Origin of the sequence: Pedobacter sp. Hv1, assembly GCF_001412215.1 — a bacterium.
GTDB lineage: Bacteria > Bacteroidota > Bacteroidia > Sphingobacteriales > Sphingobacteriaceae > Pedobacter.
The window spans coordinates 288,357-403,699 of sequence record NZ_LLWP01000002.1 but is presented as its reverse complement, the minus strand read 5'-3'; the positions used below and the strand labels follow the sequence as shown (position 1 = coordinate 403,699).

General features: G+C 36.5%; 102 protein-coding genes (1 of these 102 only partly in view). 41 read left to right on the top strand and 61 right to left on the bottom strand.

The features are described 5' to 3' along the window. The 8 genes in view from AQF98_RS06030 to AQF98_RS05995 are tightly spaced (at most 42 nt apart) and all read left to right on the top strand, a layout consistent with a single transcriptional unit that may run on beyond the window. Nucleotides 1-355, top strand: the 3' portion of a protein-coding gene (locus AQF98_RS06030; RefSeq protein ID WP_055131017.1) for an alpha amylase family protein. The gene continues 1,052 nt to the left of window position 1, outside the view; the window shows 355 of its 1,407 coding nt (coding positions 1,053-1,407); its start codon lies beyond the left edge, outside the window; it ends in the stop codon at nucleotides 353-355. 1 nt (nucleotide 356) lies between these two features. Continuing rightward, a complete protein-coding gene (locus AQF98_RS06025) occupies nucleotides 357-1,811 on the top strand; it encodes a calcineurin-like phosphoesterase family protein (RefSeq protein ID WP_055131016.1) in 1,455 nt (484 codons plus the stop codon). An 11-nt stretch (nucleotides 1,812-1,822) separates the two neighbouring features. Then, a complete protein-coding gene (locus tag AQF98_RS06020) occupies nucleotides 1,823-3,214 on the top strand; it encodes a DUF5009 domain-containing protein (RefSeq protein WP_055131015.1) in 1,392 nt (463 codons plus the stop codon). A gap of 42 nt (nucleotides 3,215-3,256) precedes the next feature. Next, nucleotides 3,257-4,549, top strand: coding sequence for an MFS transporter (locus AQF98_RS06015; RefSeq protein WP_235524174.1), 1,293 nt, complete (start codon nucleotides 3,257-3,259; stop codon nucleotides 4,547-4,549). A 34-nt stretch (nucleotides 4,550-4,583) separates the two neighbouring features. Then, on the top strand, nucleotides 4,584-5,261 hold the full coding sequence (locus AQF98_RS06010; protein WP_055131013.1) for a GDSL-type esterase/lipase family protein: 678 nt from the start codon (nucleotides 4,584-4,586) through the stop codon (nucleotides 5,259-5,261). An 18-nt stretch (nucleotides 5,262-5,279) separates the two neighbouring features. Continuing rightward, nucleotides 5,280-5,966: a GDSL-type esterase/lipase family protein gene (locus AQF98_RS06005; RefSeq protein ID WP_055131012.1), complete on the top strand. Its 687-nt coding sequence runs from the start codon at nucleotides 5,280-5,282 to the stop codon at nucleotides 5,964-5,966. A gap of 4 nt (nucleotides 5,967-5,970) precedes the next feature. Then, nucleotides 5,971-6,909, top strand: a complete 939-nt coding sequence (locus AQF98_RS06000; RefSeq protein WP_055131011.1) for a DUF4434 domain-containing protein — start codon at nucleotides 5,971-5,973, stop codon at nucleotides 6,907-6,909. A gap of 8 nt (nucleotides 6,910-6,917) precedes the next feature. Beyond that, nucleotides 6,918-8,108 (top strand): AGE family epimerase/isomerase, encoded by a 1,191-nt coding sequence (locus AQF98_RS05995; protein ID WP_055131010.1) that lies wholly within the window; start codon nucleotides 6,918-6,920, stop codon nucleotides 8,106-8,108. Between the two features lie 72 nt (nucleotides 8,109-8,180). On the opposite strand, the gene AQF98_RS05990 is transcribed toward AQF98_RS05995, so the two are convergent. Next, complete coding sequence (locus AQF98_RS05990) at nucleotides 8,181-8,918, bottom strand: N-acetylmuramoyl-L-alanine amidase (RefSeq protein ID WP_055131009.1); 738 nt, start codon at nucleotides 8,916-8,918, stop codon at nucleotides 8,181-8,183. Nucleotides 8,919-9,467: 549 nt separating this feature from the next. Then, a complete protein-coding gene (accD, locus tag AQF98_RS05985; RefSeq protein ID WP_055131008.1) occupies nucleotides 9,468-10,313 on the bottom strand; it encodes an acetyl-CoA carboxylase, carboxyltransferase subunit beta in 846 nt (281 codons plus the stop codon). Nucleotides 10,314-10,466: 153 nt separating this feature from the next. Here accD and fbaA point away from each other — a divergent pair, with 153 nt between their 5' ends. The 3 genes from fbaA to AQF98_RS05970 all read left to right on the top strand — a co-directional run bounded on the left by fbaA (nucleotide 10,467) and on the right by AQF98_RS05970 (nucleotide 12,601). Beyond that, nucleotides 10,467-11,546 (top strand): class II fructose-bisphosphate aldolase, encoded by a 1,080-nt coding sequence (gene fbaA, locus AQF98_RS05980; protein ID WP_055131007.1) that lies wholly within the window; start codon nucleotides 10,467-10,469, stop codon nucleotides 11,544-11,546. 151 nt (nucleotides 11,547-11,697) lie between these two features. Next, entirely contained in the window at nucleotides 11,698-12,210 is a 513-nt protein-coding gene (locus tag AQF98_RS05975) for a low affinity iron permease family protein (RefSeq protein WP_055131006.1), read from the top strand. Beyond that, a complete protein-coding gene (locus tag AQF98_RS05970; RefSeq protein WP_055131005.1) occupies nucleotides 12,176-12,601 on the top strand; it encodes a GNAT family N-acetyltransferase in 426 nt (141 codons plus the stop codon). Before AQF98_RS05975 ends, AQF98_RS05970 begins: the two co-directional genes overlap by 35 nt. Before the next feature lie 35 nt (nucleotides 12,602-12,636). Here the strand turns inward: AQF98_RS05970 and AQF98_RS05965 are convergent, their stop codons facing one another. The 7 genes from AQF98_RS05965 to AQF98_RS05935 form a co-directional block, all read right to left on the bottom strand. Then, complete coding sequence (locus AQF98_RS05965) at nucleotides 12,637-14,055, bottom strand: aminopeptidase P N-terminal domain-containing protein (protein ID WP_082434919.1); 1,419 nt, start codon at nucleotides 14,053-14,055, stop codon at nucleotides 12,637-12,639. Between the two features lie 187 nt (nucleotides 14,056-14,242). Next, nucleotides 14,243-14,671 (bottom strand): GNAT family N-acetyltransferase, encoded by a 429-nt coding sequence (locus tag AQF98_RS05960; protein ID WP_055131004.1) that lies wholly within the window; start codon nucleotides 14,669-14,671, stop codon nucleotides 14,243-14,245. A 124-nt stretch (nucleotides 14,672-14,795) separates the two neighbouring features. After that, a complete protein-coding gene (locus AQF98_RS05955) occupies nucleotides 14,796-15,647 on the bottom strand; it encodes a hydroxymethylglutaryl-CoA lyase (RefSeq protein WP_055131003.1) in 852 nt (283 codons plus the stop codon). A 291-nt stretch (nucleotides 15,648-15,938) separates the two neighbouring features. Then, nucleotides 15,939-17,249 (bottom strand): NAD(P)/FAD-dependent oxidoreductase, encoded by a 1,311-nt coding sequence (locus tag AQF98_RS05950; protein WP_055131002.1) that lies wholly within the window; start codon nucleotides 17,247-17,249, stop codon nucleotides 15,939-15,941. Between the two features lie 460 nt (nucleotides 17,250-17,709). Next, a complete protein-coding gene (secDF, locus tag AQF98_RS05945; RefSeq protein ID WP_055131001.1) occupies nucleotides 17,710-20,664 on the bottom strand; it encodes a protein translocase subunit SecDF in 2,955 nt (984 codons plus the stop codon). 110 nt (nucleotides 20,665-20,774) lie between these two features. Further along, the gene (locus AQF98_RS05940) at nucleotides 20,775-21,263 is read right to left on the bottom strand and encodes a dihydrofolate reductase (RefSeq protein WP_055131000.1); all 489 of its coding nucleotides are present in this window, start codon (nucleotides 21,261-21,263) and stop codon (nucleotides 20,775-20,777) included. Nucleotides 21,264-21,346: 83 nt separating this feature from the next. Beyond that, the gene (locus AQF98_RS05935; protein WP_055130999.1) at nucleotides 21,347-22,141 is read right to left on the bottom strand and encodes a thymidylate synthase; all 795 of its coding nucleotides are present in this window, start codon (nucleotides 22,139-22,141) and stop codon (nucleotides 21,347-21,349) included. Between the two features lie 137 nt (nucleotides 22,142-22,278). Between AQF98_RS05935 and AQF98_RS05930 the strand changes: the two genes are divergently transcribed. The 4 genes from AQF98_RS05930 (at nucleotide 22,279) to AQF98_RS05915 (ending at nucleotide 25,490) form a co-directional block, all read left to right on the top strand. Next, nucleotides 22,279-22,863, top strand: a complete 585-nt coding sequence (locus AQF98_RS05930) for a DUF1287 domain-containing protein (RefSeq protein WP_055130998.1) — start codon at nucleotides 22,279-22,281, stop codon at nucleotides 22,861-22,863. 57 nt (nucleotides 22,864-22,920) lie between these two features. Beyond that, nucleotides 22,921-23,724 carry a 4-(cytidine 5'-diphospho)-2-C-methyl-D-erythritol kinase gene (gene ispE / locus AQF98_RS05925; RefSeq protein ID WP_055130997.1) on the top strand — a complete coding sequence of 268 codons (804 nt, stop codon included), beginning with the start codon at nucleotides 22,921-22,923 and terminating at the stop codon, nucleotides 23,722-23,724. Nucleotides 23,725-23,802: 78 nt separating this feature from the next. Beyond that, nucleotides 23,803-24,228, top strand: a complete 426-nt coding sequence (locus AQF98_RS05920; protein ID WP_055130996.1) for an OsmC family protein — start codon at nucleotides 23,803-23,805, stop codon at nucleotides 24,226-24,228. Nucleotides 24,229-24,320: 92 nt separating this feature from the next. Then, complete coding sequence (locus AQF98_RS05915) at nucleotides 24,321-25,490, top strand: PLP-dependent aspartate aminotransferase family protein (RefSeq protein ID WP_055130995.1); 1,170 nt, start codon at nucleotides 24,321-24,323, stop codon at nucleotides 25,488-25,490. Between the two features lie 100 nt (nucleotides 25,491-25,590). Here AQF98_RS05915 and AQF98_RS05910 read toward each other — a convergent pair whose 3' ends face one another. The 6 genes from AQF98_RS05910 to tgt all read right to left on the bottom strand — a co-directional run bounded on the left by AQF98_RS05910 (nucleotide 25,591) and on the right by tgt (nucleotide 34,453). Beyond that, on the bottom strand, nucleotides 25,591-26,154 hold the full coding sequence (locus tag AQF98_RS05910; RefSeq protein WP_055130994.1) for a porin family protein: 564 nt from the start codon (nucleotides 26,152-26,154) through the stop codon (nucleotides 25,591-25,593). Nucleotides 26,155-27,060: 906 nt separating this feature from the next. Next, nucleotides 27,061-27,345 carry a LapA family protein gene (locus AQF98_RS05905; protein WP_055130993.1) on the bottom strand — a complete coding sequence of 95 codons (285 nt, stop codon included), beginning with the start codon at nucleotides 27,343-27,345 and terminating at the stop codon, nucleotides 27,061-27,063. A gap of 4 nt (nucleotides 27,346-27,349) precedes the next feature. Further along, nucleotides 27,350-30,133 carry a hypothetical protein gene (locus AQF98_RS05900; RefSeq protein WP_235524173.1) on the bottom strand — a complete coding sequence of 928 codons (2,784 nt, stop codon included), beginning with the start codon at nucleotides 30,131-30,133 and terminating at the stop codon, nucleotides 27,350-27,352. A 665-nt stretch (nucleotides 30,134-30,798) separates the two neighbouring features. Beyond that, nucleotides 30,799-31,689 (bottom strand): DMT family transporter, encoded by an 891-nt coding sequence (locus AQF98_RS05895; RefSeq protein ID WP_055130991.1) that lies wholly within the window; start codon nucleotides 31,687-31,689, stop codon nucleotides 30,799-30,801. Nucleotides 31,690-32,218: 529 nt separating this feature from the next. Then, nucleotides 32,219-33,322 (bottom strand): LptF/LptG family permease, encoded by a 1,104-nt coding sequence (locus AQF98_RS05890; RefSeq protein WP_055130990.1) that lies wholly within the window; start codon nucleotides 33,320-33,322, stop codon nucleotides 32,219-32,221. Further along, the gene (tgt, locus tag AQF98_RS05885) at nucleotides 33,323-34,453 is read right to left on the bottom strand and encodes a tRNA guanosine(34) transglycosylase Tgt (protein WP_055130989.1); all 1,131 of its coding nucleotides are present in this window, start codon (nucleotides 34,451-34,453) and stop codon (nucleotides 33,323-33,325) included. Nucleotides 34,454-34,773: 320 nt separating this feature from the next. On the opposite strand from tgt, the gene AQF98_RS05880 reads away from it, so the two are divergent. Continuing rightward, on the top strand, nucleotides 34,774-35,802 hold the full coding sequence (locus AQF98_RS05880) for a glycosyltransferase (RefSeq protein WP_235524172.1): 1,029 nt from the start codon (nucleotides 34,774-34,776) through the stop codon (nucleotides 35,800-35,802). Nucleotides 35,803-35,814: 12 nt separating this feature from the next. After that, complete coding sequence (gene rsmG / locus AQF98_RS05875) at nucleotides 35,815-36,450, top strand: 16S rRNA (guanine(527)-N(7))-methyltransferase RsmG (protein ID WP_055130988.1); 636 nt, start codon at nucleotides 35,815-35,817, stop codon at nucleotides 36,448-36,450. Nucleotides 36,451-36,453: 3 nt separating this feature from the next. Here rsmG and AQF98_RS05870 read toward each other — a convergent pair whose 3' ends face one another. The 3 genes from AQF98_RS05870 to AQF98_RS05860 all read right to left on the bottom strand — a co-directional run bounded on the left by AQF98_RS05870 (nucleotide 36,454) and on the right by AQF98_RS05860 (nucleotide 40,425). Beyond that, a complete protein-coding gene (locus tag AQF98_RS05870) occupies nucleotides 36,454-37,911 on the bottom strand; it encodes a TlpA disulfide reductase family protein (RefSeq protein WP_055130987.1) in 1,458 nt (485 codons plus the stop codon). A 97-nt stretch (nucleotides 37,912-38,008) separates the two neighbouring features. Then, complete coding sequence (locus tag AQF98_RS05865) at nucleotides 38,009-39,853, bottom strand: M56 family metallopeptidase (RefSeq protein WP_161805848.1); 1,845 nt, start codon at nucleotides 39,851-39,853, stop codon at nucleotides 38,009-38,011. A gap of 203 nt (nucleotides 39,854-40,056) precedes the next feature. Continuing rightward, nucleotides 40,057-40,425, bottom strand: a complete 369-nt coding sequence (locus AQF98_RS05860) for a BlaI/MecI/CopY family transcriptional regulator (protein WP_055130985.1) — start codon at nucleotides 40,423-40,425, stop codon at nucleotides 40,057-40,059. Between the two features lie 145 nt (nucleotides 40,426-40,570). On the opposite strand from AQF98_RS05860, the gene dprA reads away from it, so the two are divergent. Together dprA and AQF98_RS05850 are read left to right on the top strand one after the other, a co-directional pair. Next, nucleotides 40,571-41,662, top strand: a complete 1,092-nt coding sequence (dprA, locus tag AQF98_RS05855) for a DNA-processing protein DprA (RefSeq protein WP_055130984.1) — start codon at nucleotides 40,571-40,573, stop codon at nucleotides 41,660-41,662. Between the two features lie 132 nt (nucleotides 41,663-41,794). Continuing rightward, a complete protein-coding gene (locus AQF98_RS05850) occupies nucleotides 41,795-43,156 on the top strand; it encodes a pyridoxal-phosphate dependent enzyme (protein WP_055130983.1) in 1,362 nt (453 codons plus the stop codon). Nucleotides 43,157-43,214: 58 nt separating this feature from the next. Here AQF98_RS05850 and AQF98_RS05845 read toward each other — a convergent pair whose 3' ends face one another. From AQF98_RS05845 to AQF98_RS05815, 7 genes are all read right to left on the bottom strand, one after another. After that, nucleotides 43,215-45,266: a tetratricopeptide repeat-containing sensor histidine kinase gene (locus tag AQF98_RS05845; RefSeq protein WP_055130982.1), complete on the bottom strand. Its 2,052-nt coding sequence runs from the start codon at nucleotides 45,264-45,266 to the stop codon at nucleotides 43,215-43,217. 2 nt (nucleotides 45,267-45,268) lie between these two features. Next, nucleotides 45,269-46,594: a UDP-N-acetylglucosamine 1-carboxyvinyltransferase gene (murA, locus tag AQF98_RS05840; protein WP_055130981.1), complete on the bottom strand. Its 1,326-nt coding sequence runs from the start codon at nucleotides 46,592-46,594 to the stop codon at nucleotides 45,269-45,271. Between the two features lie 44 nt (nucleotides 46,595-46,638). Beyond that, entirely contained in the window at nucleotides 46,639-47,313 is a 675-nt protein-coding gene (locus tag AQF98_RS05835; RefSeq protein ID WP_055130980.1) for a DUF4290 domain-containing protein, read from the bottom strand. Nucleotides 47,314-47,501: 188 nt separating this feature from the next. Continuing rightward, entirely contained in the window at nucleotides 47,502-49,787 is a 2,286-nt protein-coding gene (locus AQF98_RS05830; RefSeq protein ID WP_055130979.1) for an ATP-dependent helicase, read from the bottom strand. A gap of 288 nt (nucleotides 49,788-50,075) precedes the next feature. Then, nucleotides 50,076-51,584, bottom strand: a complete 1,509-nt coding sequence (locus AQF98_RS05825) for a PH domain-containing protein (RefSeq protein ID WP_055130978.1) — start codon at nucleotides 51,582-51,584, stop codon at nucleotides 50,076-50,078. Then, nucleotides 51,584-52,114 (bottom strand): PH domain-containing protein, encoded by a 531-nt coding sequence (locus AQF98_RS05820; RefSeq protein ID WP_055130977.1) that lies wholly within the window; start codon nucleotides 52,112-52,114, stop codon nucleotides 51,584-51,586. The genes AQF98_RS05825 and AQF98_RS05820 overlap by 1 nt, the downstream gene beginning before the upstream one ends. A 59-nt stretch (nucleotides 52,115-52,173) precedes the next feature. Then, nucleotides 52,174-53,091, bottom strand: coding sequence for a GDSL-type esterase/lipase family protein (locus tag AQF98_RS05815; protein ID WP_161805847.1), 918 nt, complete (start codon nucleotides 53,089-53,091; stop codon nucleotides 52,174-52,176). 222 nt (nucleotides 53,092-53,313) lie between these two features. Between AQF98_RS05815 and AQF98_RS05810 the strand changes: the two genes are divergently transcribed. Continuing rightward, the gene (locus tag AQF98_RS05810; RefSeq protein ID WP_055130975.1) at nucleotides 53,314-54,684 is read left to right on the top strand and encodes a dipeptidase; all 1,371 of its coding nucleotides are present in this window, start codon (nucleotides 53,314-53,316) and stop codon (nucleotides 54,682-54,684) included. Between the two features lie 101 nt (nucleotides 54,685-54,785). Further along, nucleotides 54,786-55,616 carry a glycoside hydrolase family 25 protein gene (locus AQF98_RS05805; protein ID WP_055130974.1) on the top strand — a complete coding sequence of 277 codons (831 nt, stop codon included), beginning with the start codon at nucleotides 54,786-54,788 and terminating at the stop codon, nucleotides 55,614-55,616. 56 nt (nucleotides 55,617-55,672) lie between these two features. Here the strand turns inward: AQF98_RS05805 and AQF98_RS05800 are convergent, their stop codons facing one another. After that, on the bottom strand, nucleotides 55,673-56,272 hold the full coding sequence (locus tag AQF98_RS05800; RefSeq protein ID WP_152969645.1) for a GIN domain-containing protein: 600 nt from the start codon (nucleotides 56,270-56,272) through the stop codon (nucleotides 55,673-55,675). A gap of 200 nt (nucleotides 56,273-56,472) precedes the next feature. Continuing rightward, nucleotides 56,473-57,573 (bottom strand): mandelate racemase/muconate lactonizing enzyme family protein, encoded by a 1,101-nt coding sequence (locus AQF98_RS05795; RefSeq protein ID WP_055130972.1) that lies wholly within the window; start codon nucleotides 57,571-57,573, stop codon nucleotides 56,473-56,475. A 144-nt stretch (nucleotides 57,574-57,717) separates the two neighbouring features. Here AQF98_RS05795 and AQF98_RS05790 point away from each other — a divergent pair, with 144 nt between their 5' ends. Together AQF98_RS05790 and AQF98_RS05785 are read left to right on the top strand one after the other, a co-directional pair. After that, nucleotides 57,718-59,730 carry a thioredoxin domain-containing protein gene (locus AQF98_RS05790; RefSeq protein ID WP_055130971.1) on the top strand — a complete coding sequence of 671 codons (2,013 nt, stop codon included), beginning with the start codon at nucleotides 57,718-57,720 and terminating at the stop codon, nucleotides 59,728-59,730. Between the two features lie 10 nt (nucleotides 59,731-59,740). Further along, on the top strand, nucleotides 59,741-60,247 hold the full coding sequence (locus AQF98_RS05785; RefSeq protein ID WP_055130970.1) for a peptidylprolyl isomerase: 507 nt from the start codon (nucleotides 59,741-59,743) through the stop codon (nucleotides 60,245-60,247). A gap of 246 nt (nucleotides 60,248-60,493) precedes the next feature. Here the strand turns inward: AQF98_RS05785 and AQF98_RS05780 are convergent, their stop codons facing one another. The 6 genes from AQF98_RS05780 to AQF98_RS05760 form a co-directional block, all read right to left on the bottom strand. Further along, nucleotides 60,494-60,925, bottom strand: a complete 432-nt coding sequence (locus tag AQF98_RS05780) for a Fur family transcriptional regulator (RefSeq protein ID WP_055130969.1) — start codon at nucleotides 60,923-60,925, stop codon at nucleotides 60,494-60,496. Then, nucleotides 60,926-61,369 (bottom strand): hypothetical protein, encoded by a 444-nt coding sequence (locus AQF98_RS05775; RefSeq protein WP_055130968.1) that lies wholly within the window; start codon nucleotides 61,367-61,369, stop codon nucleotides 60,926-60,928. Nucleotides 61,370-61,489: 120 nt separating this feature from the next. Further along, the gene (locus AQF98_RS05770; protein WP_055130967.1) at nucleotides 61,490-62,707 is read right to left on the bottom strand and encodes an FtsX-like permease family protein; all 1,218 of its coding nucleotides are present in this window, start codon (nucleotides 62,705-62,707) and stop codon (nucleotides 61,490-61,492) included. After that, nucleotides 62,704-63,336, bottom strand: coding sequence for an ABC transporter ATP-binding protein (locus AQF98_RS05765; RefSeq protein ID WP_055130966.1), 633 nt, complete (start codon nucleotides 63,334-63,336; stop codon nucleotides 62,704-62,706). The genes AQF98_RS05770 and AQF98_RS05765 overlap by 4 nt, the downstream gene beginning before the upstream one ends. A 3-nt stretch (nucleotides 63,337-63,339) precedes the next feature. Then, on the bottom strand, nucleotides 63,340-63,468 hold the full coding sequence (locus AQF98_RS22325; RefSeq protein ID WP_255352918.1) for a hypothetical protein: 129 nt from the start codon (nucleotides 63,466-63,468) through the stop codon (nucleotides 63,340-63,342). An 81-nt stretch (nucleotides 63,469-63,549) separates the two neighbouring features. Continuing rightward, on the bottom strand, nucleotides 63,550-63,939 hold the full coding sequence (locus AQF98_RS05760) for a MerC domain-containing protein (RefSeq protein ID WP_055130965.1): 390 nt from the start codon (nucleotides 63,937-63,939) through the stop codon (nucleotides 63,550-63,552). 70 nt (nucleotides 63,940-64,009) lie between these two features. On the opposite strand from AQF98_RS05760, the gene AQF98_RS05755 reads away from it, so the two are divergent. Then, nucleotides 64,010-65,209, top strand: a complete 1,200-nt coding sequence (locus tag AQF98_RS05755; protein ID WP_055130964.1) for a GTP-binding protein — start codon at nucleotides 64,010-64,012, stop codon at nucleotides 65,207-65,209. 143 nt (nucleotides 65,210-65,352) lie between these two features. Here AQF98_RS05755 and AQF98_RS05750 read toward each other — a convergent pair whose 3' ends face one another. Continuing rightward, nucleotides 65,353-66,015, bottom strand: a complete 663-nt coding sequence (locus AQF98_RS05750; protein WP_152969644.1) for a hypothetical protein — start codon at nucleotides 66,013-66,015, stop codon at nucleotides 65,353-65,355. 157 nt (nucleotides 66,016-66,172) lie between these two features. On the opposite strand from AQF98_RS05750, the gene AQF98_RS05745 reads away from it, so the two are divergent. Next, on the top strand, nucleotides 66,173-66,409 hold the full coding sequence (locus tag AQF98_RS05745) for a hypothetical protein (RefSeq protein ID WP_055130962.1): 237 nt from the start codon (nucleotides 66,173-66,175) through the stop codon (nucleotides 66,407-66,409). A gap of 37 nt (nucleotides 66,410-66,446) precedes the next feature. Here the strand turns inward: AQF98_RS05745 and AQF98_RS05740 are convergent, their stop codons facing one another. Beyond that, nucleotides 66,447-68,069: an ABC-F family ATP-binding cassette domain-containing protein gene (locus AQF98_RS05740; protein ID WP_055130961.1), complete on the bottom strand. Its 1,623-nt coding sequence runs from the start codon at nucleotides 68,067-68,069 to the stop codon at nucleotides 66,447-66,449. A 416-nt stretch (nucleotides 68,070-68,485) separates the two neighbouring features. On the opposite strand from AQF98_RS05740, the gene AQF98_RS05735 reads away from it, so the two are divergent. The 3 genes from AQF98_RS05735 (at nucleotide 68,486) to AQF98_RS05725 (ending at nucleotide 70,414) form a co-directional block, all read left to right on the top strand. Further along, entirely contained in the window at nucleotides 68,486-69,046 is a 561-nt protein-coding gene (locus tag AQF98_RS05735) for a hypothetical protein (protein ID WP_055130960.1), read from the top strand. A 190-nt stretch (nucleotides 69,047-69,236) separates the two neighbouring features. Continuing rightward, nucleotides 69,237-69,815, top strand: coding sequence for a nitroreductase (locus AQF98_RS05730; protein WP_055131087.1), 579 nt, complete (start codon nucleotides 69,237-69,239; stop codon nucleotides 69,813-69,815). A 146-nt stretch (nucleotides 69,816-69,961) separates the two neighbouring features. Continuing rightward, nucleotides 69,962-70,414: a hypothetical protein gene (locus AQF98_RS05725; RefSeq protein WP_055130959.1), complete on the top strand. Its 453-nt coding sequence runs from the start codon at nucleotides 69,962-69,964 to the stop codon at nucleotides 70,412-70,414. A 66-nt stretch (nucleotides 70,415-70,480) separates the two neighbouring features. Here the strand turns inward: AQF98_RS05725 and AQF98_RS05720 are convergent, their stop codons facing one another. Both AQF98_RS05720 and AQF98_RS05715 read right to left on the bottom strand, forming a co-directional pair. Then, the gene (locus AQF98_RS05720; RefSeq protein ID WP_055130958.1) at nucleotides 70,481-71,338 is read right to left on the bottom strand and encodes a polysaccharide deacetylase family protein; all 858 of its coding nucleotides are present in this window, start codon (nucleotides 71,336-71,338) and stop codon (nucleotides 70,481-70,483) included. A 20-nt stretch (nucleotides 71,339-71,358) separates the two neighbouring features. Then, entirely contained in the window at nucleotides 71,359-72,240 is an 882-nt protein-coding gene (locus tag AQF98_RS05715; protein ID WP_055130957.1) for a polysaccharide deacetylase family protein, read from the bottom strand. Nucleotides 72,241-72,987: 747 nt separating this feature from the next. On the opposite strand from AQF98_RS05715, the gene AQF98_RS05710 reads away from it, so the two are divergent. Further along, the gene (locus tag AQF98_RS05710) at nucleotides 72,988-75,492 is read left to right on the top strand and encodes a DPP IV N-terminal domain-containing protein (protein WP_055130956.1); all 2,505 of its coding nucleotides are present in this window, start codon (nucleotides 72,988-72,990) and stop codon (nucleotides 75,490-75,492) included. Nucleotides 75,493-75,686: 194 nt separating this feature from the next. Here the strand turns inward: AQF98_RS05710 and AQF98_RS05705 are convergent, their stop codons facing one another. Further along, nucleotides 75,687-76,112, bottom strand: a complete 426-nt coding sequence (locus AQF98_RS05705; RefSeq protein ID WP_055130955.1) for a hypothetical protein — start codon at nucleotides 76,110-76,112, stop codon at nucleotides 75,687-75,689. A gap of 292 nt (nucleotides 76,113-76,404) precedes the next feature. Here AQF98_RS05705 and AQF98_RS05700 point away from each other — a divergent pair, with 292 nt between their 5' ends. Then, complete coding sequence (locus AQF98_RS05700; protein ID WP_055130954.1) at nucleotides 76,405-77,613, top strand: MFS transporter; 1,209 nt, start codon at nucleotides 76,405-76,407, stop codon at nucleotides 77,611-77,613. 96 nt (nucleotides 77,614-77,709) lie between these two features. Next, a complete protein-coding gene (locus AQF98_RS05695; protein WP_055130953.1) occupies nucleotides 77,710-79,365 on the top strand; it encodes a M28 family metallopeptidase in 1,656 nt (551 codons plus the stop codon). Nucleotides 79,366-79,424: 59 nt separating this feature from the next. Here AQF98_RS05695 and AQF98_RS05690 read toward each other — a convergent pair whose 3' ends face one another. After that, on the bottom strand, nucleotides 79,425-81,950 hold the full coding sequence (locus tag AQF98_RS05690; protein ID WP_152969643.1) for a carboxypeptidase-like regulatory domain-containing protein: 2,526 nt from the start codon (nucleotides 81,948-81,950) through the stop codon (nucleotides 79,425-79,427). A 315-nt stretch (nucleotides 81,951-82,265) separates the two neighbouring features. Next, entirely contained in the window at nucleotides 82,266-84,863 is a 2,598-nt protein-coding gene (gene clpB, locus AQF98_RS05685) for an ATP-dependent chaperone ClpB (RefSeq protein ID WP_055131086.1), read from the bottom strand. Between the two features lie 703 nt (nucleotides 84,864-85,566). Between clpB and AQF98_RS05680 the strand changes: the two genes are divergently transcribed. Next, complete coding sequence (locus tag AQF98_RS05680) at nucleotides 85,567-86,787, top strand: MFS transporter (RefSeq protein WP_055130951.1); 1,221 nt, start codon at nucleotides 85,567-85,569, stop codon at nucleotides 86,785-86,787. Nucleotides 86,788-86,842: 55 nt separating this feature from the next. Here AQF98_RS05680 and AQF98_RS05675 read toward each other — a convergent pair whose 3' ends face one another. The 8 genes from AQF98_RS05675 to pyrE form a co-directional block, all read right to left on the bottom strand. After that, nucleotides 86,843-87,493, bottom strand: coding sequence for a hypothetical protein (locus AQF98_RS05675; protein ID WP_055130950.1), 651 nt, complete (start codon nucleotides 87,491-87,493; stop codon nucleotides 86,843-86,845). A 127-nt stretch (nucleotides 87,494-87,620) separates the two neighbouring features. Continuing rightward, complete coding sequence (locus tag AQF98_RS05670) at nucleotides 87,621-88,169, bottom strand: hypothetical protein (RefSeq protein ID WP_055130949.1); 549 nt, start codon at nucleotides 88,167-88,169, stop codon at nucleotides 87,621-87,623. A 769-nt stretch (nucleotides 88,170-88,938) separates the two neighbouring features. Beyond that, the gene (locus AQF98_RS05660) at nucleotides 88,939-89,970 is read right to left on the bottom strand and encodes a DUF4917 family protein (protein WP_055130947.1); all 1,032 of its coding nucleotides are present in this window, start codon (nucleotides 89,968-89,970) and stop codon (nucleotides 88,939-88,941) included. A 246-nt stretch (nucleotides 89,971-90,216) separates the two neighbouring features. Further along, entirely contained in the window at nucleotides 90,217-90,966 is a 750-nt protein-coding gene (locus tag AQF98_RS05655) for a potassium channel family protein (RefSeq protein WP_055130946.1), read from the bottom strand. Between the two features lie 49 nt (nucleotides 90,967-91,015). Beyond that, a complete protein-coding gene (locus AQF98_RS22205) occupies nucleotides 91,016-92,179 on the bottom strand; it encodes an AbiH family protein (RefSeq protein ID WP_082434916.1) in 1,164 nt (387 codons plus the stop codon). Nucleotides 92,180-92,185: 6 nt separating this feature from the next. Continuing rightward, nucleotides 92,186-93,286: a hypothetical protein gene (locus tag AQF98_RS05645; RefSeq protein ID WP_055130944.1), complete on the bottom strand. Its 1,101-nt coding sequence runs from the start codon at nucleotides 93,284-93,286 to the stop codon at nucleotides 92,186-92,188. 330 nt (nucleotides 93,287-93,616) lie between these two features. Continuing rightward, complete coding sequence (locus AQF98_RS05640) at nucleotides 93,617-94,015, bottom strand: SRPBCC family protein (protein WP_055130943.1); 399 nt, start codon at nucleotides 94,013-94,015, stop codon at nucleotides 93,617-93,619. A 5-nt stretch (nucleotides 94,016-94,020) separates the two neighbouring features. Beyond that, nucleotides 94,021-94,680 carry an orotate phosphoribosyltransferase gene (pyrE, locus tag AQF98_RS05635; RefSeq protein WP_055130942.1) on the bottom strand — a complete coding sequence of 220 codons (660 nt, stop codon included), beginning with the start codon at nucleotides 94,678-94,680 and terminating at the stop codon, nucleotides 94,021-94,023. On the opposite strand from pyrE, the gene AQF98_RS05630 reads away from it, so the two are divergent. Next, complete coding sequence (locus AQF98_RS05630; protein WP_055130941.1) at nucleotides 94,679-95,290, top strand: NUDIX hydrolase; 612 nt, start codon at nucleotides 94,679-94,681, stop codon at nucleotides 95,288-95,290. The two genes, pyrE and AQF98_RS05630, sit on opposite strands and share 2 nt — an antisense overlap. A gap of 89 nt (nucleotides 95,291-95,379) precedes the next feature. Here AQF98_RS05630 and AQF98_RS05625 read toward each other — a convergent pair whose 3' ends face one another. The 5 genes from AQF98_RS05625 to coaD all read right to left on the bottom strand — a co-directional run bounded on the left by AQF98_RS05625 (nucleotide 95,380) and on the right by coaD (nucleotide 98,592). Then, nucleotides 95,380-95,862, bottom strand: coding sequence for a hypothetical protein (locus AQF98_RS05625; protein ID WP_055130940.1), 483 nt, complete (start codon nucleotides 95,860-95,862; stop codon nucleotides 95,380-95,382). Nucleotides 95,863-95,988: 126 nt separating this feature from the next. After that, entirely contained in the window at nucleotides 95,989-96,591 is a 603-nt protein-coding gene (locus tag AQF98_RS05620) for a hypothetical protein (RefSeq protein ID WP_055130939.1), read from the bottom strand. Continuing rightward, nucleotides 96,581-97,087, bottom strand: a complete 507-nt coding sequence (locus tag AQF98_RS05615) for an RNA polymerase sigma factor (protein WP_055130938.1) — start codon at nucleotides 97,085-97,087, stop codon at nucleotides 96,581-96,583. Before AQF98_RS05615 ends, AQF98_RS05620 begins: the two co-directional genes overlap by 11 nt. Nucleotides 97,088-97,107: 20 nt before the next feature. After that, nucleotides 97,108-97,992 carry a TraB/GumN family protein gene (locus AQF98_RS05610; protein WP_055130937.1) on the bottom strand — a complete coding sequence of 295 codons (885 nt, stop codon included), beginning with the start codon at nucleotides 97,990-97,992 and terminating at the stop codon, nucleotides 97,108-97,110. A 138-nt stretch (nucleotides 97,993-98,130) separates the two neighbouring features. Then, nucleotides 98,131-98,592, bottom strand: coding sequence for a pantetheine-phosphate adenylyltransferase (coaD, locus tag AQF98_RS05605; RefSeq protein ID WP_055130936.1), 462 nt, complete (start codon nucleotides 98,590-98,592; stop codon nucleotides 98,131-98,133). Nucleotides 98,593-99,112: 520 nt separating this feature from the next. Here coaD and AQF98_RS05600 point away from each other — a divergent pair. After that, nucleotides 99,113-100,528: a sialate O-acetylesterase gene (locus tag AQF98_RS05600; protein ID WP_055130935.1), complete on the top strand. Its 1,416-nt coding sequence runs from the start codon at nucleotides 99,113-99,115 to the stop codon at nucleotides 100,526-100,528. Here the strand turns inward: AQF98_RS05600 and AQF98_RS05595 are convergent. Both AQF98_RS05595 and AQF98_RS05590 read right to left on the bottom strand, forming a co-directional pair. Next, on the bottom strand, nucleotides 100,521-101,060 hold the full coding sequence (locus AQF98_RS05595) for an RsmD family RNA methyltransferase (RefSeq protein ID WP_055130934.1): 540 nt from the start codon (nucleotides 101,058-101,060) through the stop codon (nucleotides 100,521-100,523). The two genes, AQF98_RS05600 and AQF98_RS05595, sit on opposite strands and share 8 nt — an antisense overlap. Further along, nucleotides 101,051-101,878 carry a DUF3822 family protein gene (locus tag AQF98_RS05590; protein WP_055130933.1) on the bottom strand — a complete coding sequence of 276 codons (828 nt, stop codon included), beginning with the start codon at nucleotides 101,876-101,878 and terminating at the stop codon, nucleotides 101,051-101,053. The genes AQF98_RS05595 and AQF98_RS05590 overlap by 10 nt, the downstream gene beginning before the upstream one ends. A gap of 53 nt (nucleotides 101,879-101,931) precedes the next feature. Between AQF98_RS05590 and AQF98_RS05585 the strand changes: the two genes are divergently transcribed. Continuing rightward, complete coding sequence (locus tag AQF98_RS05585; protein ID WP_055130932.1) at nucleotides 101,932-103,380, top strand: ATP-dependent RecD-like DNA helicase; 1,449 nt, start codon at nucleotides 101,932-101,934, stop codon at nucleotides 103,378-103,380. Here the strand turns inward: AQF98_RS05585 and AQF98_RS05580 are convergent. From AQF98_RS05580 to sppA, 4 genes are all read right to left on the bottom strand, one after another. Next, the gene (locus AQF98_RS05580) at nucleotides 103,377-104,681 is read right to left on the bottom strand and encodes a sensor histidine kinase KdpD (protein WP_055130931.1); all 1,305 of its coding nucleotides are present in this window, start codon (nucleotides 104,679-104,681) and stop codon (nucleotides 103,377-103,379) included. The two genes, AQF98_RS05585 and AQF98_RS05580, sit on opposite strands and share 4 nt — an antisense overlap. 160 nt (nucleotides 104,682-104,841) lie before the next feature. Beyond that, complete coding sequence (locus AQF98_RS05575; protein ID WP_055130930.1) at nucleotides 104,842-105,045, bottom strand: cold-shock protein; 204 nt, start codon at nucleotides 105,043-105,045, stop codon at nucleotides 104,842-104,844. 179 nt (nucleotides 105,046-105,224) lie between these two features. Further along, on the bottom strand, nucleotides 105,225-105,746 hold the full coding sequence (gene idi, locus AQF98_RS05570; protein ID WP_055130929.1) for an isopentenyl-diphosphate Delta-isomerase: 522 nt from the start codon (nucleotides 105,744-105,746) through the stop codon (nucleotides 105,225-105,227). Between the two features lie 305 nt (nucleotides 105,747-106,051). Continuing rightward, nucleotides 106,052-107,824, bottom strand: coding sequence for a signal peptide peptidase SppA (gene sppA, locus AQF98_RS05565; protein ID WP_055130928.1), 1,773 nt, complete (start codon nucleotides 107,822-107,824; stop codon nucleotides 106,052-106,054). 119 nt (nucleotides 107,825-107,943) lie between these two features. On the opposite strand from sppA, the gene folK reads away from it, so the two are divergent. Then, nucleotides 107,944-108,447, top strand: coding sequence for a 2-amino-4-hydroxy-6-hydroxymethyldihydropteridine diphosphokinase (gene folK / locus AQF98_RS05560; protein ID WP_055130927.1), 504 nt, complete (start codon nucleotides 107,944-107,946; stop codon nucleotides 108,445-108,447). 106 nt (nucleotides 108,448-108,553) lie between these two features. Further along, nucleotides 108,554-108,931, top strand: coding sequence for an Hpt domain-containing protein (locus tag AQF98_RS05555; RefSeq protein WP_055130926.1), 378 nt, complete (start codon nucleotides 108,554-108,556; stop codon nucleotides 108,929-108,931). Between the two features lie 6 nt (nucleotides 108,932-108,937). Here the strand turns inward: AQF98_RS05555 and pssA are convergent, their stop codons facing one another. Together pssA and rho are read right to left on the bottom strand one after the other, a co-directional pair. Continuing rightward, a complete protein-coding gene (gene pssA / locus AQF98_RS05550) occupies nucleotides 108,938-109,624 on the bottom strand; it encodes a CDP-diacylglycerol--serine O-phosphatidyltransferase (RefSeq protein ID WP_055130925.1) in 687 nt (228 codons plus the stop codon). Between the two features lie 78 nt (nucleotides 109,625-109,702). Continuing rightward, complete coding sequence (rho, locus tag AQF98_RS05545) at nucleotides 109,703-111,484, bottom strand: transcription termination factor Rho (RefSeq protein WP_055130924.1); 1,782 nt, start codon at nucleotides 111,482-111,484, stop codon at nucleotides 109,703-109,705. A 272-nt stretch (nucleotides 111,485-111,756) separates the two neighbouring features. On the opposite strand from rho, the gene pyrF reads away from it, so the two are divergent. From pyrF to AQF98_RS05525, 4 genes are all read left to right on the top strand, one after another. Beyond that, the gene (gene pyrF / locus AQF98_RS05540; protein WP_055130923.1) at nucleotides 111,757-112,587 is read left to right on the top strand and encodes an orotidine-5'-phosphate decarboxylase; all 831 of its coding nucleotides are present in this window, start codon (nucleotides 111,757-111,759) and stop codon (nucleotides 112,585-112,587) included. After that, the gene (locus AQF98_RS05535) at nucleotides 112,584-113,492 is read left to right on the top strand and encodes a DMT family transporter (protein ID WP_055130922.1); all 909 of its coding nucleotides are present in this window, start codon (nucleotides 112,584-112,586) and stop codon (nucleotides 113,490-113,492) included. The genes pyrF and AQF98_RS05535 overlap by 4 nt, the downstream gene beginning before the upstream one ends. A gap of 138 nt (nucleotides 113,493-113,630) precedes the next feature. Continuing rightward, nucleotides 113,631-114,911, top strand: a complete 1,281-nt coding sequence (locus AQF98_RS05530; RefSeq protein WP_055130921.1) for a DUF2851 family protein — start codon at nucleotides 113,631-113,633, stop codon at nucleotides 114,909-114,911. Between the two features lies 1 nt (nucleotide 114,912). After that, the gene (locus tag AQF98_RS05525; RefSeq protein ID WP_055130920.1) at nucleotides 114,913-115,134 is read left to right on the top strand and encodes a PspC domain-containing protein; all 222 of its coding nucleotides are present in this window, start codon (nucleotides 114,913-114,915) and stop codon (nucleotides 115,132-115,134) included. Nucleotides 115,135-115,343 lie beyond the last annotated feature (209 nt).

Genomic DNA, 115,343 nt, shown 5'->3' with positions numbered 1-115,343 from the left:
CAAAACAGGCTATGCTGAGCAGTTAGACCTACTTATGACAGGGAATTATTTTACTCAATTGATGATGAAAGATAACCCTGCAACTGCAAACTTAGCCTACCATTGGTGGAGCGTAGAAGGCTCGCTTAAAGGAGGTAAATACATTACCAGAAATAAAATGCCTTTATATGGTAGTATAGATATGGGCAATGTAGATTGGCCAGACCAAAAATCAATTAGCAATACCATTAAATACATATTGGATAATGCTACTGGGGGCGTAATGTTGTTTGATGTGGTACACGTATATGCACCACAATATAACAGGCTTAAACAGCCATTGTGGGGTGCTTTAAGAGAAGGATTGAAGAAATAGAATGAAATTAAAGTTTACATTTTTGCTCTTAGTTAGTTTGTTGTGTGGTCTGCTGGTCTCTTTTAGTCCAGCAGCTTCCATTCATGTTGTACTGAAGGGCAAAGTTGTAGACCAACAGCTTAAAGGCATAAAAGGGGTGATGGTAACTGATGGTACCAACTGCGTTTTTACAGATGCAAATGGTAAATATAGATTGGAGAGTACCAACGAAGCCGATTTCGTTTACCTAAGCGTTCCTTCTGGTTATGAAATTCCTGTCGATGATCAGCTTGCGAAATTCTATCAAGCAATTCCAAAAGATGCAAAAGGGAATTTTACAGCAGATTTTAAGTTGACTAAAATGAAACAAGATGATCGTCGGCACTTTACCATGGTTTGGGCAGACCCACAGATCAATAATCAGGAACATGCCGATAAACTACATGAACAAGTGGTCACAGATACACGTGCCCATGCAGCAGAATTGCTGAAAAAGGGACCAGTAACGGGTATCTCTGCTGGAGATATTTCGTGGGATCAACCCAATATCATCGCTGAGTATAAAAAGGCAGTAAAGAATACAGGTATTCCTTTTTTTCAGGTATTGGGCAATCACGATATGGATATCAATACCAGAAGTGACGAAAAATCAGACCTCACCTTTAAGAAAAGTTTTGGCCCAACATGGTACTCGTTTAACAGGGGCAATGCACACTACATTGTATTAGACAATGTTTTTTATTACAGTAACAGTTATAACTACATTGGCTACATTACCGAAAAACAGTTCAAATGGTTGGCACAAGATCTGGCAGCAGTAAAACCGGGATCGCCTGTTTTTGTGTCTATGCATATTTCTGCTTATACCAATGAAAAAACGAGGGAGCAAAAAAAGGAAGACAATCCTGGCAACATCACCTTTAACAGAAAGTATCTTTATGAAATGCTAAAACCTTACCAGGCACATTTGTTAACAGGCCATACCCATTATAACGAAAATAGGATCGAGGATGGTATATACGAGCACATTCATGCTGCAGTTTGTTCGGCTTGGTGGACGGGCCCCGTTTGTGAAGATGGAACGCCTGGAGGTTATGGCGTTTATGAAATTAATGGAGATCAGGTAAGTTGGTATTACAAATCATTAGGCCATGCCAAAGATTTCCAGATGAAAGTTTATGCTCCCGGTACTTCAAAATTAAGACCACAGGCCATTACTGCAAATGTATGGAACTGGGATCCACAATGGAAAGTAACTTGGTACCAAGATGGCAAAGCCATGGGCAATATGCAACAAACTACAGATTACGATACTGATGCCCTTAAATATTTGAATGGCTCTGTTAAATATACTTGGATGAAAGCCAGACTAACGGATCATCTTTTTACGGCAACGCCATCATCTGGTGCTAAAATAGTGAAGATAGAAGCGGTTGACCGTTTTGGAAACATTTACACCGAAGAAATTAAATTATAAGCTACAAAGGAATGCAGATAGCTAGAAATCAATCTTTAGATGTGTTACGCGGAACAGCCATATTGTTAATGGTGCTGTGCAGTAGCATTGCTTTTGGAAAGGTTTTGCCAGCATGGATGTTCCATGCACAAACTCCTCCACCTTATCATGTATTTAAACCAGAAATACCAGGTATTACTTGGGTCGACCTCGTATTCCCATTTTTTCTGTTCTCTATGGGAGCAGCCATTCCTTTAGCTTTAAATAGCAAAGCAGAGCAGCAACCTTTTTATAAAATTGCTTTACAATTGGCAACAAGATTAGTTTTACTGGCCTTTTTTGCCATTTTTACCCTACATGCCAGAGCTTGGGTAATGGACAAGCAACCCACCATATTTACACATGTACTTTCTATTGCAGGCTTTATCCTACTTTTTTTAATGTACGGGAACTGGTCACGCTTTGTTAAAAAGTATGTGGCCTTGGCTATTAAAATAATAGGATTTTTAGCTGCAGTTATTTTCCTTTATGTGTATCCTTTTGCTTATGGTCAATTCAGTTTGGCCAAGAGCGATATCATTATCTTGGTATTGGCCAATATGGCCTTTTTTGGCGGCTTGATCTGGTATTTGACCAGAAATCGCCCATGGCTAAGAATAGGTATTTTACCTTTTGTAATGGCCATCTTTTTAGGGGCCAAAGAGGTAGATAGTATCAATAGCATTATCTTTAATTGGTCGCCTGCAGCTTGGTTATACCAGTTTTACTACCTTAAATACTTATTCATTATTATTCCCGGTACTTTGGCTGGCGATTGGTTTTTAAAAGAAAATAAACAAGCAGAACTGATCAGAGATTCTTCTAAAAGAATATTTATCCTTATTGCCTGCATTGCTACCGCTTTAATTGTAATTAATTTATGGGGCCTTTTTACCAGAGCTTTAGTGCTCAATTTGGCTTTAAATGCGATAGGTTGCTTGGCATTGTCTGTTTTAATCAAAAAGATAAAAGCTGGGCAGACCATTAAACAGCTTACACAAGCCGGAATTTATCTAGTATTGCTAGGTCTATTTTTTGAGGCCTATGAAGGTGGCATTAAAAAAGATTACTCTACTTACAGCTATTATTTTGTGTGCTCAGGATTATCCTTTTTCGCTTTGCTTAGTTTTAGCATTGTAGAAAGACTGGGCTGTTTTAAAAAACTGATGGACTTTTTGGCCGCCAATGGAAAAAACCCGATGATTGCCTACACTGCAGGTAACCTGTTCCTCATCCCATTACTTAAAATTAGTACGCTCTCTGTTTATCTCGATGCCATGAGTACAAACGCAATCAATGGTTTTGCTCGTGGCCTCATTTTTACAGGTGTTGTAGCTTTGATTACCATATGCTTTACACGACTTAAATTTTTCTGGAAAACCTAACCATTCAACCTACATATCTATAACCTCAAAACAACCACTATTGTGTCGAAACTTAAAACTAAACATATAAACCCTATCTATTGGATCCCAACTACTTGGTTTGCCATGGGATTGCCTTTTGTAGCCTTATCGGGCGCAAGCTCTATCATGTATAAAAACTTGGGGATTTCTGATACGAAAATTGCCTTTTGGACTTCACTGATTATGTTTCCGTGGACAATTAAACCACTTTGGGGGCCATTTTTAGAGATGTACAAAACCAAAAAGTTTTTTGTGTATACCACACAAATTTTTACTGGTGTATTGTTTGGCCTTTTGGCCCTAACCCTACAAATGAGCCATTTCTTTAGTTTCTCTATTGCCATTTTAACCATTATTGCCATTAGTGGTGCTACACACGATACTGCTGCAGATGGTGTGTATTTAAATGAATTGACGCCAAAACTACAGGCCAAATTTGTAGGCTGGCAAGGTGCTTTCTATAACATTGCCAAAGTTTTATCTGGTGGGGTATTGGTGTACATGGCTGGTCAGTTGGAGAAAGAAATCGGAATCCAAAATGCTTGGATGATCGTCATGTTCACCTATGGTATTATTATGGTGCTGTTGGGTTTGTACAACATGAGGGTAATTCCAGAAGGAAATGAAGTGAAGGAAGTTACTTCTGTAAAAGAAGGTTTTGCGACATTAAAGGATGTGATTGTTACTTTCTTTCAAAAAAAGAACATCTGGTTCAGTTTGTGTTTTATTGTTTTTTACCGTTTTGCCGAAGGTCAGGCTATCAAGATCATTCCCTTGTTTTTTAAAGCGTCAAGGGAATCGGGAGGCTTAGGACTGAGTACTTCGCAGATCGGCGTGTTATATGGCGTTTTTGGGTCAATCGCCTTCGTGCTAGGTTCTATCGTTGCAGGTTATTACGTTTCTAATAAGGGGTTGACCAAAAAAACGCTATTGATTTTATGTGCCTTTTTTAACCTGCCGTTTGCGGCTTATGCTTTTCTGGCCATTGCCATGCCTCAAGATATTTATGTAATTGCATCGGCAGTTGCCATCGAATATTTTGGTTACGGTTATGGTTTTGTGGGTTTGATCTTGTTTATGATGCAGAACATCGCCCCTGGTAAATACAAGATGGCCCATTACGCTTTTGGCAGTGGTTTAATGAATTTAGGTTTTATGATCCCATCCATGATCAGTGGTTTGCTGAGCGATTATCTGGGGTATAAGGAGTTTTTTATATGGGTATTGATTGCTACCATACCAGCTTTTATTGTGACCTGGCTGGTGCCCTTAATGCCTGTAGAGCAAGAGCCTGAAACAGTTGTAGCCGAATAATTAACTGATTTTAAAGACTGAATAAATAATAGATATGAATAGATTTTTTTTGATGTTAATCCTTTTTACAGTGCCATTTTATAGCAGTGCACAAGAGAAAGCGGTAAAAGACAGTACCTATGCCAATGGGTATTATGTAAAACGACTAAAATATTTTGAAACCCTACCTGTACAGAAAAACCCGATTGTTTTTTTAGGCAACAGCATTACAGAAGTAGGGCAGTGGCAAGATGTTACCGGGCTTCCAAATGTGATCAATAGAGGGATTAGTGGAGACAATTCTTACGGTGTTTTTTACCGCTTAGATCCTGTCCTTAAACAAAAACCAAGCAAGATCTTTTTGTTGATCGGTGTAAACGATATCAAACGTGGTACACCAATAGAAGATATTGCTCACAATTACGAACGCATTATTTTGAAAGTAAAACATGATGCACCAAAAACCAAGCTGTACCTACAAAGCGTATTGCCGGTTACAGAGTCGATATTGGCTTCCATTTATGATAATATCCGCAACCCACGCATCATTGCTTTAAACAAACTGATGAAAGAACTTTCAGTGAAGCATAATCTGCCTTATATCGACCTATTTAATGTGCTCAAAGACGAAAATGGTCAATTGGTACGCAGCTTAACAACAGATGGACTGCATTTGCAGCCAGAGGCCTATGTAATCTGGGCCAATTACCTAAAGAAAATGAAATACCTATAATATTTAAAACTCAACAACATGAAAATAAATTACCTATTTGCCACACTATTCGGTTGCTGTACCCTAGCTGCTTCATTGGCCAGTGCCCAAACGGTAAAGATCGATAGCAGTTACAACAATACTTACTATCAGGGAAGAATGGAACTATTTGTTACCCTTCCACAAACCCCTAATGCCATTGTTTTTTTAGGAAACAGCATTACAGAGCGTGGCATGTGGCACGAATTGCTGCCGGGCAAGGTGGTAATGAACAGGGGCATTGGTGGCGATAATACCTTTGGTGTATTGGCCAGAATTGAACCCATTATTGCAAGTAAGCCAAGCAAATTGTTTTTGCTAATTGGCATCAACGACATTGGACGTAATCTTCCAGTAACTGTGATTGCCGAGAATTACGAAAAAATTGTTCAACGTTTTATAAAGGGATCGCCAAAAACAAAATTATACCTACAGAGCGTACTGCCAATGAACGATGAGATATTAAAAGCAGCCTACCTTAAAAATAAAGGGCATTTGATTGTTGAACTTAATGAAAAAATCAAAGCCATTGCCAGTAAGTATAATTTAACTTTCATCAACCTGCACGAGGTATTTAATGATGGCAAGGGCAACATTAAACCAGAATTAACCATTGATGGCATTCACATCAATCCGCCGGCTTATGTGCTTTGGGTTGATTATTTAAAAAAGAAAAAATACCTGTAATCGCATGAAAATTACTGGAACATTTATAGACGAGATCTCTCATGACATTCCGCACCAGAATTGGGGCAGACAGGAATGGGATCGCGATTTTGCCCACATGAAATCTGTTGGTATTGATACCGTCATCCTGATTAGAAGTGGCTATCGGAGGTTTATTACTTACCCGTCTTTATACCTCCAAGAAAAACAAGGCTGTTATCAGCCACCAGTAGATTTGGTAGAAATGTACCTGCAACTGGCCGATAAATATGGAATGAAATTCTATTTCGGACTGTACGACAGTGGCAAATATTGGGATACAGGAGACATGGGCCACGAAATAGATGCCAACCGTTATGTAATTGATGAAGTATGGAAACAATATGGTCATTACAAAAGCTTTGGAGGTTGGTATTTGAGCATGGAAATTAGCAGAGGTACCAAAGGGGCTACTGAAGCTTTCCGTACGCTCGGGCAGCAATGTAAAGATGTAAGTGGTGGTTTGCCAACATTGATATCGCCATGGATTGATGGTAAAAAGGCGGTGATGGCGGCTTCGGCCCAGCTTTCTAAAAATGACTCAGTCTCTTTACAAGAACATGAAAAAGAATGGGGAGATATTTTTCAGGGCATTAGTGGTGCAGTAGATGCTGTTGCCTTTCAAGATGGACATATCGATTACCATGAATTGGACGATTTTTTTGCTGTAAATAAAAAGATAGCAGATCAATACGGTTTGCAATGTTGGACCAACGCAGAAAGTTTCGACAGAGATATGCCCATTAAATTTTTACCCATCAAATTTGAAAAACTTCGCCTCAAACTAGAGGCTGCCAGAAAAGCTGGTTACGATAAGGCCATCACCTTTGAATTCTCTCATTTTATGAGCCCACAGTCTGCCTATGCTCAGGCCGGACATTTATTTAACAGATATAAAGAATACCTACAAGGATTGAAAATTTGATCGCAACGATGAAGAACTATAGTGAAATTTACGAGAAAGAATTAATAGAAAATGTAATGCCATTTTGGATGAAACATTCCAAAGATGAAGAATATGGGGGGTATTTCAACTGTTTAGATCGTTCAGGAAACGTTTTTGATACGGATAAATTTATGTGGCTGCAAGCCCGAGAAGTATGGACTTTTGCAACCCTATACAAATTACAAGAAGCCAGACCAGAGTGGTTGGAAATGGCAAAACATGGAGCCGATTTCTTAGAAAAACATGGTAGAGATGCAGAAGGGAACTGGTATTTTACCTTAAATAGAGAAGGTAAGCCTTTGGTACAGCCTTACAATATCTTCTCAGATTGTTTTGCAAGTATGGCCTTTGCCGCATTGTATAAAGTAGATCCGCAAGAGCGATATGCAGAAATAGCCAAAACCACCTTTTTCAATATTTTGAAACGCCGTGATAACCCTAAAGGAAAATACAATAAGGCTTACCCAGGTACACGTGCATTGAAAAACTTTGCCTTGCCCATGATCTTGAGCAATCTTTCGTTAGAGATGGAGCATTTATTAGATAAAAAACTGGTAGATGATTTATTGAAAGATGTAATACATGAGGTAATGGATGTATTTTACCATGCCGAGAGTGGTTTGATCTTAGAAAATGTAGGCATTGATGGTTCATTCTCCGATTCGTTTGATGGGCGTTTGATCAACCCAGGACATATTATTGAGGCCATGTGGTTTATCATGGATTTAGGAGTAAGGTTAAATGACCAAAAACTAATAGAAAGAGCTACAGAAATTGCACTCCGCAGTTTAAACTATGGTTGGGATCAAGAACATGGCGGTATCTTTTATTTTATGGATGTTAAAGGTTACCCTGTACAACAATTAGAGTGGGACCAGAAGTTGTGGTGGGTGCATTTAGAAGCACTGGTATGTATGGCCAAGGGATATGCCTTAACAGGTAATGAGGCCTGTAAAGAGTGGTTTGAAAGATTACATGAATATTCATGGGCCAATTTCCGCGATCCAGAACATGGAGAATGGTATGGTTACCTTGATAGACAAGGAAAGGTATTGTTGCCGTTAAAAGGAGGGAAGTGGAAATGTGCTTTCCATGTGCCTAGAGCATTGTTACAAGTGTATAAAACCTTACAAGGTGTTGAGCAAAAGAACAGCACCATGGAAGCCGTAAAAAGTTAGCCTTTTTGCAAATAACCAATATATAAGTTTAGAGGGGGTTGGACGAAAGATGTATAGTCCAACCCTTATTTTTTAATCTAGATTTTTCTCTGCCATCCATTTGGCCAGTTCGGCTTTAATCGCTTCGCCCATTTTTTTCTGGTTGGCTGGGTTTTCTAAAAAGTCTTTACTTACCCCATTGTCGCCAACTTCTAAAAGTACTCGGTATTTTGCCGTATTTACATTTTCATCAAGGCTATAAAAACCTCTTTTGCCTGTGCCTTTGCAGATATAGTCATTTCTGCCTGTAGAGCTATCTAGTTGTACACCTCTGTTTTCTAGGTCGGTAACCGCACTTACAGCAGCAATTAATCGGGCAGCTAGCACCCTGTTCTCCGCTTCATAGGCGTCACCTTCGTGGATAAAACCCCAAATGGCATGTCGTTTGGTGCCACCATTGTTATGTACTGCAATAAAAACATCAGGTTTTCTTTTATTCGATTCTTGTAGTTCGTAGGCATAACCTGATATTTTGCCATCAATAATAGCCGAAGTATGTTCGATAATGGTATTGCTCCCTACATTGCTGTGGTGCAAATTGGGTTGGTCTAAACTCCATACCTTATATTCTTTTAATTTGGGTTTACTGGCCATCGCAGCTTCAACAATGCCATTGCAGGTTTTGGCTTCGCTAAAATCTTTTCCGGTATCAGTTTGATGTGAAGGTTGCCAAACTACAATGGCTTTTGGTTTTTGAGGAGGGGTGATTTCCTTCGATTGAAAATGGTTAAAGAAGGTAAGTGTGAATACAAATAGGAATAGCTTGTTCATTATAAAAAGGATTGATTGCTTAAATATAAGGAATTAGTTTGTTGGTTCGTCAGTTCAATTGTTCATTGGTCAATAGTTCATTGGTTTATTAGTTCATAAGTTCAATCGTAAACTGCAAATGTTTCAAACCTTTGTCATGCTGAATTTTCTATGTGTCCTATGTACCTATGTGGTGTGTATCAACCACAAAAACTTACTACTGCAGCCTTTGGCGTCCTCGCCAAAGCGAATGTAAGGATAAAGGTGAGTTAATGGTTGCGTATTGCAGATAGTTTATTTTATGTCCATTGGCGGGGACGCCAACGGAAGCTAAATTGTAATATAAAACCACATAGTAATATATAAGTTTTAACTACGAAAAGCTTAAGCCTCCTTAATGCCTTAATGTTTCAATCTCTTGCTATTCTGAGTTTTCTATGTGGTTTAATACAAATTAACCCCAAACAAAAAAAGCAGGACTGATAAACTCAACCCTGCTTTTATATATTTTATGAGTGGCCCAATACCAATGAACAATTGAACTATTGATACAAGTGAACCAATGAACTTCTAATTCTTCATCATTTTTAAGAAAGTAGCCAATTTAGCCTTCATCTCTCTTCTGTCTACAATGAAATCTAAAAAGCCATGCTCCAAAACAAACTCCGAAGTTTGGAAGCCTTTAGGTAAATCTTTTTTAATGGTTTCTTTAATTACACGAGGTCCGGCAAAGCCGATCAAAGCACCCGGTTCAGCAATGTTAATATCGCCCAACATGGCATAAGAAGCCGTAACACCACCAGTTGTAGGGTCGGTTAGTAAAGAAATGTAAGGAATTTTAGCTTGACTTAATAAAGCCAACTTAGCCGATGTTTTAGCCATTTGCATTAACGAAAATGCAGCTTCCATCATACGGGCACCACCAGATTTAGAGATCATCAAAAATGGAACCTTGTGTTTTAAGCTATAATCGATAGAACGAGCAATCTTTTCGCCTACTACAGAGCCCATAGAACCACCAATAAAGGCAAAATCCATACAAGCTACCATTAACTCCTGCCCATCAACTTTACCATGTGCTGCACGAATAGCATCTTTTAGGCCTGTTTTTGCAGTAGTTTCTATAATTCTATCCGTATAAGGTTTACTATCTGTAAAGTTTAAAGGGTCTCCAGAAGTAAGGTTTGCAAAAAGCTCTGTAAACTCGTTGTTATCAAAAAGTACCTGAAAATATTCTTTTGAACCTATTCTTAAATGATAATCACAGTAGTGACAAACATATCTGTTTTCTATTAAATCGGCACTGTGCAGTGCTTTTTTACAATTTGGGCACTTGTTCCACAAGCCATCTGGTGCTTCTTTCTTTTCTTCGGTTGTGGTACTGATCCCTTTTTTTTCTCTCTTAAACCAAGCCATGTTACTTTTCAAAAATGCGATTACAAAGAAACGATTTTTTTTTTAGTTTGTCCGTTAACATTCACAATTATCCATAGGTATGCAAAAACTGAAAGTGGATACTGCAAATTGCGATTTTTTTTATAACTTCGGAACATACAAAACAGAATAGAAATGAGTTTAAAAGGCTATAAAGGCGTAATTTACGGAGCAGCCGTTCAGGAATTATTTGAGCAGGCTAAAAAACATCAATTTGCATTACCAGCGGTAAACGTTACTGGTACCAATACTATCAATGCAGTAATGGAAACGGCAAAGGCGGTAAACTCGCCAGTAATGATCCAACTTTCAAATGGCGGTGCACAGTTTTATGCAGGTAAAACATTAAATAACGATAACTTGAATGCTTGCGTTTTAGGCGCCGTTTCTGCAGCTAAACATGTTCATTTATTGGCAGAGCATTATGGTGTGGCCGTAGTTTTACATACAGACCATGCTGCGAAAAAACTATTACCTTGGATTGATGGCCTTTTAACACATGGTGAAAAATTCTTTGCTGAAACAGGAAAGCCTTTATTTTCTTCGCACATGTTGGACCTTTCTGAAGAGCCGATTGAAGAAAACATGGAAATTTGTGTGAAATACCTAGAGCGCATGAGCAAAATGGGTATGACCATTGAAATTGAATTAGGAGTTACAGGTGGAGAAGAGGATGGGGTAGATAATAGCGATGTAGATAGCTCTAAATTATATACGCAACCAGCCGAAGTAGCTTATGCTTACGAAGAATTGAGCAAAGTGAGCGATCGTTTTACCATTGCAGCTGCATTTGGTAATGTACACGGTGTGTATAAACCTGGTAACGTAAAATTACAACCAGTAATCTTGAAAAACTCTCAAGATTTTGTGAAAGAGAAATTTAATTTGAGTGCAGAAAAACCAGTAAATTTTGTATTCCATGGTGGTTCTGGTTCTTCGCAGGAAGAAATTAGAGAAGCAATTTCTTATGGAGCTATTAAAATGAATATCGATACTGATATGCAATGGGCATTTTGGGAAGGTATTTTAGAGTACTACAAAAAGAACGAAGCCTTTTTACAAGGGCAAATTGGTAACCCTGATGGAGAAGATAAGCCAAATAAAAAATATTATGACCCTCGTGTTTGGTTACGCAAAGGCGAAGAGGAATTTGTGAAACGTTTAACTGTTGCTTTTGAAGATTTGAATTGCATCAATGCCAACGATAAATTGTAAGCAATTGCAAACATTTTCTTAAGCTAAGTGTTTAAACATAACATCAAGCGTAACGAGATTTAACTTGTTACGCTTTTTTTTGCTGTAATTGTTTAATCGCTAACCAATAGTAAAAATTAGACCAATCATATCTAAAACCAATGATATCTTAATGGAAACCAACAATCAAAAGAAAAGCAATCTATTCGAAGATTTTGCCAATGCAGCAACAAAGTTTACCGGAAGTTCTTATGCATTTTTAGCAGCCACTTTCATTGTGGTTTTGTGGGCGCTAACAGGTCCGGTTTTTGATTATTCTGAAACCTGGCAATTGGTGATCAATACGGGAACAACAATTATTACGTTTTTAATGGTGTTTTTGATACAGAAATCCCAAAATAAAGACAGCAAGGCCATTCAGTTAAAATTAAATGAATTGATTGCCGCCCACGAACATGCCAGTAATCGGATGGTAGATATTGAAGACCTAACAGAAATAGAATTGGATCAGTTGCACAAATTTTATGTCACCTTATCGGCTTTGGCCAAAAAGGAAACAGATATCCATTGTTCGCACTCTATTGATGCAGCTGAAGAATTGACCGAATTGAAGTTGAAAAAAATTAAAGGCACTAAAAAGGATAGAAAAGATGGACACACTTCACGTACAAAAAGCAACAACTAAAGAAGAATTGGAAAAGGTATTTGCCATTCGCAAAATTGTTTTTGTGGATGAGCAAAATTGCCCGCCAGAACTAGAATGGGAAAATGAAGATGTTTCGACGCATTTTTTGGCCCTATCAGACCATCATCCCTGTGGTGCATGTAGGTGGCGTAAAACAGAAAAAGGTTACAAACTGGAGCGTTTTGCTGTGCTTAAAGATTTTAGGGGACAGGGCATAGGAAGAGCCTTAATAGCCACAGCTTTAGACGATCTGCCATCTGATGCAGGTTATATCTATTTGAATGCACAATTAGATGCCATGAGCTTGTATGCCAAATTTGGCTTTGTAGCAGAAGGAGAGCAGTTTGAAGAGGCAGGTATCCAACACTTCAAAATGGTAAAAAAAGTTTAGTTTTTTAACCTCCACATTCAAGAATGCGAAATGATCTACTTTGGCGTTTTACCAGACTTTAATGGAGGTAATGTAAAATCGTCTAAAGCACTTTTCATTGCCATTTTCTTTTCAACATCTGCTATGCTTCTTGGTGCAAAAGCAGAAAGTAGCTCGTAACCATCTGGTGTAATTAACAGATCGTCTTCAATACGCACTGCAATACCCCACCATTTTTGATCGCAATCACTATTTGGGGCAATATAAATACCAGGCTCAATAGTCATCACCATATTTGTTTTTAAGGTGTTTGAGTTCGCCCTATCGTGTACATCTAAGCCAATGTGGTGCCCCAGTCCGTGGGTATAATATTTTTTAAAGTCTTTTTTATCTTTAATAATGCCAAGTTTGAATAAGCCTTCGGCAATTACTTCATTAGCAGCACTGCCTGCCTTCGAAAAAGTAGAGCCATCTTTTAACGTTTTAAATGCAGCCTCTTGCGCATCGTAAACGATTTGATAAATGGCTTTTTCATTTGCCGTAAATTTACCATTTGCAGGTATAGTGCGTGTAACATCGGCGGTATAACCATGGTATTCTGCTCCTACATCCATTAAAATCAGAGAATTGCCCACCTTTGTTTTGGTATTGGTTACATAATGCAGGATACAGCCATTTTCGCCAGCACCAATAATAGAACCATAACCCACATTCTCTGCACCATATTTTTTGTGTACAAACTCGTGTAGGCCCTGTATTTCCAGTTCACTCATATTGGCATGTGCTGCTTTCATTACTTCATTTTGTCCTTCGCACGAAATTTCAATGGCCTTACGCAACATGAGCACTTCTTCTGGTGTTTTGATTTCTCTTAATTGACCAGTTAATTTAAAATGCCATTGACCATTTGTGGGTGCCCCATTTGTTTTTTTGATAAAAGAGGCAACCAAACCATTTAATTTATTTGTTTCTGTACCATTGGCACCTACTGGCGGTGGGCTGGCAATAATGGTTTTGAATTTCGAAAAATCAATAGGGAAATCTTTAAAGTCGCTCCCATTAAAAGCCATGCTAATGCCCAATTTTTCTTTAACACCCTCAACCCCTAAGCGTTTACCATTCCAGCTTTCTTGCTGTGGATCTCTTTTCTGTACAAAGAACAGTTCTCTGTAAGTATTGCCTTTGTTATCTGTCTGGGGCTCTTTAAAGATAAACAAAACAGCATCTGGCTCTTTATAACCGGTAAAGTAATAGAGATCTGGATTTTGATGATAGAGATAATCTACATCATTAGAGAAATTGCGGGTAGGGTAGGCAAAAACTGCCATAACCGAATTTTCGGGCATTATTTGGCGTAAAGCCTCTCTACGCCCTGCATGAAATTCTTTACTCAAATAATCTTTTGGTTCAAAATCTTGCGCAAATGAAGCTTGCACAACAAATACCATTACCAGTATGGTAAATATCTTTTTCATTGACATTTTAATTTGTTCGGTTCCTTATTAGTTGATCTAACTAATTTTTAAATATAGGTAAATGAGGTTGTTTTAAAATATTGATATAAAACATTTTACAATTGGAATGGTATCTCTTTGAACTACGGATTAAAATCGCTAACATAGGTTAAAGAAAACATTTCTATGTTGGTGCTGAAATTTGTGATTAGGCCAATTTTTTTGTGAGATAGATCCGTTTGTGTCCTTTTGGAAAGTCCTTAATTTCTCCTATGGCCTCATAACCGTTCTTTAGGTAAAACGCTTCTGCTTGGAAATCAAAAGTGTCGAGCATGGCAATGGTAGCACCTTTTGTTTTGGCAATTGTTTCAGTATGTTTTAATAGTTTCGAACCCAAACCCTTATTTCTATAGCTTTCACTTACCCAAAGAATTTTAATCTCCAAACCGTTCCAATAACCAATACCCGCCAATATGCCAGCAATCTCTTTCCCATCTTCATCTTTGATCACAAATTCTAATGGTGTCCAAACATCAGCTAAGGCGGCAACTTTGCTTAAATTATAAATGTTAATGCCTTCAATAATTTTCTTGATGTTTTCCTTTTCACAAGGTTCGATGATAAATTCGGTTGCCATATTGTTGATGCAGTTAGTCGGGATTTGTAATCCCGATAAGTATAGCTTTTAAATGTGGATTACAAATCCACAGTGTAAGGGTCGAGAAAGCATTTCTCGACCAACATGACTTTTTGGTAAGTTCTTAATGGTTGTCGAATATCTGCGAAGAAAATAGCATGGCCTCATTCCATCTGTCCATATCCAACCCTAAATTTTCACCTTTACTTTGCAGGTAAGCTATCAGGTCTTCTGTAGCCATATTGCCTGTCAAATCATCAGCAGCCATTGGGCAGCCTCCAAAACCTTTCAAGGCACTATCAAAGCGGGTGCAGCCAGCTTGGTAAGCGGCCTCAATTTTTTCTAAACGGGTAAATGGCGTACTGTGCAAGTGAATACCAATTTCTGTATGGTTGAATTTTTGAACCAATGCAGGTAAAATGGTTTTGATTTTTTCTGGGGTAGAAACGCCTGTGGTATCTGCCAACGAAAGTATTTGTACACCGCGGTTAACTAACTCCTCCGCCCATTTTTCTACAATTTCTATATTCCATTCATCGCCATAAGGATTACCAAAACCCATAGATAGGTATACCACAGCTGTTTTGTTATTTTTGTCGCACAAATTGAGCATTTCCTCTACCGTTTGTAAAGATTGGGCAATGCTCGAGTTGGTGTTGCGTTGTTGGAAGGTTTCAGAGATAGAGAAGGGGAAACCGAGGTAAGTGATCTCCTGATGTGTAATGGCTTCTTCTACGCCTCTTAAATTGGCTACAATAGCCAATAGCTTGCTGTTGGTGTTATTTAAATCTAAATTAGCCAATACTTCAGTAGTATCTCGCAACTGCGGAATAGCCTTCGGCGACACAAAACTGCCAAAATCTATTGTGTCAAAACCTACTTTTAACAAAAGGTTGATGTATTCGGTTTTTAATGCAGTGGGTACAAAATCATGTAAACCTTGCATAGCATCACGAGGGCATTCTATTAATTTCATTTTTATTGGTTTAAGTAGGGAATAGTAAATAGTAAATAGAGTTAGTAAAAAGTAGTTAGCACAAAGTATAAAGACTGGCTGGCTAATTAGTTCATTTAAGTAGGAAATAGTAAATAGGGAATAGATTCTATAGTATAAAGTAGTTAGTACAAAGTATAAAGATTTAGTAAAGTATCCCAATTTGGTGAGTATCCTTAACAAACATCACATTTTGTGAATACTTTCAACTTACAACCTGCAACTTTTAACCTATAACGTAAAACTTTTAACTTTCTACTTAAAACTATTTCCTTAACTGCCCCCCAACTCCTGACTTTCGGACTTCTCACTTTTCACAAACGGTCTAATAATTAGTCGGGTTCCTCTGTCGTAACTAAAATAGCTCCACACCCAGTTTACAAAAACTACCAATTTGTTTCTAAAGCCAACCAAGGTCATTAAATGTACAAACATCCAAGTAAACCAAGCAAAAATACCTTGGAAACGGATTTTTTTAATGTCTACAACCGCTCTGTTTCTACCCACAGTGGCCATTGCACCTTTGTCGAAATATGTAAAGTTTGTTGTTGGTTTGCCTTCAATGATATTCACTAGGTTTTTAGCCAATAGTTTTCCCTGTTGTATGGCTGCTGGAGCAACACCTGGGTGGCCGTTGGGTGTTGCTTCGCTAATCATGGCCGCAACATCGCCAATGGCATAGATGTTGGTATACCCTTCAACTCTATTAACCTGATCTACTTTTAAGCGATTGCCTCTAACTACACTTTCGGTTTTTAAGCCTTCTAATACTACACCTTTTACGCCTGCACTCCAAATTACGGTTGATGAAGGGATTGTTCTTCCATCTGCCAATGAAAGGAGCTTGCCATTATACGATTGAACTCTAGCTTCTGTATACACCGTTACGCCCAGCTCTTCTAAAAATTCTTTCGATTTTTGTTGTGCCTGAACAGACATGGCTCCCAACAATTCTGGAGAACCTTCTATTAAATAAATATTAACCTTATGGATATCCAGTTCGGCGTAATCATTTTTTAAAACATGTTTTTTAAGTTCGGCAAGTGCACCAGCAGTTTCAACACCTGTTGGTCCGCCACCAACTACCACAAAATTTAACAATTCGGCTTCACTCTGTGCATCGTGGGCAATTAACGAAGCTTCCAAGTTTTGTAAAATCAGGCTACGCAGGTTAAGTGCTTCTGGTATTGATTTCATGGGCATGGCATTGTGCTCAATTTCTGCCTGACCAAAAAAATTGCTGGTAGATCCTGTTGCAATCACCAAATGATCATAATGGATAGCGCCAATGGTAGTTAATAATTTGTTCTCTTCTGGAATTACCTTTTCTACCTCAGTAACCCTGAAAGTTAAATTTTTTTGCCCTTTAAATATCTTTCTAATTGGAAAAGCAATGGAGTCGGCTTCTAGACCCCCAGTTGCCACTTGGTAGAGCAGTGGCTGAAAAGTATGGTAATTGTGCTTGTCTAGAATGACCACTTCTACGTTTTCGTTGCGAAGTTTTTTTGCTAATTCAATCCCTCCAAATCCCCCTCCAACAATAACTATTTTTTGTTTTCCGTTTTCCATACTTGATAAACTCATGAGCTTGGCATTTAGTTTAACAAATATAGTAAGTTCCTTAGCCAATACTGCTTAAACCAGTTTAAGAAACGACGATTTATTCTTCAGATTAATGCCATAATTCTTGATTCTGCTTGCCAAGGATGATCACCTTTTCCAATGTAATTAAAATCATGTTTTTTTAAGGGATGCCTTTATAGTCAGCACTAATTTTAACCCTACTGAGGGGAGAGTTTAAGCCAAAAGCCAATGACGTGGTTTAATAAACCCGATTGAATGAATGCCATTTTTTATGGCAGTAAGGAAAGCGGGGCAGAGGTTAGCGATGAAAAACTGACATTCGTTTACTAAACCCAATTAGATATTTTATTGTTTTGAATTGCCACTCATTTAAAGTGTTGATTGTGATACCTAGGGCAAATGCTAGGAAACAAAAAAAGCCCCGAAACTTTCGGGGCTTTGTCTTTTATAAAAGGTTAAGCTATTTGCTTGCCTCTTTTTTTGATAAATCGATTACGATAGGGGTAGAGATACATAATGATGAGTAAGTACCAATGATACGACCAATCAATAAGGCAAATATAAACCCACGGATACTATCACCACCAAAAATGAAGATTACCATTAACACGAAGAATACGGTTAATGAAGTTAGGATAGTACGACTTAAAGTACTGTTCAAAGCAAAGTTGATCAAAGTATCGCGTTCTTTACCATATACATCTACTTTACCACTTTCTGCTAATTTCTCACGGATACGGTCAAATACAACAACTGTCTCTGTCATGGTATAACCCATTACCGTTAAGATAGCCGCAATAAAATCTTGTCCAATTTCTAGAGGGAAAGGCAATACACCATCTAAAATGGTATAGAATGAAAGTACCAATAACACGTCGTGGAACAATGCGATAACCGCACCTAAACCATACTGCCATTTTCTGAAACGTACCAAGATGTAGATAAACATTACCACACAAGAGAACAAGATTGCTCCATAAGCGCCGTAGATGATATCACTAGCAATGGTAGGAGTTACTTTTTGTGAACTTTCGATGCTGTATTTAGTACCCAATTCATCTAAACCTTTTCTCAATGCACCTTCAACAACTTTATCAGCATTCTGATCTTGATCGTTGATATGGAAAGGAGTAGTGATTTTTAATGAATTGTCTGTACCAGCAGTTTTAACTAAAGCTTCTTCTCCATCAAATTTTTCTACCAATTTCTTAGAAACATCTTCGGTATTCATCTGTTTGTCAAACTTCACCATGTAAGTTCTACCACCTTTAAAGTCAACACCTAAATGTAAACCGTCATTTTTAACGTAGAAACCGATACCGGCAACAATGATCAATGATGAAATGATATAATAAAGCTTTCTGTGTCCAACAAAGTTGAAGGCAATATTTTTGAATGCATTTCTAGTTACACTGTTATCAAACGAGATGTTTGCTTTTTTGCTCAACAAGCTATCGAAGATTACTCTTGAAATTAACACAGCTGCAAACAATGAAGTAACAATACCCACACATAAAGTAGTAGCGAAACCTTGAACAGGTCCTGTACCGAATATGAATAGAATGATACCCAAGATAAACAAGGTTACGTTCGAGTCAATGATTGATGACATAGCGTGTTTGAAACCTTCTTTGATAGATACGGCTGTACTCTTACCTTGTGCAAGCTCTTCACGTACACGCTCAAAGATCAAAATGTTCGCATCTACTGATAAACCAATGGTTAATACGATACCGGCAATACCAGGCAAGGTTAACACGGCACCAAATGCAGCGAGTACCCCCATAATAAAGAAGAGGTTGATCACCAACGCAAGGTTGGCCACCCATCCGGCTTTACTGTAATATAAAGCCATAAATACCAAGATCACGATAAAGGCAATTACAAACGACCATAAACCGCTTTCGATAGCTTGTTGACCTAATGAAGGACCAACTACATAATCTGAAGCAATTTTAGCAGGTGCAGGTAATTTACCAGCTTTTAAGATGTTGGCTAAATCTTTAGTGTCTTCTAAGGTAAAGCTACCAGAGATTGAAGAAACACCATTCGGAATTTCATTCTGTACTGTTGGTGCAGAATAAACCGTATTATCTAATACAATAGCAATTGCTTTTTTATTGTTTGGATCTGCAGAAGCATCAGCAGTAATCTTTTTCCATTTTGCAGCACCATCGCTGTTCATGTACATGGTTACTTCTGGTCTGTTTTTTTGATCGTAACCTTGTATAGCGTTAGAAACAGCATCACCACCTAAAGAAGGTCTTCCATCTAAAGAAGTAACTTTAATTGCATACAATTCATAAACCTTGCTGCCTTCCATTGGTTTAAGGCTCCACATGAATTTAAGTGTATTCGGAATTAAAGGTTTGATTTCTGGTCTAGCAAAATAAGCTTTTACTTTAGCAGTATCTTTTTGTAATACCCAAGCTACAACTGGTCCTGGACGTAAAGCTTGTTGTCCATTTTCTGCTTGGTAAGTAGGAATACTTAAAACGCTATATAAAGGATTGTTTTTAGCAGCATCTGCTTTTTTACCAGCAGCAGTAGTATCTTTTGCTGCAGTTTTAGTCAATCCTGCTAATTTACCACCTTTTTTAGCGGTGTCAGCAGCATTTGTGCTTGCTGCAGTAGCAGTAGTATCTTTTACAGTTAATGCAAGTGTTTTATTGATGTTTTCTAAAATACCAACAACTTCATCATTTTGATAAACTTGCCAGAATTGTAGTTCAGCAGAACCTTGTAATAATTTACGTACGCGTTCTTTATCTTGTACACCTGGCATCTCAATAAAGATTCTGTTAGAACCTTCTTGTTTTTGCATGTTAGGTGCAACAACTCCAAAACCATCAATACGGCTACGAAGAATAGTGAACGAACGATCAATCGCACTGTTACCTTCTTTACTTAAGAATTTTTTAACATCTGCATTGCTTGCATTGGCTTTTAACTGTTCAGTATTATCTTGAGTAGCAAAAAAATCAGCTAGTTTGCCATTTGGCGCAAGTTTTTCGTATTCATTTACAAAGATGGTAACGAAATCTTTTCCGCCAGCATTCATTTGTGTTTGTGCATTTGATAAAGCTTGGTTAAAAGTAGCATCGTTGGTGTTGTTAGCCAAAGATTTGGTCAACTCTGCCAATGAAATCTCCATTGTAACGTTCATCCCGCCTTTTAAATCAAGACCAAGGTTAATTTCTTTACCTTTTACTTGTTGATAGGTTAAACCTAAAACTGGATAAACTGGCACGGTGGCCATTGAATCTAGATAAGCTTTTTCTTTAACTGCATCGCCTTTGGCAAACGCTTTAGCGTCTTTTTCTACATTGTATGTAACCAGATTAAACGAGAGAGAATACAGACAGACAATACCCAATAGTATTGCCATAAATTTAATAAAACCTTTACCTTGCATTTGTTTGTAATTATTTTTTTCTATAGTGCTGTTTTTTAAACAAGTCGGCAAATCTAATTATTTTTTTAAATAATAGGACTTCTTATTGTAATTTTATTAAGGAAGTTTAACTATTTGCGTTCTAATGTCGAAAAAGTGTAAGCTACACTATTTTTTTCATCCGCTTCGTGATATTCTTGATGTATTGTTGTCCACTCATTTTCATTCAGTTCCGGAAAAAATGCATCGGCCTCATATTGCTGATGCACCACGGTAAGATAGATACAATTGGTAAGTGGGAGTGCATGTTTGTAAATCTCTGCCCCGCCGATAATAAAAACCTCGTTTTCGTTGGCACAAAGTGAAATTGCTTCGGCAATACTACTTACCACCTCTACACCTGCAATGAGCAGTTCTTTGTTTCGGGTAATGACTATGTTTCGTCTATTGGGTAAGGGCCTGCCAATAGAATCGTAAGTTTTACGACCCATAATAATTGGGTGCCCAGTTGTAATTTCTTTAAAATGTTTCAGATCGGCAGGTAAATGCCATAACAATTGATTGTCTTTGCCAATGGCATTATTGGCTGAAATGGCAACTACGATGGATATTTTGTTCATTTATTAGAGAATTGCGTCATTGCGAGGCACGAAGCAATCTTAAAGCGAAATAGATTGCTTCGTGCCTCGCAATGACGATGTGATTAAACCGCTACAGCACCTTTGATATGTGGATGTGGGTCGTAATTTTTTAAGGTAAAGTCTTCAAATTTAAATTGGAAGATATCTTTCACATCTGGGTTAATTTCCATTACCGGAAGCGGTTTTGGATCTCTACTCAATTGCAAACGAGCCTGCTCAATATGGTTATTGTACAAATGGGCATCGCCAAGGGTATGGATAAAATCGCCATAGCCCAAACCGCACACCTGAGCCACCATCATGGTTAACAAAGCATAAGAGGCAATATTAAAAGGTACCCCTAAAAAGATATCAGCACTGCGTTGATACAGTTGGCAGCTCAGTTTGCCATCGGCTACATAAAACTGAAAAAAAGCATGGCATGGGGGTAAAGCCATGTTTTCTACTTCGGCCACGTTCCATGCAGATACAATGATCCTTCTAGAATCGGGGTTGTTTTTAATCGTATTAATGATTTGGGCAATCTGATCAATTTTATCGCCATCTGGTTTTGGCCATGAGCGCCATTGCGAACCATATACAGGACCAAGGTCTCCGTTTTCATCAGCCCATTCGTCCCAGATTTTTACCCCATTATCTTTAAGGTACTTGATATTTGTATCGCCACTTAAAAACCAGATCAGTTCGTGAATAATAGATTTAAGGTGCAATTTCTTAGTGGTTACCATCGGAAAACCATCTTGTAAGTTAAAACGCATCTGATAACCGAAAACACTAATGGTTCCGGTGCCTGTACGATCGTGTTTTTGTGTGCCATGGTCTAGCACATGCTGCATTAAATCTAAATATTGTTTCATACCCACCTCGCGCTTAAAGCGCTTTATTATTATTTATACAAAACTAAAAATTTAAACAATCGCTTTTTCCACATTGTGTAATTTTTTCAATCCCACAAAATTAAATTAGATTTGAGGCACATTTAAGCCTATTCCTAATGTCGAAAAAAATAACCCTACTGTTTGTTCTTTCGTTGGTAACATTGAGTGGTTTCGCACAATCTGCACAAGCATTAAAATTGGCCGATGCTGGGCTTGCCCTTACCAAACAGAAAGTAGTTTACGATCCTGCTTACTTTAAAATTCCTTATCCCAATGGCGATGTACCCGTAGGGAAAGGTGTTTGTACCGATGTGGTGATTAGGGCCTATCGTACTTTGGGTATCGACCTGCAAAAGAATGTACACGAAGACATGAAGCCTAATTTTAAGCTTTATCCTAAAGATTGGGGCAGAAGAACTACGGATACCAATATCGATCATAGAAGAGTGTATAACCTGATGGTGTTCTTTGGGCGTAAAGGTGTAAAAAAAGCAATGAGCAAAATTGCAACTGATTATTTACCCGGTGACATTGTGTGTTGGAATTTAAGTGGAAACATGTCGCACATTGGTTTGGTGATCAATAAAAAATCTGCCGATGGTAAGCGATATCTTATTGTACATAATATAGGTAACGGACAAGAAGTTTCTGATTGTTTGTTCTCTTGGAAAATTATAGGACACTACCAATACAAAATTTAGTTTAATACCTTTGACCAGAAAATCTAATGTCGTCAATCTAAAACCGTCAATCAAAGGATGCTTGCTTTTGCCAATGCTAAAATCAATTTAGGCTTATTGCTTACCGAAAAACGGGCTGATGGTTACCATAATCTTCAAACTGTGTTTTATCCGGTTAAGCTATATGATGTGGTAGAACTCATCGACGCAACGCATACCAGTTGCATTATCAAAGGCATTACCATACCGGGCAATACAGAAGATAACATTTGTTTGAAGGCTTTTAGGACTTTACAAACTGATTTTAATTTGCCAAACCAGCAAATTGTATTGCTCAAAAATATTCCGGTAGGGGCAGGTTTAGGAGGAGGTTCTGCAGATGCAGCCTTTTTAATTAAACTGGTAAATGAGAAATTTAAGCTGGGATTAACAGTTGCACAATTAGAAGACTATGCTCGAGCCTTAGGGGCAGATTGCGCTTTTTTTATTGCCAATAAACCTACCTATGCTTATGCCAAGGGCGATGAATTTGAAACTGTTGAAATAGACCTTTCGGCTTATTTTATGGTGCTAGTTAAACCAGCTATTCATGTATCAACAGCAGTAGCTTACCAGAATGTAAAAGTTAAACAACCTTCAACATCGTTAAAAGATTTAATACATTTGCCTTTAAGTAGATGGAAAGGCCAAATTTTGAATGATTTTGAAGAATCTGTTTTTGAGCAATATCCAGAAATTGACGAAATAAAAACAAAGCTTTATGCCGCAGGTGCTACTTTTGCGCTCATGAGCGGCAGCGGATCTTCTGTTTTTGCCATTTTCGAAAAAGCTGTTCAACTACCAGAACTGGAAAAAGAGCATATGGTCTTTTATAATATATGATTTGAGGTGTAGGGTAGAAGGTTTAAGGCGTAAGGTCTAAATACTAACTACTAGATACTAACTACTAAATACTAATAAATGGAAATAAACTTAATTCGCAAGAGCGGGAAATTTAACTTTGAGGCAAGCAACGAAAATGGTTTTACTGTTGAGTTAGATGCCAAACCAGCTATTGGTGGCGAAGGCAAAGGATTTAGACCTATGGAAACGTTATTAGTAGGTTTAGGAGGATGTAGTGGAATAGATGTAGTGAATGTTTTAACCAAGCAAAAAGAACCACTAGACGATATAAAAATCAGCATTAAAGCCACTAGAAAAGATGAAGAAATGCCACCTATATTTGATGTAATTGATATCCATTTTGATTTATTTGGAGATTTAAGTGCGCAAAAAGTAGAGAGGGCCCTACAAATGACTTTTGATAAATACTGCTCAGTGTCTAACATACTTGGCCGCTCTGCAACTATAAATTTTACCTATACAATTAATAACAGTAATAAGTAGTAAGTATAAAGTAGCAAGACAAATTTTCAAACTCTTGATACTTGATACTCACATCTTGATACTTATAATATAGATACTTGATACTACAGAATATGAAATCCGAAAACTTCGAAACCATTGCTATCCGTACACAAACAGAAAGAAGTAGCCACAAAGAGCATTCTTCTGCAATTTATTTAACCTCAAGCTATAAGTTTGACGATGCGGAAGAAATGCGTGCACTTTTTGCAAATGAAAAAGAAGGCAATGTATACAGTCGCTATTCTAATCCCAACACCTCAGAGTTTATAGAGAAAATGTGTCTTTTAGAAGGAGCAGAAGACGGCTTTGCTACAGCTACGGGTATGGCCTCTATTTTTACCACATTTGGTGCTTTTTTGAAAAGTGGAGATCATATTGTTTCCAGTCGTTCGGTTTTTGGTTCTACCCATCAGTTACTTACCAATGTATTTTCTAAATGGGGGGTAACTTTCGATTATGCCGATTTGGATAAACCTCAAGATTGGGAAGCTTTAATTCAGCCTAATACCAAAATCATATTTGTAGAAACCCCATCAAACCCAGGGATCGATATTATTGACCTAGAGTTTTTAGCTGGCTTGGCCAAAAAACACAATGTGTTATTGGTGGTTGACAATTGTTTTGCTACACCTTACCTACAACAACCCATTAAATTAGGTGCACATATCTCTATCCACTCGGCTACAAAATATATAGACGGACAAGGCCGTGTATTAGGTGGTATTATTTTGGGTAGTAAAGCCTTAATTACAGAAGTAATGAATTTTGCACGCCACAGTGGTCCTTCCTTATCGCCTTTTAATGCTTGGGTTTTATCTAAAAGTTTAGAAACCTTGGCTGTGCGTATGGACAGACATTGCGAAAATGCCTTAAAAGTTGCTGAGTATTTAGAAAACCATCCAAAAATTAAATTGGTGAAGTATCCTTTCTTAGCCTCTCATCCACAATATGAGATTGCTAAAAAGCAGATGAAACAAGGTGGTGGTATTGTAACCATTGTTGTACAAGGAGGGGTTGAAGGGGCTCGCAAGTTTATAGATGGACTAAAAATGTTCTCTATTTCTGCCAACCTGGCCGATACCCGTTCAATTGCTACACACCCAGCAACCAGTACACACAGTAAACTAACAGAAGAACAACGTTTAGAAGTAGGTATTGAGCAAGGTTCAGTGCGTTTATCAATTGGTTTAGAGCATATCAATGATATTTTAGCAGATATTGAAGGTGCTTTAAACAGTTAATTGTTGGCAAGAATCCTTTACAAGCATATAAAATAAAGAAGCTATATCAAAAAGGGAGCACAGTACTGTGCTCCCTTTTCTTTTTCTTGAAAATGTTAGCTTAAAATATTTTTAAACCAACAGAAAGGTTAAATAAGCCTGTTTTTGTATCTAGCCCCTTGTTGATTTTTGTTAAACCCCTGCTGTATCTTGCATCAATGGTTAGGTTGCCAATGTCAACTCCGGCATTGATTACCCCACCAGCGTTTAGCTTTTTATAATCAAACCCTGCTGGGCCTTCTGCTTTGTTAAGGGTATAGTTGATATCAGGGCCTGCCGAAATTCTAAAGTTGAGTGCTTCAGTATTGATGATCTTATAACCAACCATAAGAGGTAAATTTAATTGATGAAATTTAGGTTTATAGCTGTTTGAGGCATAGTTATAAGCACTCTTAAAGGTTACATAGTTAAATTCTGGTTGAAAGTAAAGGTTTTTGCCTACTCTGGCAAATGCACCGAAATTGTAACCTACTTTTCCTTCTTTATTGGTTACACTCTTTAAGCTAGTTGGCATTGTAGCATAGTTTAAACCAGCTTTTATACCAAAATCTACCGTTTGTGCTTTTACTGCACCTGCTGTTGCCATTAGAATAGCAGCCATTAAATAAAACTTGTTAGTTTTCATAATTTTCACTTTGAATAATTGAATGTTGTTTTTGTAATTTGATAGTATGACAACGATCTAGGTTTTTACCCCTACTTAATTAAAAAATAAATTATACTCTTGTCAGTCTGAGCCTGTCGAAAACCTCTTGATAGAAGATTTTGATACTTTGTTAAACTTAGCTATATGTGACAGTGGTGAGTTGCAGGTAATGTGTAAAAGGTTCAAATCTGTTAACCTCCGACTTCACACATCTGACTAATTACACTAATAATGAAATAGAAAATGGGGAATAGGAAATAGTTGGGGATCGAATGAACAAATGATACTAATGAACAATTAAGTTAATGAACCAATAACCTAATCTATTCCCTATTCCCTATTTCCAATTCACTATTCCCTACTTGGTACTTAAATTTCACATCTCAATAACAGATGGATCAGGAAACGAATGTCAGTAGTTCTTGGCCAACACAGTCCTGCCTGCCTGCGGTAGGCAGGCTTTTCGCTTTACTTCGCCTTCGGCTTCGTGCTCGCTCCAATCAGGTTTAATTGACAAGGTATTGTGCTAGGACAAGTCAAAGTTCAAAAGAGGTACTGTCTTCTGTTAGCTAAACCCGATGGCAGCGGCACGCAGTAAAGCGTACAGCGGGACTATTGGAAGCGAAACGCCACAGGTACTGCTTTTCTGAATAAAGAATAACAAATGTTTTTAATAAATGAGGAAACGAATGTTAGTAGTTCTTGGCAAAATGAGCCCTGCTTTCCGCTTTACTTCGCCTGCGGCTTCGTGCTCGCTTCAATCAGGTTTAATTGACAAGGGTGTTGCTTTTCTGATTTAAAGTAATGAACTATCTATTCTCTATTTACAATTCCCTATTCCCTACTTAAACTAATGAACGATTGAACTAATGACTAATGAACTACCTAGCTAATATAATCCCTATCCTCGTCGCTTAACGTAGATTTGTTTTCTGTTGCGGTATAACCTTTTTCAATTTCCGGATCGTAGCTGCTCACTGTCTTTTTCGGTCTACCAACTAAAAAACCAAGAATAAATCCAATCACAATACAAACCCCAATTACCACAAGTTTTGATATGGGCACATTGTCAACAATAATAAAATCGAAGTCTACAGCCTCACGATTAACCATTAAAAAGATAGTCAACAATGCGGTAACAGCAATCACAAAAATGGTTTTGGTTTTCATAAGCTTAAAAACTATAGTTAAAAATGAATTCTAATATAGGGTTTTGATTGTAGGTTTTATTGACAAAGATAACTCTTGCGCCTAAATCAACAACAGGCTGATAGCGTAAAAGGTTTAAACTACTGCGTAATTCGAAACCATAAGTTTTGGGTTGGGTTAAATTAGTTTCATGGCCAATGTTTTCGTAATGGCTAAAAATACCCCCTCTAATATTCCTGATATAAGCCAAAGAACCAATCTCAGCATCGGGAAAAGCAATTGGAAAACGATAGTTCAATAAAAAAGTATTCTTCAGCTCACTCTTTGCTTTAATCTGGTTGTAACCGTAAACCGTAGTAATTTCGTTATTTGTGGTAAATGTGCCACTTGCTTTTCGGTAATTGAAGCTAGCCATAAACGAATGGTTTTTGGCTAGGCCAGGAAAGTAAAAATAACTTCCAAAAGCAAAAAGTTGTCCTTTCCGGTTCTGATCAAATGGTAAGTTGAAATAACTTAAGCTAATGGTCTGTGCAAATTTAGGAGCAATATCTCGCTCTGCGGTTCTTAAGCTATGGCCCAAAACCAATTGGTAATTCATCGGAAATTTAATTGTTCTACTAAACAACGAAGCTTCTGTGGTATTGAAATTTCTGATGGTGTAACTGGTGTTAACTTCTGCAAATAAGCTAAAATTATTATTATAGGCATTAACACTCAAAGGTAAGCTGGCTTTAAGGTCGATGTAATTTTCTCTCCAATTGGCTTGTTTGATGTCTTCTTTAACTTTATAAAATGATGATCTTGGTCTGTTTTTATAAGTGATGCTGAAAATAGGATAGAGGCTTTTGAAATTAAAACCTGCGTTGTACTCCATTTTTCTTAAATCATTATTGTAACTAAATCCAGCATACAGATCAAGGTTGTTCAACAGGTCGTTAGATTTGATTCTTAAGCCCGGTCTGTCATTTTCGTCAATATTTGGACTTATACTATGGAAATTAAATAGATTGGCCATCGGGCGATAAGGCTTCGATTCGAAAATGCTGTCAGGTACTTTTTCAAAAACATTGCCAGTGTGCTCTTGTTTTTCGGCAGCCGCTCCAAAATAAACAAAATGATCAGCTTGGACTTCTTTTTCTACTAAAGGACTTTTGGCCACATCATATCCCGTTAATTGGAAGTTGTTAAAAAAGATAGATTTTTGGTCTAAGGATAAGCTTACATTAAAGGCGCCGTATTTTGCGGCCGTTAGCGCCGTTATTTTTTTTGAAGCAAGGCTTACGTTGTAAATATTGTTTACGCCGCTTAAATGAGCGTTAAATGCGATCTGGTCGTTAATAAATACTGGCCTGCCTAATTGCTGATTGCTCTCTGGAATCAATTGCTCAGTTTTACCATCCTGAGTTAACAACCAAAGTGCTTTCCCTTTTTCACTTACGGATACATAAGTGAGTTGAGAGCCATCTTGGTTAAGTGCTGGTGTTTGTAAGATTAGGTTTGTTGGATTTGGGTAAGTTTGAATAATGTTTCCAGTTTGTGGGTCAATTGCAACTAAATTGCATTTGTTGCTCAGATCAATCTGTACGGCGATTAATTTTTTGCCATCGCCGGAAAGCGTAGGAGAGAACAGCCTGCTTTTAAAAGTAAGTTGTTTACGTTTTTTGGTAATGAGGTCGTAACTGCAGATTACGCTATAGCTGCGTTGTTTGTAGCGAGGGTCGAACCTAATCTCATCCCAAACCAAAAGGTTGTTAGCGTAACTATACCAAGCCTGTTCTTGATAAGCAATTTCGGTTAATTTTTTTTCACGGCCATCAGCATCAATCACAACAAAAGCTGGTGGTGTTGATTTGCTTTGTTTAAGGGTAAGAATTTGGTTGGGGGCAATTTCTGTAGGCAGGTAATAATTGGTTACATATTTCGCAGCCTTGTTCAGGCTCTTGTAATTTTCACTTTGGTTTTGTTGGTCTTGTGCCTGCCAATCTCTTTGCAATTTTTCGATTGTGTTTTTGTAGTAAGCATTGGTGTTGAAGCCTGTGATTTTTTTTAGCGTTTGCGAAAAAGGATAAAAACGAAGTGGGTGATTTCTGATTTCGGTAATCAAGCTATCAACAATGTTTTTGCCAAAGCTTGCTCTCAAGTTTGAAGTCAATAAATACCCGAGTTGATAGTAGCCCGGTGTTTGGTCTTTGGCCGAACCAAAGTAAGCTTTTGAATAAGAAAATTTCTGGCCATTTAGGAGTGAAGTTCTAAAGGGCATGATCCAAGATGGCTGCCTTCCTCTACCCGCATTGGTGAGCGATGTTTCGGTACTTACCGCATCTCCTTCGAAGAACCAAGTTGGTATGGTAATGCCCATGTAGGCAAAGTAAATTTCTTCAGAAAGAAAGAGTGATTTTCCGTTGGTGATTTTGTCAAATTGTGCCACATGCCTCAGCTCATGAACAGCCAAATTATTGAGCCAATCTTGACTGTCAAATTGCTGCGGTGGAGTGGTGTTAAATTGCGACTTTTTTGGGGCCAATTGAACAAAGCCATTTGCCAGCATTCCACGGTTTTGAAACACGATTGGAATGGTGGTTTTTTGACGATTTAAACTGGCACCTACATAAGGGTAAATAAAGCCAATGGTATTGGCCATTCTTTGAGCGTCTTTTTCTAGCTCGGTAGGGTAGATGATTTTAAAGCCCCCATTATTTATTTGCCTCCATTTTACACTAAGTGGGTTTTGTTCACTGTCGAAAATTTGCGAAAAACAGGTATGTGATATAAAGCTTAAAATAAAACAACTTAATATGCTGATTTTCATTTTTATATGTTGTTTTATTGGTGTCATTGTAATGGTTTGCTAATATTTTTAGTTTTTAAACAATTTAAAGAATTAATTGAGGTGATTTTTTAATTTAAACTATGTTTATTAAGTTATTGATTTTTAATAAAATATAATTTTTATATAAATCTGTAAAATCCTTTATTTTTTGATATAAATTTGAATTTTTAGGCTTTAAAAGGATCATTTCGTTTTACTTTATGAAGATTTTAAAACCTGTTGTTAAGGTACACTTATTAAGTCGTTTTTAAAGCATTTTTTTTGCTTAATTTTTTTAACATGTATACGGTTTTGTTGAAAAGCTTGTGAAAATTTGCATGCTATAGCTAAAGAAAATAGGCGAAATTACGCAGCTATTTCGGTTATTTTAGGCTTCTTTTTACATTCCAAATGAAGGTTTTATGGTGGGTAAAAAGAGCTGCTAAATACTGCTGTTTTGAGGTTCAAAAAGGAAGGTAGTTAGAGGGGTGTTTACTGCCAGTTTTGTGACAAAAATGAGAGGCGATTTCCTATCCCCTACCCTTGGGTATAGGCTAGCATTTGTCTTGTAAATTAAGGCCAATATCAGACTTGATATACCGTCGTTTTATAACATAAGTAGTGCTGGTTTTTTGATCGAAAACCCGTTCGATGAAAGGGAAATGTTAGGCCTTATTTCTTCTTCTTTTGTAAACCGGATAGCAGAAGACTGCCGCCAAAATAAGGAGCGAACCTAGGTAAAAACCACCTGTCATTTGCTCTTTTGAACCGAATAAAATGAAGGCTAAAACAATACCATAAACAGGTTCAAGATTGGTGATCAATGCCACCCTAAAAGCAGACAAAGTTCGCATTACACCTACCCCGGCAACATAGGCAAGAGCCGTACAAACGGTGCCTAATACCATTAAATAAAACCAGTCGGTTACACTTAAATTAAACGTTTCAGTGTATATACTTTGGTCAAAAAAACGATAAATCGTAATCCAAAAGAAAGCTCCGGTAAGCTCATAAAAACCTATAATACTTGGATTGGTATGCTGTACAAATGTAGAATTAATGGTCGAAAATAGGCTTGCAGCCAGGGCAGCTAATAGGCCAAATATAATGCCTGTGGTGTAATTGGTCTCAAATTTAAAGATCAAATAAATACCTAAAATGATCACTAAACCAATAAAAATATCTCCTTTTGAGATGCGCTGTTTCTTTATTAAAGGCTCTAAAATGGCTATAAATAAGGTAACAGAAGAAAGGCAAATTAAGCCAACAGAAACATTCGCAACCTTAATAGAATGAAAGAAAAAGATCCAGTGTGCAGCCACTATACTTCCAGTAAAAAAGAACTGTAAAAATTGTTTTCTGCTGATCTTAATACTTGTTTTAGATAACAAAAAATAGACAAATAAGCTGATACTGGCAATCAATACCCTATACCATACCATTTGTACTGCATTGATAGAGATAAGTGCTCCTAGGATGCCTGTAAAGCCCCAGATAAAAACTGTTAAATGTAGAATGAGAAGGTTTTTATTGTCTTTAGATTGGATAAATTTCATGAGGTATTGCTAGTTATTCGTTAGTGATTTAAGTAGGGAATGGGGAATAGTAAATAGGAAATAGACGAAGTTGTTCGTTCACTAGCTCATTAGTTCAAGTAAGAAATAGGAAATAGATTCAATAGTATAAAGTAGTTAGTACAAAGTATAAAGACAGGCTGGTTAATTAGTCAGTAGGGAATAGTAAATAGGGAATTGGAAATAGTAAATAGATCAAGCTGTTGGTTAATTAGTACTTAATATAAAAACTCAGTGAAGCATCCCAATTTTGTGAATATCCTTAACAAACATCACGTTTTGTGAATACTTTTAACTCGTAACCCGCAACTTATAACTTTACACTTTCAACTTTCCACCCATTTTCCATCTTACCTCTTCCATTTATTTTATTGTTTCATTGGTCAGAAAGTTGTTAATCAGGAAATTGTTAGTCCGAAAGACACAAAGTTGGGGTTCCGAAGTTAAGCGGCTTTAAACCTTTAACCTGCAACTTAGAACTTTTAACCTTCAACCTTTAACTTACAACTTACTACTTAGGCGCCCTTCTCAGCAAATAAAAGCCCAAAAGGCCAAAAAATAAGGTCGGGATCAATGCTGCGGCAAGCGGTGGAAGACCACCTTTTGTAGAAAACATCTTTGCAAATTGATTGATTACTATATAAACAAAACTGAAAAATATACCCAATCCCAAAGGTAAACCAACGCCGCCTCTAACTTTACGAGAAGACAAGGCAACCCCAATTAAGGTGAGTACAAAGGCAGATAAAGGCTGGAACCAACGTTTATATTGCTCAAAAAGCAAGTCGCTCATAATACCAGAACCTCTGGTCTTCTCTTTTTTAATCTTATCACTTAATTCTTTGTTGGTCATGCTTTCAAAGACGTTGTCATAAGCAGAAAAGTCATTTGGACGCATATCTAAGATGGTGTCTTTAGCTAAAGACATTCCACTAATCATGTTTTCTTTAAGGTCGTTTATATCACGAACGGTATAATTAGACAATTTCCACTGTCTTTTTAAAGAATCCCATTGAATGGTCTCGGCAATCAATTTTTTGCGCAATACATCTCCTTTAAACTTATCGAGCGAAAATCGATAGCCAATATTGGTTTTGTTATCGAAATTATCAATATAGATATAGGTATTGCTATCCAGTTTCATGTGGATATTCGACTTGGTAAAGGGATCGTTCTTTTTCACATATACATTCTCAAAGTTGTTCTTGATCTGATTGGTATAAGGAAGAATGTAAAGGTTTGAGATGAGATTGGCGGTGAAAATGATAAAAGCAGAGATAAAATAAGGTCTTAAAAAGCGATTAAAACTTACGCCACCACTTAAAATAGGTACAATTTCTGTTTGATCGGCCATTTTTGCGGTAAAAAAGATCACCGCAATAAAGTTGATCAATGGCGAAAGCATGTTCACATAATATGGGATAGAACCTGCATAATATTGCGTTAGTACCTGCCAAGCGCTTAAGTCGTTCTCTAAAAAATCATCTAATTTCTCCGAAAGGTCAAAAATGACAATAATAATGACGAACAATACTAAGGTATATAAAAATGTACCTAGGTATTTGCCAATAATAAAAGCATCAATGATTTTTAAACGCCGCTTAAAGAGATTCATCTATAATTTATTCCCTAATATAGTTACCATTTTGTTTTTCCAAGCGTAAAACTCGCCCGAAATGATTTTTTCTCTGGCTTCATTTACCAACCATAAATAAAAATGGAGGTTATGTAAAGTGGCAATTTGGGCGCCTAACATCTCTTTAGAGTGCATTAAATGCCTTAAATAGGCCTTGCTGTAAACTTGATCGGCATGCAGGTCGCTGTCAGCATCAATAGGAGAGAAATCGTTAGCCCATTTTTTATTGGTGATATTGATCATGCCATTTTTGGTAAAAAGCATCCCATTTCTGGCATTTCTGGTAGGCATAACACAATCAAACATATCTACACCTAACGCAATATTCTCTAAAATATTGATTGGCGTACCAACTCCCATTAAGTATCTTGGCTTATCGGCAGGTAAAATATCACAAACAACTTCTGTCATTCCATACATTTCTTCTGCAGGTTCGCCCACAGATAAACCACCTATGGCATTGCCCTCACGGTTCATTGAAGCTATAAATTCGGCAGATTTTACCCTCAAATCTTTGTATACAGAACCCTGTACAATTGGAAATAAGGTTTGTTCAAAACCATATTTAGGTTCAGTGGTATCTACCCGATGGCAACAACGTTTCAACCACCTGTGGGTCATGTTGATAGAATTGGCAGCGTATTTATAATCGCATGGATATGGCGTACATTCGTCAAAGGCCATAATGATATCTGCCCCGATGGTTCTTTGGATATCCATGGCGTATTCTGGTGTAAACAAATGTTTTGAACCATCAATGTGCGAACGGAAAGTAACCCCTTCTTCTTTAATTTTTCGAACTTTACTTAAAGAATACACCTGATAACCACCACTGTCGGTTAAAATGGGTTTGTCCCAGCCAATAAATTTGTGCAATCCACCAGCAGGTTCAATAATGTCTAAACCCGGCCTAAGGTATAAATGATAGGTGTTTCCTAATATAATCTGAGCTTTAATATCATCTTTAAGCTCTCTTTGGTGTACCGCTTTTACCGTCCCAGCTGTACCTACAGGCATGAAAATGGGTGTTTTTATATCGCCATGTGCAGTTGTAACTGTTCCCGCTCTGGCTTTAGACAACGGATCGTTTGCCTGTAAAGTAAATTTCATATCTAATTTATTCCTCTTCAAAAATCTGTCAAAAATAGGAAGAATATTCCTTTTATCGGGTATAAGATGGGCGGCTTTGTTGGTGCTTGTTTTCGTGCTTAACCTTTTAATCTTATCAGTATCCGATTGATCGCCGATTAATTTGCTCCTTTTTCGGTTTTTTTATCAACAACAAGCCACATTGTAGATTAAAAATGAGACATTTGCTAGCTTTCAAAAATACCATCGTGGAATTAAATATCATAGAGACTAGCCTGCTCGGCGCCCTAATTTTTTGTTTTCTGGTTCAGCTGTATTTTAGTCTATTTGTGCACTTAAAATTGGCATCAACAAAGGTTCAAAGTATTCCAGAAAATGCCCTAAACCCTATTAGTGTTATAGTTTACGCCAGAAATGAAGCTAAAAGTTTAGAAAAATACCTGCCTAATCTATTCAATCAGAATTACCCAAATTTTGAGGTAGTTGTGGTTAACGATAGGTCTTGGGATGGTACCGACGATCTTTTAGAAAGGTTAGCCAAGCAATATACCCAACTGAAAGTGGTTACCGTTGCCGAAGGAGACAAGTTTATTGCAGGCAAAAAATTTGCAGTAACCATGGGTATTAAAGCCTCGAGTTACGATTGGTTGGTGCTTACCGATGCAGATTGTGAGCCAGCTTCTGCCAATTGGTTAATGGGCATGCAGCAACCAGCAGCAGAAAGTACCGAAATTGTAATCGGTTATGCTCCACTAATGAAAAAACGTGGATTTTTAAATGTAATGATCCGTTTTGAAACATTTTTTAAAGCAGTGAACTACTTGGCTTATGCCTTAAAAGGAAAGCCTTATATGGGCGTAGGTAGAAATTTAGCCTATAAAAAATCTTTGTTTTTTAAAAATAAAGGATTTGCAGCACACATGCACATTGCAGTTGGTGATGATGATCTTTTTGTAAATTCAAACGGAAACCGCAACAATACCGAAGTCCAGATCAATAAAGAAGCCCAAGTATGGGGCGAACCTAAAACTTCGTTAATTGCTTATTTAAGAGAAAAGAAAGTACAGAAAGGTGCTAAGGTATTATATAAGTCGGGGCATAAACTGATGTTAGCGATCCAGGCGATAGCCTATTTTTTGTTTTATGCTTTTACCATTGCTTTGTTGTGTTTTAAAGCTACCTTATACTTGGCCATAGGTGTTTTTGTATTGAGCCTTATTGTAAGGTGTCTGATCTATCCACGTTTGCTAAAACGCTTAAATTATGGCGAATTAAGGTGGTGGTTTCCATTATTAGACATCATTTTGTTTGTTTTTGTAGTGTTTAATAGCTTTCTATCTATATTTGTTAAAAAAGTACAGTGGAAATAACCCAACCTCATTATGTCTGAAGTTAAACCTGATCTCATTTTAAAATATTTTAAAGACTTAACCGAAGAACAAATTGCCCAGTTTTCGCAATTGTACGAGCTGTATAGCTTTTGGAATGCACAGATCAATGTCATCTCTAGAAAAGACATCGATGAGCTGTACGAACGCCATATCTTACATTCGTTAGGTATAGCCAAATTCTGTAGTTTCAAAGCGGGCGAAAGTGTGCTAGATGTAGGTACTGGTGGTGGTTTTCCGGGTATTCCCTTGGCCATTCTATTTCCAGAAACACAATTTCATTTGGTAGATTCTATTGGTAAAAAAATCAAGGTAGTTTCAGAGGTTGCTGCAGCTTTGGGTCTTAAGAATGTAAAAGCAAGCCATTTAAGAGCAGAGCAGGTTACCGATAAATATAATTTTGTAGTTTCTAGGGCAGTAACTAGGTTAATCGACTTTTACCCTTGGATTCGTGGTAAATTTGCCAAAGAAAATAAAAATGCCATCCAAAACGGGATCCTCTATTTAAAAGGTGGCGATTTAACTGAAGAAATCAAAGAATCAAAGCTGAAAGCAGAATTATATCCACTTTCAAGCTATTTTGATGAATCGTTTTTTGAAACCAAATATGTGGTTTACATTCCGCAGTAAATGCTAATTCTGCATTAAAAACTTATTCAAGATACTTTTAATATCTGTTCCATCTGGTCCAGGTGCATTTTGGTAAACCAATTGTCCCCTTTTGTTGTAGATCAGGTACCTGGGGATAGCCGCCATTTTAAGCTGTTTAGGCAAAGCCGCATTTTTGCTATCGAACATAATCAAGCTATAAGGATCATTCGTTAACTTTTCGTCGCTGGCAGCTTTGGCCCAGTTGGCAAATTGTGTATCCATAGAAATATATACAAACTTAACTGCTTTGCCTGTATAGGCCTGTTTAAGCGCTCTTGAGGCAGGCATGGCAGCCCGGCAAGGTGCACACCAACTGGCCCAAAGGTCTACGTACACTACATTGCCCTTAAGGCTGTTCAATAAGGCCGAAAATTCTATCTTTTTACTTTTAGATAGATTGCCCAATAGGGTAGATCCAGTCGATTGCAGTAGGTAATCATCAAAATTGTTTTTCAGGTAATCGTTAAAACGATCGTCTTTTACATCACTTTTAAATTTGGCTAAATAGCTGTTGAAGTTGATTTTGCTATCTTCTTCGTATATTTTTTGGAGGCAGAAGAAAAGAATGTAGTTTTTTACCAACTCATTCTGTACACTGACTTTTACTTTTTCGTAGGCAATTTTGTAGTCAATACTCCTTGATTGCGCTTTTACAATTTTGGGTACAGCAAGTTGATCGCCCCATAAATAACGCCAATTTAAAAACTGAATAAAGAAATCGTTATACAATAAAGTATCGTTATTGATCACATCCTCTATAGAAAATTGCTCTGGGATGGTTTGTAAGAGCGGTTTAAACCGTTGCTCAAAAAGCACTGTACTTAAAAAATTGGTGTATTTGTACTGTTGGCTATAAACTTGATAAAGAGTGGTTGATAATAGATCTTCCTTTTTTAATGAATCCAGGTAATTTTTACGGATCATATAATTTGTATACAGCTTATTAAATTGTTGCGCTAAAGGAATTGGTTTGTCAAAGCGAAACAAATTATCGCTTTTTAAAGGTTCATTAAACCTTTTTTTTGCCACTAAGCTAAAGTTCAGGTCAAATGGTTTGGTTGGTCTATTGATCTTGGTTACCAATGGAACATCATCTTTAAAAGTGAAAAAGACTGTATCGCCCTGTTTAAAATGATAGTTGAACGTTACATAATTGTGAAAGAGATCAACTGGTAATGTTTCTTGAGCGGTGTTTATTTTAATGGTATCAACTTTTGTCTTATTGTTGAGTTTTATTTCAGCTCTGACCAAATCATTCCCATAATACCTTATTTGGTTGGGAGTGTAAAATAAGCCTTGTTTAGGTTCAACAGCAGCAGGGTTTTTATCGAAAACCAATACGATCTGGTGATTCTTTTGAACAACATTGGTTTGATCTTGACCTAAAATACCAAGCAAGCAGAATGGGCTCAGTAGATAACCGAAAATATAATTGAACATAAGGCAGAAAGAAATTAAATGAATACTTGGAGCCATTAATCTTTAAGCCTAAAAACTTAGACTTAAAGATTTAAAAGGATTGTTGGTGAACTCAATTTTAGCGATTCTTTTGACCTACAGGGGTCATCGAACTGCCAATAATTTTAACAGAGGGTAGTTTTTTTTGATCTGCTTTAATTTCTTGCTTGATAGTTTTGTCATCTATTGTGATGCTCGGTAGTTTTTGGATCGATTTAAAAATCTCTTCATCAGGTAATTTCTGATCCGCTTTGATTTTATAGGTGGCTGGTTTATCACCTACGGTAATAGCGGGTAACTTTTGGATCAATTTAGCTACGTCTTCTTTTTTGCGCTGTTCTTTTTCAGGATTAGCTTCTTTGCCAGCTACTGTTACCGCAGGTAGTTTCAGTATCAGCTTGGCCATATCCTCATTCACACGTTTGGTAGGTACTTCTTTTACTCCGTTTTTTATTGGTTGTGTATAGAGCTTAACAGTATCTATTTTTTGTTTTGAGCCCTTTTTTGATTGAGGCATTGGAGAAATTCTAACTTCTTGTATGGCTAATGACTCTACTGTAGGTGGAACCTTAACTTCGGTAATGTATTTAACTTTACTGCCCTTAATCACAACAGCGCCGTTTTTCCCTCTTTCAATTCCATATACCTTAATGGCTTCAACCGGACTAAGGTAACTGACACTTTCGGTTTCGGTAACACCGTGGAAAGTGCTATTGTTTGTAATTGGATCTCCATTAACAATGATGTAACGCTGATCTGTATTAACCATTTGATTCAGTTTTTTATTGTATCGATGTTTGGGCTGAAAACTGGTCTGTACGTCAGGTTTTACAACTGGAGGAGGGAATTTGATTTGGTCCATAGTTGGTGGAGGAGGCCCATCTGCAGGGGTTTTGATCCATTTGATCTCCTTTCCATTAATTTCTACTGCTCCAAATTTGGCCTCATCGCCATATTTTTTGATTGCTTGACCAGCATTGAGCTCTTTTTTACTTTGGATGTTGGTAACGCCATAAAAGGTATTCAAATTGTCGATTCTCTTGCCATTGATTACAATGTATCTCTTTTCTACAGACCTAATTTTACGTGTTTTACTATCGGTAATTAATAATGGGATGAAACTATTGGCCCAGGTCATCTTAGCCTGTTTAACCGGCACTTCTTTTACAGCTGATAATTTGAGTGTAGTTGGCGGCACATCTTGCAAAGCAAGGTTTACAGATTCGCTTTTCTCCGGAAGCAAATCTACAAAACCATAATCTTTGGTAAATGCCATAGTAGAAGTACAAAGCATTGCCCCGCCAAGTGGCAGAACCAGTAGCAACCTGAGCTTGGCCCATCGTGCTGTTCGTTTTTTGTTTAACATGTTAATTCTCCTTTTTAATATTGATTGATTGAAAATTTGGTTCGTTAATGGGTTTGGTGCAACTCCAAAAGAGTTTTCGATTAAAAACATGGCATACTCATGTTTTTGGATATCACTACTGGTTGTTAACTCATCTGCAATATATTCGTGCAAAAGTTTGATGTCTTTTTTAATGAAATAGAGGATAGGGTTAAACCAGCAAATGATCTGTAAGAGCTCGAAAAATAAGATATCGAAGCTATGTTTTTGCTGAATGTGTACCATTTCGTGTTTCAGAACGGCTTGTTTTTCTGCAAGTTTTGGGTGGATGAATAAGAGATTAAAGAATGAAAAAGCAGCGCTACCATCATTTAACTCTACCAATGTAATTAAGCCTTTGCGCTGTTTTTTAGCACTTAGCCAAAGTTTAACAATTTTAGAAAGGCTAAAGGCCAATTTAAAAGCAAAAGCCAATGCAACAAGCAAATAAACAGGATAAAGATAATCGGTAAATTTAAAGGGTTCCTCTACAAGGTTTAAATTCACCGTTGTAATGCCTTCGCCTGCTAATGTGGGCATGGGGTAGGCCACATTTGTTATAACTGGGGTAGGTTTTAAATAACCAAGTTGTAAAATAGGTAATATAAAAGCAGTTATACTACTTAATAACAAATAGTAGCGGTTACTGTTATAAAATGTTTCATGTTGCAAAAGCAAACGATAGAAAACATAAAAAACAAGTAAGTATAAATTTGCCTCGAGCAAGTAGTATAACCAGTCCATTATTTTCTGTTTTTAAGTTTTTCGGCCATTGCTATTAATTCATCAAGCTCTTGCATGTCCATGTTTTTCTCCTTTACCAAAAAAGAAACCAAGCTCTGATAGTTGTTTTCAAAATAGTTGTTCATTACTTTATCAAAAGCAAAATGCTTGTATTGTTCTTCACTAATGATCGGAAAATAGATATGGGTATTGCCAATAGCTTTATGGTCAATAAAACCCTTGGTTTCTAAAACCCTGATTACAGTAGATACGGTATTATAGGCCGGCTTAGGAGGATCCATTTGATCAATGACATCTTTTACAATGCCTTCTTTCATTTCCCATAGGATTAACATGACCTGTTCTTCTGCTTTTGTTAACTCTCTCATTATACTTTTTTCTTTGTTGTTAATTTAAATGTACGACTATTTTTATAGTTGACAAACTATTTTTGTAGTTTGGTTTTAATTTATTGATTTACAGTTAAATAAAATTCATTTAGATATCAAAAATTAAATACTTACATTAGTTTAAATGAGTTTAATACACAAAATAGCGTTGAGTTTAATTAAAGGAGTGGGACCTATGTTGGCTAAAAACCTTCTGATTCACTTTGGTACTGCCGAAGCTGTTTTTGCTGCAGATAAAAATCAGCTATTGAAAACAGAGGGTATAGGCGAAAAGATTGCCAATGCTATTTTGCAGCACAATGCCATAGAAAAAGCCCAAACGCATATAGAATTTATTGAAAAGAACAACATCGAAGTTTTGTTTTATGCCGATGATAATTATCCGAAAAGATTGCGAAATTGTTATGATGCACCCTTATTGCTCTATTATAAAGGTACAGCCAACTTAAACCATACCAGAATTGTAAGTATTGTAGGTACACGAAAAGCCACAAACTATGGTAAACAACTCTGTAAACAGTTGGTAGAAACCTTACAGCCCTATAATGTAGTTGTAATGAGTGGTTTGGCACATGGCATAGATGCCATTGCGCATAAAGAGAGTTTAAATAACGATATTCCAACGGTTGGTGTACTAGGGCATGGCTTAGACCGGATTTACCCTGCTATACATAAAGAATTGACCAAGAAAATGGTACACAATGGAGGCTTATTAACGGAATTTTTGCCAGGCACAAGTCCAGATCGAGAGAATTTCCCAAAAAGAAACCGCATAATTGCAGGCATTGCCGATGTAACTATTGTTGTTGAAGCTTCTTTAAAAGGAGGTGCACTGATTACCGCAGAAATTGCCAATTCCTATAATAAGGATGTATATGCTTTTCCAGGCCGTACAAATGATGAATTTTCTGCCGGATGCAACTTTCTGATCAAAACCAATAGGGCAGGGCTGATCAATGACCCCAAAGACCTGATTTATTATTTAGGTTGGGACGATGAAAAATTGAAAAAAGTAGATATCCAAGCGCAGTTGCCACTTCATTTAACACCAGACGAACAAAAAATAGTAAATATGCTTAGCCAAACAGCTTTAAGTATTGACGAGCTCGCCTTAAAAGCAGATTTGCCCCAAAGTAAATTGGCCATTGTATTATTAACCTTAGAAATGCAAGGTGTACTGGTTTCGTTGCCCGGTAAAATATATAAGCTGTCGTAATTTTATAGCATTTTTAGTATACTAATTAACTAGATTATAGAATATTATTTTTTGTATTCTATTTTTAAGAAATTAAGTTCCGAATAAATATTAAGTTATAAAATACTTATTGTCATTGCGTACTTTTGTAGCATGTGGTACAATAATATTTTAGAAACCATTGGTAACACGCCATTGGTTAAATTAAACAACATTACTAAAGATGTTCAGGCTACGGTTTTAGCTAAAATTGAAACAACCAATCCCGGAAATTCTATTAAAGACCGTATGGCGGTAAAAATGATAGAAGATGCCGAGAAAAGTGGAAAACTGAAACCAGGAGGTACCATTATTGAAGGTACATCTGGTAACACCGGAATGGGTTTGGCAATGGCTGCTATTATTAAAGGGTACAAATGTATTTTTACCACAACAGATAAACAATCTAAAGAAAAAGTTGATGCCTTACGTGCTTTTGGCGCCGAGGTAATTGTTTGTCCAACTAACGTAGACCCAGAAGATCCGCGTTCTTATTATTCAGTTTCTTCACGTTTAGAACGTGAGGTACCTAATTCTTGGAAACCTAACCAGTACGATAATTTATCAAACAGCCAAGCGCATTATGAGCAAACTGGGCCAGAAATTTGGAAACAAACCGAAGGCAAAATTACACACCTGGTTGTAGGTGTAGGTACCGGAGGAACAATTTCTGGAACTGGAAAATATTTAAAAGAGCAAAATCCAAACATTCAAATTTGGGGTATTGATACTTATGGTTCAGTATTCAAAAAATATAAGGAAACAGGCATTTTAGATAAAGACGAGATCTATCCTTACATTACTGAGGGTATTGGAGAAGACTTTTTGCCACAAAATGTGAATTTCGATATCATTGACCTTTTTGAAAAAGTAACGGATAAAGACGCCGCTTTAATGACTAGAGATATTGCTCGAAAAGAGGGTATTTTTGCGGGTAACTCTGCAGGTTCTGCAATTGCAGGTCTTTTGCAATTGAAAGATAAATTAAAACCAGAAGATGTGGTGGTGGTTATTTTTCATGATCACGGTAGTAGGTATATGGGCAAAATGTACAATGAAGATTGGTTGCGTGAACGTGGTTTCTTAAAAGATGAAAAATTAACAGCCCGCTCTATTATTGCCAAACGCTCTAACCAAGAAGTAGTTACCTTAGATTGTGAGAAAACAATTGTTGAAGCAATCAATATCATGAAAACATTGAGTATTTCTCAATTGCCTGTTACACAACAAGGAATGGTAATTGGTAAGATTACAGAAAGTAACGTATTGGAAGCTTTATTAGAAAATCCATCTCTAAAGTCTAGTTCTGTAAAAGAAATTATGACCGCATCTTTGCCTTTTGTTGACCTAAATACTTCAATTGATAAAATATCTTCGATGATCAATAAAGATAACAGTGCCGTATTGGTAGAAGATGAGCAAGGAAAGTTCGAAATCATTACCCAATATGATATTATAGAAGCAATTTCTGGTTAGTAGTATAATCAGACATTCATACAAAAAAACGTCATGGACTACAATCTATGGCGTTTTTTTATTTAGGCAGTTGGATAAAGAAAATGGTGCCGCCGACTGGATTGGCCTCAAACCAAATTTTACCATTATGGCCCTCAACAATCTGTTTAGAAATAGATAGACCTAAGCCATAAGGCTTTTCTCCGGCTGTTCCAGAACGTTTGGTTTCGGTAAACATATCAAAAACCCGTTCTTCAAAATCTTTAGGAATACCAATGCCAGTGTCGCTTATTTTAATAACAAGCTGATCTGCTCCATCTTTAATATCAATTGCGATGGTAGATCTTTCATGACTAAACTTAATTGCATTTACAATAATGTTGTTAAATACACGCCATAACTTATCTGCATCTGCATGCACATAAAAGTCTTCATGCGTTTCAAGCACTATGTTTTGGTGTTTTTCGTCTGCTTTAAAACTTAGCAGCGAAATACATTGCTGTAGCAATAGTTTGATATTGAATCTTTCTTTTTTAAAAGTTATGCTTTCAGCACCGTGGGCTGGCAAAATAGAATTAAGTAGTTCATTAATTAAGCCCAATGCATTATCTGCAGATGCTCTGATGATTTCTAAAGAAGCTTTTTCATCAACAGGTTGATGGTCTTCAATTAAAAAAGATGAAATTCCGGCAATACCACTCAATGGGTTTCTCAAGTCATGCGCCATTACCTTCATTACCCTTACATAATTTTGATTGGCATCTTCCAATTTTAATAAGGTTTCTTGTAATGTTTGATTATGGCGTTCAATAATTTGACTACTTTTTCTAGCCAGTTTAATATTTCTGAACATTAAAAAGGCAATAATGATTACCATCAATAGCAGAAATGCAATAAAAATGAGATAGATACTTTTGGTAGCGTCTTTTTTCTCTAAAGTTTGAAGGTTATAATTTTGCTCTAAATTGGTAAAATCTTTCTCTACATCAATAGAAGCAAGTTTAGCGTGATCTCTTTCAATAGAATCTCGCAATAGCAGGTATTGTTGTTGGGCGTTATAAGCCAACTTAAATTGACCTTGTTGTTGATAAAATTGCGATCTAATTTTATTCCACTTCGCTTCTAAGTCTGCATTTGGCGATATGATTAAAAGCGTATTGGCTTGACTAAATGCTTTTTCAGCAGCTTTATAATTGTGTTTCTGCGTATATAAATTAGCTAATTTGATGAGTGGCGGAATATTTACACTGGTATCTCCTGAGTATTTAGTGGCAATACTTCTTTGTAATAACTCTTCGGCTTTAACCAAATTTCCTTTTTTAAGGTAAACACTACCTAAATTATCTAATACAATAGTGGCCGCATCATTTAAGGCTTTAATGCTAATTTTAGGGTTAGTTCTTGAGGCTTCGATATGCTCTAAATCCTTTTGATAAAAGTATTGGGCACTATCTAACAGGTTGGCTCGCTCATAACAAAAGCCAATATTGTTCAATAAACCCTGTATTTCATAAAATTTCTTTAACGGATTGGTATTGCTGTTACAGGTTTTTTCCAATTCGTAGCCTTCTTTGTAACAACTGGCCGATTTGGTAAATTTACCTTGCACATAGTACACATTGCCTAAACGTACACTTAATATCCGATTGTGGCAGCTATCAAGATTTTTCTTTCTAAAAGATCGTGCCTCTAAATAATATAAAACCGCCTGAGTATATTTATTAGAGAGATATAAAGCATCTCCTTTCGAAATTAAGGCTTCTAAATAAGCTGTTTTGTTCTCAGCAATAAGATCTGGGTCGTTAAAAAGAGCAATGGCGCTATCTGCATAAAGATTAGCTTGATCTACTTTTTTTAGATTTGCCCTAGTGTATAACTGTTTGATCTGATACAGTTTAACTAGTCGACTGATGTCTTTTTTACCGATATGTTTTCGAAGAGCGTTTAAGGTGTCAATATACGAATCGGTAATTGGATCAAGATCTTTGTATTTTAAGACTTCATCAATCTGTTTGCCTTCTGCTTCGGGGGTAGAATTTTTACAACCACTGATCCAAAAAAAAAGTATTAAATATATAAATGCAAATGATCTATAATTTAATACTTTTCTGATGGCGTTATGGTCTGTCATCTTTAATGACTTGGACCAGAGCCCTCTACCCGTTTAATTTGCGCACCTAATGCACGTAAACGGATATCGATATCTTGGTAACCTCTTTCAATTTGTTCAATGTTGTAAATGGTTGACGTTCCTTCTGCCGATAATGCAGCAATGAGTAAGGAAACCCCAGCACGGATATCAGGAGATGTCATGCTAATTCCGCGAAGTTTATATTTTTTGTCGATACCATTAACCGTAGCACGATGTGGATCACATAAAATAATCTGTGCACCCATATCTATCAATTTGTCGACAAAGAACAAACGGCTTTCGAACATTTTTTGATGGATAAGTACAGAACCTCTTGCTTGTGAGGCTACTACCAGCACAATGCTTAATAAATCTGGTGTAAATCCTGGCCAAGGCGCATCGGCAATAGTTAAAATTGAACCATCAATAAAAGTATCAATTTCATAATGTTTTTGAGATGGGACATAAATGTCGTCGCCTCTGCGTTCTAACTTGATGCCCAGTTTTTTGAAAACCTCTGGTATTACACCAAGCTCATCATAACACACATTTTTGATCGTAATTTCAGACTCTGTCATGGCAGCTAAACCAATAAAAGAGCCAATTTCAATCATATCTGGCAACATCCTGTGTTCAGTTCCGCCTAGTTTTTTAACGCCCTCGATGGTTAATAAGTTAGAACCGATACCAGAAATTTGTGCACCCATGCGATTCAGCATTTTACACAATTGTTGTAAATAGGGCTCGCAAGCAGCGTTATAGATAGTGGTAGTACCTTTGGCTAAAACCGCTGCCATTACAATATTGGCTGTTCCAGTTACAGATGCCTCGTCTAATAAAATGTAAGCACCTTTTAAATTGGTGGCATCAACATTGAAAAATGCTTTCTTAGAATCGTAAACAAACTTTGCACCTAGTTTTTCAAAACCAATAAAGTGGGTATCTAAACGTCTACGACCAATTTTATCGCCACCTGGTTTTGGAATTGCTGCTTTACCAAAGCGGGCCAATAATGGACCAACAATCATGATAGAGCCGCGTAAACCTCCTCCTTTTGCTTTAAAAGCATCAGATTGGAAAAAATCAAGGTTAATGTTTTTGGCTTCGAAAGTATAAGTGTCTTTGTTAATGCGTTCAACGGTAACGCCTAAATCTCCCAATAATTCGATCAGTTTGTTTACATCTTTGATATCAGGAATATTGCTGATGGTAATTTTTTGATCGGTTAATAAAACGGCCGATAAGATCTGTAAAGCTTCATTTTTAGCTCCTTGAGGAGTAATTTCGCCTTTTAACTTCTTACCACCTATAATTTCGAATGCATTCATCTGTATATATTTATCTACTCCTTATTTAAAATAACAAGTGTTTTTTAGTGTCTTTGTTTCGGGTTGTTATTGCGTTGGCGCCCGTTGTTATTGTTGTTGTTCTGGCGACCTTTGTTGTTGTTTTGACGACCACGGTTATTATTGTTGTTCTGTCTGTTGGCCTGAGGTCTAAATTCAACTTTTTGCAAGTTTACATTTTCTTCCAGTTCTAAGTTGCCTCCAGAAAGCTCACGTAGGTTTTTAAGAATCACCTCATCAGCCACATTGTCTTTGTTCCATTGTACATAGGCCATTTTCATAAAATTGGCAATGCCTTGTACCATAGCAGATTTGCGCTCAGGATTTTCTTCTTCCATGGTTTTCGAAATCAGTTTTTCAACCGTTTTACCATAGTGTTTGTACGTGATTTTTTGCTGAGGATAGCCGATATGATCAGGTTTAAACTGTGCTGCCTCTGGCAAAGGTTTAGGGTAGGGGCTATCTACATCAATCTTATAATCGGAAATGATATGGAGATGATCCCACAATTTATGTTTAAAATCGGCAACGTCACGTAAATGAGGGTTTAAAAAACCCATCAGATCAATAACTGCCTGTGCATATTTATTGCGTTCTTCTTTAGTGGGTAAATCAATAATGTACTTCACCATGTTCTGCACATTACGACCATATTCTGCCAAAATTAAATCGCTACGCGTTGTATTATAATCGAAATTCATGAATAATTTAATTGTTGAAAATTAGCTATTGTTACGCACATTATGAAATAACCAAAACAAAAAATAGGTATTGAGAAACAAAACATATTTTTCACAGAGAAATCTTGGTTAAGAATTCATCGAAATGTTGCCATTCTTTGATTCAAAGATATGTAATTAATATGCAGCTAACAGCATTTCTACTATTTTTATTTCACAATTCGCAATTTGGCAAATTTTAATAACAATTGTTTATTTCCTAAACCTTGAAAAAATACAGTTGCTTTTACATCTGGTAAATTGCCTTCTAGGTTTACAATTTTACCAAACCCAAATTTTTCATGTTCTACATCCATCCCATTTTGGAACTCGTTGGCAGCATTAGGTGTAAAACCAGCTGTTGGTACGTGTGCCTTAGGTAAAATGGAAGTTGTTTTTGGCCTAATTACCGTTGTGCTTGTGGTAGGTTTAGGGGTAAATTCACGTTGTTGGCTCCAGGTTTTGCGTTCGCCATCAAAACTGTTCTCTCCAAAATTACTTTTTGCAGGTTTTACCACCTCTAATTCTAAGTAAGAAGGATTGATTTCGTTAATGAAACGACTTGGTTCACATGATGTTAATGTGCCCCAACGGTAACGCGAAGTAGAGTAGGTAATGGTTAATTTTTTCTCTGCTCTGGTTATAGCTACATAAAATAAACGTCTTTCTTCTTCCAAATCAGTTCTTGAGGTTAAAGACATTTGAGAAGGGAACAGGTTCTCTTCCAAGCCTACAATAAATACGTTTTTAAACTCCAAACCTTTGGCAGAGTGGATAGTCATCAAAGAAACGGTATCCTTATCTTTATCATCCTGACGGTCGTCATTGGTTAACAAGGCAATATCCTGCATAAAGATGGCCAAACTGCGGTCTTCGATATCTTCTCGTTCTGCAAATTCTTTAATCCCGTTCAGTAATTCTTGGATATTCTCATAACGGCTACGACCTTCTACACTATCGTCGGTATGTAGTTCTTTTAAAATGCCAGAGTGTTGTGCAATAAATAAGGCGGTATCGTAAGCATCTAGTTTTTTAGATTCTGCAGCAAAACTTTGGATCATTACCGCAAAATCATTTAACTGATTGGCAATCCTACCTTCAATATATTGTTGTGGATTACAGATGACCTGCCACATGGTAACATCATGTTTATCGGCGGCAACTGCAATTTTTTCGATGGTGGTATCGCCCAAACCACGACGTGGATAGTTAATTACACGTTTAATGGCCTCCTCATCGGCAGGGTTAAAGGTTAAACGGAAATAAGCGATTAAATCTTTGATCTCTTTACGTTGATAAAAAGACAAACCTCCGTAAATTTTATAAGGTACGTTGAGCTTTCGTAAAGCTTCCTCCATTGCCCTACTTTGAGCATTGGTACGGTATAAAATGGCAAAATCTTTGTATTGTATTCCAGCATTAGCTCTATCCTGTACAATGGCCTCTGCAACTAATTTGCCTTCTTCATTATCTGTAAAAGCTCTCGAAACCTTAATTCGATCTCCTTTTTCGTTTTCGGAGAATACATTTTTTTCGAGCTGGTTTTTATTGTTGGCAATGATACTATTGGCTACTTCTACAATACTTTGCGTAGAACGATAGTTTTGCTCCAATTTATAAACCTTCAACTCAGGATAATCGCGTTCAAAGTTTAAGATGTTCTGGATGTTTGCACCACGAAAAGCATAAATACTTTGCGCATCATCGCCCACCACACAAATATTTTGGTGTGCGGCTGCCAATTTTTTAACAATGGTGTATTGCGAAAAGTTGGTATCCTGGTACTCATCAACCATTAGATACTTAAACTTATGTTGGTATTTATTTAAAACATCTGGATGATTTTTAAGGAGGATATTGGTTTTGAATAACAAATCATCAAAATCCATTGCGCCAGCTTTGTAACAGCGTTTGGCATAAGTGTCATAAATTAAGCCTAACAATGGGCGTTTATTACCAGCATCTTCGGCCTGGATCTGATCATTTTCTAAATACTCGGTTGCAGAAATTAGGTTGTTTTTAGCAGCTGAGATACGATTGTACACCACATTTGCTGCGTATAGCTTATCATCCAATTGCATTTCTTTTAAAATGCTTCTGATTAAGCTCTTGCTATCGTCGGTATCGTAAATGGTAAAGTTAGAAGGATAACCAATTTTCTCTGCTTCAACCCTTAAAATTTTGGCAAATACAGAGTGGAAAGTACCCATCCAGATATTTTTGGCTTCACTACCTACCACTTTGCCAATACGCTCACGCATATCTTTACTGGCTTTATTGGTAAAGGTTAACACTAAAATATTAAAGGCGTCTACTCCCTTTTGTATCAGGTGGGCTACTCTATAGGTAATTACCCTAGTTTTGCCTGAACCCGCACCAGCAACAATCATTACTGGTCCTTCTGTGTTTTCTACCGCTGCTCGTTGTTGTGGGTTTAATCCTTCTAAATAATCCAAATCGGCTCCTGTCTTTTGAGGTTCAAAAATAGCAAATTATGTGCTTTTATCGAATTTGTTGATAAAGAAATTTATTGATTCATGTAGGGAATAGGGAATTGGAAATGGGGAATAGATTCAATAGTACAAAGTATAAAGATCTAGTAAAGCATTTCAATTTTGTGAATATTTTCAATAACTGTCACACTTTGTGAATGATATCGACTTATAACTTTCCACTTTGAACCCGTAACCTATAACTTACAACTCTCAACTTATAACTTACAACTTTGAACTTACAACTTTCTACTACATCCACTCTTCACTTCCACTTTCTATCTGATACAGCCAATAATTAGCCAAATGTTTGATCTCAGTATAATTGCCATATTTAAAATGGATGGTGCCGGCTGCTGTGTGTAAATTAACGTGGCCAACATCTACTCCTTTATGCCAAGGATATTGGAATGTGGTAATGGATTGAATTTTATGAGGGAAAATAATTTCGTGCGAAATATCCCAAATACCAGATTTCTTAATGATGAAATCTTGACTTACAATTAATCGATGTCTTTTGTAGCTGATGTAGATCATGCCAATAACCACTATAGCGTAAGCAATGGCAAGGGGATAAAAAGGTTTAACCTGCTCAAAATTGTTCCAGAATATCAAAAATATCCCAACAGGGATGGCCACCATAAAGAAAATGGGCAGGTTTAAAAAGCGATAGTTAGGAATAAAACTAGCTCCTTCTTTAGGAATTTCGCCCAAGATCATTTTCAATAATTCATCCCGCTCCGTAGGGTTACAACCCGGAACTTCCAAATTAGATTTTTGTCTTTCTTTTTCATTTTCTCCCTCTCCATCATGTGCCTGTTTCAGGTTCAGGTTAAGCATGTTGAACTTTTTCTGGAAATAATTTTGGCTATAGGTAGTAATTTGAACTTTATGTGGGCTCAATAAAGTATTTTTCTTGGCAAATAGCCCTGATGAAATGAGTAGCGAATGTTTATGTTGGCTAATTTCAAAGTCGAAATATTTAATAAAAGTTCTCACAATGTTAATGGCCAATAAGATCAACAACAATAATGCAACAAGTATACCTGCAGAAAAGAGCGAAACACCACTTTTTATGGCGGCTTCAACCTGTCCATCGTCAGTAGCAAACGCTTTTAAAAGTTCTTTGGCATTGTGAAATAGGGCATAGGCAAAACCCGTTAATAAAGCCAAACTACTCCCGTAATGAGAGGTTAGCCCAACCTTAAATAAAGTAGGGATGCTAATTTTTAAAAATGGAATTTTGCTTTGTGTTTGTGGCTGTTCTTCAATCAAAAGATCTTGATTTATCGCAGTTTGATGACCATTTAACAAACGTTCTTTCAAACTGTAGGCAATTTGTTCGTCAATAGCTTTGATGCTTACTTCTTTGCGGTCTCCACCAGGAGTGTCTATCTGTAAACTATATACACCAATAATTTTCTGTAAGAGTGATTGGTTGATGTTTACTTGTTGAATTTTGTCTAACTGTATGGTTAACAATGTTTTGTTAAATATTCCTTTGTTAATGATAAAAGCCTGGTTTGCTTCATCTAAATAGAAGGTAAATTTCTTGTAGTTAAAATAAGAATAGACCAGAATAATGACCACTAATGAGGTTATCCCCAATCCGGTATATAAAAGCATATCTTTTTGTGCCTTAACAATAAAAATTAAGATGGGCAAAATTAAAGCCCTAATGACATGTTGCAGCGTATTTGCAGCCATGATGATGATCCCTGCGGCAGATTGTCTTTGAGGTTTACTGAAATCGTAATTCATTAATCTACAGCTAAACTTTCTAACAGATCTATTCTTTTAAGTAGTGCCTCTTTAATCACATTGGCTTTTTCGACAGGAATTCCAGCAATATGCATATGGCCAGCGCTACCACCAGCGGTATGGATTTCTAAAGTGGCTAAACCGTACATTCTCGAAAAAACACCTTCATCTAAGGCCACGTGCTGTATCCTGTTAAGCGGAACAATTGATGTTTTTTCAGCAATAATACCACTTTTATAGACCATGTCTTTCTCACGGAGGGCAAATCCTCTTTTTTTGAAGCTTGCCCTGTGAATTAGAAAAAGGAGGATAGTGAAAATCAAAAAACCACCAATAATTGGATAGATATAGGGTTTAACATGTACGTTTAACCAAAGAAAAATACCAAGGCCCGTACCAATTACAAATAAGAAAATGCAGGTGTTGATGACGATCACTTTCCAGTATTTTTTGTCGGGAGCCGTCAATACAATTTCCTGATATTTTGGGAGCTGATCTAGATCGATGTTTTCATTGGTGAAATGTTGCATTTGTCCTTATGTTTATGCTCTAAAGATAACAATAAAGGAATAAAGTAAATAGGCTAATGCTATCGAACCACGATCATCTTTTTTGTGGTTACATATAAACCAGAACTAGTGGCTACCCTATAAATATAAACACCCGGTATAAGGTAATCTAAATTGATCTGAATGGTATGTTTTCCAGTATTTAAATATTCGTTCAGCACGGTTTGGATCAGTTTACCTTGTATGTTATAGAGTTTAAATTCTACTTTATCTGCCTCTGGCATAATGATATCTACAGCAGTAGTGTTTTTACCAGGGTTAGGATAATTTTGGCTAACGGTAAACTGCAAAAACCTTTCGGCAATAATTTTATTGATGGTATCAAAAAGCACAAAGCTAATTAACCTATTGCCTCTTGCATTGGGGTGTACAACATCTTGGTAAAGGGTGAAATCTCTGCGCATGGCTGCATTGATATCCCCAAGATAGATATTGTATTCTTTAATCAAACGTTTATACATATCGTTAATTGACTTAACCAATACATTTACCCTTCTATAGAGAGCACTGTTTCTGTCGTCAAAATTTTGAAGTGTACATACAATCGGTACCAGATTTTGGTTGAGCGATTTTACAATTAAAGCACGCATGTTGGTTTCAGTTTGGGCAAGGGTCATTTTGCCTGCATCGATCTGTAGCGCATCGTTGGCTCCAATTAGTATGACAATAAAACCGGTTTTGCCTGCAATGGCATTATCAATACGCGATAAACCTTGGGTAGTAGTTTCGCCACTTACCCCATACTTTTGAATATTGATGGTTTTATTGAGGTAACAATTGAAAAAGTTAGTGGTAAGATACGATTGAAAGTTAAGCCCATTAACCCCTTCTACAGTGCTGGCACCAAAAGTAACCACGTTTACACTGTCTTTTGAAAAATATTTGGCAGACTCAGGACAGCTGGCTCCGGTAATTTGAGCAGTTGATTGTAGAGACAAACAAAATAAAATAGCAAAGCATAGCGCTAAAGCACGAAATCTCATCCCCTTAATAATAATTATAGCGCAAAACGTGGTTATTAAAATACAAATATATAAATATTAATATAGCTAGTATGGGCTTGATTTAGATTTAGTTAATCTAAATGAATTAATTATTGATTCAATTGTTTTGTTAATGCTTTTGGCGAAAAACCTATATTTGTTCAAAATATAAATGTTATGCAAGAAATCAAGAAATATGTTGAAGACAATAAGCAACGCTTTTTAGATGAGTTGTTTGAATTGTTACGTTTTCCATCGGTTAGTGCCGATCCAAAATACAAAGGAGATGTGTTAAAAACAGCTGATTTTGTAGCCCAAAAGCTAATAGAAGCAGGTGCCGACAAAGTTGAAATCTGTGAAACAGCAGGATATCCGATCGTTTATGGAGAAAAAATTGTAGATGCAAGCTTGCCAACCGTTTTAATTTACGGACACTACGATGTACAACCACCAGATCCACTTGAATTATGGAAAACTCCACCTTTCGAACCAACAGTTCGCGATGGTAAAATATATGCCCGTGGCGCTTGCGATGACAAAGGTCAGTTTTATATGCATGTAAAAGCATTTGAGTTGATGATGAAAACCAACACCTTGGCTTGCAATGTTAAATTCATGATTGAGGGTGAAGAAGAAGTAGGTTCTGCTAACCTTGGTATTTTTGTGAAAGCCAATGCCGAAAGATTAAAAGCTGATGTGGTTTTAATTTCTGATACGTCTATGATCAGTATGGAAAACCCATCTATAGAAACTGGTTTACGTGGCTTGGCTTATATGGAAGTTGAAGTAGTAGGGCCAAACCGCGATCTGCACTCTGGTGTATATGGTGGCGCAGTAGCCAACCCTGCAACTATTTTATGTAAAATGATTGCATCGCTTCACGATGAAAACAACCATATTACTATTCCGGCATTTTACGATAAAGTTGTTGAGTTGACTGAGGAAGAGAAAAAGGCATTAAATTCGGCTCCTTTTGATTTAACAGAATATAAAGAAGATCTTGAAATTAAAGCAGACTGGGGAGAAAAAGGATACAGCACATTAGAACGTACTGGTACAAGACCAACCCTAGAAGTGAACGGAATTTGGAGCGGTTACATTGGCGAAGGTGCAAAAACTGTATTGCCAAGTAAAGCTAATGCTAAAATATCAATGCGTTTAGTGCCAAACCAAAGCTCTGAAGAAATTTCTGAAATTTTTACCAAACACTTCGAAAGCATTGCTCCAGACTACGTAAAAGTAAAAGTTACTCCACACCATGGTGGCGAGCCTGTGGTAACCCCAACAGATAGTGTGGCTTATCGTGCAGCAGAAAAAGCAATTGAAGATAGCTTTGGGAAAAAACCAATTCCAACACGTGGTGGAGGTAGTATTCCAATTGTAGCGCTGTTTGAAGATGTTTTAGGCATTAAATCTGTGCTATTCGGTTTTGGATTAGATAGTGATGCTTTGCACTCGCCAAATGAAAAATACGATATTTATAATTATTACAAAGGCATCGAAACTTTGCCATTGTTCCATAAATATTATGCTGAATTAAGCAAATAGGTAATTTACATCCTTTCGAACAAATTTAATGAAGAGAGAAATCTGCCCAATAGATTTCTCTCTTCGTTTGAAAGGACATTTTTATTGGGTATTTTTAGCAAATGCCACCTAGGAAAAGAAAACCTTCCACTAAAAAGACCAAAGGTCTGTCTACCACACTTAAGTTTGCAATAGTTGGTGTGCTGTTGGTGCTTTTATCGCCATTTTATTATGGTTATGTGTTAAAAGTAGCTTCTGCTGCTTGGTTTTGGTTGCGCCATCCAAACGAAGATCGAAACTATAGAACCTATGAAAGTTTCAATATCAAAATTCCTAAAAAGTATACCATTCATGGCATTGATGTTTCCTATTATCAAGGTAAAATAGACTGGCAAAAGGTAAAAGCCATGAAAGAAGATAACGTAGCGGTTACTTTTGCATTTATCAAAGCCACAGAGGGGTTGTTAAATGTTGATCCGTATTTTCAACGCAATTGGCGTGAGGCTCCAAAAGCGGGATTAAAAGTAGGAGCATACCATTTTTTTAGGCCCAAACGATCGGGATTATGGCAAGCTAACTTTTTCTTGCAAACGGTAAACATCGAAAAGGGAGATTTGCCTCCGGTAGTTGATATCGAAAGTTTAGATGGTGTATCGCCTGCTCAAATGAGAAAAGAATTGAATGCCTTTATTATTCAGATTGAAGTGAAAACAAAAGTGAGACCCATTATTTATTCGGGTTTAAAATTTTACCAAGATCATTTAATGGGATATTATGACAGTTACCCTTTTTGGGTGGCACATTACCATCAACCTAAGTTAAAAATACCAAGTAGTGCCTGGAGGTTTTGGCAACATTCTGATAAGGCCCGTATCAATGGAATTAATCATGTGGTAGATTTCAATGCATTTAATGGCGATAGTTTACAGTTCAGTCAATTATTGGTGCAATAAAAAAAGCCTACCGAATGAACAGTAGGCTTCTTATTTGTTTAATCTAACCTGTAATTTTAATCGTTCAATGCAGCATATTCTGGCATACTGATAGATTTTTTCTCAGTTTTTACAGCACTAAATTTCTCCATGGTAATTTTTGATAAGGCGTCCATTGCAACTACATGGTCATTTGTAGAACCTTGTAATTTTAATTCTGAAGCACCAATAAGAGAAGTGTATAAGCCTAAAGTTGTAGAATTGATATCTGCTTTTGCGTTATCTTTTAAGAATACTTGAAGATAATCTAATTTCAAGGCCTCTTTTGTGTGTACTACAGCATTACCTGAAGCATCAACTCTATAAATTTCGTCTACATATACTGTAATTTTCGCAGTTTCATCACTTTTTTTCGTATCTACAAATAATGAATTGCCAACTTGTTTAACTTGTACATAAGCATCATTTTCATTTTTAAACAAAACCTTTGAGCTAGGAGCTTGAACTAAGGTCACTTCTACATTTCCTTTAACAATTACTTTTTTAATTGCAGTAACATCTACAGCACTTGCCGAAATAGTTTTTAAAGGCGCTGGGCTGTAAGCGTAAACTGTTGATGTTGAAACTACTACAGTCATTAAAGCTGCAGCGACTAGTGATTTGATTGAAGTTTTCATAACCATAATATTATTTGTGTGGATTTGTAGATAAGACGCCCTTATTTAAATAAAGTTGCACCAAATCTTCTTTTTTATACTAAAATATTATAATCATCGACGAACAGCCTTTTATCATAGACGAAAATAAATTGATAAAAAATGAAAACTTACGATTGTTAAAATACCAACCTGAATATGTTAAGTTATAGTTATGATTTTTAGGCAATTACCCATTTTTCGCAATCAGCTAAGAACGCCGGATCCGCATCTGCACCAATACCAATACCATCGGGTACACTTAAGAAATAACCATCGTAAGTTAAACCACCAATTACAGGGTCAACCAAATGTCCTAATAAACAAGTGTCCAGATCAAAAAATACCACATTGGCGCTGGCCAAGGCAAAATGTAAATTAGCTGTTAGAGCAATCCTGCTTTCTAACATGCTGCCAATCATGCATTTTACACCATGTTGTAGTGCTTCTTCATGAATTTTTTGGGCTTCTAAAATGCCTCCAGATTTAGCGAATTTAATATTCAGATATTCACAAGCCTTGTTATTGATCAATCTTCTGGCATCATGATGGTGGTAACAACTTTCGTCGGCCATGATTTTAATTTTAGAATTTAAGGCCAATTCAGGTAATTGATCATCAAACCAGGTACGCATGGGTTGTTCGCAAAACTCTATATTTTGGCGCTCTAATTCTCCAAGCGCAAAAAGGGCATCATCAAAACTCCAACCCTGATTGGCGTCTAATCGCAAGATCATCTCATCACCTACAGCAGCCCTGATCTGTTTTACCCTTTCAATATCTTCATGCACTTTTTTCCCTAATTTGATCTTAATGATCCTGCATCCATTTTTTTGATGTTTAAGTGCAGTTAAGGCCATGCCCTCTGGGGTATCAATGCCAATGGTCATATCGCTTTCAATAGTACGTTTGTGCCCACCCAAAAACTGGTACAATGGTAATTTGGCATTTTTTGCAGCAATGTCAAACAAAGCCATATCAAAAGCACTTTTAATGGTTGCATTGTGGTCTGCATAGGCCAGCAGATCCTGCATGCGCTCAGGAATTTCCAAAGGATTTTTCCCCTTCCAGATCTGTGCGAAATCTTTGGCCATAGCCAAACAGGTTTCTTGCGTTTCGCCAACAATCATCGGAAAGGCAGAACACTCGCCAATACCATAAATACCCGCATCGGTATAAATTTTAACCAATACATTTTGAGCAAAATGCATGGTGCCCGTAGCAATTACAAAAGGTTCCATCGGAATGCTAAAGCGGTATATTTCGGTATGGGTAATTTTCATTTTTTGATAGGAAAAAAAAGTTATGAGATTTGAAAGCTAAGGTAAAAAAACAAAAATTAATCTAAGATGGCAATTAGATAATTAATAGATTTACGTCTTAAATGTGACGATCGTCTCAAATCTAGTGTCTCACATCTCAGATCTATGAACAAAGAACCAAACAATCTCATCCATGCTTCTTCACCTTATTTGTTGCAACATGCATATAACCCAGTGCAATGGCACGAGTGGGGCCCAGCAGCCTTGGCCTTAGCTAAAGCAGAAAATAAACTTATTTTAGTTAGTATTGGTTATTCTGCCTGCCATTGGTGCCATGTAATGGAGCACGAAAGTTTCGAAAACTTTGAAGTGGCCGAGGTAATGAACAAAAATTTTGTGTGTATTAAGGTGGACCGTGAAGAACGACCAGATATTGATCAGATTTATATGTTGGCTGTACAACTGATGAATGGAAATGGAGGCTGGCCTTTAAATGCCATCTGTTTACCAGACCAAAAACCAGTTTATGGGGGTACTTATTTCAGAAAAGACGATTGGGTTAATATTTTGCTCAATGTGGCAGATCTCTGGAAAAATGAGCCAGAAAAAGCTAGGAACTATGCAGAGCGTTTAAGCGAAGGGATACAACAGGCAGAAAAAATTATTCCATCAACAACGGAAATTACGTTTGATCAGGCACATTTAACTGAAATTGTTGAGCCTTGGAAACGTCATTTCGACATTACCGAAGGGGGATACAATCGCTCACCAAAATTTCCATTGCCCAATAACTGGAGTTTTTTATTGCGCTATAGTTTTCTTACCCCAGACGAAGCTTCTTTTACAGCGGTGTGTACTACTTTAGAAGCGATGGCCATGGGAGGGATTTATGATCAGGTAGGGGGAGGTTTTGCCCGTTACTCAGTTGACGACAAATGGCATGTACCCCATTTTGAGAAAATGTTGTATGACAATGCCCAACTGATTGACCTCTATGCAGAAGCCTATCAATGCCTGAAATTTGAACCTTTTAAACCAATAATTGAAGAAACCATTGCTTGGGTTTTTAGAGAGATGACTGCCGATAATGGACTTTTTTATGCCGCTTTAGATGCAGATAGTGAAGGTGTTGAAGGTAAATTCTATGTCTGGGATCAAGCTGCCTTTAATGAAGTTTTAGGTGCTGATGCTGTTTTAATGGGCGATTATTTTAATGTAACTGCAGCAGGCAATTGGGAGGAAGAGGAAACCAATATTTTAAGAAGAACAATCCAGGATGAAGATTTTATAGTTAAACATGCAATTGACGAAGAAACACTTCATCAAAAAGTGAGCTTGGCTAAAGAAAAATTATTAACAGCAAGAAGTACACGAATTAGACCAGGCTTAGACGATAAATGTTTAACCGCTTGGAATGCGATGATGATCAAAGCTTTGACAAATACCGCACAAGTATTGGATAACCCATCTTATTACCAAAGCGCCAAAAAAGCAGCTGAGTTTATCTTAAACAATTTGATTGCTATTGATGGCGGTTTATACCGTAATTATAAAAACGGCAAGGCCAATATTCAGGGTTTTTTAGACGATTATGCTTTTATGATCGATGCGCTGATTGCGCTTTACGAAACAGATTTTGATGAAAAGTGGTTAACTGAAGCTAAAAAATTAAGCAATTATGTATTGGCTAACTTTAAAGATGTCGAAAACGAGATGTTCTTTTATACGGCTAGCAACGGCGAAGAACTAATTGCCCGTAAACATGAGGTGATGGACAATGTAATTGCTGCTTCAAATTCTGTAATGGCGCAAAATCTTCAAAAGTTAGGACTCTTTTATGATGATGAAAATTATAGCGAAAAGGCGTCGGCTATGTTAAAATCTGTATTGCCACGGATTAAAGCTTATGGCTCTGCCTATTCAAATTGGTGTATCCAATTACTGAATGAGGTATATGGCATAAATGAGATTGCAGTAGTTGGAAATGATATTGAAACCACTAAAAAAGAGCTCAATAAGTTCTATATTCCGAACAAAATTACATTGGGCGGAACAAAAAGTGAACTCCCTTTGTTAAAAGATAAGGAAAGCGAAGAAACAAAGATTTATATTTGCCGAAATAAAACTTGTCAGCTGCCAGTAGGTACGGTTGCCGAGGCAGTGAAATTATTAAATTAAACCATTAAGAATGAATATTAATTCGAACACAGTAGTGTCTATAACTTATGAACTACACACTACTACTCCAGAAGGTCAGCAAGTTTTTGTTGAAAAAGCAAATGAAGAACAACCATTAGTGTTCTTATTTGGCGTAGGTATGATGTTACCTAAATTTGAAGAACATTTACAAGGCCTACAAGCTGGTGATGAGTACAGCTTTGAGCTTTCTCCGGCAGATGGTTACGGTGAAATTGATGCAACTGCACACGTTGATCTACCTATCGACATGTTTAAAGAAGCTGGTGGCGAATTGCCACAAGTTGGAGATGTTATTCCTTTGCAAGACAACCAAGGTAACCAATTCCGTGCTGGTGTAACTGGTGTTCACGAAGCGCATATTTCAGTTGATTTAAACCACCCAATGGCTGGTAAAAACTTAATCTTTGCTGGTAAAGTATTAACTGTACGTGAAGCTACTGCAGACGAATTAAGTCATGGCCATGCACATGGTGCTGACGGTCATTCAGGTCACTAATCATATCAAATGACATAAAAAATCCCGATAGCTTTTAAAGTTATCGGGATTTTATTTTATGGAGTACAAAGTATCAAGTACTAAGATAAAAGACAGTATAAGGTTAGTTTTTAGTCTTCTATCTTTGCGCTTTAAGCTTTGTTGCTCATAATCTAAGGTCTCATATCTCGGCTCTGAAATCTCACATCTGTATTCCTTTTACCATCTTGATACTTGATACTCAAATCTTGATACTATTTCTTCTCTTTAGTCTTTGTTTTTGCTACACTTTTCGCAAATTCCGTAGGCAATGAGGTTTAATGATTGCGTTTCAAATCCTTTTGGAATATCAATTGGTGGTACTTTTATACTTAAGCAATAGATTTTGCTACAATTGGTACAGTTAAAATGCACATGCTCATCATGGTGGTGGTGGGCCGTACAAGCAGAAGAACAAATGGCATAATTTGCCGTTCCGTTAAGGTCGATGATCCGGTGAAGGATCCCATTATCTTCGTAAGTATTTAAAATACGGTACAAAGTTACCCTGTCAATCTCTTTGCCTAGCTTTTTTTCGAGTTCAGGTTGAGAAATTGCAGCAGAATCTGCTGCTATTTCCTCCAAAACACGAACCCTTTGCTTGGTGTTTTTGAGTTGATGCTGTTTTAAAATTTCAATTGGATCTGCGGTTAATATCATTTATAGGGCCTTTCCAGCAGTTAAACTAATCGGTGGATTGTCCATCGCATTAGCAGTGCTTAATTTTAATGTTCCTTTGATTTTTACAGTCTGATAAGTGAATTTGATAGGTTCTACCAATTCTACCAAAACCATAATTGGAACGCCATTTTTACCACAAAAAAAACATTGATTAATAGGTAGGGTAGAAAGCATAAACTTGGTTTGTTTCATGCCATCTTTAATTGGAACGATATAACCTTCTAATTCAAATGGCTTATTGGCATGTTTTTTAATCTCATTGCTAAAAATAGCATACATTTCAGTGTCTTTAACAGTCTTAAAGTCTACACTACCAATTACATCCCAGTTTTCTGAAATGATTTGATCGTTAGGATCATGTTGCGCTTTGGCCGAGAAACCAAAACCTGCAAGAATTAAAAGGATAAAGCTTAATTTTTTCATCAGTGTTAAATTTGAATTTTTTCCGGTTGTTTAGTGTTTGATCTGTATTCAAGAGCTGGTTAAAGCTCGGTGTAAAGGTTAGGGATGAGGTGTATATTCATCCTTAATTTCATCATTATATTAGTTTTTAGCAAGTATTTTCGAAATATTAGAACGATAAGCTTGTAATGCTGGAATAATAGAAGCAAATATACCAATACCTAAACCAGCAAGCAAGAGGTAAGTTTCTGCTGGAATAAAAATAAGCCCAGTTAATTTAGCCTGACTGCTTTCTTGATAATGTCCAATCAACTGTAAAGCCAAATGCCCTAAACCAACACCAATAAGCGTACCAACTATGGTTAATACCAAGCCCTCTAAGATAACGATCATAAACAATTTGGTTCTTGATGCGCCGAGGGTTCTCATAATGGCCAAATCGTAATTGCGCTCTTTTAAAGAGTTGTACAGGTTTACAAACACACTGATAGCTGCAATGAGCATAATCAGCACAGCAAACCACTGCAGCGTATCAACTCCTACACCAATTAAAGAAAACAACCTTGTACTTTCCATTGCTGGAGAGGCCGATTGTAAACTGGTCATTTGGTTTACCATTCTAGGGAACATGGCAACAGACATGGGCGAACGGTATTGAATTAGTAAAGAAGTAATCTCTCTGTTGCTGATTTCGGTACTCTCATGGTGTTCTTCGTGTGCTTCGCCCGGTTTGTGTTCATCTTCAGGTTCATGCATTTTCCAAACACTAGCCACATTGGTTAAAATGAGATTGTCGGTAACGTTGCCTTGCGGGGCTAAAATACCTACAACTTTATAAGCATGTGCTTTGTGCACATCAGAATTATTGGTTAAACCATGTGCGCCAAAAAAGGTATCGCCTACTTTTAATTTTTGTTCTTTGGCAACTGTAGTACCAATGGTGGCCTCTAGATCTGCCGACCAAAACTTACCACTTTGCACTTTTAAGCCATAAAGGCTGATGTAATTGCTATCTGTCCCAACAATACGAACGCCATTGTAATTATCGCCCAAGGCTAGGGGAGTTGCTCTTTTTACAAAAGGATTATGAGATAGCTCGTTCGCTTCTTTTAAAGGAATATTTCCGGTAGGGAAATCGATATAATAGATACTGCTCAATATCAATTGTAAAGGGCTCCCTTTTGCCCCAACTACCAGGTCAATATCTTTCGAATTGTTGTTGAGCTTATCTTCTATTTGTGTAGATGCCAACAATAAAATAGTAAGGATGCCGGTTCCGAATGCAATCAACATGATGTTTAAACCAGATGATAAAGGTTTGGAGATTAAACTCTTCCAGCTAATTTTTAATGGACTCATGCTAAATCGTAAGTATGGGTAAATGCATCTTTAACTCTTTTATCGTGGGTAGCCACAACCAATGTAGCTTGGTTTAAACCCGATTGTTGCATCAATAATTGCAAAACTGCTGCAGCATTTTTATCATCTAAGCTTGAAGTAGGCTCATCAGCAATTAATAAGGCTGGTTTATTGATTACAGCTCTGGCAATAGAAACACGTTGCAATTGTCCCTGGCTTAATTCTTTTGGATAAGCATTCTTTTTATGGATGATATCCAGAGATTTCAATACCTCATCAATCCGCTCATGGTTTTCTGGAAGCTGCGCAAAACTTTGTGCCAACAACAGGTTTTCGGCTATGGTTAAGCTTTTGATCAGATGTGGTCTTTGAAAAATGATACCAATATTTCTGCTCCTAAATTGGTCTAGTTTTTTTGAAGATAACTGATAGATCGATGTGTCGCTGATCTTCACTTCGCCTTGTTTAGGTTTTAAAATGCCAGTTAAAATATGCAATAGGGTTGTTTTTCCACTTCCAGATTCGCCTAGGAGTAACCATTGCTCGCCATCGTTAATTTGCCAGTCTTTAAAACTGAGCTGTTGTGTGGCGTTTTGATAACTATGTGCTACAGATTGAATTGAAATCATTTTTTATTTTTTGATGTGACTTTTCAGGTACTTCATGTAAATTTCCTTGGCATTGGGCTTGGCATGTTTGCAGCCATTATTTAAAGTGCAGATACAAATCAAGGCACTTAGCATTACTAATTTCTTTCTCATAATTAGGTGTTACAAATTTAGGATATGCAATTGAATTGCATTAAATTTAGTGTAAAGGATTTGCTACTCCATTGTATTTTCTTATTTGGCAGCATGATTGTGGTTGCAAGATTTCATCAGACTCCAATTTGCAATATGGGCCAATGCCAATACCACTCCTCCAATCGGAATTAAAAAACTTTCTAGGTGCCCTAACCAAAAATGGCCTATCGCAATAATTGCGAAACCACTTAAAAGCAAAATTATAGGCAGCAGGTTTTTGTGTTTAGGATAAGATCTACTTAAAGAGTAACAGCCCAAAAAGATAGAAATGCAGATCATGGTAATTTCTACCCAAATATTTGCTAAAAACTCAAGGCCCAACAAGGGCAGTGAAGTAATGATTAATGGCAATGCAGCACAATGAACGGCACAAGCAAAGGCCGCAGTAATGCCCAATCGATCTATTTGAGAATGTGATAAATTTTTCATGTCGCAAATATAAATGCAATTTAGTTGCATTTGAAATTTAATTGACATATTATTGCAACATAATTGCATTATGAAAGATAAATTATTACCTGTAACCGTGCTTAGTGGTTTTTTAGGAAGTGGAAAAACGACCCTACTCAACCATGTGCTGCACAATAAAAAAGGGTTAAAAGTAGCGGTGATTGTAAACGACATGAGCGAAATTAACATTGATGCCCAAACCATTCATCAGGGCAACACGCTATCTCGTACCGAAGAGCAGTTGGTAGAAATGAGCAATGGTTGCATTTGTTGTACCTTAAGAGGAGACCTACTGGTAGAAGTAGAAAAACTAGCTACAAAAGGGCAATTTGATTACCTGTTGATAGAAAGTACGGGGATAAGCGAGCCATTGCCTATAGCACAGACTTTTTCTTATGCAGATGAAGAGTTAGGAATAGATTTAAGTCAATTTAGTAGATTAGATACTCTGGTTACAGTAGTAGACTGTGCTAATTTTATTATGGACTTTAGTACCATTGAACTTTTAACAGACCGGAATTGGACGGAAGATGAAACAGACAGGAGAACCATTGTGAACCTGTTAACAGATCAGATCGAATTTGCCAATGTTATCCTAATTAATAAAGTAGATCTGGTAGATAGAAATGTAGTAGAGTTAATCAAAGCTTTAATTGGTAAACTTAATCCATCGGCAAAAGTAATAGAGACGGTGAATAGTGAAGTAGAACTGGCTGAAATTTTAAATACCAAATTATTTGATTTTGAAACTTCTGCCCAGGGTGCAGGTTGGATCAAAGAACTAGAAAATGCACATGTGCCAGAAACTGATCAATATGGGATTTCAAGTTTTGTTTTTAGGTCTTCCAAACCATTTCATCCACAACGTTTTTGGGATTTTCTCCATGTAGATTTCCCGAACAATATTTTACGGAGCAAAGGCTTGTGCTGGATTGCCGCATTGCCAGATCATGCCCTTAATTTTTCGCAGGTAGGAGGGTCGTTAAAGATGGAAAGCGCTGGGGTATGGTGGGCAAGTATGGATTTAACGGCACGTTTAAAATATGCCGATTTTGTTGAAAACAGGGCCGAAATCAGTTCGCGGTGGGACGAAATTTTTGGCGACCGACTGAACGAGCTGGTTTTTATTGGGCAAGACCTAGAAATAGAAAGTTTGCTAGAAGAATTGGAAAGCTGTCTTTTAACAGCAACAGAGCTACAAATGTATCATCAAGGCTTGCAATTGGCTAACCCATTTCAAAAAATATAAGGCTTATAAAATATTTTAAATGCAATTATGTTGCATTTGATAAAATGTTTAATTATATTTGATCTTCATTATTTAGTTAAGTTAAGTACCACAGCACTTGTAGCAGTTTTTCATCAGGATTGCTACGGTGCTGTTTGGCGTTATTACCTATCTATAGTAAGTTTTGTTTCAAAGATTAGGGTGCTCCCCACATTGCGCCCATTTAATCTTGCTGCTGTAAACTCAAGATCTTCTGGGTTTAATTTTTTCAGGTCAACTTCCTGCAGTTTATTGAAGTTGTTATTGCCAACCCTAATTTGGTATTTAACAAGCTTGCCATTGCTATCGATATTGAAGATAAAGGATAGCAAATATTCTCCCACTTTGTTTTGTAACTCGTATGGCATGGAATATTTCTTTAATAGGTACATCAATGCATAATTGGTGCCGCCAATTTTGGCAGGATAAACTACCCTGTCGCCTTCTTTTAAACTATCAATTTCAAACCTGATCTTCTCGTGAGGCTGATTATATTCCATTCTTTTGATACTGTAATTGTAGATCTGCTCTAAAGTATCGCCCTCCTTAAAGAATTGCCATCTGTCTATACGCTCTCCATCTTTATATAAACCTTTGGCTACAATCTTCTTTCCGTTCTCTATGCGTGCTTCGCCATTCTTTATACCTTTTTTTGATTTGAGTTCTGTAGAATGTTCTACAAAACCACCACGAATTAACCGATAATGGGTTTGGGTAGAATCACTTTTTTGGGCATTAGCACTTAAACCACATAAAATGGATATGCATAAAGTTAAGATGGTTTTCATAAGGTTTTTTTTATAGGTTTTGTACCTACAATAATATGTAAAAGTTGGCATTAGCTGGTTGCGATATTGAATATAATGAGTAGGGGAAGAAGGAAAGTAAAATAGCGGTGTTGTCCATATTTTTTTATTAAATTAGCTTAATACCTTTCTTCATAAAATGACATTTTTACTTACCATATTCTTCTGCCTATTAATTTTGTTGATACTCCTTAAAGTATATAGAGATTTCTACTACATTACAAAAAAACGAAAATTCAATAAAGCTGTAGATGCAAAGCAATGGTTGATTGGACGCAGATATCTTCCAAAATGGTTCAATTGGCCTGTAAAAGAATACAAAGTTGAAGAATACGATTATAAAATCTTAAAGAATAAAGAGGAAGAAGTTCAATAAAAAACCCTTTTAGTTTTTGCTAAAAGGGTTTCTTTTTTTATTTATACATTTCTGCTCGAAGCTTGGCTACATCTTCACTGTTGATGTATTCATCATAGGTCATCAACTTATCAATAACCCCTTTAGGTGTAATTTCTATTACCCTGTTGGCTACCGTTTCAGTTAAAGCATGATCTCGTGAAGTAAATAGAATTGCGCCTTTAAAATCTTTCAACCCGTTGTTTAATGCAGTAATCGATTCCAAGTCCAAGTGATTGGTTGGCTCATCAAATAACAACATATTAGCTTGTTGCAACATCATTCTAGAGAACATGCAACGCATTTTTTCACCTCCAGAAAGTACTTTCACATTTTTAAGTACTTCTTCTCCAGAGAAAAGCATCCTACCTAAAAAGCTTCTTACAAATTGCTCATCGGCATCAGTACCAGAATACTCACGTAACCAATCTACTAGGTTTTCATCTTTGCCAGCAAAGTATTTAGAGTTATCGTTAGGTAAGTCTGCAATGCTAATGGTTACACCAAACTTAAATTCGCCTGTGTAATCTGTATCGTTACCACTTAAAACATCGTAAAAAGCAGAAGTAGCTAAACTGTTTTGCGAGAGTACGGCAATTTTATCTCCTTTGTTTACCATGAAGCTAATGTCTTTGAACATTACTTCGCCATTGGCAGTTTTAGAGAGTTTTTCTACCTGTAAAATCTGGTCACCTGCCTCACGTCCTAAGTTGTTGAACATAATGGCGGGATACTTACGGCTCGAAGCCTTAATTTCAGAGATATCGATTTTATCTAAGGCTTTTTTACGTGAAGTTGCTTGTTTAGATTTTGATGCATTTGCACTAAACCTTCTGATAAATTCTTGAAGCTCTTTTACTTTCTCTTCTAGTTTTTTGTTCTGGTCGCTACGTTGTTTCAATGCCAACTGACTAGATTCGTACCAGAAGGTATAGTTACCAGTATAGATGTTCATTTTACTGAAATCGATATCCACAATGTGTGTACATACCGCATCTAAAAAGTGCCTATCGTGACTTACTACCAATACAATGTTCTGGTAATCGGCCAAAAAGTTCTCTAACCAAGCAATGGTATCAATGTCCAAATCGTTGGTAGGCTCATCCAGTAATAAGATATCAGGATTACCAAATAAAGCTTGTGCCAATAACACTCGTACTTTTTGGTTACCGTCTATTTCTTTTAGTAATTTATAGTGTAGGTCTTCTTTAATGCCTAAGTTGCTCAACATGGTAGCTGCATTGCTTTCCATGTTCCAGCCATCCATTTCTGCAAAAAGGTTTTCCAACTCGCCCGCACGTTCGCCATCTTTTTCAGAGAAATCCTCTTTCATATAAATGGCATCTTTTTCTTTCATAATGTCGTACAATTCCTTGTGACCCATCATTACAGTTTCAATTACCGAAAATTCGTCAAATTCATAGTGGTTCTGTTTTAAAACTGCCATGCGTTCGCCCGGTGTAAATGCCACAGAACCGCTGGTCTGCGAAACATCGCCCGATAAAATTTTAAGGAAAGTAGATTTACCTGCACCATTGGCACCAATTACACCATAACAATTGCCATGTGTAAATTTAAGGTTAACCTCTTCAAAAAGAGTACGTTTGCCGTAACGCAGGGATAGATTAGAAACTGAAATCATATTGCTGAAAAATAAAGTGCAAAGGTAGTTAAAAAGGTTGAGGGTTAAAAGGAAGAAGGAAAAAGGTTTTTGAAAAACAAAGACAGTTTCTTTCAGTCAAAAATCTATTTTGGGCTTAATAATTTTAATCTTAGATCAATAAACGAATGTCAGTAGTTCTTGGCCTAACCCATCCTGCTTTCCGCTTTAATCGCCTACGGCTTCATGCTCGCTGCAATCAGGTTTATTGAACAACGGTGTTGCTACAATGTGGTTAAGCCAGGTAGTTATGTCGTTAAAATAATTGACCACATAGGCAGATAGATCACATAGATGGGCTTTATACACTATGTGTCCTACGTTTCTATGTGGTTAAGTTCTCTGAAAGCTTAGTTTTAATATTTTATCACCTAAATGAAATTGATTATTTTTAGCCAATGGAAAAGGAAATGCTACTTGCGGCCATTCAAACTACTTTAACCAAAACAAAGGTTACACAGTTAACCAATATTGCTGCAACGCAAGATTTCTCTATTAAAGAATTAATCGACCTGACTTTTAATACCGATGAAAAGATTGCTTTTAGAGCTGGTTGGATTTTAGAGAATATTTACATTCAGCACCTTCATCGGTTTTTACCTTATGCTACCTATTTTCTAGATCGGTTTACAGCGCAAAATAACCTTTCGTGTTGTAGGCATTACAGCAAAATATTGGCCTTAATGACCGATAAAAAAGCACCAATAGCGATTAAAAATGTGATTTCAGAATACGAAACTGCCGAGCTTGTAGAGACGGTATTTGGCTGGTTAATTGACGAAAAGATACCAGTCGCTATTAAATCACACGGTTTAAATATATTAGCCAATCTCAATGCCAAACACAATTGGATTAAGGACGAACTGCTACAAACCATGGATTTTCTGGTAGATAAAGAAAGCATAGGTTTCTATTCTAAAGTAAAAAAGATCAGAAAACAGTTGGCGGCTTTCAGTTAGTAGTTGACAGTTTTTAGTTAACAATTTTCGGTTAACAGTTTATACAGCGTAAATCCAAACTAATGACCAATGAACTAATGAACCAACATTTTAACAATACCTAGCCATTAAAAAGTAAAATAATGTATTTAATGGTATTTTGGTTTCTGCCAAAGGCTTGGGTCTTTTAACTTTTAGCTATTTTTACAGCATGAGTACACCTATTGAGATACTAACAAAAATTATACAAGAGAGAAGGAGCATTTTTCCTGCTAGCTATATCCAAAAAGAAATTCCTACAGCGGTAATTGAGCAGATCTTAACCAGTGCCAATTATGCACCAACACATAAATTAACACAACCTTGGCGTTTTGTAGTGATCAGAAAAGAAGCTAAAACAAGGTTGGGTCAAACGTTGGGCCAGTTGTATACAGAACATGTTTCTGCCGAAAAATTTATGCAGAAGAAGTTTGACAGTTTTACTCAGAAAACAGCTCAGGCAGATTGTATTTTGGCTGTTAACATTCAGTTCCATCCTGATAAAGTACCCAATTGGGAAGAAATTGCTGCGGTAGCTTGTGCGGTACAAAATATGGCACTAACAGCCGAAGCCCTTAATGTAGGTGCCTACTGGAGTTCTCCGCCTTTAATTGATCATTTAGATGATTTTTTGGGCCTTGCCGAAAATGAAAAATGTTTTGGACTGTTTTATATGGGCTACCACAACGACGAACCTAGACCAGCCAATAGAACGCCTATTGCCGATAAAGTGAAGTGGTTGGAGTACTAGTTTGCCACACTAAACTAGGTTGATACTTCATGTAGCAAAATAGCTTTGGGTTGTTAATTAAAAGTTAAATAATTGAAAAATTAACCCTGAGATGTTTAGTATTGCTATTTAAATTTTAATATATTTAGTTGATTAACCAGACATCTATGCAAGAAATAAAATCATCTTTATATCAACTTTGTTTAAATTTTATTGAGGAGCGGATCAAAACTGCTGAAACTGCTTTGCAACAAGCCCGTGAGGCGAGTAACGACGATACCAAGAGCAGCGCAGGCGATAAGTACGAAACTAGCAGGGAAATGATGCAGCAGGATATTGATAGAAATAAACGCCTATTGATAGATGCCGAAGAGAACCAAAAAGTATTGACCTCTTTAAAAGATGCCCCTTTTTCTGAATCGGCCAGAAATGGAAGTTTAGTGTATACCGATCAAGGTACCTTCTATTTAAGCATTAGCGCAGGCCAATTGCACTTGGGTAAAGATACTGTGTTTGCCATTTCTGCAGTTTCGCCAATTGGTAAACTGTTGTTGGGTAAACAAAAAGGAAACCAGTTTGATTTTAATGGTAAAAAATACCAGATCAAAGAAGTGGCTTAAGCTGAAAGACTAAAGTTGAAAATGAAAAACGGAATGTCTTAGTACTTAATATTTGATACTCACTTCTCAATTGCTGCTAAAACTTTTCTTAATACTGTGCATCAGGTTTTTGGCTGTATAAGTGCCCGGATCTATAATGCGGCGAATGGTGTATAATGGATAATTCTCATCTCTTTTAGTTGAGAGGATAAATGCAGCCTTAAAACCATGCTCCTTTAGTTTGTGTAGTTCTGATGCCTTAGAAACGCCATATGGGTAAGCAAAGTATTCGACCTTTTTACCAGTTATTTCTTCTAGCAATTTGGTTGGCTTATCAATTTGTGTGGTCCAATCCTCAGCCGTAAATTGTGCAAAGTTTTTATGGTCGTAAGTATGGCTGGCAATTACATTACCTTCATCCGAAAGCTGTTTAATCTGTGCTTTGTTCATGTAGGCAATTCTTCCTTTTTTACCAATCGCAACCGTCATGATAAAATACACAGCCTTAAAACCATGTGCTTTTAGCGTAGGGGCAGCAACAGTAAATTGGTCAAGATCTGTATCGTCAAAAGTAAACATGATCGGTTTTTTAGGTAATGTCTTACCATAAACCAAATAATCATACAATTGATCGGGTAAAATAGAAGTGTACCCACTATCTGCCAGCATCTTTACGTGCGCTTTGAAATTTGCTGGCGAGATGATATCATCATGTGCCCTTTTTGAATCACTAGCCAGTGCCTCCCTAATCTGATGATAACAGAGTACCGGAACCTGCTTTCTGGCCAATATCGTTTTGGCATCGGCAGGTTTGGTTTTGTTTACCGTATCTGCTGGGGCACTTTTTGCAGTTGAGCTATTGTTTGGCTGCTCTTTCACTGCAGAAGAACTACAGGCACATAATGCAAAAGAAATGAGCAGTGCAAATGACAATTTCAGTTTCATAAGGTACAGGCAAGAAGAAATTAAAAACTGTTTTTAATGCTATTGCTTAATGTTTTTGGACTCCAATACCCACTCGCAATAATTCTTCTAATGGTAAATAAAGGGTCTTTTTCGTCACGTTTGGTAGACAATTGGTAGGCCATTCTGAAACCACGTTTTTTCAGTTCTGGGATACCTTCAGCATTCCATAAACCAAAAGGATAAGCAAATTCGGTCATTTTTTTACCAGTAATCTCTTCTAATCTTTTGGTTGGTTTATCTAATTGCTCTTCCCAGTCCTTGCCAGCATATTTCTTAAAGTTTTTGTGGTCGTAAGTATGGCTACCAATCACATTTCCTTCATCAGAAAGTTGTTTAATCTGATCTGAAGACATGTAATCTACAAATTTTCCTTTTTTACCAATAGATACCGTCATGATAAAATATACAGCCTTGTAACCGTATTTTTTTAAGGTTGGGTTAACTACTGTAAACTGATCTAGGTCAGTATCATCAAAAGTTAACATAATAGGCTTTGATGGTAGTTTAGCACCAGTATTCAAATAAGCATACAATTGGTCTGGCAAAATGGTATGGTAACCACTATCGGCCAACATTTTAATTTGGTCTTTAAAATTCTGAATTTCTACAATATAGTCTTTGCCCACTTTACCATCTGTAGATTTCCAGTTGCGTACCTGGTGGTAACATAAAATAGGCACCTGTTTACGGTCTAGAATAGTTTTGGCATCGGCAACTTTAATTCCGCTAACATCTACTTTTTGGGCAGGTGTTTCGGTGTTTTCGGCAACTTTACCAGTACTGTCGGTAGTAGTTGCAGCTGTGGTAGACTGCGATTTAGATTGACAACCAGCTACCAAAATTAAGCCAGCTGCTATAAGGGATAGAAAATTCTTCTTCATGATATGATATTTAGTACAAAACTATAAAAAGAGCATAGATATATGTGATAATTTTTAATTTGTTGATAAAATTAGCGCAGTTTAATAGGTGTTGAGATTCAAGATCTTGAGAAATGCATGATATCGTTTTTATTAGAAAAGCAGTACCCCATTGTTCATTAAACCTGATTGGAGCGAACACGAAGCCGTAGGCGAAGTAAAGCGAAAAGCAGGACTGCTTTAGCCAAGAACTACTCCCATCCATTTCCTAATTTATTAACTCAACTACCATTAATATATAGGTTTTTATGATTCTTTATTTCTGGAAAGCAATACCTGTCGTTCTTCGGTTCTGGTAGCCCCGCTGTACGCTTTACTGCGTGCCGCTTCCATCGGGTTTAGTATACATAAGACAATGGTCCTTTTGAACATTTTCATCCTAGCAGCAGTGCCATTGTCAATTAAACCTGATTGGAGCGAACACGGAGCCGAAGGAACGTAGGCGAAGTAAAGCGAAAAGCAGGGTGGGTTTGGCCAATAGTTACTGGCTTTCGTTTTCTAATTGAATAGCTAAAACATTACCAAAGGAAAATGGATATTTCTAGAGATTTGGAAAGCAATAATGATTATTAAAAAATAGGTTTTTAGATTGTTAAAAGCATAAAGTTAAAGCACAAAATTTCCTATCTTTTTTATTACAATCAAATCGGTTATTAACACCACATTTTAAATAAATTAGCAGCTTTATTAACCATTCAAAAATTATCAATGAAGAAACTTTACATGCTATTATTTTTTGTTTCGTTAATTGGTTTTAATGCCTTGGCACAAACTAAAACCATTTCCTTAACCGAAACAACGCAAGCTCCCGAAAAGGCAAATTACCAGGCTGCAGCCCGCTTTTCGCCAAGCAAGCTTAGAAAAATTATTTACTCTACTGCCGTAGATCCACATTGGTTGAAATTAACCAATAGATTTTGGTACCAGTATGAAACCCCAAGTGGTAAACAATGGTACATTGTAGATCCTGTGCTAAAAAGTAAAAAAACACTTTTTGACCCTGAGAAATTAGCTGCAGAAATTACATTGGTTATTCGCGATCCTTTTGATGCGCAACATTTGCCAATTGAAAACCTAAAGTTTGCGAAAGATGAGAAAAGCATCAATTTCGAAATTAGAAGTACAATTGAAGAAGTTAAAAAAGACAGAAAAGACAAAAAAGCTGCAGATTCAATGCAGAAAAAGATTTTCTTCTTTAACTACGAACTGGCTTCAAATAAATTAACTGAAGTAAAAAACTACGACAAACCTAAAGCCAAACCATCTTGGGGTTCTGTTGCACCAGATTCGTCTGCAGTGATTTTTTCTCGTAACTATAACCTGTATTGGATGGATAAAGCCAATTACCTAAAAGCGGTTAAAAATGATGAAGACAGTACCATTGTAGAACACCAGTTAACCAAAGATGGTGTGAAATTCTATTCGTACGGTAGCGATGGCGATGGTGAAAACAATGAAGACAATATCAAGAACAATAAAAAAAGAAGAGGTGCTTATGTGTTATGGTCGCCAGATTCTAAATATTTTGTGTTAGATAGAACAGATTCTCGTAAAGTAAAAGACCTATGGGTAATTAACAGTGTAAGTGCTGGCAGACCAACCTTAGAGACTTATAAATATCAGATGCCGGGCGAAAAAGAATCGCCAATTGACGAATTTGTATTGTTCAACTTTGCTGCAAAAACCTATAAAACCATTAATACTACTGCATTTAAAGACCAAAGTATTTCTACTTGGGGCAAAGAATCGTTGGTTAAGGATAGGGATAATGAGTTTAGACCATCAATCTGGTTGGGCGATAACGAGAAGTTCTATTTTGCACGTACCAGTAGAGATTTAAAACGTATTGATATCTGTACCATCAATATCCAAACTGGTGTAGTAACCCAATTAATTGATGAGCGTTTCAATACGTATGTTGAGGTTCAACGTCCGGGATTGATCAATGGAGGTAAAGAAATGATCCATTGGAGCGAACGTGATGGCTGGGGCCATTTTTATCTATTTGACGGAAATGGAAAGTTGAAAAATCAAATCACTTCTGGTGCATTCCACTGCGAAGGGATTGTAAATATCGATCAGAAAAACCGTGTGCTTTATTTTACGGCCAATGGTAGAGAAGCAAAAGAAGATCCTTACTATTTACACCTTTACCGTATCAATTTTGATGGTACAGGCATGAAATTATTGAACAGTGGAGACTTTGACCATGCGGTTAACATGAATGATGAGTCTCAATTTGTAATTGATAATTTTTCGAGAGTAAATACCGTACCTAAAGCCGTATTGTTAGACAATGCTGGTAACAAGGTAATGGATTTAGAAACTGCAGATCTATCATTGTTAATGGCTACAGGTTACAAATTCCCAGAGCCATTTAAAGTAAAAGCAGACGATGGTATTACCGATATTTATGGGGTAATGTATAAGCCGTTTAACTTCGATCCGAACAAAAAATATCCAATTATTGAGTATGTATATCCAGGGCCACAAACAGAAGCGGTAAACAAGGCTTTTGGAAGAAGCATGGATAGAATGGACCGTTTAGCACAATTGGGATATATTGTAATTACGGTTGGTAACAGAGGTGGGCACCCAGCTCGTTCTAAATGGTACCATACTTATGGTTACGGTAACCTACGTGATTATGGTTTGGCTGATAAAAAAGCTGCCATTGAGCAATTAGCTGATAAATATTCATTTATTGATGCCAATAGAGTAGGGATTACTGGCCACTCTGGTGGTGGTTTCATGTCTACTGCTGCTTTATTGGTTTATCCAGAATTCTTTAAAGTTGCGGTATCTGCAGCTGGTAACCACGACAATAGCATTTACAACCGTTGGTGGAGTGAAAAACACCACGGGGTTAAAGAAATCGTTTCGGCCAAAGGCGATACTACTTTTAAATATACGATTGATAAAAACCCTGATCTGGCTAAAAACTTAAAAGGGCACTTATTGTTAATGCATGGCGATATTGATAACAACGTAAATCCTGCCAACTCAATTAGAGTAGCCAATGCTTTGATTAAAGCTGGAAAAAGATTTGATTATATGATTGTTCCAGGTCAGCGCCATGGTTTTGGCGATATGACAGAATACATGTTCTGGCGTTTGGCAGATTATTTTAACAATTACCTATTAGGAGATTTCTCGGGATCATCACAGGTAAATATTGTTGAAATGGATAGAGAAGTTGAACGAAAACAATAATGATAAGATTGGCCTGAGCTTATATGTCATCCTGAGCTTGTCGAAGGATAAATTTAGGAACTAGGTTATCACGCATTAAAGGCTCCCAAAAGGGAGCCTTTTTTGTTTCACTAATGTTGCATAGCAATGAATTTTTCATGGTTCTGCATAAATGCTTGAGGACTTGCTTGAAATAACAGGCAACGAAATCGCTTTTAAAGAAATCTCATGCCCCTTACTCTTTTTCGAATAAAGAATGTACCTACTACAGCCAAGGGAAGTATCATATAGCAGGCATAATCATCTAAAGGACATGGTACAATGTTTATTGTCCTAATAATTCCACAGTTGCCTCCAACCATACAGTTTCTAGCAGATGAAGGTGCATTAGGCATTGGGTTAGGCAGATAACAAAAAGTATTTAAAGGAGCCGTTGCTGGGCTGGATACATATATTTGCACAATACTGCTATTACATGCAGCAAGAGCGGAAGCTCCTAAAGTATACATGGGTGCAGATAAACGAGGCGTTCCATCACTATTATAAATTACACAACCAGTAATAGTTTGTGCATTGGTTTTCATCAATATTGCAATGAATAGGCATAGCAACACCACTTTTTTAAGGGTAAAAATTTTCATAGGTAGGTATAGTAATTTTTAGATCAATTGTGCCGTGTTACCTCATACAGTTAAAGCTATTTTTCTTTGTGGCTCATTAGCCTACAGTTTTCTAAACTGCTATAAAGAGTACAAAAAGCAAGTAGGCTGATATTCTATTTGGTAAAATGTTTTATTAACTTGATTGTACCTAAATTATGAGCTGTGTGGGTGAGATAAAATGCAAAGTGTACAGAAAGACCAAAACTTTGTCCGAAAGGCTATAAACTTTGTATTAAAGGTTTAGTTTTGTAGTTGTAATACCTGCAATGTTATGATTGATACTTCATCCCCTAAAAAGTTAGCCGAACAAACCGTTTTTCCTATTCTTTTTGCATTAAGCTTCTCGCATCTGTTAAACGATACCATCCAGTCTTTAATTCCAGCCATCTATCCGGTAATTAAAAGCAGCTATCACCTCAGCTTTTCTCAAATAGGGTTAATTACGTTAACATTTCAAATGGCAGCATCATTATTTCAGCCTTTTGTGGGTTTATATACCGATAAAAAACCGCAACCTTATTCGCTCGCCATGGGCATGGGTTTTACGCTTACAGGGTTAATTACCTTGTCGCTTTCTACCAATTTTTACACCATGTTATTGGCCGTTGCCTTAATTGGTACGGGTTCTTCTATCTTCCATCCAGAAGCATCCAGAATGGCCCATGCCGCCTCTGGTGGTAAACGTGGTTTGGCCCAGTCTGTTTTTCAGTTGGGGGGTAATGCAGGTAGTTCTCTAGGCCCTTTATTGGCCGCATGGATTATTGTGCCCTATGGCCAATTTAGTGTAGTCTGGTTTTCGTTGATCGCTTTGTTAGCTATTTTAATCTTAACCTTTGTGGGCAATTGGTATAAAGGTTATTTGGTTAGGCTAAAAGAACGGGCTAAAGTTAAAACACAAGGGCTAGGCAACAATTTGTCTAAAAAGCAGGTCGTTTTTGCCATTGCCATTTTATTGGTTTTAATTTTCTCTAAGTACTTCTACATGGCCAGTTTGAGCAGTTATTTTACTTTTTATCTTATCGAAAAGTTTCATGTTTCTGTACAAACATCGCAGGTGTACCTATTCGTATTTTTGTTTTCTGTTGCTGCGGGCACCTTGGTAGGTGGACCAATTGGCGATAGGGTTGGGCGTAAGTATGTAATATGGGGTTCTATTTTAGGTACAGCTCCATTTGCCTTGTTATTGCCACATGCCAATCTATTTTGGACAGGGTTTTTAATTGTTCCTATCGGGATGATTTTGGCTTCTGCATTTTCGGCTATTTTGGTTTATGCCCAAGAACTTATTCCCGGTAAGGTTGGTCTGGTTGCAGGTCTGTTTTTTGGTTTTGCCTTTGGTATGGGTGGCATCGGTTCTGCCTTGTTGGGTAAACTGGCCGATGCAACGAGTATTAACCATGTATTTAATATCTGTGCATTTTTACCTTTAATTGGGTTGATGACGGGTTTCTTGCCGAATATCAAAAATGAGAAGAAATAATGGTTCGTGTCGACACGAACCATTATTTACTTACCCTACACGAACCATTACCCTTTAATTATTACGAAATTTCCCTTAAATAGCTTATTTTTAAAGATGAAAAAACATTTATTAATATTGGCCCTAGGTGCGTTAAGCCTAGCAGCATGTCAATCTACAGAAAATGGAGCAGATTCGCCAAGCGATTCAACCGCACTAAAAGCAATAAATGATACCACTTTATCAAAACATATTGCTGCTTTAGCATCTGATGATTTTGAAGGTCGAAAGCCTTTTACCAATGGTGAAACCAAAACGATTAATTACCTAAAAACAGAATTTGAAAAATTGGGACTACAACCAGGCAATGGCAAAAGCTATTTCCAAGAAGTGCCCATGGTAGATATTAAATCGACGCCAGCAGCCAATATGGCCATTAAAGGAACATCAGGTAGTTTATCTTTAAAATATTTAGATGATTTTGTAGCCGCCACAAGACATGTAAAAGACCAAGTTAAAGTAGAAAACTCTGAAATGGTTTTTGCTGGTTATGGCATTGTAGCGCCAGAATATAAATGGAACGATTACGAAGGTTTAAATGTAAAAGGTAAAACGGTTGTTGTAATGGTAAACGACCCAGGTTTTACAGATTCTACTTTATTTAAAGGTAAAACCATGACTTATTATGGTCGCTGGACTTATAAGTTTGAAGAAGCAGCCCGTCAAGGTGCAACTGGGGTAATTATTATTCACGATACACCTGCGGCAAGCTATCCATGGGCAGTAGTAAGAAGTGGTTGGTCTAAATCTAAACTTTATTTGGCAGCTGCCGATAACAACAGCTCAAGAGCTTTAATGGAAGGATGGATGACCCAAGATATGGCTAAAGCCATGTTTAAGCTTGCTGGTAAGTCTGAAGATTTGATGAAACAGGCTATGAAACCAGGTTTTAAACCCGTTGATTTAGGGCTTAAACTCTCATTAACCATTAACAATACCATTAAAAAATCTGTTTCTAATAATGTGGTTGCAGTTTTGCCGGGTACTAAAAGAGCTGATGAATATATCATCTACTCTGGTCACTGGGACCATTTAGGTAAGGGCGAAGCCATTAATGGCGATTCTATCTATAATGGAGCTGTAGACAATGCAACCGGAACTGCTGCCTTATTGGCCTTGGCCGATGCCTTTAAAAAAGCCAAAAAACAACCTGAGCGTTCCATTATGTTTATTGCCTTAACGGGCGAAGAGCAAGGCTTATTGGGTTCTGAGTATTATGGGGCACATCCTTTAGTACCAGTTAACAAAACAGTGGCCAATATCAACATCGATGCCATGCAGGCTAGTGGTAAAACCAAAGACATTATTGCAGTAGGCTACGGACAATCAGAGTTGGAAGATTATTTAACCGCTGCGGCCAAAAAACAAGGTAGAGTAGTGGTAAAAGATACCAACCCATCTGCAGGGTTTTACTTTAGGTCAGACCATTTTAATTTTGCAAAAGTGGGCATTCCAGCCTTGTATACCGAAACTGGTGATGACAACATTGAACACGGTAAAGCATGGGGTGTAGCGCAAAAAGAAGACTATACCAAAAATCGTTACCACGCACCTGCTGATAATTTTGAGCCAGCTAAATGGAATTTCTCTGGCATGGTTGAAGATTTACGCCTCTTGTTTGATGTGGGTTATCGATTGAGTAATGAAACTACCTTCCCTGGTTGGAAAGCTGGATCAGAATTTAAAGCGATTAGAGAAAAAAGCATGAAGTAATATTTCAATATTTACAAAAAAAGCCTTTCAGTTTTAGAAAGGCTTTTTTGTTTTTAACGCTATTTGATCTGGAGTTTTAAGGTCTTTACACCAAAGTTGCCTAACATATCAGTTCCTTCTAGCCAAATGGTATAAGTTCCTTTTTTGTCTGAAGAAAAGAAAGAAGTTTGTGTTTCACCTTTTTCATTGGTAATGAGGTTTGGTGCCCAGTATAAAGTAGACCTAAAATCGGTACCCTTAATAGACTTGGTGGCTGAGGTATACTTTGGACTATAAAAAACTTTGAGATCGCCGTAATCCATTGGTTTATATAAGTACATATTGGCAGCTTTTTTTAGAAAAGGCCCTGAGCCGCTTTTAGTAGTGATTTCTATAAAACAATAGTCTGTATTAGACATGGGGTTTACAAATTGCGCTCTATAAGGTCCCACATTTCTGGAGGTGTACATTACTTCAATTCCGGCTATGTCTTCGGCATCGTAGTAGTCTAAATAGCCTTTCAAAAACATCAAATGTTCATTATTTGAATACAGTAAAACAGGGTGATAGAAAAAATCCACATCCGTACCATCAATAACCAACTTCACAATACTATTGTTTACAAAGAATGCCTGCTCTGGTGTCTTTTTCATGGTGCCTGCCCTAAAACCTCTAACCTGTTCTTCTATTACCTGATATAAAGTTTTTTTTGCCACCTTATTCAAATCCGCTTCGCCTAAAGTTAGATCGGCATTGCCGGGCCCATTTAGGTTTTTAGATTTTCTGATTACCTTTTTACCCACTACACTAATTTCCTTTAACATTTGCCCTCCGTTGGTAATTACATAAGCCTGTTGTTGGTTTTTGATTAGGTTGTTAACTGTGGTGTCTACCACTTCAACAGAGTCGACTGTGTTTATTTGAGGAATAAGGCTAATTACAGGTCGTTTAAATTCATCCACTTCAATTCCTAATGTTCCTTTTTTGTCTTTGGCATTTAGGGCTTGTATTACAAAAGAGGCACTATCCATGGCAGGTAGGTTATTGAACACAAATTGGCCCTTATCATCTGTAACTGCCTGCAAGAACATCAATTCTTTATTTCTCCCAAACAAAGAGATATTTGCCTTTGCAATTGGTTTGTTTAAAATGTTAGTGATTTTGCCGCTAATGGTAAATTCTTTTTCGGCCTTAAATGTTGTAGGTTGAATAGGATGGTTGTAGTAACTCGTCCATCCTTGGGTTAGCACTAGGGCTTCTAAAGCTTTATGGTTTTCTTCATTAGCTTGATTAAAGTATTGCCCAGGGTTTTCTATTTCGCCTTTTAGGTTTGAGCTCAACAACAGATAGGTTAATATATTGCTATCGTTTAATGTATCTTTTGCTACTTGTTCATCATCGGTAATGGCCATAGAAAAAGAGCCAACAACTGGCTTGCCTATCACATCTGCTACTTTTAATTGAATAGGAATACTGTCTCTTGTGCTGTAAGTTGTTTGAGGTGTTGCCATCGAGATCTTTAATTGATCCTTATGGTTAATAAAAAAACTTCTTTCGTTAACAGGCTGTTTATTGGCATCTAATAGAATGATCTGACTAAGCCCACTTGGGAAAATATCTTTGCCAACTTTGATGGTTTTAACGGTAGTATTGGCTTTAATGGTGGTTACAAAACATAAACCACCTCTAGATTGACCAAGCAGATAGTGTGTTTGATTAGGAAGTGTATTGTTAATGGTAATACTTAAAGAATCAGATAAAAAATCGTTGGTAACCTGTAATGTAATGCCGTTGGCTTGTGCTTTGGGTAACGTTTGGTCTTTAATTTCGGTAGGCTTTTTAAATACTACAGTATATTCTTCATTTAGCTTTGGATTAAGGTTAAAATAACCCATTCCTTTTTGGTTCGATTTAAATTGAACAACTACATTCTTTTTAGAATCTACTACTTCACCAGCTATTTCTACTCCTTTTCCATTTGCTTTAATGGCCTTAAAAGCCATTTTCTGAGTTAAACCAGCAACCCACGATCCTCCTTCTGGTAAAAATTGTACATCGAATTTTTGTCGTCCTTTAAGGTACGACTGTGGTACCTTTTTAGTAACCATTAAAGCATTGTATCTATCTTTCGAAATTACCTGTTCTGCCTGCAGGGCAACAATTTTTAGTTCTTTTTTAAAAAAGTAGGTTTCGCCAAAGTTCTGCATCCAATTGGTGTAGGCACGAAATGTATAGTTGCCTGGCTGGTAATTGGTGTTGATGGGCAAGCCTCCCCAAGTAAGGCCAGCAGTGGTTGGTAACGACATACTTTTAACCACATCACCCTTGTAGTCGATCATTTCTACATAAATCAATCCGCTCAATTGAGCTGCCGATTTTAAACTTTCATCAAAGAGGTAGGCTTTAAACCAAATGGTATCTTGGGTAGTGTAAATAGCTTTATCAAAGTGGACGTATAACTTCTCTTTAGGCAAGAACTTGGTTAAACTATCGTATTGTGCAATAATTTTGCGTTTGTCGTCAATTTCTTGTGCATGTAAAGATTGGCTAAATAGCATGATTGACAACGAAACCAATCGGAGGAGCTGTAATAAAAACTTGTTCATTTGTTGAGCTGCTAAATGGGTAACTATAAACTAAGTTACTATTTAATTTTTGAGGGTCGATTAATTCTAACGAGAATGATATTATTTGTCATTCCTGAACAGCTTTGTTCATCTGAACTATTTTGTCATTCCGAACGTAGTGAAGAATCTTTTTTAGCGGACTCTGTCTATAGAGATCCTTCGACAAGCTCAGGATGACAAGTAAATTGGCTTAGGATGACAGGCTATCAATTGGCTCAGGATGACAATAAGGAGGATACCTCAACAAAAAAGACCCGCAACAGTTAAGCTACGGGTCTTTTTCATATTAAAGGATTAATTATCCTGATTTAAAAACACAAACTGGTGATCAAACATATCTAATTTGATCTTACTATCCTTGTCTACTTTTCCGGCTAAGATCGATTTAGACAATTCATTCAAAATTCTTTTTTGGATGACACGTTTCAATGGTCTAGCCCCAAACTGAGGGTCGTAACCTAGCTCTGATAACCAATCTAAAGCTTCAGGACTGGCCTCTATAGTAATGCCCATTTCTGCTAGGGTCTGTTGTACCTGTTTAAATTGTAGGCTTACAATATCCCTAATTTCGCTTCTGTTTAAAGGGGTAAACATGATCAGCTCATCAATCCTGTTCAAAAACTCCGGACGGATGGTCTGTTTCAACAGTTCAAATAACTCATTCTTGGTTTTGGCAATTACTTCTTCGCGATTTTCATCATCCAGCACCTTAAAGTTATCTTGTATCAAATGCGATCCGATATTAGAGGTCATGATGATAATGGTATTTTTGAAATTAACCACACGTCCTTTATTGTCTGTTAAACGACCATCGTCTAATACTTGTAACAAGATATTGAACACATCTGGGTGGGCTTTTTCAATCTCATCTAACAATACCACAGAATAAGGTTTACGTCTAACGGCTTCGGTTAACTGTCCGCCTTCATCATAGCCTACATAACCCGGAGGCGCTCCAATCAATCTAGAAACGGCATGTCTTTCTTGGTATTCGCTCATGTCAATTCTGGTCATTGCGTTTTCATCGTTAAATAAAAACTCTGCCAATGCTTTGGCCAGCTCGGTTTTACCCACGCCTGTAGTGCCCAAGAAGATAAATGAACCAATTGGTTTGCGTTTATCTTGCAAGCCTGCACGAGAACGGCGAATGGCATCAGAAATGGCCTCAATAGCTTCATCTTGCCCAGCTACACGTTTGTGTAGCTCGTCTTCTAAATGCAATAGCTTCTCACGTTCACTGGCTATTAATTTAGTTACCGGAATACCTGTCCAACGGGCAACAACCCCAGCAATATCATCAGAAGTAACTTCTTCCTTCAGCATTCTGCTTTCGCTTTGCTGACTTTCGAGATCGATTTTTAATTTTTCGACCTTATCTTGTGCCTCTTTAATCTTGCCATAACGTATTTCTGCTACTCTTCCATAATCTCCGGCACGCTCGGCTTGTTCGGCTTCTAATTTATAGGCCTCAATTTGCTCTAACTGATTGTTAACCCCATCTACCAAATCTTTTTCGCCTTGCCATTTGGCTTTCAATTCATCACGTTCGGCAGATAGGTTGGCAATATCCAAAGAAAGTTCTTTGATCTTTTTATCGTCTTTTTCGCGTTTAATCGCTTCGCGTTCAATTTCTAAACGCATAATTTCTCTGTCTAAGGCATCTACATTTTCTGGCACACTGTCCATTTCCATACGGAGTTTAGATGCGGCTTCATCCATTAAATCGATGGCTTTATCTGGTAAAAAACGATCGGCAATGTAACGTTGCGACATTTCTACAGCTGCAATAATGGCCTCGTCTTTGATCCTCACTTTGTGGTGTGTCTCATAACGTTCTTTTAAGCCACGCAGAATAGAAATGGCATCCTGCGTATCAGGCTCATTCACCATTACCTTTTGGAAACGACGCTCCAAGGCTTTGTCTTTTTCTAAATATTTCTGGTATTCGTCTAAAGTGGTTGCACCTATGGCACGCAATTCGCCTCTGGCCAATGCAGGTTTTAAAATATTGGCTGCATCCATGGCACCTTCACCACCACCAGCACCCACTAGGGTGTGGATCTCGTCGATAAATAAAATGATATCGCCATCGCTCTGCGTAACCTCTTTTACCACTGCTTTTAAGCGTTCTTCAAATTCGCCTTTATACTTTGCACCTGCAATTAAGGCACCCATATCTAAAGAGAAAACAGTTTTGGTTTTCAAGTTTTCGGGTACATCTCCTTTAATGATCCTAAAAGCAATACCTTCTGCAATGGCCGTTTTACCCACACCTGGCTCTCCAATTAAGATAGGGTTGTTTTTCGTTCTGCGAGATAAAATCTGGATGACCCTACGAATCTCTTCATCGCGACCAATAACTGGATCTAATTTTCCACTTTCGGCATATTCGTTTAAGTTTCGGGCATATTTACCCAAAGCTTGGTAAGTTGCTTCGGCATTTTGATCGGTTACCCTATTGTCGCCACGAAGGGCTGTAATTGCTTTTTTAAGGTCTTTTTCGTTAACACCCTGTTCTTTTAGAAGTTTCGAGGTAGAGTCGTTAACAGCTAAGATGCCTAGTAAAATATGTTCTACAGCAACAAACTCATCTTTAAACTCTTTTAAATAGGCTTGTGCTTTTTGTAAGGCGCTATTGGCACTCGATGACAGGTAAACCTCGCCACCGGTAACTTTTGGAAGTTTGGCAATGGCTTCGGTTAAATTTTGTTCAACCGAGTTTAAGTTCACATTCAGTTTCTTTAATACATAAGAAACCACATTTTCATCAACAGAAAGCAAACCTTTTAACAGGTGAGCTGTTTCTATAGCTTGTTGCTGATTGCCCTGTGCTATTTCAGAAGCCTTCTGAATTGCTTCCTGGGCTTTTATCGTAAAGTTGTTGAAATTCATATTTCCCATTAAATCAAAACAAATGCCATAACAGATTTGCTTTATGAATCGGAAATTTTGTCGGTAATATTTATTTTATTGTGACTAATTGACTGTAAATTAATGATTTATACTGAAATTTTGTCAATCAGGTTTATTTTTTTTAGGATTAAACTTTAAACCTTTTTATCCATCTAATTACTAGAACTAAAATTGAAAGATATGAGCAGATTACTCTATATATTATCCAGCATTGTGGCCATTTTTGCAATGATTTTATTCTTTATTTTTGGGTTTTTTAAGGATGACAATAGCATTGATGGGTTTTAAGCTATTAAAAACCAAGGTTGCCATTCTAATCTGATCTCATGGTTCCCCGCCTGTAGGTTAGTTATGAGATGATACCTTGATCTACCATTTACATAAATTTCTCAATAGTTAAGATTGGTTAATTTTACAATAACTGAAGAGCGAATCTCTATAAGGTGCATCAGCATTAACTATAAAAAAAGTTCATCCTTTCTCCAAATCAGGTGAGGTTGAGAAAATAGGCTATTTCCAATATTTGTTAGCCAATTACATTAAATTTCCCGTCCTTTGTTATTCGCCCTTTTTCAGGGACAAATTGCCATTTGATGTTTTTGAACCATTTTTTCAATTGGGAAGCCAGATGGCCCTAGTTATTTGGTGTTTAAACATATAATTTGGTTAATGCATAGCGATAATGAGAGACTTTTTTAAACTATATCTTGATTCTTACAGGGGTTTATCTACCCCAGCTTGGATGTTGGCCTTGGTAATGCTGGTAAACAGGAGTGGTGCTATGGTAGTGCCATTTCTAGGTGTTTACATGGTTAAACATTTGGGTTTTTCTTTAGAAAATGCAGGGATCTTATTGAGTTGTTTTGGCATTGGCTCGGTTATCGGTTCTTCATTAGGTGGCTGGTTAACAGATAAATTTGGTCATTTTAAGGTGCAACTTTTTAGTTTAACTGGTGTTGTGCCTTTATTTATGCTGTTGCCCGAACTCAAAACCATGCCGTCATTGGCTGCAGGAATTTTGGCGTTGAGCATTGTAAGTGATATTTTGAGACCAGCAAACTCGGTATCCTTGGCTTATTATTCGAAACCAGAAAATGTGGTAAGGAGCTTTACATTGAATAGAATGGCATTGAACCTAGGTTTTTCTATTGGGCCTGCCTTGGGTGGCTTTTTGGCAGCAATTTCTTACGATCTACTTTTTTACGGAAATGCTTTTGCTGCATTGTTGGCGGCTTTGATTTTTTTCTTCTACTTCCGAAAGAAAAAGGGAAATAGTGTAGGGCAGGAGAAAGCTGTTTTAGAAGAAATTCCGTACCGATCGCCTTATAAAGATGTACCTTTTTTAATATTTACCTTGTTAAGTATTTTCTTTGCCGTATGTTTTTTCCAATTGTTAAGTACGCTACCTCTTTATTATCGAGAAGTGTATCAGCTTACGGAAAAGAATATCGGTATTATTTTGGCCTATAGTGGGGTAGTGGTGTTTAGTTTAGAAATGCTGATTGTGCACATTGCCGAACGCAGAACAACTGCAGCCAATGCCATTATTTTTGGGGTAATCTGTTGTGGATTGGCTTTTTCTTCTTTGTTGCTTACACATGCGGTGTGGTTGTTATTTGCCTCGATGTTTGTACTCTGTGTATCGGAGATGTTGGCCATGCCTTTTATGGCTACGGTAACCTTACAACGTTCTAATGTAAAAAATAGGGGTGTTTATATGGGCCTCAACTCTTTGTCATTATCTGCAGGACTTATTTTTGCCCCTTTATTTGGAACCAAAATTGCCGCAAATTACGGCTTTAATGTGTTATGGACTGGTACAGGTTTGTTGATGTTGGTAACAGCCCTAGGTTTTTATTTCTTGATGAAAAGAATGAAATTGAAGCAGCTTGTTACTAAGTAGTTGAGTTAATAATTTAGCGCATCTTACACAAACTACTTTTAGGCGATGTATTTCTCTATTCACCTTCATTGTTTCCCCAGATCATAATGTTTGATAAATTTTCAGTTCTAAATTTGGCTGATAAAGAGTTGAGTTTTTCTGAAAATGCTGTCAATTCACTAATGAGTTTTATAAGTGCTGTTTTCGTTTCTTTGTAGTCAAGTCTAATCTCTTCTTGAATTGTAGTTGGATAAAATGGCTCAGAATCGTCTTTACAATAGATAACGATTTCATTTCCCCTTTTTGTTATGAATGGTGAAGGATGTCCTTCAGCTAGATAAAATTCTTGAAAGTCGTCTTTAAGTATATTTTTCCAGAGTTGGATTTCTTCTAAAAGCCCACAACATTGAGGGAAAAGTTCAATAGTTCCATTTTTGGAAATTGCATAGCCACCAAAAAGTGAAATCGACTTATTTATGTTAGTGTCTCCAATATGAAGATTGATAACTCTTTCTATGTCTTCAAGAGAAATGTCAAAAAGTCTATAGAGAGAAGTCCCATTTAAAATCGGTTCAGGAAAATTTAGATAATTCTTTTCAATTTCTTTCTTTTGAAATATGTCCCATTCTATTGTATTGCGCAAATGAGTTGCGCTTGGAATGATTTCACTTTTCTTATCTTTTTTTGTAGCTGGTTCTATCAGTGGAATAAATTCTATTTGGTTCATCTGGAACGGTATGATCATCAAAATATGGCCTAATACCCAGAGGTTTGGCGAAGTTGGTAGTTACATTAAATTATTATGCAATATAATGGGTTGAAGTTGAATTGCTGTCAATTTTGCAGAGCCACTGCTATAAGATACTACTTTGATTAGCTTGTATTTGCCTCAATGCTATTTTAGCTTCGTCTGGATAGTCATTAAAATTTTTTAAAATTCCTTTCAGTTCTTCTTCTTCACAAGCATTAAACTTATGAAGGTAAAAGTCTACTGTTTTCTGAAATTCTTTGCTTCTTTCTTCTTCCGTTCCTTTAAAAAAGTTACTTATAATATGATTTATTCGTTCCTTATTAATGATATAATATGCAACAACGATCAATAGAATGATAGGGTTTATTCCAGGTGTTTCAATTGGGATCGAAGAATTTATTCCAAATTTCATTGAAAATCCACCAATCTCAAAATTGATGATATTGAATAGTGCAAGCAGTAAAATAATCCCCAGAGGATAACGCTTGCCCTGATATGTTTTCATCCTTAAAAACAAAGCTATTGGCCACGCCACAAAGGCTAGATAGTTGTTAATGGTAAGCACATGACCATATAACTGTGATAGAATTAATGTACTTGCAATGAGTAATCCTGTTAATCCAAAAAATATGTAGTCTGTTTTTTGCTTCATGTTATTTATGTCGTGTTTGGCAATGTCTGATAACGTGCCGTGGCTTGTCGAATGGGGTGTTTAGGTTAAAATTACTATAAACATTAAGGGAGAAGAAATTTTTTTGCCAATTTTGCTAAACCACCGTTAGCTGACATTATGTACAGTTAAATTTAACAATTTCTGATTGCATATAAATTCTAAACTCGCTACATCCGCTTTATCAATTTCAAAAAACTCATCAATAGTCTCTATTCGTCTTTTACTAGACTTGTTAATAATTGTGATGTTTATTATATCTGAATATCGGATTTTCCGACTAGCGAAAGGAAAAAAACTATATAAACTTATATCTTGATCATTAAAGTTTATTTTATAATAACTTCTTTTGATAAAAAACCACAATATCGATGTTAAAGGGATTCCTATCCATAATACTAAAAGGAGCATTTCAGTACCCTCAATAAACCACATGAAAAATGTAGTAGTAAAGCATAATGTACCTAAGAGCGCGATCAGGGTTACACCTAAAAACAAGCTGTATAAATTGATTCTCTTATCACCATTCTGTTTAGACATTTTAATCTTCATAATCATAATAATCTGGTTCTTAAATTTTCATTAGTTAATTATGGTCTTGTTAGTGATATCTATTTTGCAATGGCTTATAGCGTTTAGCAGGATGTACAATGCTCAAGAATCTTGCGAAGTTGGCGGTTAGGTTAAATTATTATGCAATATAACAGGTTGGGGTTGAATTTTTAGCTCACTTTATGTACACGTTACTAATCTAAATATAATACTTAACCGGATCTTTAAAATTGAAGAGAGAAGCATAATTAAAAAATGAAACTGCGATGTTTGGAAATAAATTGCTGATTCTTGACATTTCTTTCTGAGTTTCAATTAAAGTTGACTTTGGATAAATAGATGCAATAATGTTCTTTGTTGTAGACATGTTTATTGCGCCAATGATATGTTTATCTGACTTTGAAAAAGAAAACCCATATGTGGCTAAGTTCCCATCACGATTTTTAAATCTAGAATATGCCATTCTTAAATAATAATTATTATTAATTGCTTCTAACTTACTATCAGAGTTACCTTCCGCTACATATACTGGAAATTCGTCATTGTCTAAATATTGCTTGATTAATTTTATATACTCTACACCATCGTCTAAACGTGTTAGTTTAACCGTCACACCATTTGGATCAAAAAAGAATAAAGCGCCGTGAAGGTATATTAGATTTCTTGGCTTGTAATCGAAATCGTCAAATGCAAGTTTGCCAGTCGAATGATCTTCATAAAATCCATCAGCAAATTCTTCAAAATCTTCTAGGCTACGTTCAACTAGCGAATTATTTGCTAAAATAATTTTATATAGAAAAACATCGTAATTAGTTGTATAAATATCATCAAACTCTGAAAGTTCAAATGCCAAAGATCTCAAAAGATGGTCATTAATTTCTGAGGCGCGAGGATGTGTTGCTTGAATTGTAGAAATTAAACCATTCTTCAATTCTTCTTTTAACTTAGATAGTACTGGTTGCTGATTATTTAACACTTTATTTACTATTTGAGCATTAGATAAACCTTCAAGTAAGACCTCAAAGTTTGTTGTGTTAAATTCTTTAAACATAGCAAGAATTTCAGCAGAAGCACTATTGCTAAAAAGATCACATAGAGAATTGTACCTTAATCTATTACATAAATTTATTGAAAATCCATTACCAATAAGAATATCTTTAAGATCTAAAGAATTTGAATAAGTTTCATATGGAAATACTCCAATACTTTCAAGTTCATCATCTGTAACCATCCTATAATTATTAAAAAAATAAAATTACACAAACTGATATTCTATAAATAATACCTAGTAAATTAGAATCAAGGTTAAGCATAATTGAGATCGAGTTAATTTATTGTAGTTATTATTCTAAAGCTAGCACTCTTTTTGAATAATAGCTATAATGCGAAAAGTTTGAACATATTAAAGTAGCTCATTCTTGATTTTTAAAGGTAAAAATATTTAAATCGGATAAATTACGGTAACCCGTATTCTAATCTAATTTGGAGCTGAGTTATTTATTCTTGATAAATAAAAGTTAATAAAAAGTACACCAAATAATAATATAACCAAGCTGTGGAAAATTAATAAATTTCTTCCTGATTCTGTAGGAGTTATGTCTCCATAGCCAATAGTGAGAGAGCTGATAAAGCTAAAATAGATAGCATCCCTAGCATTATCGATTATTTTAATAACGGATTCTCCATTAACTTCTATTGTAGTTTTTAAGGAGTTACACATTAAAAATATAATTGCGAAATCTAAATTTAAAGTGATATAGTCGACTATAATTAAAATAAGATTTCGTTTATGAGAATGAGGTTTTGCAAATACATCTTCACTAAATAGTAAATTTCCTGTGTAAAACACTGTTTCAAAGATCATATAAAATGCCCAAAACTTAAAAAAGCTAAAACTACCCTCCGATGTGATATACCCTCCCAATGATAATATAAGGATTGAAATAATAAGTTTTAAAAACACATGAATTTCTACTCCGATATGTTTATATAATTTTCCTTTACTTCCAAACAAGGCTCTTATATAAATTCCGGGAAATATGAATTGAGATAGGATTAATATTAATTTTAATACACGCTCAATACCTATTGCATTTGATGAGGGATTTAGATTGTTGTTCCATATATCTTTTACATTTTGCCATTGGTGATGAAGTACATCGTGGCCTAAATCTTCATTAAGTTGATTGGAAAATATTAATTTTCTAAATGTGGGCTTTATTCTCATTCTTAAATATTTGTTGTTTTAAAAGATGACAAAAAATCTAAAATAGATTTTAAAAAGGAGATATTTGAGGCATGCAAGAAGACTTGTCAAAAGGAACTATTTTTAACCGCATTTGACGTTTATCTTTAAAGTGTCTCGAAATCTCTTCGGTTAATTCAGTATAATTATTTTTAGATATTTCTTGTGGGTTTTCGTAATAATATATTTTAATTGAAACACAATTTTCATGTTCAAAAATCATATTTAACATTGTTCTATCTGAAAGACCACATGAATGTCCTAAAATATACACTTGGAATGTTTCACCTTGAATAAACCTTAATAAATCGTGGTAATTTGAAGTTTTGAAATACCAAAATGATTTTATGTATTTGAACAATTCTTTTGTCCTATCCAACTCGAATTTACTATATTCTGCATCTAATTCATCTCCGAAGCCAAAAATCATTGGATTCTCATTTTCATTCAACTTTCCATGAATGTAGTTTACTTTAACATTGCTATCATCGGATAGATATTGTTCAACAGTATCTGTATAGTTGAAATTTAATATTAGAGTATTATTGGGTACAGTTCCAAGGAGATCATCAGGAGTGAGAGGAGGACGCTCAACAATTTCAGATGGTCTGATTGCTTCTTTCATTAATATTCTGTATTCATCGATTCTTTCTTTACAATGCCCTAGATTCGCTAAGTATACTCGAAGTTCTTCTATAATAAAGGCAATTGATTTGTTTAAATCTTTTACATCTCGGTCTTTATTTTGATTCTCTACCGTCAATGCTTTTTTCAATGAACTATAAAATAAATTTTCTATGTCAACCCACTTATCTATGGCGCAATTGTTAATCATCTGAGTTAGAAGTTCAGATTTGATTTGTACTTTAAATGCTGATGTCCACTCTGGCTGCCTCGATCTATAGTGGTCGCTAGATGTTATAAAATCAGAAACATAATCATGTTTTATTTGCATTAAAGAATTTAGCGTACCATTTTCATAATGCTCTTTTATATATTCAGGTATTGTTTTTCCAGCAAGTTCTTGGTGAACATACACATAACTATTAGCCTGTATTATTAGTAAATCATCTTCATAGCCATCACCTGATTTAGAAAAGCAGTTTGTTAGATACCACAGAATAAAATCATTATAACTTGTTTTCATTCCATGAGCTAAATCAAAACCATTCCCAATTAAAATTAATCTGTTCATACCTTCTTAGAAATGATCATCTATATATTGTTTTGCCCCTTTGTAATAGATTGGAAGTTTTAATCTTTTTCCGAAAAAATTTTTATATCTATTTGATAAGTTCTGAAATTCTATGTCTACAGCTGAATTATCAGAATAACCAACAACTTCAATCTCTGCATTTGGCCTAATCATACGAGATAATAATTGTCTCATTTCATAGTCGGCTTGGGGTAATGAATAGCCAATAAAAACGATTTTTTTTGCTTCGGACAATTCAATGCCTGCATTTTGCCATATTAATTTATATTGCGGATTTGATAAATTTTTTAAATAGGTTGGCATGATCATATTAGAATTTAATTCATGAGATTTTTCAACACCAAAATTATTATTACAATGTCTACAATTTATAGGTGCGATATACTGATTAATAGCAATTTTATCATCCAAATCAACATATACTCTTTGGCATCTTGGACATTGAAGCCAATTTAATGAGCCATGTAGTTTTAAAATTTTAACGTTATAACCACCCTTTCCTAATATTTCCAATCCTGGCTTGACTCTTTCATCATCTTCTTTGTAAGAACTTATATGACAACAATAATCCACAACCGCTAAGTCTCTATTATTATCAATGATTTGTTGCACAGATGTATCTAGTAATATATCCCAATTTGATGTTAAAACACTTACGTTATCCCAATTTCGATATTTATTGTCTTTACGTTGTTTGCAGTTTTCTACTAGGTGTTTTGCAAAATTATTAATATAATCTTTATTGCTTATTTGTAAAATATACTGTAATGTTTTACCAATCAAATAATATACTATTCCTCGTATTTCTTTTACTTGATCTAGATTTAAGTTACGATAACTTAAGTTGTCTTGAATGCATTTATCCAGAGGTGTAAAAATGTCTTCAAGAGGGATTTCATAATGCTGTCTTTTTGGAATATGCATTGTTGAACTTAGGAATAGTCTAAATTTCCTAATTGCTGACGGATTAAAAATATATTTGTCTTTCTTATGAAGCTCGAACATTTTTTGAATTAATTTCTCTTGCGAAGGAGCTCCGGCACTCATTGAAAAGCCAGCACCTAAAATGTACACTGTTTTATTCATAGCTTTTTTTAATTCTGAGATAACATGTTAATTTAAATTATGAAATGCATAAATGTATCTATGATTTACTACAAAACCTAAAATGTAAAAATTGTGAACATTCTTTCCTATTGTTTAACCTCTAATGGAATTAATTTTTTTAAAACTAGGATATGTACGTTATAGAAAATTACGGATTCCCATATTAAAATGTTGTATTAGATATATTTATCCGTTTAATCTCCGACTAACAAAAATTTGATAAAAAAAACAGCCCAAAGCAACTTGCGCCTAAATAAAAAAAGCCAATTACGTTATCGCAATTGGCTTTGAAGCTATGGCTATGAAATATTAACTTAATACTTCTTTTAATTTTTGTGTTTGGTGGTCGGCCAGTTTTTGTAACGGACCTGAGGCTAACATTTTCATCATCATGTTTAAATCTGCAGAGATGATGTGTTTGGCTATGGTACCTCCATTTTCGTTTGGAGCCACTGTCCATTTCAATTCTACATCAAAAGGAGGTTTCTCTGTAGGTATGGCGGTAATTTCGCTGTTCGGCACCCGATTAGAAATTTTAATGGCTAATTTGGCCATGTTCTGTATGGTAAAACTAGCTTCGTCTGTAGTAGATGACCAATTGTAAATATTCTCAGGCATTAATTGTTGGTGGTTATTCAAATCTTCTAAAAAACCATAAACCTTATCAATTGGTAGGTTTAATTCAACAGTACTTTCTATAATGGTCATATCAATTAAGTTAATTGCTCTAGCTCTTTTCCCCAATCGGCTGGGTTTTCACGCCATTTGTTTAATAATTCTATTTCGTTTTGCGCAATAAAGCTATGTTCTGCAGCATAGCTAATTAAAGTGCTGTAGTTTGATAACGTTGAATAACGACATTTAGCATTCGCAAAATTCTCGTCAGCTTGATTAAGTCCGTAGGTAAATATGGCTACCAAACCTGCAACCGATAAGCCTGCAGCACGCAATGCCTCAACAGCCTGTAAACTGCTTTTTCCGGTAGAAATTAGATCCTCGATCACCACAACACGTTGGCCTTCGATAATTTCTCCTTCAATTAAGCTACCGGTGCCATGTTCTTTCGCTTTAGATCTTACATAAATAAACGGTAAGCCTAATTCTTGGGCAACCAATACACCCTGTGGGATACCTGCAGTAGCTACACCAGCAATTACATCAACTGCACCATATTCTTCTTGGATCAGTTGTGCCAGTTTCTGGCGGATGTAGGTTCTAACAGATGGGTGAGACAACGAAATGCGGTTGTCGCAGTAAATTGGAGACTTCCAACCCGACGCCCAAGTAAATGGATTGTTAGGTTGTAATTTAATTGCTTTAATTTGTAATAAAAATTCAGCTACCTTTAATTCAATATCACTTTTATTATACATGGCTCAAAAATACAGAATTTATATTAACGATAATACTTTGTTTATAGCAGATATGGTGCCTAAACAAATTGCAAAAATTCAACAACTTGAAACAGAGGGTTTTGATTTTGTAACATTTTACAAAAACCTTAAAAAAGCTGGAAAAAAAGACTACATTTTAGTGCATAAAAACCCGAAAGAATTGTTTAGCAGCATCAAGAAAAAATTAACCATAATTAAAGCGGCTGGTGGTTTGGTAGAAAATGCAAATGGAGAGTTCTTATTTATTTTTAGAAATAAACGATGGGACTTGCCAAAAGGAAAGGTAGAAAAAGACGAAAAGCTCAAAAAAACAGCCATTAGAGAGGTAGAAGAAGAGTGCGGGGTGAAGATAGAGAAGAGAGATGCACTATTGTGTAAAACCTATCATATTTACGAGTTAAATGGTAAAGTGATCTTGAAACGAACAAACTGGTATAGAATGCTAGTGAAAGGAATACCGAAATTGATCCCTCAAAAAGAGGAGGGGATTGATAAAGCGGTTTGGCTCTCATCAACACAATTGGCGCCAGTGGTTAAAAATACTTTTCCTTCTATTATGGATGTATTGGAAACTGCAAAAATTGCCTAAACTCATTTAATCATCAAAATAAAAAGCCACTCCAAGAGTGGCTTTTTATTTTGACGAAAGAGGATCAAATCCTCATTTCATGTTACGTTTTACTTAAGCTTGGCTTTGTCTATCTGAATGCTATCCAAAGGTGCCGTTGTCTTGTTAAAAATACCCGCTAAACTACCCCCACCAGAGCAAAAGTAATTCAATATGCCTTCGTCTTCTTTGCGTGCTGTAGCAATGCTCATTTGGCTTGGGTTAAAGTTAAATAAAATGTCTTTACCCATTACATTGGCCTTATACACCGAATCATTTAGTCTTTTTGCATCTGCATCAAAAGTACAGGTTGGTTTTTTAATGTCGGCACGAGAGCGTATAGAAATATGTACGGTGCTGTCGTTATTTTTGGTTACCATTACACCCACCCAATCATAGCCTTCTTTACGTTTTTCATAATCGCTAGAGGCGTAATTGCCAATCACCACATCACTTGTCTTTGGTGTTGCTGTTTGTGCCGGTTCTGATTTGTTGTTGTTACATGCAGATAGGGCAATAGTTAAAGCGAAGGCGCTAATTTTTAAAAGTTTCATTTGGAGTGTTTTTAATTGTGATCTCAAACAGTTCAATAATTAGGCCATGCTATGCTTTGGCCAGCATTGTTGATCGAGAATTGATGATCAATTAGGGATATTTTAACTAAAAATCAACAGATTTACTTATTCATCATCCAATTGGTCAATAATATCTTTTACCTTTTTGAGGTCTTTTCCGTAGTAGTATCTGGTCCAAAGTTCGGTAGCCAGTCCTATCAAAAAAATAGAAGAGAAACAGACCAATACAATCACAAAAGTAAGTTTCTTAGCATCTACATTTATCGGAGCTCCTTTATTGATAAAGATATAGGCAATGAAACCTGCAAGTGCAATGAGACCCAGCATGTAAGTTAAAGCCTTGTACAATTCAATGTTCAGTTTCATTTCATAATAGAACCACAACAGGTTTTTTCGGGTATCTATGGTCATGTTGTATGAGTTTTTATAGATGAGATAAAACTTAAAAAAATAATAAGCTGTAAAACCCGAAGCCATAGCATAAAAGGCAATAAAAATAGGTTTCATTTCTGGAGAGAAATTGAATATTCTGGGTATAAATGCCAACACTATTAATGACAATATTTGCGTAAAAAACTCCGATTTCATTTTTTTTCTGATATTGTCTATCGGTGTATGTGCTTCTTTTATTTTTAATATATTTTCTGAAACAATTAGGCCATTAGCCTCTTCTTTGTTCCATTCGTTTTTCAATTGATCAAAATTCATAACCGTTCTTTTTAATAATGGATTGTAATTTTTCTTTGGTCCTGTTTAATTTAACTCGGGCATTAATTTCGCTAATACCCAAATTCTGTGCGATTTCTTTGTGCGATTGGTCTTCCAAAAACAAAAAGATCAATGCTTTCTCTATCGAATTTAACTCTTGTACGGCTTTGTATAAATAAGCCAGTTTTTCTTCTTTATCATCACTTTCGTTAACATCGGCTATATCGATATGTTCCGTTAAGGTAGTTTTGTCGATCTTTTTGTTCTCTTTTTTAAAGAATACAATGGCCGTGTTGAGTGCCACCCGGTACATCCAGGTTGTAAATTTGCTATTTCCTTTAAAACTTGGGTAAGCTTTCCATAACTGCATTACAATTTCTTGGAAGAGGTCTTCTTGATCTTCTGCTTTATCCATGTACATTTTGGCAACTTTATGGATAATGCCCTTGTTGGTGTTGATCAATTCTAGAAATGGCTGTGCTGCTGCTCCCGACATGCTTAAATCTGTGTTCGTGATTAATGAACAGGTGTAACTTTATAACCTTTTGATCTTAAAAGCGAAATTACGCCTTCTTTACCTAATAAATGTCCGCAACCAATGCCAAAAAATGTCGATTTGTTTTTCATAATGGCTGGCATTCTATCGGCCCATAAATGGTTACGTACAGGCAATAACTGACGGTATCCCTCTGGGTTGGTGGTGCTAAACTCTAACATCAATTGGTCAATGGTGTTCACATCTTCAACTACATAAGCTTCGTAAATGGTTTTGAAAATTTTGTTCATTTCTGCATCATTGTTCATTTTTAGATAGCTGGCCATATCTTTTGGATCAAAAATCTTATCCAAAAAAGAGTACTGTTCTTCAATAGTAGACAAACCCTCAATAGATTTGTTGGCTGCTTTGGTCTGCTTGATGATCTCGCTCTCAAAGCTCATCACCTTACAGGTAAAGGAAGCCTGGAATATAGAAGCCACGATTAGCATCGGCTTGATGTTTTCTAATTGCTTAAGGCCAACTTTTAGCTTTTTGTTAACCACAGAATCTACAATTTTGTAATCTGCAGCACTAATTTGGGCTGATAGGGGCTGCGTGCTTTTCATGTACTTCTGACTTTGGGCAGCAACATCTGGCGCAGCTAAATTAATCTCTAAATAACTTTGTTCGGTCTGGTCAATTGCATTTTTCACTTTTGCAGGCATCGAGAATTTGTCTTCGCAGATCATGTGTACGGTACCAAATAAATAAGATGGTTTTTGCAATCCGTTACCCTCAATTTTCCATAATAAGGCATTGTCTTTATTTTTATTTTGGGCATACGTATTTGAGCCTATAAAAAGGATGATCAGTAAAAAGCTAACTTTTAAAGTTTGAACGAAGGTGGTGTTTAAGGTTTTCATAATTGTATTGTTTTAATTTACCCCATTAGTAGGCGATTTTTTAAAACGTTACATTAGAAAATAAAATTTTTTAAACTTTATTGTAATAGCCTGATTGATAGCGATGTTTTTACGTTTTTTTAGAAAAATGAATTTAACTTATAAGAAATTCAATGCCTCTTGAGGTACAAAAGGACTTACATCTCCATTATTGCGCAAAATATCGCGAACAATGGTAGAGCTAATGGCCGAATACTCGGGCTTGCTTAACAATAGAATGGTTTCTACATCGGGCATCATGGTTTGGTTAATCTGGGCGATTGCTCGTTCGTACTCAAAATCTGAGGCCGATCGGATCCCACGAACCATATACTTTGCATCAATCTTACGACAGAAGTCGACTGTTAATCCTTCGTATAACTGTACTTCAACATTGGCATAAGAAGTGAAAATGCTTTTTACAATCTCTTCTCTTTTTTCTGCCGACAGGAAATTCTGTTTCGAGCTATTTAAGCCTATGCCTACAACAACACGATCAAATAGGGGTAAAGACCTCTTTAAAATATCAACATGTGCAATGGTAATCGGATCAAATGAGCCAGGAAATAACGCTATTTTCATATTCAAATATAGGGAAGTTAAGGAGAAAGTTTAAAGTGGAAAGTGAAAAGTTGAAGGTAGAAAGTTATACGTTATAAGTTTTAAGTAAGTCCTGTTCACAAAATCGAGATAATTTGCTAGGTCTTTATACTTAGTACTTACTACTTTGTACTAATGAACTATTGACCAATGAACCAATAAATTTGTCAGTCTGAGCCTGTCGAAGACTTTTTGGTAATTACACTTCGACAAGCTCAGTGTGACAATTCGGCGTTAAAAGTGTAAAGTTGAAAGTATTCACAAAATGTGAAGTTTACTGGGCGTATTCACAAAATTGAGATGTTTTGCTTAATCTTTATACTTACTACTTAGTACTATTGAATCTATTCCCTATTTCCCATTCCCTATTCTCTACCCTGTCTTTATACTTTATACTATTGAATCTATTTACAATTCCCTATTCCCTACCTAAACCAAAGCACTAATAAATTTAAACAAATCGATTTAATTTTCTATTTTTAATCACCTATGATCAACTTTTATGAAAAAAATATTTTTAATCCTTTTGACAAGCCTTATGCTTTGTCAAGGAAAAAGCAATGCAAATGTTCGCTTACCAGCAGTAATTGCCAGCAACATGGTCCTTCAGCGACAATCCAATGTCAATTTGTGGGGCTGGTCTGATCCTGCCGAAAAAATTTACATTACCACCTCTTGGAGTAATAAAAAGTATGCTGTAACCGCTAATGATAATGCCCAATGGAAGCTAAATATAGCTACTCCAAAGGCTGGTGGTCCGTATACGATTACCATTAAGGGCAATAATCAAATTGTATTAACAAATATACTTATTGGAGAAGTTTGGGTGTGTTCTGGCCAATCGAACATGGAATGGAGCAGTAATGAAGGCAATAAGCAAATACTAGAAGAGATGCCCAAAAGCGCAAACGATCAAATTCGTTTGTTTCATGTGCCGAAAACCACAGCAGATACCCCCCAGGCCGATTGTTTAGGCCAATGGAAGGTTTGTGGGCCAGAAAGTTTGAAGGGATTTAGTGCAATTGGGTACTTTTATGCTAAAAAATTACAAAAAGAATTAGGCGTGCCAGTGGGTATCATCAATGCCAGTTGGGGTGGTACAGCTGCAGAAGCATGGACAGCCAGCCAAGTCATCACTAGTAATGAGACCTTAAAAAATGCCGCCTCCAAATTAGTAAGGGGGCCTTGTTGCCCTGTAGAACCCGGTGTGCTTTTCAACGCCATGATCAATCCGCTTACCAATTTTAACATTGCTGGGGTAATCTGGTACCAAGGCGAAAGCAATACCAAAACCAATGGTACGTATCAATCTTTATTTACCAGTATGATCAAGGATTGGCGTAAACAATGGCAAAAAGAATTTCCTTTCTATTTTGTACAGATTGCACCTTACCGATACGATATCACAAACATTGGTATCTTACTTAGAGAGCAACAAACAAAGTCGTTAGCCTTGCCAAATACAGGTATGGTGGTTATTAGCGATCTGGTAGATAATGTAAATGACATCCATCCCCAAAATAAATTAGATGTAGCCAATAGATTAGCCAAACTGGCCTTGGCTAAAACCTATAAAAAAGATGTTGGCGTTTACCAAAGCCCGCTTTTTAAGCAAATGCAAATGAAAGCTGCAAAGGTAATGCTGTTTTTTGATCATGCCCCAACAGGTTTTAAGGTTAAAGGAAGTGGTGAGCCAAGTAATTTTTTGATAGCTGGAGCAAACAAGGTATTTGTACCTGCCGAGGTGAAATTGGAAAAAGACAGGATTGTAGTTTGGAGCAAAGACGTTTCAGAACCATTGGCTGTTCGTTTTGCATTTGACAATACTTCAATGCCTAACGTATTTAATAAAGAGGGTTTGCCATTAACAGCTTTTAGAACAGATAACTGGGAAGTAGCAACTATACCAATTAAATAACCTTTTCAAAAAAACTAAAAGAAGAATTTCCGTATTTCCTTACTTCAGTAAAACCGGGTAGGTGGTTCAACTTCAGCATTGGTGGATGTTCTACAATCAAGGTGCCGTTATCGGTTAACAGGTTGTGCTCCATTACCAATTGTGGGATGAGCGGAATATTGGGCAAATCGTAAGGAGGATCGGCAAAAATGATGTGATATTGATGGGTATCTTGTGCCAAAAACTTAAAAGTATCGGCTTTTTGAGCATCAATCTCATTTAATCCATATTGTGCAATTACAGATTTGATCCAAAATACACAACCAGAATGCTTGTCGACTGCTGTTACCTGTTTAATTCCTCTAGAAGCAAATTCTATACAGATGCTGCCAGTGCCACTAAAAAGATCCAACACGTTACACTCTTCAAAATCGTAGGTATTGTACAAAATGTTAAAAAGGGCCTCTTTGGCCATGTCTGTGGTTGGTCTAACCGGTAGTTTGGCAGGTGCATTGAACTGTTTGCCTTTTAGTTTGCCGCCTATTATACGCATAGGTCTAGGGCTAATAAACTGCTGTAATAATGCAAAGGCATTTCATCAAGTATCTCTTGCTCAGGCTGATTGTCTATATTGATAAACTGAATGGAGGTAAAGTATTTTAACAGGCAATTGTATTTTTCATCCTCTAGGTGGATAATGCCTGCCAAGTGGATATTGGTTTCTTTAGGGTCGATATTTAACTGATTGATGATCAGTAAGAGGTAATAATTAAACTCTTCGATATTGTCTATTTCATAACACTGCTGAAAAACAACTTGCTGATCTTTAAGGTATAAGGCGTGGAATGAGCCTACAGAAAAATCTAAGCATAAGCTGGTTCCGGTCATATTTTCAGCTAATGCGAATAAGCCTGCATTGTGCTGATATCTTTTAAGGTTGCCTAAATGCGTGCTTAAAAGCTGATCTGTAGTTTTTGGCAGTGCAAAAACAGTGGTAAAGCCAAAATGATTAAGACTTTGTGTGTACAGGTTACTTTGGTTTGCACCTGTTAAAAATTTTGAATGTGTAGTTAAACTGTTTTCGTTATACGCCACATTAGGTATGGCTATACTATCTGTGGTATATATGGCAGTTTTAACTTCCTGATAAGCTAAGGTTAGATAAGGATCTGTTTTTAAACGCTCGGCAAGCTTTAGCGTGCCATCTTCACATTCCTGTTCATCAAAAACAACATAAACCTGTTTGGTTTCCTTATTAAGGATCGCATAAGAAAGGTGGTCTGTACCAACTTTTACCAGTAGATTGCAAGCTGATGAAGATGCTGGGTCAAATGCTGGGTCTATTAATAAAATGTTATTATTGTTATTCATCTGGTGCAAAAATAATTCTTTTTTCTATAACATTACCATTGCATCTTTGCTAAATGGATAAAGCCAATGTTATTGCCCAATCGTATCCTTTCGAACCTACTACAGAGCAATTGATTTTTTGTGATAAAGCAAGCACTTTTTTAGCGAAAAACGAAACAGATCGTTGCTTTATTTTAAGGGGTTATGCGGGTACGGGTAAAACCACTTCTGTGGCTGCTTTGGTAAAGGCTTTGCCCAAATTTAAGTTAAAAGTGGTTTTATTGGCGCCTACTGGTAGAGCCGCAAAGGTAATTAGCAATTATACTGGTAAAAGAGCACTCACCATCCATAAAAAGATCTACCGCAAACGCAGTGCGGTAAGCATGGACATGGCTTTTCAATTGGCCCCCAATTTGGCAGAACATACCTTGTTTATTGTAGATGAGGCTTCGATGATTGCAGATGAATGGAACCCTCAAAACGGATCCTCATTTTTAAAAGACCTTATTGAGTTTGTGTACCAACCCGGACCAACCGGAAAAGATAAAAATTGTTCGCTGTTATTTGTGGGCGATACCGCACAGTTACCGCCAGTAGGCAGCATAGATAGCCCTGCTTTAAATGAAAAGTACTTAACAGATCATTTCGGTCTTAAAGTTACTGCTGTAGAGCTTAAGGAAGTGGTAAGGCAGGAAAAGAAATCGGGTATTCTGGCCAATGCCACCATGTTAAGAAGCTTGATCAATACCTACAGTGAAGATCAAAAACCACTACCCAAATTTATCACTAAAAGTTACAAAGATATTTTTAGCATGACAGGGGTTAAACTGGTAGAAGGATTTGAATATGCCTATAGTAAATTTGGAATTGAGAATGCATTGATGGTGTGCCGTTCTAATAAATCGGCTAACGTATACAACAACCAGATTAGAGCAAGGTTGCTGTACCGTGATGAAGAATTAAGTGGGGGCGATCAGATTATGGTGGTGCGCAACAATTATTTTTGGCTACCAGATAATCCAGATACTGCTTTTATTGCCAATGGCGACATGGCAAAGGTAGTTAGGGTAAGGAGAGAAGAGGAACGTTATGGGTTAAGGTTTGCAGAGGTGCAATTGGAATTTTTAGACTTTCCAGATGCTGGAACAATTACCTGTAAAGTGATTTTAGATACCTTACAAGCAGAAACACCAAATTTACCACAAGCGCAAAGCAAACTATTGTTTGATGGGTTGATGGCCGATTATGAGCACCTGAACAGCAAACGAGAAAAGATGGTGGCCATTAAAGAAGACCCGTATTACAATGCGCTGCAGATTAAATTTGCCTATGCAGTAACTTGCCATAAGGCACAGGGTGGCCAATGGGATGCTGTTTTTGTAGACCAAGGGTATTTAACTGATGAAATGGTAGATCTTGATTTTTTACGTTGGCTATATACTGCGGTAACCAGAGCTAAACAACAATTGTTCTTGGTTAATTTTTCGCAAAACTTGTTTGCTACAACACAAGAAGAATACTAAGCAATAGGTAGCTGAATGGTAAAGGTAGTACCTTCGTTTTCCTTACTGCTCATTAACAGCAAACCATGGTGTTGCTCAATTATCTTTTTAGCAATGTGTAGCCCCAAACCGATAGATTTTTCGCCTTGCAAGCCTCTGCGACCTGCTTTAGAAAACTGATTAAAAATGTACTCTTGTAATTTTGCCGGAATACCTATCCCAAAATCGGTAACTGTAATAATTATCCTGCTTTTGAGTTGGTTTACCTTAATTTCTATCGGTGTATTTTCGGCAGAAAACTTTAAACCATTGCTAATTAAATTGTCGATTACACGTTCTAGCTTTGAAGAATTGATTTGAGCAAAGATTTCGGTTGTGGTAGGTACAAATACAAATTCTCTTTTGGTATTTGCTCGCCATTTCTGAATAATACTTAACAACAAAACCCCAATATCCAGTTTTTCTGTTTGCAGGTTTGGTTGATCTTGTTTGGCTGCTTCAATTAAGTCGTTGATAATTTCTTTGGCTTGTTTAGCAGCATTAGAAATCATTTGGGCCTCACTATTGTCTTTGTCTTCCAATAACAAAAAGCCACTTAAAGCTTCAATATTGTTCAATGGGTTTCTTAAATCGTGTGCAACAAAACCTAAAATCTCTCCTTTTTGATTGTTCAAATGTGCAATTTCCAGGTTTTTTTCTTCGAGCTGTTTAAGCCGTACAAAATGTTGCGATTTAAAACAGTAGTTGTACCTAGAAAAACAGACCAATATAAAACCAAGTATTACAGCCGCGAGCAGGTTCATGATCTTGTCCTGAAACGTAATTTTAGGAATAACCATGCCCAATAAAAAAATAGCAATAATGAAAAAAGCGATGAGGATAATTTCGTTGCGCTCTACCATAAAAAACAAACTTACGGCCACAATGCCAATTAAAAACATGGTTAATGTATTTTTGGTGTTGTAGGTAGACACTACGTAGCTAATGGCAAATGAGGTAACCAGTACAAAAAGTATAAACAAAATGGTAAGGGCTTTCTTACTTGCCTTGTTCCATTTGATGGAGTTTAATGCAAAAGTGCTCAATGTTAAAAATAGAAGACTCCCCGTAATTTGGACCCAATTGATTAAAGAATATTCAGCATATCTCTCAATTTTGATCACTTGATCATGGTAATAAATGGCAATGATTCTGCTAAAAATAGTAACTGCTAAAATAACCGTGCTTAAAATTCTTACTTGCTTAAGATTGGCAACATGATAGAATTCTTTAAAAGCATTCGCAAAGTTTGCTGGGGTTTTATACGTAAAAAGTGATAACAATGAGGAAGTTTTAGACGCTAAAATTAGTAAAACCTAATAAGTTATGCGCAAAAATTTTCTAATTCTTAAGTAATGTTTTAAAATATCCTAAAATCAAAAAGCCATCTACCTGGGGTGGATGGCTTTTGTGCATCAAATAAATAAATAAAAAAATTACTACTTATCCAACTACTTTTACGTTTTCAGCTTCAGGGCCTTTTTTGCCTTCTTTTACAGTATATTCTACTGTTTGTCCTTCTTGCAGTGATCTTTGTCCTGAAGATTGGATCGCTGAATGGTGGCAAAATATATCTTTACCGCCTTCTTCTGGAGTTATAAAACCAAAGCCTTTAGCATCATTAAACCATTTTACTGTACCTGTCATAACTACTTATTATTAAATTAAAAAGTGAAGATAACAATTTCAATATAAAAGCTTAAATTATTTTCATACAATTACAATTAATTAACTAATTGACTCTGTAAACTTAACAGCTTGGCCAGAAATATTAAAATTGTATGCTGAAATGGCTTGTTTTTTATTTGAACACTAAGTTTTAAGGTTTAAAAAATTTGGAGGTGACTTTTCATCACCTTGTTGAAACAGATTTTTAACCATTCGGTATATCGGTCTGGATGAGTTTCGATGTCTTTTTCTAAGGTTTCCATGCTCACATATTTGTAATCGGCTACCTCATTGGCCACAGGTTTAGGCATGTCGTTACTTAAACCAAAAAAAACATGGTCAAATTCATGTTCGGCAATGCCATTGAGCATATCTGCCTTGTAAATGAAATTAAAGCCATATTGCAGGTCGCATTCCATTCCCATTTCTTCTTTTAAACGACGATTGGCTGCATCAATGGTTTGTTCGCCCAATCTGGGATGGCTGCAGCACGTATTTGTCCATTTGCCCCCAGAATGATATTTGCCTAAAGCCCTTTGTTGTAATAATAGTTCTCCCTCACTATTAAATATAAAAATAGAAAAAGCACGATGAAGTAAACCTTTGATATGCGCTTCCATTTTAGGCATAATCCCAGTTTCATTATCGTATTGATCTACAAGTATTACGTTTTCTGTCAACTCTTAACTTTTATATTAATCCACCTGTTTATCTGCGTTGTTTTTTTCTTGATTAAACTTCCTCAAATTTATCAATCCAATTTCAACGCTCTTTTATTCTAAGTGCAAAAATAAGTGGGTAATTTGATATTCTTTGTAGATATAATACTACTTTGACAGATAATTACATTGATATGTTATATAGTTTAGACTCTTTAGTGATTTAAAGTGTTGATATTAAGCTATTAACGTTTGAGTTTTGGGGTAAGGGAATAAAAAAAGCTGCCCAATAATTTGAACAGCTTTTGAATATGATTTTTCAAGGATTATTTGATCTGGATCTCGTAGTCCATTCTGGCTTGTATGCCCGAATTAACGATTGCTTTTTGCATTTGTTTATAGATCAGGTAATTCTCGCCCAATTCTTTTTTAGTATAGTACACGCTAATGTTTTCTTTAGCATTAGAAAGGAAAGATTTAAAAGGATCGATCTTTTCTGGATATTCTACTACTTTATACTCACTTAATTTGGCTTTTTTAGCTGCAGAAACAATGGCATCATTGAAACTACCCAAGCGATCGGCCAGACCAATTTTTACAGCATCTGTTCCAATCCAAACATGGCCACCACCAATGCTATCAACCTGTGCTTTTGTTTTTTTACGACCATCGGCCACACGGGTAATAAAGCTATCGTATACATGGTTTACATCATTTTGGATAATGAAACGTTCGCCTGCAGTTAAGGGACGGTTTAAGCTCATGATATCGGCATATTTTCCGGTTTTAACCCCATCAAAAGTGATTCCTAATTTATTGGTCAATAAGTTTTGTAGGTTAGGAATGATGCCAAATACACCAATTGAACCGGTAATGGTATTGGGCTGAACAAAAATACTATCAGCTGCACAACCAATGTAATAACCACCAGATGCGGCCACATCGCCGAAAGAGGCAATTACAGGTTTAATCTTTTTACTCAATACAATTTCTCTCCAAATTACATCAGAGGCCAATGCACTGCCACCACCAGAATTTACACGTAAAACGATGGCTTTAATGTCATCATCTAACCTTGCTTTTCTAATGGCTCTAGAAATACGCTCAGAACCAATTTGTTGGTCAGAACCTTCGCCACCTACAATATCGCCATTGGCATAAATTACAGCCACCTTGTTTTTGCTAGTATAGGTTGCTTCTACAGGTAGGTTTTTAATGTAATCGTTGATGCTGATAGTAGTAATACTGGCTTTTTTGTCTTTGCCTGTAATGTTTTTCAACTCATCTAAAACCTCATCCTTATATTTTAACGCATCGACCATTTTATAGGCCAAAGCATCTTTTGGTAGTTGAATTTTATAATCGTCTGCCAATACAAATAAGCTATCTGTACTAATTTTTCTGGTTTCGGAAATGCCCTGTAAAAAGGTTTTATATAATCCACCAACGTAGGCGGTTACTTGCTGGCGGTTGTAATCGCTCATTTTTGTAGTGATAAAAGGCTCAACAGCACTTTTATAATTACCCACACGAATAATTTGAGCTTCTACACCTAATTTGTCTAATGCCCCCTTAAAAAAGGTAAGTTGAGAGCTAAAGCCCTTAAACTCTAAAGCGCCTTGTGGGTTAAGGTAAACCTTATCGGCAGCAGAAGCGAGGTAATAAGCACCTTGGCTATATATTTCGCTATAAGCAATTACAGGTTTTTTGCTTTTTCTGAAATCTAGAATGGCATTTCTAACTTCGAGCATGGTAGCCATGCCTGCATTTGGTGCGCTCACATTAATGTAAACACATTCAATATTATCATCGTTCTTAGCTGCTTTTAACGCTTTAATCAAGTCGTTAAAACCAACACTCTTGTTTTCGCTTCCACCAATAATAGGCAACCCTGCTAAAGAATTTTCGGGTGTACGCTCGGTAATTGCTTGGTCTAAATCTAAGAAAAGAACCGAATTGCTCTTTACTTCTACTTTTTTGTCTTCGCCTATTGAAGATATTGCTCCAACGAGTATTACAAAGAATAAAACAACCAGAACTACCGTAGAAATCACAATTCCTACAACTGTTGCAAAAACATATTTAAAAAACTCTCTCATCTGATAGGTAAATATTTATTTTGTAAATATATAAAACTGAACGGGCATCTTATAGTAAATTTGGACCTGTTGATTTGAACAAACGAACATTAGATTTTTTACTTACCGCTTAGCCTGATATGTGTATAGACAACATTAATACTTATTTGTTACTCGGAAGCAATTTGGGCAATAGAGAACAGTATCTAGAAAATGCCCTGAAATTGATCCAAGAAACGGTGGGGCCTATTTTTGCAAAATCTGCTATTTACGAAACAGAGGCCTGGGGTAAAACAGACCAACCAGGTTTTTTAAACTTGGCAATTGGTGTAACAACTTCATTAACACCTACAGTTTTATTAGAAACGGTTTTAGCCATTGAAAAAACCTTGGGCCGTGTTAGACATGAGAAATGGGGCTCGCGGTTAATCGATATTGACATTATCTTGTATGGTGATCAAATTGTTAAAGTGGGCGATGAACTTCAAATTCCACATGTAGAGATGCAGCATAGAAAATTTGTGTTACAACCACTTGCAGAAATTGCACCAGAGGTGGTGCATCCCATTCTTCAACAAAGTATGGTGGAGCTGTTAAAAAATCTTAACGATCCACTAATTGTAGCAAAAAAGGCCATTTCTTAGGCTTTTTGAGGGGATGTTATTCAAAGCTGTAAAATAAAATGATGAATTGGTTTTAATATATTTTATGGGATTGCATTAAATCACAATTTTATCTAAGTTTGAAGCGATGATTGATCACAATAAAAATACCCAGCCACTTGACCTCTCTTATTTAAGAGACATGTCTGGCGATAGCGCCGAATTTATGATCGAAATGTTGGAAGCTTTTCAAAAGCAAACTCCAATTTACATGGCCGATTTAGAGCAGGCAGTTATTGCTAGAGATTGGAAAGCCACCTCAGAGTGTGCGCATAAAATGAAACCAACATTCTATTACGTAGGTAGGGAAGATGTAAGAGATCATATGCAAGAAATTGAAAGAAATGCCCGTGAGCTTAAAGAAATAGAAGGCATTCCGGCAGCTTTTGATGAAGCGAAGGCATTTGTCGAAATTCTTTACAAACAGCTAGACGAGGCAAAAGCCGTATTAGAACAGCAGCTTTAAGTGTAATTAAGCCTTATTGGCAATACCTCTAAAGTGTAAAACCGATAAGGTAATATACAGTACCAATACAAAAGGTATGGCTGCAAACTTTAAAAATACAATCAACAGTGCCGATAAAATAAGGAAGATAAACTTGAACTTGTTTTTGGCCCAAGTCATGTTGTTAAACTTCAAAGAAAAGATCTTAATTTCACTTACCAATAAAAAGCTGGTAATAGCCGTAATGGCTAACAATAGCATAGAAGAACCAATAATAGTTGGATAATCTAATGCGATAAAAGGCAATGAAACAATAAATAAAGTATTCATTGGGGTATTGAGGCCAATGAACTCTTCTGTCTGTCTTTCGTCTATGTTAAATTTGGCCAAGCGAAGGGCCGAAAACACGGTGATGATAAAACCTAAATAAGGTAGATAAGGAGAACTGAAATCGCTTACTTTTAGCAATTGAAACATCACCACACCTGGCAAAAACCCAAAACTTACCATGTCTGCCAGCGAATCTAATTCTTTGCCAATAGCCGATTTTACATTCAACAATCTGGCTACCATGCCATCAAAAAAATCGAAGATACCCGAAAGTAAAACAAAATAAGCTGCGGTTTGTAGATCGCCTTTAAATGCAAAAACAACACCTATACACCCAGAAAACAGGTTGGCACAGGTAATGGCATTAGGGATGTGTTTTTTCATTTAAGTTGTAAGTTATAGGTTATAAGTTTTAAGTGGTTAGTTGAACTTAAAACTTACCACTTAAAACTCAAAACTTTCTTATCCGTTCATTCCCATTAAGAATTCTTCGTTGGTTTTTGTGCCTTTAATTTGGGCCTGTACCAATTCCATAGCTTCCTGACTGTTCATATCGGCCAAGTGGTTACGCAATACCCAAATTCTTTGTAGGTTCTCTCTATCTAACAATAGATCGTCTCTACGTGTACTAGATGCAGTAATGTCGATAGCAGGGAAAATACGTTTGTTAGATAATTTACGATCTAACTGAAGCTCCATGTTACCAGTTCCTTTAAATTCTTCGAAGATTACTTCGTCCATTTTAGAACCTGTATCTGTTAATGCTGTAGCTAAAATGGTTAATGAACCACCTTTTTCAATGTTACGTGCTGCACCAAAGAAACGTTTTGGTTTGTGTAATGCATTGGCATCAACACCACCAGATAATATTTTACCAGATGCAGGAGCCGTTGTATTGTAAGCTCTTGCCAAACGGGTAATCGAATCTAATAAGATCACTACATCATGACCACATTCTACCAAACGTTTAGATTTCTCTAAAACGATATTGGCAATTTTTACATGGCGTTCTGCTGGCTCATCAAATGTAGAAGCAATTACCTCTGCTCTTACACTACGTGCCATATCGGTAACCTCCTCAGGGCGCTCATCAATTAATAAAATAATAAGATAAACTTCTGGGTGGTTTTTGGCAATGGCATTGGCTACCTCTTTTAACAAGTTGGTTTTACCAGTTTTAGGCTGTGCTACAATTAAACCACGCTGACCTTTACCAATTGGGGTAAATAGATCCATAATACGTGTAGAGTAATTGTTGCTATCTGTAAATAAATTGAGTTTTTCTGTTGGGAAAAGCGGAGTTAAATAATCAAATGGAACGCGGTCACGCACATCGGCAGGAATTCGGCCGTTAATGCTGATTACTTTTACCAATGGAAAATATTTTTCTCCTTCTTTTGGTGGACGGATACTTCCATTCACCGTATCACCAGTTTTTAGACCAAATAATTTGATCTGCGATTGTGATACATAAATATCATCTGGTGAAGAAAGATAGTTGTAATCTGCAGAACGTAAAAAGCCATAACCGTCAGGCATAATCTCTAAAACACCCTCGTTCGTAATGGTATTGTCGAAATCTAGATTAGAATAACTGGTTTCGTTTTGTTTATGGCTACCACCATTCTGGTTGGGGTTGTTCTGGTTTTTTTGAGGACGATTGGCGTTCTCTTCTCTAGGTGCTCTTTCTTCTCTTACAGGTTTTTCTTCGCCTGCAGGTACATTTTTAGCATCTTTAACAGGTCTTGCCTCTTTAGGCAATCTGTCTTTTTTACCTGGGTTAGGTTGTTGCGACTGGTTGGCCTGATTTTGTAATTTGGTAGCAATTGTTTCCAATCGCTCCGGATCATCGTTAAAATCTGGTGGAACAACAACAACTGGTGGTTCAACTTCAATTTCTGCTTGTGGTTCTACATTGCGAAATTGTGGTTCATCAAATAAGGTTATTCTTTCGCGTTCAGGTTGAGGCTGAGTGCTTTTGTCGTCTTTTGAAATACGAGCTCTCTTTTTAGCAACAGGTTTTTCTGCAGCATTTTCCTTGTTCGCTTTAACTTTTGCCTCTTTAATTGGCGTAGCTTTTTCGGGGGCTACCTCAGCGCTTGTGCTTTTATCAGCTTGTTGCTGTAAAATTTGTTCAATAAGGTCATTTTTGCGCAAATCGTCTGCGTTGTTAATGCCTTCTTTTTTTGCCAACTCACGTAATTCAGCAGTCAGCTTTTCAGTTAATTCTGTTTTATTAAACATTTATATGTGCTTGTCGAGAAATTTTTTATAGGGTTTATCAAAAGAATATAGTGGAAAAATGCTCTTTAAAACATTTATGATAACAATTTTGGTTGAGATTTTTCTGGGATATTCAGATGAACATTCAGGAATTATGCCACAATTGTATGTATTTGAAAATTAATCTGCAACAAAAATTTAAAATTGTTTAAAAATAAATTTCAAAATTGTTGTTTTTGCGGTATTAAAAACTTTAAAAATTGGCATCTTTGTGCACCCATTCTCCCATTAAAATGAACAGAAAGCAACTTTTTGAGCAGATACAAAAGAAAAAATCTTTTTTATGCATTGGTTTAGATCCAGTATTAGATAAACTTCCAAAACATTTGTTAAAATATAACGATCCAATTTTGGAGTTTAACAAACAGTTGATTGATGCTACCCACGATCTTTGTGTGGCCTATAAACCAAACACTGCATTTTACGAAAGTAGGGGAGTGAAGGGATGGGAAACCCTGGTGAAAACTTGGCAACACTTTCCAAAAGAGGTATTTACCATTGCAGATGCCAAACGTGGAGACATTGGCAATACCTCTGCCATGTATGCCGAAGCATTTTTTAATGAAGAAGGTTCAGCAATGAGTTTCGATTCGATTACCGTTGCGCCTTATATGGGCGAGGATTCTGTTACCCCATTTTTAGCACACCCCGATAAATGGGTTATTCTGTTGGCATTAACTTCAAATGCAGGGAGTAAAGATTTTCAGGCCAAACAAAGCGAAGACCAAAAGTTATACGAACAAGTAATTACCACTTCTTCAAAATGGGGAAATAGCGACCAAATGATGTATGTTGTGGGGGCTACCAAAGCCGAAGAATTTGAAAATATCCGTCGATTAGCCCCTGAACATTTTTTATTGGTGCCAGGTGTTGGTGCGCAAGGCGGTAGTTTATCAGCGGTATGTAAATATGGTTTAAATCAAGAATGTGGTTTATTGGTTAACGCTGCCAGAAGCATTATCTACGCTAGCGATGGTTTAGATTTTGCAGAAAAAGCAAGGGAAGAAGCCTTGGCCTTGCAACAAGAAATGGAGCAGATCCTTGGGGCTGCCAATTTATTATGAAATCTAAATCAGATTTCAAGTTAATTGCCTCTTTATTAGCTGTAGCTATAGTTTGGGGAACCACCTATCTCGGTATCCGAATTGCAGTGCATACCATTCCGCCTTGGTTTGTAACAGCCATGCGCCAAGGTATTGCATCGCTTATTTTGCTAGTTGTGCTCTTGCGCAAAAGCGAATTGAAATGGATTGGTTGGCCAGCATTGAGGAGGCAGATGTTATTGTCTACCTTAATGATTGTTGTAGCCAACGGCATGACAACCGTTGCCGAAGAAAGTATCCCTAGTGGATTGGCTTCGTTGCTCAACGCACTTTCTCCCATTGTTGTTTTTATTGGTAGTGTAATAATAGGTCTACAAAAACCAACCATTAAAGGCTTTGTAGGGGTTATTGTAGGTTTTATTGGTGTAGCTTTTATTTTTAGAGATGGTTTTGGCGATTTGCTCGATCCTAATTATCAAACAGGGATTATGTTTTTGGCTGCAGCAATTTTAGGCTGGGCTGTGGGTACAATTTATACCAAGAAATATACCCAGCAGAGCTCTAACATTTTTCTAGACCTGTTTTACCAATTTGTATTCTCTACCCTAGTACAATTGATCTTCGCTTTTGTTTTTTCTAAAAACATTCAACCAAGTGCATGGAGCGTGGAAAGCCTTTTGGCAGTAGTGTATTTAGGTGTGTTTGGCTCTATTGTAGGGTATTTCTGCTACAATTATGCGCTTAAAAAGGTAACAGCAACAGAGGTGTCTATTCTATCTTATTTCAATACGGTGATTGCCATATTTTTAGGTTGGCTGGTACTAGATGAGGTGATTACTTTCGACCTGCTCATTGCTACAGTACTGATTATTACAGGGGTTTTTATTACCAATTACAAGAAAAAACAAAAGCTGGTAACAGCATAAGGATCTTAAAACTTGCTCAAATGGAATTAATTTTTCGAGAAGATTAATTTCTATTGCTTCATTAAATTATTGATGATAAGGTGCAGTTAAATTTTGAGCTGGAATGGGATTTCTTTATTTTAATGTATAAATTCAATCATGAACTTTCCTGAAGAACTTTTGCATTTTGTTTGGCAATTTAGAATGTATGGCGCACAACCCCTACAAACTACTGCAGGAGAACTTATTCAAGTGATCCAGTTAGGTACCATTAATAAAAACGCAGGGCCCGACTTTAGCAATGCCAAACTAAAAATAGGAGAGACTACCTGGGTGGGAAATGTAGAAATCCATCTCAAATCTTCAGATTGGTTGTTGCACCAGCATCAGCTAGATCATGCTTACGACAATGTGATTTTGCATGTGGTATATGAAGATGATGCAAAAATATACAGAAAAGATGGAACTATTCTGCCAGTATTGGTGCTTAAAGGTTTGTTTCCAACCTATCTCATTACCAATTATGAGCAATTGATTACAGCTGCCAATCAGTTCCCCTGCGAGAAACAGATTCATAAAATTGATGATTTTTTGATCAAGGGATTTCTATCGAGGGTTTTGGTAGAGCGCTTGGAAGATAAATCGACCGAAGTGTATGAAAAGTTAAAAGAACTGAAAAATGATTGGGACGAAGCTTTTTATCATTTGATGGCCAGAAATTTTGGCTTTAAGGTAAATGCAGTACCGATGGAAATGTTGGCCCGTTCTTTACCGCAACAATTGTTTGCCAAGCATAAAGACAATCCCTTACAAATTGAGGCTTTAATTTTTGGACAAGCGGGCTTTTTAAACCAGAAATTTGAAGAAGCATATCCTCAACAATTGCAAGCAGAATATCAGTTTCTGCAAAAGAAATACAAGCTTATACCCATAGACATCTCCTTGTGGAAGTTTATGCGGATGCGGCCACAAAACTTTCCAACCTTGCGCTTGGCCCAATTTGCCGCACTTATTGTAAATTCAAATCATTTATTTTCGAAGGTTTTGGCTTTTAAAGATTACCGTAATTCTCAAGAGCTATTTGAAAACCTTCCGGTAAATGCCTATTGGCAAAACCACTACCATTTTAATAAAACTACAGAAAATGTGAGTTTGCAGTTGGGGAAAGATTCGATCAATAATATCTTGATCAATACACTTTCTTTGTTTCTGTTTGCATTTGGTAAAGCTATGGACCAACATAATTATATAACAAGGTGTTTTTATATATTAGAAAATTTGCCAGCAGAAAATAATGCAGTAATCAAACAATATGTAAATGCAGGCGTTAATGTTAAAGATGCCTACCAAACACAAGCCCTCTTACAATTGAAAAAAACTTATTGTAATGAAAAAAAATGCTTAAATTGTGGTATTGGAATTAAAATTTTAAAACAATAAGATGTTTCAACGTATTGTTACCTTTTTCGAAAAACAAAGTTTTGGAGTTTCGGCCTATTTAGCTAACAAGTTAAATATGAGTACTACTAAAGTTCGTTTGTTTTTTATTTATTCCTCTTTTTTGGCCGTAGGCTTTCCAATTTTATTCTATATCCTGGCAGCTATTGTTCTAGACATTAGAAATTACATGAAAAAAGCTCGGTTAAGAGTTTGGGACATGTAGAAAGTTCTAAGTTTTACGTTGTAAGTTTTAAGTTGGTTGGTAGTTCAAAGTAAAAAGTTCAAAGTGGAAGGTTTTACGTTATAAGTTCTAAGTTAACTCCTGGTCCTGATACTTGATACTCTCTAGTTGACTCATAGTCTTGATACTTTCTACTTAGTACTTAATACTTTCTATATGGTTACTAGTCTTAATACTTTCTACTTAGTACT

Bases quoted from the DNA above. Each gene is read 5' to 3' on its own strand.
- AQF98_RS06025 (WP_055131016.1), top strand. From the start codon at position 357: ATGAAATTAAAGTTTACATTTTTGCTCTTAGTTAGTTTGTTGTGTGGT.
- AQF98_RS06020 (WP_055131015.1), top strand. From the start codon at position 1,823: ATGCAGATAGCTAGAAATCAATCTTTAGATGTGTTACGCGGAACAGCC.
- AQF98_RS06010 (WP_055131013.1), top strand. From the start codon at position 4,584: ATGAATAGATTTTTTTTGATGTTAATCCTTTTTACAGTGCCATTTTAT.
- AQF98_RS06005 (WP_055131012.1), top strand. From the start codon at position 5,280: ATGAAAATAAATTACCTATTTGCCACACTATTCGGTTGCTGTACCCTA.
- AQF98_RS06000 (WP_055131011.1), top strand. From the start codon at position 5,971: ATGAAAATTACTGGAACATTTATAGACGAGATCTCTCATGACATTCCG.
- AQF98_RS05995 (WP_055131010.1), top strand. From the start codon at position 6,918: ATGAAGAACTATAGTGAAATTTACGAGAAAGAATTAATAGAAAATGTA.
- AQF98_RS05990 (WP_055131009.1), bottom strand. From the start codon at position 8,918: ATGAACAAGCTATTCCTATTTGTATTCACACTTACCTTCTTTAACCAT.
- accD (WP_055131008.1), bottom strand. From the start codon at position 10,313: ATGGCTTGGTTTAAGAGAGAAAAAAAAGGGATCAGTACCACAACCGAA.
- fbaA (WP_055131007.1), top strand. From the start codon at position 10,467: ATGAGTTTAAAAGGCTATAAAGGCGTAATTTACGGAGCAGCCGTTCAG.
- AQF98_RS05975 (WP_055131006.1), top strand. From the start codon at position 11,698: ATGGAAACCAACAATCAAAAGAAAAGCAATCTATTCGAAGATTTTGCC.
- AQF98_RS05970 (WP_055131005.1), top strand. From the start codon at position 12,176: ATGGACACACTTCACGTACAAAAAGCAACAACTAAAGAAGAATTGGAA.
- AQF98_RS05965 (WP_082434919.1), bottom strand. From the start codon at position 14,055: ATGAAAAAGATATTTACCATACTGGTAATGGTATTTGTTGTGCAAGCT.
- AQF98_RS05960 (WP_055131004.1), bottom strand. From the start codon at position 14,671: ATGGCAACCGAATTTATCATCGAACCTTGTGAAAAGGAAAACATCAAG.
- AQF98_RS05955 (WP_055131003.1), bottom strand. From the start codon at position 15,647: ATGAAATTAATAGAATGCCCTCGTGATGCTATGCAAGGTTTACATGAT.
- AQF98_RS05950 (WP_055131002.1), bottom strand. From the start codon at position 17,249: ATGAGTTTATCAAGTATGGAAAACGGAAAACAAAAAATAGTTATTGTT.
- secDF (WP_055131001.1), bottom strand. From the start codon at position 20,664: ATGCAAGGTAAAGGTTTTATTAAATTTATGGCAATACTATTGGGTATT.
- AQF98_RS05940 (WP_055131000.1), bottom strand. From the start codon at position 21,263: ATGAACAAAATATCCATCGTAGTTGCCATTTCAGCCAATAATGCCATT.
- AQF98_RS05935 (WP_055130999.1), bottom strand. From the start codon at position 22,141: ATGAAACAATATTTAGATTTAATGCAGCATGTGCTAGACCATGGCACA.
- AQF98_RS05930 (WP_055130998.1), top strand. From the start codon at position 22,279: ATGTCGAAAAAAATAACCCTACTGTTTGTTCTTTCGTTGGTAACATTG.
- ispE (WP_055130997.1), top strand. From the start codon at position 22,921: ATGCTTGCTTTTGCCAATGCTAAAATCAATTTAGGCTTATTGCTTACC.
- AQF98_RS05920 (WP_055130996.1), top strand. From the start codon at position 23,803: ATGGAAATAAACTTAATTCGCAAGAGCGGGAAATTTAACTTTGAGGCA.
- AQF98_RS05915 (WP_055130995.1), top strand. From the start codon at position 24,321: ATGAAATCCGAAAACTTCGAAACCATTGCTATCCGTACACAAACAGAA.
- AQF98_RS05910 (WP_055130994.1), bottom strand. From the start codon at position 26,154: ATGAAAACTAACAAGTTTTATTTAATGGCTGCTATTCTAATGGCAACA.
- AQF98_RS05905 (WP_055130993.1), bottom strand. From the start codon at position 27,345: ATGAAAACCAAAACCATTTTTGTGATTGCTGTTACCGCATTGTTGACT.
- AQF98_RS05900 (WP_235524173.1), bottom strand. From the start codon at position 30,133: ATGAAAATCAGCATATTAAGTTGTTTTATTTTAAGCTTTATATCACAT.
- AQF98_RS05895 (WP_055130991.1), bottom strand. From the start codon at position 31,689: ATGAAATTTATCCAATCTAAAGACAATAAAAACCTTCTCATTCTACAT.
- AQF98_RS05890 (WP_055130990.1), bottom strand. From the start codon at position 33,322: ATGAATCTCTTTAAGCGGCGTTTAAAAATCATTGATGCTTTTATTATT.
- tgt (WP_055130989.1), bottom strand. From the start codon at position 34,453: ATGAAATTTACTTTACAGGCAAACGATCCGTTGTCTAAAGCCAGAGCG.
- rsmG (WP_055130988.1), top strand. From the start codon at position 35,815: ATGTCTGAAGTTAAACCTGATCTCATTTTAAAATATTTTAAAGACTTA.
- AQF98_RS05870 (WP_055130987.1), bottom strand. From the start codon at position 37,911: ATGTTCAATTATATTTTCGGTTATCTACTGAGCCCATTCTGCTTGCTT.
- AQF98_RS05865 (WP_161805848.1), bottom strand. From the start codon at position 39,853: ATGCCCACATTAGCAGGCGAAGGCATTACAACGGTGAATTTAAACCTT.
- AQF98_RS05860 (WP_055130985.1), bottom strand. From the start codon at position 40,425: ATGAGAGAGTTAACAAAAGCAGAAGAACAGGTCATGTTAATCCTATGG.
- dprA (WP_055130984.1), top strand. From the start codon at position 40,571: ATGAGTTTAATACACAAAATAGCGTTGAGTTTAATTAAAGGAGTGGGA.
- AQF98_RS05850 (WP_055130983.1), top strand. From the start codon at position 41,795: ATGTGGTACAATAATATTTTAGAAACCATTGGTAACACGCCATTGGTT.
- AQF98_RS05845 (WP_055130982.1), bottom strand. From the start codon at position 45,266: ATGACAGACCATAACGCCATCAGAAAAGTATTAAATTATAGATCATTT.
- murA (WP_055130981.1), bottom strand. From the start codon at position 46,594: ATGAATGCATTCGAAATTATAGGTGGTAAGAAGTTAAAAGGCGAAATT.
- AQF98_RS05835 (WP_055130980.1), bottom strand. From the start codon at position 47,313: ATGAATTTCGATTATAATACAACGCGTAGCGATTTAATTTTGGCAGAA.
- AQF98_RS05825 (WP_055130978.1), bottom strand. From the start codon at position 51,584: ATGAATTACGATTTCAGTAAACCTCAAAGACAATCTGCCGCAGGGATC.
- AQF98_RS05820 (WP_055130977.1), bottom strand. From the start codon at position 52,114: ATGCAACATTTCACCAATGAAAACATCGATCTAGATCAGCTCCCAAAA.
- AQF98_RS05810 (WP_055130975.1), top strand. From the start codon at position 53,314: ATGCAAGAAATCAAGAAATATGTTGAAGACAATAAGCAACGCTTTTTA.
- AQF98_RS05805 (WP_055130974.1), top strand. From the start codon at position 54,786: ATGCCACCTAGGAAAAGAAAACCTTCCACTAAAAAGACCAAAGGTCTG.
- AQF98_RS05800 (WP_152969645.1), bottom strand. From the start codon at position 56,272: ATGAAAACTTCAATCAAATCACTAGTCGCTGCAGCTTTAATGACTGTA.
- AQF98_RS05795 (WP_055130972.1), bottom strand. From the start codon at position 57,573: ATGAAAATTACCCATACCGAAATATACCGCTTTAGCATTCCGATGGAA.
- AQF98_RS05790 (WP_055130971.1), top strand. From the start codon at position 57,718: ATGAACAAAGAACCAAACAATCTCATCCATGCTTCTTCACCTTATTTG.
- AQF98_RS05785 (WP_055130970.1), top strand. From the start codon at position 59,741: ATGAATATTAATTCGAACACAGTAGTGTCTATAACTTATGAACTACAC.
- AQF98_RS05780 (WP_055130969.1), bottom strand. From the start codon at position 60,925: ATGATATTAACCGCAGATCCAATTGAAATTTTAAAACAGCATCAACTC.
- AQF98_RS05775 (WP_055130968.1), bottom strand. From the start codon at position 61,369: ATGAAAAAATTAAGCTTTATCCTTTTAATTCTTGCAGGTTTTGGTTTC.
- AQF98_RS05770 (WP_055130967.1), bottom strand. From the start codon at position 62,707: ATGAGTCCATTAAAAATTAGCTGGAAGAGTTTAATCTCCAAACCTTTA.
- AQF98_RS05765 (WP_055130966.1), bottom strand. From the start codon at position 63,336: ATGATTTCAATTCAATCTGTAGCACATAGTTATCAAAACGCCACACAA.
- AQF98_RS22325 (WP_255352918.1), bottom strand. From the start codon at position 63,468: ATGAGAAAGAAATTAGTAATGCTAAGTGCCTTGATTTGTATCTGCACT.
- AQF98_RS05760 (WP_055130965.1), bottom strand. From the start codon at position 63,939: ATGAAAAATTTATCACATTCTCAAATAGATCGATTGGGCATTACTGCG.
- AQF98_RS05755 (WP_055130964.1), top strand. From the start codon at position 64,010: ATGAAAGATAAATTATTACCTGTAACCGTGCTTAGTGGTTTTTTAGGA.
- AQF98_RS05750 (WP_152969644.1), bottom strand. From the start codon at position 66,015: ATGAAAACCATCTTAACTTTATGCATATCCATTTTATGTGGTTTAAGT.
- AQF98_RS05745 (WP_055130962.1), top strand. From the start codon at position 66,173: ATGACATTTTTACTTACCATATTCTTCTGCCTATTAATTTTGTTGATA.
- AQF98_RS05740 (WP_055130961.1), bottom strand. From the start codon at position 68,069: ATGATTTCAGTTTCTAATCTATCCCTGCGTTACGGCAAACGTACTCTT.
- AQF98_RS05735 (WP_055130960.1), top strand. From the start codon at position 68,486: ATGGAAAAGGAAATGCTACTTGCGGCCATTCAAACTACTTTAACCAAA.
- AQF98_RS05730 (WP_055131087.1), top strand. From the start codon at position 69,237: ATGAGTACACCTATTGAGATACTAACAAAAATTATACAAGAGAGAAGG.
- AQF98_RS05725 (WP_055130959.1), top strand. From the start codon at position 69,962: ATGCAAGAAATAAAATCATCTTTATATCAACTTTGTTTAAATTTTATT.
- AQF98_RS05720 (WP_055130958.1), bottom strand. From the start codon at position 71,338: ATGAAACTGAAATTGTCATTTGCACTGCTCATTTCTTTTGCATTATGT.
- AQF98_RS05715 (WP_055130957.1), bottom strand. From the start codon at position 72,240: ATGAAGAAGAATTTTCTATCCCTTATAGCAGCTGGCTTAATTTTGGTA.
- AQF98_RS05710 (WP_055130956.1), top strand. From the start codon at position 72,988: ATGAAGAAACTTTACATGCTATTATTTTTTGTTTCGTTAATTGGTTTT.
- AQF98_RS05705 (WP_055130955.1), bottom strand. From the start codon at position 76,112: ATGAAAATTTTTACCCTTAAAAAAGTGGTGTTGCTATGCCTATTCATT.
- AQF98_RS05700 (WP_055130954.1), top strand. From the start codon at position 76,405: ATGATTGATACTTCATCCCCTAAAAAGTTAGCCGAACAAACCGTTTTT.
- AQF98_RS05695 (WP_055130953.1), top strand. From the start codon at position 77,710: ATGAAAAAACATTTATTAATATTGGCCCTAGGTGCGTTAAGCCTAGCA.
- AQF98_RS05690 (WP_152969643.1), bottom strand. From the start codon at position 81,950: ATGAACAAGTTTTTATTACAGCTCCTCCGATTGGTTTCGTTGTCAATC.
- clpB (WP_055131086.1), bottom strand. From the start codon at position 84,863: ATGAATTTCAACAACTTTACGATAAAAGCCCAGGAAGCAATTCAGAAG.
- AQF98_RS05680 (WP_055130951.1), top strand. From the start codon at position 85,567: ATGAGAGACTTTTTTAAACTATATCTTGATTCTTACAGGGGTTTATCT.
- AQF98_RS05675 (WP_055130950.1), bottom strand. From the start codon at position 87,493: ATGAACCAAATAGAATTTATTCCACTGATAGAACCAGCTACAAAAAAA.
- AQF98_RS05670 (WP_055130949.1), bottom strand. From the start codon at position 88,169: ATGAAGCAAAAAACAGACTACATATTTTTTGGATTAACAGGATTACTC.
- AQF98_RS05660 (WP_055130947.1), bottom strand. From the start codon at position 89,970: ATGGTTACAGATGATGAACTTGAAAGTATTGGAGTATTTCCATATGAA.
- AQF98_RS05655 (WP_055130946.1), bottom strand. From the start codon at position 90,966: ATGAGAATAAAGCCCACATTTAGAAAATTAATATTTTCCAATCAACTT.
- AQF98_RS22205 (WP_082434916.1), bottom strand. From the start codon at position 92,179: ATGAACAGATTAATTTTAATTGGGAATGGTTTTGATTTAGCTCATGGA.
- AQF98_RS05645 (WP_055130944.1), bottom strand. From the start codon at position 93,286: ATGAATAAAACAGTGTACATTTTAGGTGCTGGCTTTTCAATGAGTGCC.
- AQF98_RS05640 (WP_055130943.1), bottom strand. From the start codon at position 94,015: ATGACCATTATAGAAAGTACTGTTGAATTAAACCTACCAATTGATAAG.
- AQF98_RS05630 (WP_055130941.1), top strand. From the start codon at position 94,679: ATGGCTCAAAAATACAGAATTTATATTAACGATAATACTTTGTTTATA.
- pyrE (WP_055130942.1), bottom strand. From the start codon at position 94,680: ATGTATAATAAAAGTGATATTGAATTAAAGGTAGCTGAATTTTTATTA.
- AQF98_RS05625 (WP_055130940.1), bottom strand. From the start codon at position 95,862: ATGAAACTTTTAAAAATTAGCGCCTTCGCTTTAACTATTGCCCTATCT.
- AQF98_RS05620 (WP_055130939.1), bottom strand. From the start codon at position 96,591: ATGAATTTTGATCAATTGAAAAACGAATGGAACAAAGAAGAGGCTAAT.
- AQF98_RS05615 (WP_055130938.1), bottom strand. From the start codon at position 97,087: ATGTCGGGAGCAGCAGCACAGCCATTTCTAGAATTGATCAACACCAAC.
- AQF98_RS05610 (WP_055130937.1), bottom strand. From the start codon at position 97,992: ATGAAAACCTTAAACACCACCTTCGTTCAAACTTTAAAAGTTAGCTTT.
- coaD (WP_055130936.1), bottom strand. From the start codon at position 98,592: ATGAAAATAGCGTTATTTCCTGGCTCATTTGATCCGATTACCATTGCA.
- AQF98_RS05600 (WP_055130935.1), top strand. From the start codon at position 99,113: ATGAAAAAAATATTTTTAATCCTTTTGACAAGCCTTATGCTTTGTCAA.
- AQF98_RS05595 (WP_055130934.1), bottom strand. From the start codon at position 101,060: ATGCGTATAATAGGCGGCAAACTAAAAGGCAAACAGTTCAATGCACCT.
- AQF98_RS05590 (WP_055130933.1), bottom strand. From the start codon at position 101,878: ATGAATAACAATAATAACATTTTATTAATAGACCCAGCATTTGACCCA.
- AQF98_RS05585 (WP_055130932.1), top strand. From the start codon at position 101,932: ATGGATAAAGCCAATGTTATTGCCCAATCGTATCCTTTCGAACCTACT.
- AQF98_RS05575 (WP_055130930.1), bottom strand. From the start codon at position 105,045: ATGACAGGTACAGTAAAATGGTTTAATGATGCTAAAGGCTTTGGTTTT.
- sppA (WP_055130928.1), bottom strand. From the start codon at position 107,824: ATGAGAGAGTTTTTTAAATATGTTTTTGCAACAGTTGTAGGAATTGTG.
- folK (WP_055130927.1), top strand. From the start codon at position 107,944: ATGTGTATAGACAACATTAATACTTATTTGTTACTCGGAAGCAATTTG.
- AQF98_RS05555 (WP_055130926.1), top strand. From the start codon at position 108,554: ATGATTGATCACAATAAAAATACCCAGCCACTTGACCTCTCTTATTTA.
- pssA (WP_055130925.1), bottom strand. From the start codon at position 109,624: ATGAAAAAACACATCCCTAATGCCATTACCTGTGCCAACCTGTTTTCT.
- rho (WP_055130924.1), bottom strand. From the start codon at position 111,484: ATGTTTAATAAAACAGAATTAACTGAAAAGCTGACTGCTGAATTACGT.
- pyrF (WP_055130923.1), top strand. From the start codon at position 111,757: ATGAACAGAAAGCAACTTTTTGAGCAGATACAAAAGAAAAAATCTTTT.
- AQF98_RS05535 (WP_055130922.1), top strand. From the start codon at position 112,584: ATGAAATCTAAATCAGATTTCAAGTTAATTGCCTCTTTATTAGCTGTA.
- AQF98_RS05530 (WP_055130921.1), top strand. From the start codon at position 113,631: ATGAACTTTCCTGAAGAACTTTTGCATTTTGTTTGGCAATTTAGAATG.
- AQF98_RS05525 (WP_055130920.1), top strand. From the start codon at position 114,913: ATGTTTCAACGTATTGTTACCTTTTTCGAAAAACAAAGTTTTGGAGTT.